This window comes from Frondihabitans sp. PhB161, from assembly GCF_003814635.1.
Taxonomy (GTDB): Bacteria; Actinomycetota; Actinomycetes; order Actinomycetales; family Microbacteriaceae; genus Frondihabitans.
The window spans coordinates 171,189-286,531 of sequence record NZ_RKQW01000003.1; the positions used below are offsets into that span (position 1 = coordinate 171,189).

The 115,343-nt window shown below is 66.8% G+C and carries 109 protein-coding genes and 1 tRNA gene (2 of these 110 cut by a window edge); 54 read left to right on the forward strand and 56 right to left on the reverse strand.

Annotation, left to right across the window (positions count from 1 at the left end; all coding sequences use genetic code 11):
* A protein-coding gene (locus tag EDF39_RS12795; RefSeq protein ID WP_123943708.1) for a c-type cytochrome crosses the window boundary here: on the reverse strand, positions 1-641 show its 5' portion. Its footprint begins 214 nt before the window's first position; the window shows 641 of its 855 coding nt (coding positions 1-641); the start codon lies at positions 639-641; the stop codon falls past the left edge of the window.
* 21 nt (positions 642-662) lie between these two features.
* Positions 663-1,298, reverse strand: coding sequence for a heme-copper oxidase subunit III (locus EDF39_RS12800; protein ID WP_084815852.1), 636 nt, complete (start codon positions 1,296-1,298; stop codon positions 663-665).
* 101 nt (positions 1,299-1,399) lie between these two features.
* On the opposite strand from EDF39_RS12800, the gene trpD reads away from it, so the two are divergent.
* Positions 1,400-2,452: an anthranilate phosphoribosyltransferase gene (gene trpD / locus EDF39_RS12805; protein ID WP_123943710.1), complete on the forward strand. Its 1,053-nt coding sequence runs from the start codon at positions 1,400-1,402 to the stop codon at positions 2,450-2,452.
* 67 nt (positions 2,453-2,519) lie between these two features.
* Here trpD and glpK read toward each other — a convergent pair whose 3' ends face one another.
* Both glpK and EDF39_RS12815 read right to left on the reverse strand, forming a co-directional pair.
* Positions 2,520-4,037 (reverse strand): glycerol kinase GlpK, encoded by a 1,518-nt coding sequence (gene glpK, locus EDF39_RS12810; RefSeq protein ID WP_123943711.1) that lies wholly within the window; start codon positions 4,035-4,037, stop codon positions 2,520-2,522.
* Between the two features lie 122 nt (positions 4,038-4,159).
* The gene (locus EDF39_RS12815) at positions 4,160-4,879 is read right to left on the reverse strand and encodes an MIP/aquaporin family protein (protein ID WP_123943713.1); all 720 of its coding nucleotides are present in this window, start codon (positions 4,877-4,879) and stop codon (positions 4,160-4,162) included.
* A gap of 219 nt (positions 4,880-5,098) precedes the next feature.
* Here EDF39_RS12815 and dhaK point away from each other — a divergent pair, with 219 nt between their 5' ends.
* From dhaK to EDF39_RS12835, 4 genes are all read left to right on the forward strand, one after another.
* Positions 5,099-6,100 carry a dihydroxyacetone kinase subunit DhaK gene (gene dhaK / locus EDF39_RS12820; RefSeq protein ID WP_123943715.1) on the forward strand — a complete coding sequence of 334 codons (1,002 nt, stop codon included), beginning with the start codon at positions 5,099-5,101 and terminating at the stop codon, positions 6,098-6,100.
* A gap of 54 nt (positions 6,101-6,154) precedes the next feature.
* Entirely contained in the window at positions 6,155-6,799 is a 645-nt protein-coding gene (gene dhaL / locus EDF39_RS12825) for a dihydroxyacetone kinase subunit DhaL (RefSeq protein WP_123943716.1), read from the forward strand.
* Between the two features lie 3 nt (positions 6,800-6,802).
* Positions 6,803-7,495, forward strand: coding sequence for a dihydroxyacetone kinase phosphoryl donor subunit DhaM (gene dhaM, locus EDF39_RS12830; RefSeq protein ID WP_123943718.1), 693 nt, complete (start codon positions 6,803-6,805; stop codon positions 7,493-7,495).
* Between the two features lie 90 nt (positions 7,496-7,585).
* Positions 7,586-9,139: a glycosyltransferase family 39 protein gene (locus EDF39_RS12835; RefSeq protein WP_123943720.1), complete on the forward strand. Its 1,554-nt coding sequence runs from the start codon at positions 7,586-7,588 to the stop codon at positions 9,137-9,139.
* Here the strand turns inward: EDF39_RS12835 and EDF39_RS12840 are convergent.
* A complete protein-coding gene (locus EDF39_RS12840; protein WP_123943722.1) occupies positions 9,136-9,621 on the reverse strand; it encodes a YchJ family protein in 486 nt (161 codons plus the stop codon). The two genes, EDF39_RS12835 and EDF39_RS12840, sit on opposite strands and share 4 nt — an antisense overlap.
* Between EDF39_RS12840 and EDF39_RS12845 the strand changes: the two genes are divergently transcribed.
* Entirely contained in the window at positions 9,620-9,802 is a 183-nt protein-coding gene (locus tag EDF39_RS12845; RefSeq protein ID WP_123943724.1) for a hypothetical protein, read from the forward strand. The genes EDF39_RS12840 and EDF39_RS12845 overlap by 2 nt on opposite strands.
* Before the next feature lie 19 nt (positions 9,803-9,821).
* Positions 9,822-11,264, forward strand: coding sequence for an argininosuccinate synthase (gene argG, locus EDF39_RS12850; RefSeq protein ID WP_123943726.1), 1,443 nt, complete (start codon positions 9,822-9,824; stop codon positions 11,262-11,264).
* 136 nt (positions 11,265-11,400) lie between these two features.
* Here the strand turns inward: argG and EDF39_RS12855 are convergent, their stop codons facing one another.
* A complete protein-coding gene (locus EDF39_RS12855; RefSeq protein WP_123943728.1) occupies positions 11,401-12,396 on the reverse strand; it encodes a glycosyltransferase in 996 nt (331 codons plus the stop codon).
* Between the two features lie 201 nt (positions 12,397-12,597).
* Between EDF39_RS12855 and EDF39_RS12860 the strand changes: the two genes are divergently transcribed.
* Positions 12,598-13,812, forward strand: coding sequence for a sensor histidine kinase (locus EDF39_RS12860; protein WP_158613231.1), 1,215 nt, complete (start codon positions 12,598-12,600; stop codon positions 13,810-13,812).
* A complete protein-coding gene (locus EDF39_RS12865; protein WP_055957603.1) occupies positions 13,809-14,471 on the forward strand; it encodes a response regulator transcription factor in 663 nt (220 codons plus the stop codon). The genes EDF39_RS12860 and EDF39_RS12865 overlap by 4 nt, the downstream gene beginning before the upstream one ends.
* A 19-nt stretch (positions 14,472-14,490) precedes the next feature.
* Here EDF39_RS12865 and EDF39_RS12870 read toward each other — a convergent pair whose 3' ends face one another.
* From EDF39_RS12870 to EDF39_RS12880, 3 genes are all read right to left on the reverse strand, one after another.
* Entirely contained in the window at positions 14,491-15,648 is a 1,158-nt protein-coding gene (locus EDF39_RS12870) for a glycosyltransferase (RefSeq protein WP_123943732.1), read from the reverse strand.
* A 79-nt stretch (positions 15,649-15,727) separates the two neighbouring features.
* Positions 15,728-16,207: an NUDIX hydrolase gene (locus tag EDF39_RS12875; protein WP_123943734.1), complete on the reverse strand. Its 480-nt coding sequence runs from the start codon at positions 16,205-16,207 to the stop codon at positions 15,728-15,730.
* Between the two features lie 19 nt (positions 16,208-16,226).
* Positions 16,227-17,006: an SDR family oxidoreductase gene (locus EDF39_RS12880; RefSeq protein WP_123943736.1), complete on the reverse strand. Its 780-nt coding sequence runs from the start codon at positions 17,004-17,006 to the stop codon at positions 16,227-16,229.
* Between the two features lie 137 nt (positions 17,007-17,143).
* Between EDF39_RS12880 and EDF39_RS12885 the strand changes: the two genes are divergently transcribed.
* From EDF39_RS12885 to EDF39_RS12900, 4 genes are all read left to right on the forward strand, one after another.
* Entirely contained in the window at positions 17,144-17,641 is a 498-nt protein-coding gene (locus EDF39_RS12885) for an NfeD family protein (RefSeq protein WP_123943738.1), read from the forward strand.
* A 26-nt stretch (positions 17,642-17,667) separates the two neighbouring features.
* The gene (locus EDF39_RS12890; protein ID WP_123943739.1) at positions 17,668-18,648 is read left to right on the forward strand and encodes an SPFH domain-containing protein; all 981 of its coding nucleotides are present in this window, start codon (positions 17,668-17,670) and stop codon (positions 18,646-18,648) included.
* Positions 18,645-19,406, forward strand: coding sequence for a glycerophosphodiester phosphodiesterase family protein (locus EDF39_RS12895; protein ID WP_123943741.1), 762 nt, complete (start codon positions 18,645-18,647; stop codon positions 19,404-19,406). Before EDF39_RS12890 ends, EDF39_RS12895 begins: the two co-directional genes overlap by 4 nt.
* A 101-nt stretch (positions 19,407-19,507) precedes the next feature.
* A complete protein-coding gene (locus tag EDF39_RS12900) occupies positions 19,508-19,873 on the forward strand; it encodes an RNA polymerase-binding protein RbpA (protein WP_055957617.1) in 366 nt (121 codons plus the stop codon).
* Between the two features lie 72 nt (positions 19,874-19,945).
* Here the strand turns inward: EDF39_RS12900 and lnt are convergent, their stop codons facing one another.
* The 10 genes from lnt to EDF39_RS12950 form a co-directional block, all read right to left on the reverse strand.
* Entirely contained in the window at positions 19,946-21,580 is a 1,635-nt protein-coding gene (gene lnt, locus EDF39_RS12905) for an apolipoprotein N-acyltransferase (RefSeq protein ID WP_123943743.1), read from the reverse strand.
* Between the two features lie 44 nt (positions 21,581-21,624).
* Complete coding sequence (locus tag EDF39_RS12910; protein ID WP_123943745.1) at positions 21,625-24,144, reverse strand: RNA helicase; 2,520 nt, start codon at positions 24,142-24,144, stop codon at positions 21,625-21,627.
* A gap of 78 nt (positions 24,145-24,222) precedes the next feature.
* Positions 24,223-24,978, reverse strand: coding sequence for a twin-arginine translocase subunit TatC (gene tatC / locus EDF39_RS12915; RefSeq protein ID WP_123944216.1), 756 nt, complete (start codon positions 24,976-24,978; stop codon positions 24,223-24,225).
* A 90-nt stretch (positions 24,979-25,068) separates the two neighbouring features.
* Positions 25,069-25,401 (reverse strand): twin-arginine translocase TatA/TatE family subunit, encoded by a 333-nt coding sequence (locus tag EDF39_RS12920; RefSeq protein ID WP_123943747.1) that lies wholly within the window; start codon positions 25,399-25,401, stop codon positions 25,069-25,071.
* A gap of 60 nt (positions 25,402-25,461) precedes the next feature.
* Entirely contained in the window at positions 25,462-26,439 is a 978-nt protein-coding gene (locus tag EDF39_RS12925; protein ID WP_123943749.1) for a YafY family protein, read from the reverse strand.
* On the reverse strand, positions 26,432-27,478 hold the full coding sequence (locus tag EDF39_RS12930) for a YafY family protein (protein ID WP_123943751.1): 1,047 nt from the start codon (positions 27,476-27,478) through the stop codon (positions 26,432-26,434). The genes EDF39_RS12925 and EDF39_RS12930 overlap by 8 nt, the downstream gene beginning before the upstream one ends.
* A gap of 32 nt (positions 27,479-27,510) precedes the next feature.
* Entirely contained in the window at positions 27,511-28,428 is a 918-nt protein-coding gene (locus tag EDF39_RS12935; RefSeq protein WP_123943753.1) for an FKBP-type peptidyl-prolyl cis-trans isomerase, read from the reverse strand.
* A 149-nt stretch (positions 28,429-28,577) separates the two neighbouring features.
* On the reverse strand, positions 28,578-29,552 hold the full coding sequence (locus EDF39_RS12940) for an FKBP-type peptidyl-prolyl cis-trans isomerase (protein ID WP_123943755.1): 975 nt from the start codon (positions 29,550-29,552) through the stop codon (positions 28,578-28,580).
* A gap of 8 nt (positions 29,553-29,560) precedes the next feature.
* The gene (locus EDF39_RS12945) at positions 29,561-30,664 is read right to left on the reverse strand and encodes a tRNA (adenine-N1)-methyltransferase (RefSeq protein ID WP_123943757.1); all 1,104 of its coding nucleotides are present in this window, start codon (positions 30,662-30,664) and stop codon (positions 29,561-29,563) included.
* Positions 30,661-31,380: an HAD family phosphatase gene (locus EDF39_RS12950; protein WP_255410128.1), complete on the reverse strand. Its 720-nt coding sequence runs from the start codon at positions 31,378-31,380 to the stop codon at positions 30,661-30,663. Before EDF39_RS12950 ends, EDF39_RS12945 begins: the two co-directional genes overlap by 4 nt.
* 127 nt (positions 31,381-31,507) lie before the next feature.
* Between EDF39_RS12950 and EDF39_RS12955 the strand changes: the two genes are divergently transcribed.
* Entirely contained in the window at positions 31,508-32,428 is a 921-nt protein-coding gene (locus EDF39_RS12955) for a proteasome assembly chaperone family protein (protein ID WP_123943759.1), read from the forward strand.
* Positions 32,429-32,482: 54 nt separating this feature from the next.
* Here EDF39_RS12955 and EDF39_RS12960 read toward each other — a convergent pair whose 3' ends face one another.
* Genes EDF39_RS12960 through EDF39_RS12975 form a run of 4 tightly spaced genes read right to left on the reverse strand, consistent with a single transcriptional unit; the run spans position 32,483 to position 36,484 of the window.
* On the reverse strand, positions 32,483-33,061 hold the full coding sequence (locus EDF39_RS12960; RefSeq protein ID WP_123943761.1) for an AAA family ATPase: 579 nt from the start codon (positions 33,059-33,061) through the stop codon (positions 32,483-32,485).
* A gap of 15 nt (positions 33,062-33,076) precedes the next feature.
* Positions 33,077-34,315, reverse strand: coding sequence for a cysteine--1-D-myo-inosityl 2-amino-2-deoxy-alpha-D-glucopyranoside ligase (mshC, locus tag EDF39_RS12965; protein ID WP_123943763.1), 1,239 nt, complete (start codon positions 34,313-34,315; stop codon positions 33,077-33,079).
* Complete coding sequence (locus EDF39_RS12970) at positions 34,315-35,154, reverse strand: undecaprenyl-diphosphate phosphatase (protein ID WP_055957644.1); 840 nt, start codon at positions 35,152-35,154, stop codon at positions 34,315-34,317. Before EDF39_RS12970 ends, mshC begins: the two co-directional genes overlap by 1 nt.
* A gap of 16 nt (positions 35,155-35,170) precedes the next feature.
* Positions 35,171-36,484, reverse strand: a complete 1,314-nt coding sequence (locus EDF39_RS12975; RefSeq protein ID WP_055957647.1) for a M20/M25/M40 family metallo-hydrolase — start codon at positions 36,482-36,484, stop codon at positions 35,171-35,173.
* Between the two features lie 85 nt (positions 36,485-36,569).
* Here EDF39_RS12975 and EDF39_RS12980 point away from each other — a divergent pair.
* The 10 genes from EDF39_RS12980 (at position 36,570) to EDF39_RS13025 (ending at position 46,206) form a co-directional block, all read left to right on the forward strand.
* A tRNA-Leu gene (locus EDF39_RS12980) sits at positions 36,570-36,653 on the forward strand.
* A 68-nt stretch (positions 36,654-36,721) separates the two neighbouring features.
* Complete coding sequence (locus EDF39_RS12985; RefSeq protein ID WP_123943765.1) at positions 36,722-37,699, forward strand: aldo/keto reductase; 978 nt, start codon at positions 36,722-36,724, stop codon at positions 37,697-37,699.
* Between the two features lie 78 nt (positions 37,700-37,777).
* Positions 37,778-38,041, forward strand: a complete 264-nt coding sequence (locus EDF39_RS12990; protein WP_123943767.1) for a hypothetical protein — start codon at positions 37,778-37,780, stop codon at positions 38,039-38,041.
* A 34-nt stretch (positions 38,042-38,075) separates the two neighbouring features.
* Positions 38,076-39,401, forward strand: coding sequence for an NAD(P)/FAD-dependent oxidoreductase (locus tag EDF39_RS12995; protein WP_123943769.1), 1,326 nt, complete (start codon positions 38,076-38,078; stop codon positions 39,399-39,401).
* 878 nt (positions 39,402-40,279) lie between these two features.
* Positions 40,280-41,839 (forward strand): sugar transferase, encoded by a 1,560-nt coding sequence (locus EDF39_RS13000; protein WP_084815857.1) that lies wholly within the window; start codon positions 40,280-40,282, stop codon positions 41,837-41,839.
* The gene (locus EDF39_RS13005) at positions 41,839-43,056 is read left to right on the forward strand and encodes a glycosyltransferase (protein WP_055957658.1); all 1,218 of its coding nucleotides are present in this window, start codon (positions 41,839-41,841) and stop codon (positions 43,054-43,056) included. Before EDF39_RS13000 ends, EDF39_RS13005 begins: the two co-directional genes overlap by 1 nt.
* Positions 43,053-43,820, forward strand: coding sequence for a CDP-alcohol phosphatidyltransferase family protein (locus EDF39_RS13010; protein ID WP_123943771.1), 768 nt, complete (start codon positions 43,053-43,055; stop codon positions 43,818-43,820). Before EDF39_RS13005 ends, EDF39_RS13010 begins: the two co-directional genes overlap by 4 nt.
* A complete protein-coding gene (locus EDF39_RS13015) occupies positions 43,817-44,959 on the forward strand; it encodes an archaellin/type IV pilin N-terminal domain-containing protein (protein ID WP_123943773.1) in 1,143 nt (380 codons plus the stop codon). Before EDF39_RS13010 ends, EDF39_RS13015 begins: the two co-directional genes overlap by 4 nt.
* A 2-nt stretch (positions 44,960-44,961) precedes the next feature.
* Entirely contained in the window at positions 44,962-45,399 is a 438-nt protein-coding gene (locus EDF39_RS13020) for an adenylyltransferase/cytidyltransferase family protein (RefSeq protein WP_123944220.1), read from the forward strand.
* A gap of 135 nt (positions 45,400-45,534) precedes the next feature.
* A complete protein-coding gene (locus tag EDF39_RS13025) occupies positions 45,535-46,206 on the forward strand; it encodes a hypothetical protein (protein ID WP_123943775.1) in 672 nt (223 codons plus the stop codon).
* 92 nt (positions 46,207-46,298) lie between these two features.
* On the opposite strand, the gene EDF39_RS13030 is transcribed toward EDF39_RS13025, so the two are convergent.
* The 4 genes from EDF39_RS13030 to EDF39_RS13045 all read right to left on the reverse strand — a co-directional run bounded on the left by EDF39_RS13030 (position 46,299) and on the right by EDF39_RS13045 (position 51,519).
* Complete coding sequence (locus tag EDF39_RS13030; RefSeq protein ID WP_055957671.1) at positions 46,299-46,505, reverse strand: hypothetical protein; 207 nt, start codon at positions 46,503-46,505, stop codon at positions 46,299-46,301.
* Between the two features lie 348 nt (positions 46,506-46,853).
* On the reverse strand, positions 46,854-48,632 hold the full coding sequence (locus EDF39_RS13035) for a DEAD/DEAH box helicase (RefSeq protein WP_123944222.1): 1,779 nt from the start codon (positions 48,630-48,632) through the stop codon (positions 46,854-46,856).
* 225 nt (positions 48,633-48,857) lie between these two features.
* Positions 48,858-50,171, reverse strand: coding sequence for a DNA polymerase IV (gene dinB / locus EDF39_RS13040; protein ID WP_123943777.1), 1,314 nt, complete (start codon positions 50,169-50,171; stop codon positions 48,858-48,860).
* A 184-nt stretch (positions 50,172-50,355) separates the two neighbouring features.
* Positions 50,356-51,519, reverse strand: a complete 1,164-nt coding sequence (locus EDF39_RS13045) for an acyl-CoA dehydrogenase family protein (protein ID WP_123943779.1) — start codon at positions 51,517-51,519, stop codon at positions 50,356-50,358.
* Between the two features lie 22 nt (positions 51,520-51,541).
* On the opposite strand from EDF39_RS13045, the gene EDF39_RS13050 reads away from it, so the two are divergent.
* The gene (locus EDF39_RS13050; protein ID WP_055957681.1) at positions 51,542-52,342 is read left to right on the forward strand and encodes an SGNH/GDSL hydrolase family protein; all 801 of its coding nucleotides are present in this window, start codon (positions 51,542-51,544) and stop codon (positions 52,340-52,342) included.
* 160 nt (positions 52,343-52,502) lie between these two features.
* Here EDF39_RS13050 and EDF39_RS13055 read toward each other — a convergent pair whose 3' ends face one another.
* Together EDF39_RS13055 and EDF39_RS13060 are read right to left on the reverse strand one after the other, a co-directional pair.
* Positions 52,503-53,747: a D-alanyl-D-alanine carboxypeptidase family protein gene (locus EDF39_RS13055; protein WP_123943781.1), complete on the reverse strand. Its 1,245-nt coding sequence runs from the start codon at positions 53,745-53,747 to the stop codon at positions 52,503-52,505.
* Positions 53,744-54,571 (reverse strand): RNA methyltransferase, encoded by an 828-nt coding sequence (locus EDF39_RS13060; RefSeq protein ID WP_123943783.1) that lies wholly within the window; start codon positions 54,569-54,571, stop codon positions 53,744-53,746. The genes EDF39_RS13055 and EDF39_RS13060 overlap by 4 nt, the downstream gene beginning before the upstream one ends.
* Before the next feature lie 74 nt (positions 54,572-54,645).
* On the opposite strand from EDF39_RS13060, the gene EDF39_RS13065 reads away from it, so the two are divergent.
* Together EDF39_RS13065 and EDF39_RS13070 are read left to right on the forward strand one after the other, a co-directional pair.
* Complete coding sequence (locus EDF39_RS13065) at positions 54,646-55,500, forward strand: Sir2 family NAD-dependent protein deacetylase (protein ID WP_123943785.1); 855 nt, start codon at positions 54,646-54,648, stop codon at positions 55,498-55,500.
* A 49-nt stretch (positions 55,501-55,549) separates the two neighbouring features.
* The gene (locus tag EDF39_RS13070; protein ID WP_123943787.1) at positions 55,550-56,188 is read left to right on the forward strand and encodes a histidine phosphatase family protein; all 639 of its coding nucleotides are present in this window, start codon (positions 55,550-55,552) and stop codon (positions 56,186-56,188) included.
* Positions 56,189-56,273: 85 nt separating this feature from the next.
* On the opposite strand, the gene EDF39_RS13075 is transcribed toward EDF39_RS13070, so the two are convergent.
* Positions 56,274-57,374 carry a glycosyltransferase family 1 protein gene (locus tag EDF39_RS13075; protein WP_123943789.1) on the reverse strand — a complete coding sequence of 367 codons (1,101 nt, stop codon included), beginning with the start codon at positions 57,372-57,374 and terminating at the stop codon, positions 56,274-56,276.
* Positions 57,371-58,285: an alpha/beta fold hydrolase gene (locus EDF39_RS13080; protein WP_123943791.1), complete on the reverse strand. Its 915-nt coding sequence runs from the start codon at positions 58,283-58,285 to the stop codon at positions 57,371-57,373. The genes EDF39_RS13075 and EDF39_RS13080 overlap by 4 nt, the downstream gene beginning before the upstream one ends.
* Positions 58,286-58,430: 145 nt before the next feature.
* Between EDF39_RS13080 and treS the strand changes: the two genes are divergently transcribed.
* From treS to EDF39_RS13150, 14 genes are all read left to right on the forward strand, one after another.
* Positions 58,431-60,179: a maltose alpha-D-glucosyltransferase gene (gene treS / locus EDF39_RS13085; RefSeq protein WP_055957706.1), complete on the forward strand. Its 1,749-nt coding sequence runs from the start codon at positions 58,431-58,433 to the stop codon at positions 60,177-60,179.
* 100 nt (positions 60,180-60,279) lie between these two features.
* Positions 60,280-60,990, forward strand: a complete 711-nt coding sequence (locus tag EDF39_RS13090; protein ID WP_199726218.1) for an exonuclease domain-containing protein — start codon at positions 60,280-60,282, stop codon at positions 60,988-60,990.
* A gap of 92 nt (positions 60,991-61,082) precedes the next feature.
* Positions 61,083-62,219 carry a DUF475 domain-containing protein gene (locus EDF39_RS13095; RefSeq protein ID WP_123943793.1) on the forward strand — a complete coding sequence of 379 codons (1,137 nt, stop codon included), beginning with the start codon at positions 61,083-61,085 and terminating at the stop codon, positions 62,217-62,219.
* 61 nt (positions 62,220-62,280) lie between these two features.
* Complete coding sequence (locus EDF39_RS13100) at positions 62,281-62,871, forward strand: TerD family protein (protein WP_123943795.1); 591 nt, start codon at positions 62,281-62,283, stop codon at positions 62,869-62,871.
* A gap of 51 nt (positions 62,872-62,922) precedes the next feature.
* A complete protein-coding gene (locus tag EDF39_RS13105) occupies positions 62,923-63,504 on the forward strand; it encodes a TerD family protein (RefSeq protein WP_055957713.1) in 582 nt (193 codons plus the stop codon).
* A gap of 98 nt (positions 63,505-63,602) precedes the next feature.
* Positions 63,603-64,181, forward strand: coding sequence for a TerD family protein (locus EDF39_RS13110; RefSeq protein WP_055957718.1), 579 nt, complete (start codon positions 63,603-63,605; stop codon positions 64,179-64,181).
* A gap of 45 nt (positions 64,182-64,226) precedes the next feature.
* Positions 64,227-65,456, forward strand: a complete 1,230-nt coding sequence (locus EDF39_RS13115; RefSeq protein ID WP_199726210.1) for a toxic anion resistance protein — start codon at positions 64,227-64,229, stop codon at positions 65,454-65,456.
* Between the two features lie 93 nt (positions 65,457-65,549).
* Complete coding sequence (locus EDF39_RS13120) at positions 65,550-66,059, forward strand: hypothetical protein (RefSeq protein WP_123943797.1); 510 nt, start codon at positions 65,550-65,552, stop codon at positions 66,057-66,059.
* Entirely contained in the window at positions 66,059-66,610 is a 552-nt protein-coding gene (locus EDF39_RS13125; protein ID WP_055957723.1) for a TerD family protein, read from the forward strand. Before EDF39_RS13120 ends, EDF39_RS13125 begins: the two co-directional genes overlap by 1 nt.
* A gap of 2 nt (positions 66,611-66,612) precedes the next feature.
* The gene (locus EDF39_RS13130; RefSeq protein ID WP_123943801.1) at positions 66,613-67,350 is read left to right on the forward strand and encodes a hypothetical protein; all 738 of its coding nucleotides are present in this window, start codon (positions 66,613-66,615) and stop codon (positions 67,348-67,350) included.
* Between the two features lie 9 nt (positions 67,351-67,359).
* On the forward strand, positions 67,360-68,523 hold the full coding sequence (locus EDF39_RS13135) for an HpcH/HpaI aldolase/citrate lyase family protein (protein WP_123943802.1): 1,164 nt from the start codon (positions 67,360-67,362) through the stop codon (positions 68,521-68,523).
* Positions 68,520-71,033 carry a phosphoribosyltransferase domain-containing protein gene (locus EDF39_RS13140; RefSeq protein ID WP_199726211.1) on the forward strand — a complete coding sequence of 838 codons (2,514 nt, stop codon included), beginning with the start codon at positions 68,520-68,522 and terminating at the stop codon, positions 71,031-71,033. Before EDF39_RS13135 ends, EDF39_RS13140 begins: the two co-directional genes overlap by 4 nt.
* Positions 71,030-71,932, forward strand: coding sequence for a hypothetical protein (locus tag EDF39_RS13145; protein WP_055957731.1), 903 nt, complete (start codon positions 71,030-71,032; stop codon positions 71,930-71,932). Before EDF39_RS13140 ends, EDF39_RS13145 begins: the two co-directional genes overlap by 4 nt.
* Positions 71,929-73,434, forward strand: a complete 1,506-nt coding sequence (locus tag EDF39_RS13150) for a hypothetical protein (protein WP_123943804.1) — start codon at positions 71,929-71,931, stop codon at positions 73,432-73,434. Before EDF39_RS13145 ends, EDF39_RS13150 begins: the two co-directional genes overlap by 4 nt.
* A 93-nt stretch (positions 73,435-73,527) precedes the next feature.
* Here the strand turns inward: EDF39_RS13150 and EDF39_RS13155 are convergent, their stop codons facing one another.
* The 3 genes from EDF39_RS13155 to glgA all read right to left on the reverse strand — a co-directional run bounded on the left by EDF39_RS13155 (position 73,528) and on the right by glgA (position 76,040).
* A complete protein-coding gene (locus tag EDF39_RS13155; RefSeq protein ID WP_055957737.1) occupies positions 73,528-73,779 on the reverse strand; it encodes a type B 50S ribosomal protein L31 in 252 nt (83 codons plus the stop codon).
* Positions 73,780-74,008: 229 nt separating this feature from the next.
* On the reverse strand, positions 74,009-74,791 hold the full coding sequence (locus EDF39_RS13160) for an ABC transporter ATP-binding protein (protein WP_055957739.1): 783 nt from the start codon (positions 74,789-74,791) through the stop codon (positions 74,009-74,011).
* Positions 74,792-74,858: 67 nt separating this feature from the next.
* A complete protein-coding gene (gene glgA / locus EDF39_RS13165; protein ID WP_123943806.1) occupies positions 74,859-76,040 on the reverse strand; it encodes a glycogen synthase in 1,182 nt (393 codons plus the stop codon).
* Between the two features lie 47 nt (positions 76,041-76,087).
* On the opposite strand from glgA, the gene EDF39_RS13170 reads away from it, so the two are divergent.
* Positions 76,088-77,329 (forward strand): glucose-1-phosphate adenylyltransferase, encoded by a 1,242-nt coding sequence (locus tag EDF39_RS13170; RefSeq protein ID WP_055957745.1) that lies wholly within the window; start codon positions 76,088-76,090, stop codon positions 77,327-77,329.
* Between the two features lie 22 nt (positions 77,330-77,351).
* The gene (serB, locus tag EDF39_RS13175) at positions 77,352-77,990 is read left to right on the forward strand and encodes a phosphoserine phosphatase SerB (protein WP_055957748.1); all 639 of its coding nucleotides are present in this window, start codon (positions 77,352-77,354) and stop codon (positions 77,988-77,990) included.
* Positions 77,991-78,051: 61 nt separating this feature from the next.
* Here serB and fabG read toward each other — a convergent pair whose 3' ends face one another.
* A complete protein-coding gene (gene fabG, locus EDF39_RS13180; RefSeq protein WP_123943810.1) occupies positions 78,052-78,762 on the reverse strand; it encodes a 3-oxoacyl-ACP reductase FabG in 711 nt (236 codons plus the stop codon).
* Positions 78,763-78,968: 206 nt separating this feature from the next.
* On the opposite strand from fabG, the gene EDF39_RS13185 reads away from it, so the two are divergent.
* From EDF39_RS13185 to EDF39_RS13190, 3 genes are read left to right on the forward strand one after another with little or no spacing between them, the layout of a single operon-like run.
* Positions 78,969-79,343 (forward strand): DUF3099 domain-containing protein, encoded by a 375-nt coding sequence (locus tag EDF39_RS13185; protein ID WP_084815859.1) that lies wholly within the window; start codon positions 78,969-78,971, stop codon positions 79,341-79,343.
* Positions 79,340-79,585 (forward strand): hypothetical protein, encoded by a 246-nt coding sequence (locus EDF39_RS17525; protein ID WP_233573125.1) that lies wholly within the window; start codon positions 79,340-79,342, stop codon positions 79,583-79,585. Before EDF39_RS13185 ends, EDF39_RS17525 begins: the two co-directional genes overlap by 4 nt.
* Positions 79,582-80,466: an SURF1 family protein gene (locus tag EDF39_RS13190; protein WP_055957752.1), complete on the forward strand. Its 885-nt coding sequence runs from the start codon at positions 79,582-79,584 to the stop codon at positions 80,464-80,466. Before EDF39_RS17525 ends, EDF39_RS13190 begins: the two co-directional genes overlap by 4 nt.
* A 122-nt stretch (positions 80,467-80,588) precedes the next feature.
* On the opposite strand, the gene EDF39_RS13195 is transcribed toward EDF39_RS13190, so the two are convergent.
* Positions 80,589-82,187: an ABC-F family ATP-binding cassette domain-containing protein gene (locus tag EDF39_RS13195; RefSeq protein WP_055957755.1), complete on the reverse strand. Its 1,599-nt coding sequence runs from the start codon at positions 82,185-82,187 to the stop codon at positions 80,589-80,591.
* 138 nt (positions 82,188-82,325) lie between these two features.
* On the opposite strand from EDF39_RS13195, the gene EDF39_RS13200 reads away from it, so the two are divergent.
* Positions 82,326-82,964 (forward strand): biotin transporter BioY, encoded by a 639-nt coding sequence (locus EDF39_RS13200; protein ID WP_158613232.1) that lies wholly within the window; start codon positions 82,326-82,328, stop codon positions 82,962-82,964.
* Between the two features lie 159 nt (positions 82,965-83,123).
* Here the strand turns inward: EDF39_RS13200 and EDF39_RS13205 are convergent, their stop codons facing one another.
* From EDF39_RS13205 to sufB, 5 genes are read right to left on the reverse strand one after another with little or no spacing between them, the layout of a single operon-like run.
* Positions 83,124-83,456 (reverse strand): metal-sulfur cluster assembly factor, encoded by a 333-nt coding sequence (locus tag EDF39_RS13205; protein WP_055957760.1) that lies wholly within the window; start codon positions 83,454-83,456, stop codon positions 83,124-83,126.
* Between the two features lie 2 nt (positions 83,457-83,458).
* Positions 83,459-84,241: a Fe-S cluster assembly ATPase SufC gene (gene sufC, locus EDF39_RS13210; protein ID WP_123943814.1), complete on the reverse strand. Its 783-nt coding sequence runs from the start codon at positions 84,239-84,241 to the stop codon at positions 83,459-83,461.
* A gap of 43 nt (positions 84,242-84,284) precedes the next feature.
* A complete protein-coding gene (locus tag EDF39_RS13215) occupies positions 84,285-84,632 on the reverse strand; it encodes a non-heme iron oxygenase ferredoxin subunit (RefSeq protein ID WP_123943816.1) in 348 nt (115 codons plus the stop codon).
* A complete protein-coding gene (gene sufD / locus EDF39_RS13220; protein WP_123943818.1) occupies positions 84,632-86,029 on the reverse strand; it encodes a Fe-S cluster assembly protein SufD in 1,398 nt (465 codons plus the stop codon). Before sufD ends, EDF39_RS13215 begins: the two co-directional genes overlap by 1 nt.
* Complete coding sequence (sufB, locus tag EDF39_RS13225) at positions 86,030-87,448, reverse strand: Fe-S cluster assembly protein SufB (RefSeq protein WP_055961818.1); 1,419 nt, start codon at positions 87,446-87,448, stop codon at positions 86,030-86,032.
* Between the two features lie 239 nt (positions 87,449-87,687).
* On the opposite strand from sufB, the gene EDF39_RS13230 reads away from it, so the two are divergent.
* The gene (locus tag EDF39_RS13230; RefSeq protein WP_370275187.1) at positions 87,688-88,650 is read left to right on the forward strand and encodes a heme A synthase; all 963 of its coding nucleotides are present in this window, start codon (positions 87,688-87,690) and stop codon (positions 88,648-88,650) included.
* Positions 88,651-88,975: 325 nt separating this feature from the next.
* Here EDF39_RS13230 and EDF39_RS13235 read toward each other — a convergent pair whose 3' ends face one another.
* A complete protein-coding gene (locus EDF39_RS13235; protein ID WP_123943820.1) occupies positions 88,976-89,926 on the reverse strand; it encodes a heme o synthase in 951 nt (316 codons plus the stop codon).
* 352 nt (positions 89,927-90,278) lie between these two features.
* On the opposite strand from EDF39_RS13235, the gene tkt reads away from it, so the two are divergent.
* The 6 genes from tkt (at position 90,279) to pgl (ending at position 98,520) form a co-directional block, all read left to right on the forward strand.
* Positions 90,279-92,381: a transketolase gene (gene tkt / locus EDF39_RS13240; RefSeq protein ID WP_123943822.1), complete on the forward strand. Its 2,103-nt coding sequence runs from the start codon at positions 90,279-90,281 to the stop codon at positions 92,379-92,381.
* 24 nt (positions 92,382-92,405) lie between these two features.
* Positions 92,406-93,527, forward strand: coding sequence for a transaldolase (gene tal / locus EDF39_RS13245; protein WP_123943824.1), 1,122 nt, complete (start codon positions 92,406-92,408; stop codon positions 93,525-93,527).
* Entirely contained in the window at positions 93,524-95,137 is a 1,614-nt protein-coding gene (locus EDF39_RS13250) for a glucose-6-phosphate isomerase (protein ID WP_123943826.1), read from the forward strand. The genes tal and EDF39_RS13250 overlap by 4 nt, the downstream gene beginning before the upstream one ends.
* A 106-nt stretch (positions 95,138-95,243) precedes the next feature.
* A complete protein-coding gene (gene zwf, locus EDF39_RS13255) occupies positions 95,244-96,800 on the forward strand; it encodes a glucose-6-phosphate dehydrogenase (RefSeq protein WP_123943828.1) in 1,557 nt (518 codons plus the stop codon).
* Positions 96,797-97,747, forward strand: a complete 951-nt coding sequence (locus EDF39_RS13260) for a glucose-6-phosphate dehydrogenase assembly protein OpcA (protein WP_055957789.1) — start codon at positions 96,797-96,799, stop codon at positions 97,745-97,747. Before zwf ends, EDF39_RS13260 begins: the two co-directional genes overlap by 4 nt.
* A 2-nt stretch (positions 97,748-97,749) precedes the next feature.
* The gene (gene pgl / locus EDF39_RS13265; protein ID WP_123943830.1) at positions 97,750-98,520 is read left to right on the forward strand and encodes a 6-phosphogluconolactonase; all 771 of its coding nucleotides are present in this window, start codon (positions 97,750-97,752) and stop codon (positions 98,518-98,520) included.
* A gap of 245 nt (positions 98,521-98,765) precedes the next feature.
* Here pgl and EDF39_RS13270 read toward each other — a convergent pair whose 3' ends face one another.
* The 14 genes from EDF39_RS13270 to rpsA all read right to left on the reverse strand — a co-directional run.
* Positions 98,766-99,134 (reverse strand): RNA polymerase-binding protein RbpA, encoded by a 369-nt coding sequence (locus tag EDF39_RS13270; RefSeq protein ID WP_055957795.1) that lies wholly within the window; start codon positions 99,132-99,134, stop codon positions 98,766-98,768.
* The gene (gene secG, locus EDF39_RS13275) at positions 99,134-99,385 is read right to left on the reverse strand and encodes a preprotein translocase subunit SecG (protein WP_055957799.1); all 252 of its coding nucleotides are present in this window, start codon (positions 99,383-99,385) and stop codon (positions 99,134-99,136) included. The genes EDF39_RS13270 and secG overlap by 1 nt, the downstream gene beginning before the upstream one ends.
* A 55-nt stretch (positions 99,386-99,440) precedes the next feature.
* The gene (tpiA, locus tag EDF39_RS13280; protein WP_055957802.1) at positions 99,441-100,229 is read right to left on the reverse strand and encodes a triose-phosphate isomerase; all 789 of its coding nucleotides are present in this window, start codon (positions 100,227-100,229) and stop codon (positions 99,441-99,443) included.
* The gene (gene pgk / locus EDF39_RS13285; protein WP_123943832.1) at positions 100,223-101,434 is read right to left on the reverse strand and encodes a phosphoglycerate kinase; all 1,212 of its coding nucleotides are present in this window, start codon (positions 101,432-101,434) and stop codon (positions 100,223-100,225) included. Before pgk ends, tpiA begins: the two co-directional genes overlap by 7 nt.
* 38 nt (positions 101,435-101,472) lie before the next feature.
* Positions 101,473-102,477: a type I glyceraldehyde-3-phosphate dehydrogenase gene (gene gap, locus EDF39_RS13290; protein ID WP_055957807.1), complete on the reverse strand. Its 1,005-nt coding sequence runs from the start codon at positions 102,475-102,477 to the stop codon at positions 101,473-101,475.
* A gap of 109 nt (positions 102,478-102,586) precedes the next feature.
* Complete coding sequence (locus EDF39_RS13295) at positions 102,587-103,210, reverse strand: superoxide dismutase (protein ID WP_123943834.1); 624 nt, start codon at positions 103,208-103,210, stop codon at positions 102,587-102,589.
* Between the two features lie 468 nt (positions 103,211-103,678).
* Positions 103,679-104,659, reverse strand: coding sequence for a DNA-binding protein WhiA (whiA, locus tag EDF39_RS13300; RefSeq protein ID WP_055957811.1), 981 nt, complete (start codon positions 104,657-104,659; stop codon positions 103,679-103,681).
* A gap of 159 nt (positions 104,660-104,818) precedes the next feature.
* Complete coding sequence (gene rapZ / locus EDF39_RS13305) at positions 104,819-105,700, reverse strand: RNase adapter RapZ (protein ID WP_123943836.1); 882 nt, start codon at positions 105,698-105,700, stop codon at positions 104,819-104,821.
* A 55-nt stretch (positions 105,701-105,755) separates the two neighbouring features.
* Positions 105,756-107,729 (reverse strand): excinuclease ABC subunit UvrC, encoded by a 1,974-nt coding sequence (gene uvrC, locus EDF39_RS13310; RefSeq protein WP_123943838.1) that lies wholly within the window; start codon positions 107,727-107,729, stop codon positions 105,756-105,758.
* A gap of 6 nt (positions 107,730-107,735) precedes the next feature.
* Complete coding sequence (gene uvrA / locus EDF39_RS13315) at positions 107,736-110,693, reverse strand: excinuclease ABC subunit UvrA (RefSeq protein WP_123944234.1); 2,958 nt, start codon at positions 110,691-110,693, stop codon at positions 107,736-107,738.
* Positions 110,694-110,910: 217 nt separating this feature from the next.
* Positions 110,911-111,831, reverse strand: coding sequence for an SDR family NAD(P)-dependent oxidoreductase (locus EDF39_RS13320; RefSeq protein ID WP_055957816.1), 921 nt, complete (start codon positions 111,829-111,831; stop codon positions 110,911-110,913).
* Positions 111,821-113,887: an excinuclease ABC subunit UvrB gene (uvrB, locus tag EDF39_RS13325; RefSeq protein ID WP_055957819.1), complete on the reverse strand. Its 2,067-nt coding sequence runs from the start codon at positions 113,885-113,887 to the stop codon at positions 111,821-111,823. The genes EDF39_RS13320 and uvrB overlap by 11 nt, the downstream gene beginning before the upstream one ends.
* 109 nt (positions 113,888-113,996) lie before the next feature.
* A complete protein-coding gene (gene coaE, locus EDF39_RS13330) occupies positions 113,997-114,620 on the reverse strand; it encodes a dephospho-CoA kinase (protein ID WP_123943840.1) in 624 nt (207 codons plus the stop codon).
* 237 nt (positions 114,621-114,857) lie between these two features.
* A protein-coding gene (rpsA, locus tag EDF39_RS13335; RefSeq protein WP_055957825.1) for a 30S ribosomal protein S1 crosses the window boundary here: on the reverse strand, positions 114,858-115,343 show its 3' portion. 966 nt of this gene lie beyond the right edge of the window; only the last 486 of its 1,452 coding nucleotides appear in the window; its start codon lies off the right edge, out of view — the gene reads right to left on this strand; its stop codon occupies positions 114,858-114,860.

Sequence of the window (115,343 nt, forward strand, 5' to 3'; positions counted from 1 at the left end):
CCCGTGAGCATGGCCTCATAGATGTGCTTCGAGGTGACGCCCTTGAGTGCCGGTGCGAACTTGCCCTGCGTGAGGGCTCCACCGGCGCCGGCCACGTTGTGGCACATGGCGCAGTTGATGCGGAAGAGCTCGGCACCCTTGGCGGTGTCGCCGTTGGCCTGGAGGTACTTCGTCTCAGGCTCGGACGGACCCGTGCCGAGCGAAGCAACATAAGCGGCCATCGCCTGGATGTCTTCGTTGGTGAACTGCACCGGCTTCTTCAGCGCCTGCGGGCCATTCGCCGCCGCGGGCATGCGCCCGGTTCCGACCTGGAAGTCGACCGACGCCTCGCCGACGCCGACGAGGCTCGGGCCGGCCTCGGTACCGGAACCATTGACGTTGTGGCAGGTGGCGCAGTTCGCGGCGAAGAGCTTCTTGCCCTCGTTGACCGTGGCCTGCGAGTTGCTCGAGGTGCTGGTCTCGGCGGTGGCGGTCGACGTGAACAGCGCGTAAGCGCCACCCGTGGTGAGGAGGCCCACGACGATGAGCGAGACGGTCGCGAGGGGAGACCGGCGACCCGTTCGCTTCGACTTGGCGCCAGCCGATTTGCGGGCGCCCTTTGTCGCTGACGAAGCGAGCTTTGCTGAGGGAGAGATCTTCATGGGGAGCAGGGGATCCAATGCCTATTTGAGGATGTAGATGACCAGGAACAGGCCGATCCACACGACGTCGACGAAGTGCCAGTAGTACGAGATCACGATGGCGCTCGTGGCCTCTCGGTGACCGAAGTTCTTCACCGCGTAGGCGCGACCGATGATGAAGAGGAAGCAGAGCAGGCCGCCGGTGACGTGCGCGGCGTGGAAGCCGGTCGTCAGGTAGAAGGCGGAGCCGTAGGCGCTGGACTGCAGCGTCACGTGCTCGGAAATGAGGTTCGTGTATTCGTACATCTGGAGAGACACGAAGACGGCGCCCATGGCGTACGAGAGGAAGAACCACTCGACGAGGCCCCACTTCGAGACCTGGAAGAGCTTGCCGGTGCGCTTGCCCTGGAGGCGCTCGGCCGCGAAGACACCGAACTGGCAGGTGACGCTCGACAGCACCAGGGTGATGGTGTTGAAGGCGGCGAACGGAACGTCCAGCTTCTCGGTCTGGGAAGCCCAGAGCTCGGGAGAGGTGCTCCGCAAGGTGAAGTAGATCGCGAAGAGACCGGCGAAGAACATCACCTCGCTTCCGAGCCAGACGATGGTGCCTACGGCAGCGGTGCTGGGCCGGTTGACAACCGGTCCGCCTGAAGGTCTCGAGAGAGAGGTACTTGTCACAGGTTCATTATGGCCGATAAACCGCCGAGAATTTCGCCTCGACAGACTGCCAGTCTCGATGACGAGATATCTGAAAGAAGCCGCTCAGTAAGCTGAGAGCCATGTCGAACGCACTCTCGTGGCCCCGTCTTCTCGATTCCCTCCTGGAGGGGAACGACCTCTCGATCGCCGATGCCACCTGGGCCATGGAGCGCGTGATGGTGGGCGAGGCGACCGACTCGCAGCTCGCCGCGTTCCTCATCGCCCTGCGTGCCAAGGGCGAGACCGTGGACGAGATCGTGGGCTTCCGTGACGCGATTCTGGCGCACGCGCTGCCCCTCGCCGTCGACACCATGGGTGTCGACATCGTAGGTACCGGCGGAGATCGCTTCGGCACGGTGAACGTCTCCACCATGGCCTCGATCGTCGTGGCGTCGGCCGGAGTGCCGGTGATCAAGCACGGCAACCGGGCCGCGAGCTCCTCATCGGGGTCGTCTGACGTCTTGAGCGCTCTCGGAATCGATCTCGATCGTGACCCCGCGCGTGTCGCCGCGGTATTGGGCGAGGTCGGAATCACCTTCGCGTTCGCCGCGGCGTTCCACCCGGGCTTCAAGCACGCGGCCGCCACTCGTCGCGAGATCGGCGTGCCGACCGTGTTCAACTTTCTCGGTCCGCTCACGAACCCGGCACGGCCCGAGGCCAGTGCGGTCGGTGTGGCCAATGCCTCGAAGGTCAACCTCGTGGTCGGTGTGTTCCAGACTCGCGGCGCCACGGCCCTGGTGTTCCGCGGCGATGACGGTCTCGACGAGCTCACCACTACCGGCCACAGCCACATCTGGGAGATCTCGGGGGGCTCGGTGACCGAGCACGACCTCGACCCGCTCGAGCTCGGAATCCCGCGCTCCCGGATCGACGACCTTCTCGGCGGAGACCCCGAGCACAACGCCGAGGTGGCCCGTCGAACGCTGGCGGGGGAGCGGGGCGCGGTTCGCGACATCGTGCTTCTGAACGCGGCGGCCGGTCTGGTCTCGTTCCGACTGGCCCAGGATCCGGCCCAGCGCGATCGGCCCATCGCCGAACGCTTCCGCGAGCAGCTGGTGGTCGCCGCCGACGCCGTCGACAGTGGGCGTGCGACCGCGAAGCTCGCGGAGTGGGTGGCCGCCACGCGGGCGTGACCGCAGGCAGAAAGCCCCGCCAGGTGGATCCTGACGGGGCTTTCTCCGTGTCTCTCGGGTCAGCGCGCTAGTTCACGTCTTCGTCGACCCAGTCGAAGGTCTTCGTGACCGCCTTCTTCCAGAGTCGGATCTGACGGTCGCGTTCGGCCTCGTCCATCGACGGGGTCCAGCGGGCGTCTTCCTGCCAGTTGGCGCGGAGGTCGTCGAGGTTCGCCCAGAAGCCGACGGCGAGGCCAGCGGCGTAGGCGGCTCCGAGCGCGGTGGTCTCGGCGACCACCGGGCGGACGACGGGAACGCCGAGGATGTCGGCCTGGAACTGCATGAGAACGCTGTTCGCGGTCATGCCGCCGTCGACCTTGAGTTCGGTCAAATCGACGCCCGAGTCGGCGTTGACCGCGTCGAGAACCTCGCGGGTCTGGTACGCGGTTGCTTCGAGTGCCGCGCGGGCGATGTGACCCTTGTTCACGTACCGCGTCAGGCCGACGAGGGCTCCGCGAGCATCGGAGCGCCAATACGGCGCGAAGAGCCCGGAGAAGGCTGGTACGAAGTAGGCCCCACCGTTGTCGTCGACGGTTACGGCCAGCGTCTCGATCTCGGGAGCCGACGAGATCAGCCCTAGGTTGTCGCGCAGCCACTGCACGAGCGACCCGGTCACGGCGATCGAGCCTTCGAGGGCGTAGTGGGTCGGGCCGTCACCGAGCTTGTAGCCGATGGTCGTGAGCAGGCCGTTCTCGCTCTTGACCTTCTCCTCGCCGGTGTTGAAGATCAGGAAGTTACCGGTGCCGTAGGTGTTCTTCGACTCACCCTTGTCGAACGCGGCCTGGCCGAACGTGGCGGCCTGCTGGTCGCCGAGGATGCCCGCGATAGGCACTTCGCGGAGGAGCGAGGACGAGGAGGCATAGCCGTAGATCTCGGACGACGACTTGACCTCGGGGAGCATGGAGGCCGGGACGCCGAAGACGTCGAGGATGTCTTGGCGCCACTCGAGGGTCTCGAGGTCGAGGAACAGGGTGCGGGAGGCGTTCGTCACGTCGGTCACGTGCACGCCGCCGTCGACTCCGCCGGTGAGGTTCCAGAGCACCCAGGTGTCTGTCGTGCCGAAGAGGAGGTCGCCCGCCTCCGCCTTTTCGCGGGCACCCTCGACGTTCTCGAGGATCCAGACGATCTTCGTTCCGGCGAAGTAGGTGCTGAGGGGGAGACCGACGATGTCCTTGAAACGCTCGACCCCGCCGTCTTTCGCAAAGCGGTCCACGATCTCTTGCGTGCGGGTGTCTTGCCAGACGATCGCGTTGTACACGGGCTCGCCGGTGTTCTTATCCCAGACAACAGCGGTCTCACGCTGGTTGGTGATGCCGACGGCCTTGATGTTGTGTCGCGTGATGTTGGCACGGCTGAGTGCCTGGCCGATCACCTCGCGGGTGTTCTCCCAGATCTCTTTGGGGTTGTGCTCGACCCAGCCGGCGCGGGGGAAGATCTGTTCGTGCTCGAGTTGACCCGTCGACACGATCGAGCCCGAGTGATCGAAGACGATCGCGCGGCTCGAGGTGGTGCCCTGGTCAATTGCGAGGATGTAGTCGTCGCTCACTAGTGGTGCTCCTTCGTCGTTGATGGATGCTGCAGAGAAAGCTGATGGAGAGGGGTCGAGGCGAAAAGAACGGGTGACCTCACTCTCGCGAAATCACCCGTCCTTAGTCTGTGAGGCCCGTGTCAGGCCATGGGGAGGAAGGCCATCGACGCGAAGGCGGCGAGAGCGCCACCGACGAGCGGGCCGACGACGGGAACCCAGGCGTAGCTCCAGTCGCTGCCACCCTTGCCCTTGATGGGAAGGAAGGCGTGGGCGATGCGCGGGCCGAGGTCACGCGCGGGGTTGATCGCATAGCCGGTCGGGCCACCGAGGGAGGCGCCGATACCGACCACGAGCAGTGCGACGGGGAGAGCGCCGAGTTCGGAAGGCGACTTGCCGTTGCCGATGCCGATGATGACGAAGACGAGTACGAAGGTCGCGATGACCTCGGTCACGAAGTTCCAGCCGTAGCTGCGGATCGCCGGGCCGGTCGAGAAGACGCCGAGCTTGGCAGCCGGTTCGGGCTCCTCATCGAAGTGGTTCTTGTACGCCAGGTACACCAGCACGGCGCCGATGATGGCACCGACCATCTGCGCCAGGACATAGATAAGGAACTGCGGGAAGTCGATGTTCCCGAGGATGAGCTGCGCGATGCTGACGGCCGGGTTGAGGTGGGCACCCGACTTGTACGACACCAGGATTCCGGCGAAGACCGCGAGGCCCCAGCCGAAGTTGACCATGAGCGTTCCGCCGTTGAAGCCCTTGCTCTTGACGAGAGCGACGTTCGCGACGACGCCACCACCCAGGAGCAGGAGCATTGCGGTTCCCACCGTTTCGGAGAGAAAAATTGTTCCCAGATCCACTTCGACCGTCCTTATGTCGTCTAGGCAGAAACTCCCCTGCTGGGTGCTCTGCGGTGAGCGTGTGTCAACACAGTAGCGCTGTGCCGAGGCATTCCGATACAAACACCCTCGGACTTTGTTTCGTGTCTGGCTGTGTCCGTTAGAAGAAGGCTACGGTGGGGCAACACCCCCTGTCGTGGCGCACGTCACGGCGTGTCGCCCGCAGCCTGGAGGCCTTCAATGAAGAAGCTCATCAACGATCCGAAGAACGTCGTCGACGAATCCGTCGAGGGATTCGGGCTGGCGCACGCCGACCTGGTGACGGTCTCCCCGGATCCTCTGTTCGTCGTCCGCGCGGGGGGAGCGACGCAGGGGCGCGTCGGCATCGTCTCCGGCGGAGGCTCCGGCCACGAGCCGCTTCACGCGGGCTTCGTCGGCCACGGAATGCTCACCGCCGCCGTACCCGGTCCGGTGTTCACCTCACCCACACCCGACCCCATCGTCGCCGCCACGATCGCCTCAGACGGTGGCGCGGGCGTGCTGCACATCGTGAAGAACTACACGGGCGACGTCTTGAACTTCGAGACCGCCGCCGACCTCGCCGACGCCGAGGGAATCCGCGTCGTCTCGGCGATCGTCGACGACGACGTCGCCGTCAAAGACAGCCTGTTCACTGCTGGGCGGCGCGGCGTCGCCGGCACCGTCGTCGTGGAGAAATGCGCCGGAGCCGCGGCGGAACGGGGCGACGACCTCGATGCCGTAGCTGCCGTGGCAACGAAGGTGAACTCGGTGACCCGCACGATGGGTGTGGCCCTGGCAGCCGGCATCGTGCCGCACGCGGGGGAGCCGAGCTTCACCCTGAGCGACGACGAGATCGAGATCGGCATCGGGATCCACGGCGAGCCTGGCCGCGAGCGGATCGCGTTGGAGCCCGCCGACGCGATCGTCGATCGGATGCTCGGGCCGATCCTCGACGACCTGCCCTTCGAATCGGGTGACCGAGTGCTGCTCTTCGTCAACGGCATGGGCGGTACTCCGCTGCTCGAGCACTACATCGTCTATCGCCACGCCGCCTCCGTGCTCGCCGAGAGAGGCATCGAGGTCACGCGTAGCCTCGTAGGCAACTACGTGACGAGCCTCGAGATGCAGGGCATCTCCATCACCGTCACGAAACTCGACGACGAATTGACCGAGCTGTGGGACGCCCCTGTCGAGACCGCCGCCCTCCGGTGGGGTCGCTGAGCCGTCGGATCCTTCGGTCTGTCAGTCGAACGCAACACGAAAGGACGCCATTACATGAGCCTCGGTATCTCCTGGGTCACTGCCTGGATCGACGACACCGTCGAGGTCGTCTCTCACAACCGGACCCGCTTGAGCGAACTCGACCGCGAGATCGGCGATGGCGATCACGGCGAGAACCTCGATCGGGGTTTCTCCGCGGTCAAGATCAAGTTCGACACCCTGCCCGACGACGCGACTCCTGGGTCGGCGCTCAAGCTCGTGGCCACCACGCTGATCTCGACCGTCGGCGGCGCTTCGGGCCCCCTGCTCGGCACGGCGTTCCTCAAGGGCGCGCAGGCACTCGGAGACGCGTCCGAGATTGATGCCGACGGTGTCGTCGCCCTGCTCACCGCGGCCCGCGATGGCGTCGTGTTGCGCGGCAAAGCAGAGCCGGGTGACAAGACCATGATCGACGCGTGGACCCCTGCCGTCGATGCAGCGGGGGAGGCCGCCGCAGCAGGTGCATCACCCGCCGGCGTTCTGCGCGCCGCTGCGGCAGCCGCGTCAGCCGGAGCCGAATCCACCGAGCCGCTCGTCGCTCGCAAGGGCCGCGCGAGCTACCTCGGCGAACGCGCTATCGGTCACCGAGACCCCGGGGCGGAATCCTCCGCTCTCATCATCACGGCTGCTGCCGACGCGGCCGCCGCCACGGAAGGTTAATTCATGGCATCGCCGGTTGGAATCCTGATCGTCTCGCACAGCGCGAAAATCGCCGAGGGGGCGCTGGAGCTCGCAAAGCAGATGGCTCCGAGCGTCACCGTGGTCGCCGCCGGCGGCACCGACGAAGGCGCCTTGGGCACGAGCTTCGAGAAGATCTCGTCCGGAATCACCGCGGCCCAGCAGGGGAGCGGCGTCGTGATCCTGTGCGACCTCGGTTCGGCGATCCTCACGGCCGAAACGGCTCTCGACTTCCTGGACGACGCCGAGCGAGCCCTCGTGGTCATCGCCGACGCGCCGATCGTCGAGGGGGCTGTCGCGGCAGCCGTCGCATCGGAGACGGGTGGATCCCTGCACGACGTCACGGCCGCCGCCCGGACTGCCACGGGCATCGCCGATCCTCACGCCGACGAACGGAGCCTCAGCCGCGCCGAAGTGCAGGGCGCAGTCGAGCGGTCTGCGACCCTCGTCAACCCTTCGGGATTGCACGCGCGACCGGCCGCCGAATTCGTCAAGCACGCCGGCGCCTTCGAATCGACCATTCAGATCAACGGTGTCGACGCGAAGAGCCTGCTTCGCATCATGGGTCTCGGGCTGCCCAAGGGCTCGACAGTGTCGATCGTGGCCACCGGACCTGATGCCGCTGAGGCAGTGGACGCGCTGATCGAGCTCGTCGAAGGTGGTTTCGGCGAGCTCTGACAAGCGACCGTCGGGGTTGCTCCGGCGACGACATGAGCAAGACGAGCTGACTTCTTCTCGCGTCGTATATTTTGATGTAGAATATTAAATATGCGACCCGTTGTGCGAACCCGGCTGCCTCTGACCACTATTGCCATGATCTTCGGCACCGTGGTCGCAAGTCTCTCCTTGATCTCGTCGGACGTGCCCGACGCGTGGGAAGACGAGGCGGCAACTCTCTCGGCCGCGACTCGAAGCTGGCCCGAGCTCATCCACCTGGTGGGCAACATCGATGCCGTCCACGGCCTGTACTACGCGCTGATGAAGGTCTGGTTCGGGGTCGTCGGCACGTCGGTTTTCACGATGCGCCTCCCGAGCGCCATGGCGGTAGGTGTGGGGTGCACCCTCACGATGCTTCTCGCTGACCGTCTGGGGAGCAAACAGGTCGCCGCCATCACGGGCGTCGTCTATGCGTTTCTGCCCAGGGTCGCCTGGGCTGCAGTCGAGGGGCGGCCCTACGCCATGGTGATGGTCGCCGCCGTCGGGCTGACGCTTCTCTTCGTTCGTGCCCTCGAGCGAGACCACAAGTCACCGAGCCGCGTCGCTTGGTTGTGGTATGGGCTCTCAATCGTGATCGCCGTTCTGCTCAATATCTACCTCGCGATGATCGTGGTGATGCACGGCGTCATTCTCGCGGTGGCCTGCCGGAGTGGCCGGTCGAGACTTCTTCCCTGGCTGATGACAGCGGGCTCTGCTGCGGCCCTCCTCGTTCCCTTCGCGCTCCTGGTCGTGGGGGAGGCGGCGCAGGTGCACTGGATTCCCGAGCTCTCGGTGCACACGATCCGGGACATCGTCCTCGACACCTGGTTCCGTGCCGTCTGGCCGATTCGAGGTCTCGCCGTATTCACGCTGATCGCGGTGCCCGTAGGGTGGCTGCTTCTCCTGGCCGGAGTCCGGTCGGCCCTCAGGTCGGGCGGCAGGTCGATCCCCGGGTCTGAGACCGACGACTCGGGCACCGTTCGCGTGTACCCGGGAAGGGCGCTCGTTCTTCTCGCCTTCGGGCCCATGGTGCTCCTGCTCACCGCGACGGCCCTCGGAAAACCACTCTTCGCGCCCTACTACCTCACTTTGAGCGCTCCCTTTGTCGCCATCCTCATGGCCATCGGTGTTGCGGGTCTCACCCGACGACGCCGCGTGGTGGCTGTGGCCCTGGTCGTCGCTGTGGCCATTCCCTCCCTCGTCGCTATCCGCCTGCCCCACTCGCACCACGAGATCTACTGGTCCGATGCGGCGGAGCTCGTGCATGAACAACGCGAGTCGTCGACCGGGCCGGACGCGATCGTCTTCGCCACGGTGGCCGAGCTCCCCTCCGCGACTGCCAACCTCGTGGCGATCGCCTACCCCGATGCGTTCGAGGGAATGCGCGACCTGGCCGTGACCGGAAGCCGTCGTGCCGAAGGGCGCCTCTTCGACCGCAATGGAGATCTCGCGACTCTCATTCCGCGTCGCCTTGCGTCGATTGACAACGTCTGGATCGTCGGCGCTTCAGAGGTCGACCCGAGAGCCGACGAAGCCAGGCGGGTGCTCGAGGCGAACGGGTTCGCCGTGGCCACCAGCACCGATCTCGGGCCGGTGCGCGTGCTCGAGCTGCACCGCTCGCACTAGAGGGCCATGACGTACAACCAGCGGCCCCTCTGCTTGGAGAAGGTGGACCGTTCGTGCAGGGTGTGCGCTCCCCCGTCGTCTCGATAGTGCGCCCGGAATTCGACGATTCCCGTGGTGTCGAGCATGCCGCCGCGTTCGGTGGCGATGATGTCGAGTCGGTACCAGCGCACGCCCTCATCGAGGTTGAGGGAATCGGGCCGAAGCGCAGGATCCCACGTGGCGAGCAAGTAGACCGCGTCGCCGACCGCAAAGGCCGAGTACCGAGACCGCATCAGGCGTTCTGCCGTCGGTGCTATCGCCAGGCCTCGGTGCAGTGGCCCGCAGCAGGCGCCGTACGTCTCGCCACTCAGGCACGGGCAGCGGGCGGCATCGGCGAGCGTCGTCGAGGGGGAGTCGGAGGCGGGGGAGGAGGTCACGGTGGCGCGGATCCTTTGCTCGGTCGAGAGCGTAGCGTTGAGCTTCACCCAGAAGGAGAATGCCATGCGTGCCTTAGTCCTCGTCGTTGCGGCCGTTGCGACCACCCTGTTCGTCGTCAACTCGCGAAACAACGGTGCCCTGGCGCCGAAATCGACCAAACGAAAGAAGGCGATCGGGCGTGCGGCAAAGCAGAAGCCCGGGCAGGTCGTCGTGCCGAAGACCCCGAAGGTCAAGCGCGGGGTCTGATCCCGCTAGGGTTTTGGGTATGTCCAAAGTCTTGAGCTCTCTTCCCGTCGGCGAACGCGTCGGCATCGCGTTCTCCGGTGGTCTCGACACATCGTGCGCCGTCGCCTGGATGCGAGAGAAGGGTGCCGTTCCCTGCACGTACACGGCCGACATTGGCCAGTATGACGAGCCCGACATCGACTCCGTCGCGGTACGCGCGAAAGAGTACGGTGCCGAGGTCGCTCGATTGGTCGACGCGAAAAGCGCTCTGGTCGAAGAGGGCCTCGTCGCTCTTCAGTGCGGTGCGTTCCACATTCGCTCCGGCGGCAAGACGTACTTCAACACGACGCCGCTCGGCCGCGCCGTGACCGGCACGATGCTGGTGCGCGCGATGAAAGACGACGAGGTCGACATCTGGGGTGATGGCTCGACCTACAAGGGCAACGACATCGAACGGTTCTACCGTTACGGCCTCATGGCGAACCCGCGCCTGCGCATCTATAAGCCGTGGCTCGACGCCGACTTCGTGAACGAGCTCGGTGGCCGCACCGAGATGAGCGAATGGCTCGTAGCGCGAGGCTTCCCCTATCGCGACTCCACCGAGAAGGCCTACTCGACCGACGCCAACATCTGGGGTGCGACTCACGAGGCGAAAAGCCTCGAAGAGCTCAGCGCCGGCATCGACCTGGTCGAGCCGATCATGGGTGTCGCCGCCTGGCGCGACGACGTCGAGGTCGCCACCGAGGTCGTCTCGGTCCGCTTCGAGGCGGGGCGCCCGGTCGCCATCAATGGCGTCGAGTTCTCCGACCCCGTCGCGCTCGTCTACGAGGCCAACGCCATCGGCGGTCGTCATGGCCTCGGGGCCTCCGACCAGATCGAAAACCGCATCATCGAGGCGAAGAGCCGCGGCATCTACGAGGCGCCCGGAATGGCCCTGCTCCACCTCGCCTACGAGCGCCTGCTCAACGCGATCCACAACGAAGACACGGTCGCCGCCTACCACAACGAGGGTCGCCGTCTTGGTCGACTCATGTACGAGGGGCGCTGGCTCGACCCGCAGTCGCTCATGCTCCGCGAGTCCCTGCAGCGGTGGGTCGCCTCCGCCGTCACCGGCGAGGTCACCGTCCGCCTTCGCCGCGGTGACGACTACACGATCCTCGACACGACGGGGCCGCAGCTCAGCTACCACCCCGAGAAGCTGTCGATGGAGCGCGTCGGCGACTCCGCGTTCGGCCCCGACGACCGCATCGGTCAGCTGACCATGCGCAACCTCGACATCGCCGACTCGCGGTCTCGACTCGAGCAGTACGCGGCAGCGGGGCTCATCGGGGGAGCGACAGCCGAGTTGGTTGGAGAGCTCGAGGCGGGCGAGGCCGACCAGATTCTCGGTGGCGCCGGCGTGTCCGACTCCGCCACCGACGCACTCGGGCGGGCGACCGACGCCGCCTCCGAGTCGGCTGCGTTCGACTCCGGCACCGACTGACCCTGTCTCACGGCGTCACTCGAGACTCCACGAATGGCCCGTGTCTGCTGAAGACACGGGCCATTCGTGGAGTCTCGCCGTGTCTGGTGGGGGAGAGCAGGATCCAGGGCGCCCTCGATCGACTTGGGCGTCGTCGTCAGTGCAGGGCGAGCTCGCGACGCCAGGCGTCTGAGGCCTCCGCGGTCGCCGTGGTAGCCCGCAGACGCAGGGCGTCGCGACATTCGGTCGCGGCCTGCTCGACGGCTCTCACCCAGGCCGACGTGTCGGCGGGGGAGCCGACGAGCAGGGGGGAGTCGGGGCCGTAGAGCTGAGCCAGGGCATCGCACCGGGGCCCGACGAACGGTGTGCCCAGTTCGAAGCATCGAATCGCGATGCCGCTCTGGTAGAAGCGTCGATAGGGAATGAGGACGGCTGCCGACGTCGCGAGCAGGTGATCGAGGCGGTCTTCGTCCACGAACTCGTCGCTGACTGCCCAGCCGTCGATGCGGGGCCAGCCGCGGCCGTGGATCTCCAGCGAATAGCGCGGCGCTAGTTCGACGGCGAGGTCAGCGAGGAGCTGGATGTCTCGATCCGGCTTGAACTGGCCGAGAACTCGAATGACGGGGCGCTCTGTCGGCACGTTGCTTTTGGTGGACTCGCAGGAGTGGGTGGTCGCCTGAAGGGGGTGAGCCACGATCGGGCTGTCGACGCCGAACGTGGTCTCGGTGATCGCCTCCTGTGCCGTCGTCGAGTGGACGATGACGGTGCGCCTGCGTGACAGGGCGCATCCGATACGCCGAGCGGGTGCCGAATAGCCCACGGCACGCACAAGGGGGACCGGGTCGTGCATGACGAGCCGAGTCGTGCGGCGGCGACCGAGGATGAGGCGGGCGAGAACGAGATCCCAATAGCCGAGCACGGGCCACGCGAGGATGACCGCACCCGTGGGCTTGGCACGACTGACACGGAACAAAGCTGAGACATAGCGTCGAACCCAGGTCAATCGAGATTCGTCGGCCAGGGATGGCTCGACAAGATCGACCGCAGTCACGTCATGGCCCGAGTCGGTCAGATTTGATTTCAGCGTGCGGGCGTAGTGCCCGAGCGCCCCGGCCAGCGGGTTGATGATCGTCACGTGCGGAGTCGGGCTCATCGGGTCGGCCTCTCGTCGGCTGGTCAGAAGCGGGGTGCTTCTTATTCAGTACACCACATATCAACTTCGGAGAACAGGGTCAAATTGTCGGTACTTGACATAATGTGCATTATCGGCGATCAGAGCGACACGAGAAGAGGGGTCTCGGAGCGTGCCGCGGCTACCGGGACCACAGCACCGCCGCACGCTAGCGTTACTCCTGTGTGGACCACCCTCGAACGTCGGCCGATGGTCTTCGACGCCATCATCGCCATCGTGGCGTTTGCCTTCTTCGGTGTGCTCGACGTCAGCCGCACCGGGTGGACGACTCTTCCCATCGACGCAGTGTTCGCCGTCGCACTAGTCTTTCGTCGCCGTTCTCCAGGCGCGGCGCTCGGTATCGCCTGGGCCGGCGCCATCGCGCAGCTGTTCGTCTTGCCGACGTTCATTAACGGCAACGTGCTCATCGCCGTCGTCATCTACGGCACTAGCGTCGCCCACTCACCCATCGTGAGTCGGCTGGGGCTCATCTCGAGCGTCGTGGGGGGAATCCTGGCAAGCGTCAAGCTCGTGTTGATCACAGGGCTGTTTCTGCCGGCGCATCAGCAGGATGGCGAGGCCGCCCTGTCGAAGGTCCTCTACTTCGTGGGCGTGGCGGGCGTCATCGCGGCGACCCTCTCGCTGTTCTGGCTGCTGGGAATGATCACCAGGATCCGCCGCGCCCTGATGAGCGAACGCGTCGACCGGCTCGAGAGCTCGCAAGAACTTCTCCGTGCCGAGCTGCGGGTGGCGCAAGAGACCGAGCGCACGCGGATCTCGCGTGAGATGCACGACGTCATCGGTCACTCCCTCGCGGTGATCATCGCGCAGTCAGACGGTGCCCGATACGCCGTAGCGAAGAACCCTCAGGTGGCGATCGAAGCTTTAGGTGTGATCAACAGTTCGGCACGCTCAGCCCTCGATGATGTCAGTGAGCTGCTGAGCGTCCTCACCGGGTCGGACGGACACGAGGGCTCGCTCGGCGTCGCCGACCTCGAGGGGCTTGCGAAGAACACCCGGGCGGCCGGCCTCGTCGTCGACATCCACGAGACGGGAGACCGGTCCCCACTGGCGATCGGGCCTGATCTCGCCCTGTACCGCGTCGTCCAGGAAGCCCTCACCAATGCCCTCAAGCACGGCGGGCCCGGCACGACGGTCAAGGTCGACCTCGATTGGTCGGACGACGCGGTCTCGGTCCGTACCGAGACGACCGAAGGCGACGGTCCCGGTCTCCTCGGAGACGAACTGCGACCCAGCACCGGCGGTTACGGCATTCCCGGCATGATGGAGCGGGTCAGGCTCGTCGGCGGCACGGTGGACGCCCGCCCTCGAGACGACGGCACACCCGGCTTCCGAGTCGCCGCGCGAATCCCCCACTCCCCCGGAGGCCCCGAGTGAACCCCATCCGAATCGGCCTGGCCGACGACCAACCGCTCTTCCGGGCGGGCATCCGCATGATCCTCGACTCGCAAGACGATTTGGACGTCGTTTGGGAGGCCTCCGACGGCGCCGAAGCCGTGCGACTCGCGGTCGAGCAACCCGTCGATCTGGTGCTGATGGATCTCGAGATGCCGGTGACCGACGGGGTCGAGGCGACCACCAGGATCCTCGATTCCACCGAGACAGGAGACGTCGCGACCCGCACCAGGGTCGTCGTTCTCACCACGTTCGAGTTGAACGACAAGACGTTCCATGCCATTCAGGCCGGGGCGAGCGGCTTCCTGCTGAAGAACGCCGACCCGGAGTTCCTGCTCGCGTCGCTGCGGACGATCCATTCGGGATCAGCGGTCGTAGCGCCCTCGGTGATGAGCGGGCTCGTCGAGCGGTTTGCCCGAAAGACGCCGCGGGTCGAGACCGAGGCGCTCGAGCCGCTGACGACGAGGGAGCGCGACATCTTTGCGGCGCTGGCCTCCGGACTCAGCAATAACGAGATCGCCGAGAAGCTCCACCTGAGTGACGCGACGGTGAAGTCGCACGTGAGTCGGATCCTTGCCAAGCTAGCGCTCCGCGACCGCGTGCAGCTCGTGATCTACGCCTACGAGAACGGGCTCGTCTGAGCCTGGTCGAACGTGACGATCAGACGGGCTCGGTGGCTTTCACGGGGATAGCGGGCTCGTCGGCGCGAGCCTCTTCGGCCTCGATGATGTCGTCGAGGGTCGGCTCGGGCGTCATCTTCTTGTAGACGATGCGCGACTGGTAGAGATAGCGCAGCGAGAAGCCGACGGCGATGAGCGCGGCCTGCACGAACACGCTATGGAGCGAAGTGTTCTCGACGATCACCCAGAGCACGAAGGTGCGGACGATCGACTCGGTGCCGTTGAAGGCGAAGGTGTGCCACCAGCGCTTCCACACCCCGCGGGCGCCGTGCTTCAAATCGTTGAAGATGAAGCGTTCCTGCAGCAGGAAGTTGCCGATGATGGTGACGAAGGCGGCGATGCAGGCGGCGGCGAGGTAGCCGACGCCGAACGTCTGCAGGCCGGCCAGGATCGCGAGGTTTGCCACGGCGCCGAGCGCCCCGATGGCCGCGAAGCCCGAGATGCGCCCGAATTTGAGGTCGAAGAGCTGCCGGCCGAGCGCGATGCCCTGCTTCATGTCGGCCTTCGATGTGCCGGCGAGGCGCGCCTCGAACACGAGAGGCACTTCGGCGACCTGCAGCGGCTGGCGGGCGAGGATCTCGAGGAGGATCTTGAAGCCGCGAGCGTGCAGCCCGTCGAGCTGGATGGCCCCGGTGCGAATGCCGAAGAAACCGCTCATCGGGTCGGTGGTGCCGTGCAGGCGGGTCGGGAACAACGCCTTGGTGACTTTGATCGAGGCCTGCGACACCAGGCGACGCACTCCCCCGGACAGCCCGTCGCTCGAGCCTCCGTCGACGTGACGGGAGGCTACGACGACATCGGCGCCCGAGGCGTCGCCCCTGGCGATGATCGAAGGGAGCGTCTCGGGGCGGTGCTGCAGGTCGCCGTCCATCACGATCGACCAGCGGCTGGTCGTCGACCGAAGGCCTTCGATGACTGCACCGGAGAGGCCGCCGACGGGAGTGTCGCGGTGGATGAGTCGCACGGGGAGATCGTGCTGGGCCGCGACCTCGCGGATCACGTCGGGCGTGTTGTCTCGAGAGTCGTCGACGAAGAGCACCTCGGCGTCGATACCGACGACCGCAGCCTCGACACGGCGCACGAGCTCAGCCACATTGGGCGCCTCGTTGAACGTGGGGACGATGACTGTGAGCTCCATAGCTTCAAGCGTACGGATCGGCCTTCGCGAGGGCACCGGCCGATCGGCCGCTTTTCGGCCTCATCACAAAGTATGAGGCTCAGGCCAAAAGCCGCTCGATCAGCTCTGGCAGGTCTTCGGGCTCGAACTTCTCGTCGGACGTGCGGAGCTCGTCGCGGCTCCACCAGCGCGACTCGACGATGTCGACGCGCTCCTCGTCTGTCCAGTCGTCGTCGACGATTTCGAAGTGCGGCAGGCGCACGACGTAGAACTCGGCATGACCGTGGGTGTGGTCGGCGGCGTCCCACTCCACTTCGAAGTCGGACGTGTAGACGACCTCGCCCGGATCGTCGATCACCTGCCCGGTCTCTTCGTGCAGCTCGCGGATCGCGGCGTCGCGGTGTGACTCCCCCGGGTCGACGCCGCCGCCCGGCGTGATCCAGCGCGAGACGCCGGAGGTGTCGGGCGATTTGGTGTCCATCAGGAGAATACGGTCGTCTTCGTCGACCACGATCAGTCGCGAGGTGAGCCGCAGGATCCTTCTGGGCCCGTTCTCGGCGTCGGGCTCGGTATCAGACATGGTCGCGCGGCCGCTCGGCTCAGACGGCCTGGAAGTCGGCGGTTTCGCCGACCAGCCGCGTGTGATCGGAGGGGATGCCCTCGACAGCCGCCAGGGCGACCTCGGCGGCGAACTCAGCGACGTTGTAAAGCTTGCCCGCGGCCTCGCGGCGAGCCGAGATGGCACCGGGGTTGGTGCGCTCGAGGAGCGTCGCCGTGATGGTGCCCTCGATCATGTCGCCGGAGACGACAACGAAGTCGATGCCCTTCTCGGTGAGGCTGGGGATGAGATCGCGCAGAGCATCTTCGCCGGCCCGCTTGGAGAGCGCTACGGGGAGGTACTCGGGCATCGTCTCGGTCGTCTTGATGAAGTGCGCCTGGTGGCTCGTGACGAACACCACGCGCGAACCGGCGGCCATGAGCGGCAGGGCCCGGGTCAGCACGTCGACCTGCGCGTCGCGGTTCAGCAGGAGGGCGTAGTTCTCGGCCATGCCCGACTCCATGCCGCCGGAGGCGTTGAGCACCAGGATGTCGAGGCCGCCGAACTCCGTCTCGACCTGATCGATCATGGCCTGGACGGACTCGCCGTCGGTCAGGTCGGCGCCGATGGAGACGGCCTCGCCGCCTGTCTCCTCGATCTTCGAGACGAGCTGCAGGGCACGCTTCTCTTTGTTGCGGAAGTTGATGACGACCCGGGCGCCCGCGGCGGCGAGGTACTGGGCCGTGTCTGCTCCGACGCCGCGCGAGGAACCGGTGACGAGGGCGCGCTTGCCGGAGAGGGAACCGGCCGCGAGGGGGGCGGAAGCGAGGTCGAGTGGCACGGGGAGACTCCTGTCGGTGCTGGCATTGAGGCAGTCCCCAGGCTATCAAGTGCCTCTGACGGAGAGGACCATCCGACTGCTAGCGTGGAAGCGCAAACAAAAATGCAGAACACCACCGAAGGAGATGGGTAGCTCAGATGGACAACCTGGTCGACTTCTTACAGCAGTATTCGTGGGTCGTCTGGTTGGCGCTCATCCTGATCTTCATCATCATCGAGGTGACGACGGTCGAGTTCACCTTCCTCATGCTCGCCATCGGCAGCGTCGGCGGTCTTCTCACCGGTCTCTTCGGCGGGCCCTTCTGGCTGCAGGTGATCGTCGCGGCGGTGGTGTCAGTCCTCCTCCTCTTCTCGGTCAAGCCACCCCTTCTCCGAGCCCTGAAACGGGGCGGCGACCCGACGCCGAGCAACGTCGAGGCTCTTCTGGGCCTCGGCGGCTCCGTGGTCGTTCCCATTCCCGGCGGCGAGGTGCACCCGGGTCTCGGCCAGGTCAAGCTGGCCAACGGCGAGACATGGACCGCCCGGCTTCTCGCACCGGCCGGGGTCAGTCTCCTCGACACGGGGTCGGCCGTCGTCGTGACGGCCATCGAGGGGTCGACAGCAGTGGTCGTCCCGTCCGACATCAAGTCTCTCTAGCCACCCTTACGCGAAAGGCATCACCAATGACCGACGGAGCAGCAATCGGCGGAGTCGTCCTCGCCATCTTCCTTATCATCGTCGTCATCTTCGTTCTGGTGATCCTGTTCCGGTCGGTACGGATCATCCCTCAGGCGACAGCGGGTGTCGTCGAGCGACTCGGTAAGTACCACAAGACCCTGACGCCGGGTCTAAACATCCTGGTTCCGTTCATCGACCGTGTGCGTCCCCTCCTCGACATGCGCGAGCAGGTCGTCTCCTTCCCGCCTCAGCCCGTGATCACCGAAGACAACCTCGTTGTTTCGATCGACACGGTGGTCTACTTCCAGGTGACCGACGCGCGAGCAGCGACCTACGAGATCGCCAACTACCTGGGTGCCGTCGAACAGCTCACCACCACGACCCTTCGTAACGTCGTCGGTGGGCTCAACCTCGAAGAAGCCCTGACCAGTCGCGACAACATCAACGGCCAACTGCGCATCGTGCTCGACGAGGCGACGGGCAAGTGGGGAATCCGCGTCGGGCGAGTCGAGCTCAAGGCGATCGAGCCGCCCCTGTCGATCCAAGACTCCATGGAGCAGCAGATGCGCGCCGAGCGCGACCGCCGTGCGCAGATCCTCCGCGCCGAGGGCACGAAGCAGGCGGCGATCCTCCAGGCGGAGGGTTCCCGGCAGGCCTCGATCCTTGAGGCCGAAGGCGCGGCGAAGTCGCAGGTCCTTCGGGCTCAGGGTGAGGCTGAGGCCATCCAGACGGTCTTCAAGGCCATCCACGACGGCGACCCCGACCCCAAGTTGCTCGCCTACCAGTACCTCCAGACTCTGCCGAAGATCGCCGACGGCGCCGCGAGTAAGGTCTGGATGATCCCGTCCGAATTCACCGAGGCGCTGAAGGGTGTCGGTGCCGGATTCATGGGCGCCAAAGAAGCCGTGTCGGGAGAGACTCCCTCGGCGAAGAGCTCCCCGGCCACGGGCTTCCCCACCGCAACGACGGCGCCCTCCGCCGAGTGACGGCGAGCTGGTTCACACCGGCCCCGCCGCGGGTGATCGCGCACCGGGGGCTGGCAACGGAGGCGCCGGAGAACACTCTTCCGGCATTCCTCGCTGCCCTGGCCCTCGGTGTCACACACCTCGAGACCGATGTGCATGCGACGAGCGACGGCGTCGCGGTTCTCAGCCACGATGCCGACCTGGGCCGGGTCGGTGCGCCGGCCACCGGGATCCTGGGGTTGACCTCCCGAGAAGTCGCGAGGCTGCGCTTGCCCGACGGCACGGAGGTTCCGAGCCTGGACGACGCCCTCTCCGCTTTTCCCGATGCGCGTTTCAATATCGACATCAAGGTCGACGAGGCCCTCGAGCCGACGGTTGCGGCGATCAAGCGGCACCGTGCCGCCCCTCGCGTGCTCGTCACATCGTTCGACGATGCCCGTCGCAAGGCGGCCGTGGCAGCCCTGCCCGGTGTAGCGACTTCGCCCTCGACGAGAGGCGTCGTGCGTGCAGCAGTGGCGGCGCGAACCCCGCTCCCCTGGTTCCGCAGACGTGCACTTCAAGGCATCGACGCCCTGCAGATCCCCGAAAAGCACCGCGGGGTCCCGGTCCTCTCGGCAGCCCTCCTCGAAGCCGCTCACTCTGCCGGCGTCGAGGTTCACGTCTGGACCGTGAACGATCCGGTCGACATGGCCCGACTGCTCGACCGGGGAGTCGACGGCCTCATCACCGATCGATCCGATCTGGCACTCGCTCTGCTCCGAACTAGGAGTAGCAAGTAGCGGCGAGGCCTGGGAGGGCACTGTGAAATCTCACCTCGCGAAACAAACCTTCATCTTAAGTGGTTATAACGGGAGATTGCAACGCGAGAGGAGACCACGCAATGGCAGATCGCAGTTTGCGCGGAATGAGGCTTGGTAGCCAGAGCCTCCAAAGCGAAGAGGGCGTGGAATTTTCACCCCGCAAAAAGGCCGTCTATCAGACGACCGACGGAGCCACGTTCGATGTCGTCTTCGCCGCAGAGGCGGAGATTCCCGACTCCTGGCAGTCGCCGAAGAGCGGTCAAGAAGGACTTCTGCTCTCGGCCGACGGCAAGCCCGTCGACATCGACCGCGGTGACGTGAAAGTGCCCCGAACCCACTGGGACATGCTGCTCGAGCGTCGCACGCGACCCGAGCTCGAAGAGTTGCTGCAAGAGCGACTCGACTACCTGCGGGCCCGCAAAGGGCAGCAGAAGATCGGCGCATAGCCTCACCGCGCCTCACACGTCCATCTACCTCGACCGGCCTCTCGGCCTCGGGGTGGGTGGACTTTTCTACGCCTACTGGGCGGCGCGACCGAGACGACGAGACCGGCGGGCGAGACGATCAGACTGTTTCGCCTGACGCGCAGCATCGCCATACCCGGATCCCCTCAGCAGAACGCGAGATAGCACGAGGGCCGCAGCCGCGAAGAACATCGCGAGCTGCTCGAGAGCGGCCCCGCCCCACACCGCGGGAGTAGTGCCCGTGCCAAGGGGGACCTTGGTGACCATCGCACCGGGCTGGAATGCCGGAATGCTGTCGATGGTCTTGCCGTCGGCGGAGATGACGGCACTCGATCCGACGGTCGAGATGTTCACGAGCGGCCTGGACGTCTCGATGGCCCGCAGGCGGGCGATCGCGAGCTGCTGGGTGTTCTCGTCGGTCTGGCCGAAGTCGGCGTTGTTCGTCTGAGCGAGGATGACCTGCGCTCCCCCGTCGACCATCTCGCGAGTCAAGGCGTCGTCGACGATGTCGAAGCAGATCGAGATACCGGCCTTGATGGATCCGACGTCGAGCACGTTCGTATTCGTGCCCGGGGTCAGGTCACGCGTGAGCAAACCGACGAGCGAGGGGGCGAGGGCGTTGAAGAAGGGGCGATCGGGCACGTACTCCCCGAATGGAACGAGATGCCTCTTGTCGTACTGGGCCTGGACCGTGCCGTCGTCCCAGACGATCGACGAGTTATAGTCTTTCGACCCGCGCTCGGTGATGACGCCGGAGACGATCGGAGCGCCGTACGCCTTCGACAGCACATCGAAGATGTAGGCACCGAAACGATCCCGAGTGGGATCGCGGTCGGATGCGCCCTCGGGCCACACGAGCATGTCGATGTCGTCGGACGGCAGAACGCCCTTGTACGTCGCGTCGACCTGCGCGTTGCTCAGGTCGCCGTACGTGCGCTGCTGGAAGAAGCCGGCTTTGCTGTTGCCCTGAACAGCCGCGATCGTCGAGGATCCGGCAGACGCGCTCGGCCAGGCGGGAACGGCGAGGACAGCCACGATCGCCGTCGCCGCTACGAGAGCGCGGGTCGTGAGGCGAACCGGCTGCTCGACGAGCAGCTGCATGACCGCGGCCACGAGCGCGACCATGACGAAGCTCAGCCCGGAGATGCCCAACCAGGCGGTCAGCGAGGCGAACGGGCTCTGCGACTGGCTCTCAGCGACGCGTCCCCACGAGAAGCCCCCGTAGGGGTAGTGCCCCGCAACGAATTCGCGACCGACCCAGAGTCCGGCGACGACGACCGGCAGGAGGAGCGTGCGGCCCAGCGTGCCCTGCCAGACGCGAGGAACCCACCGGTACGCCAGGGTGATCGGAATCGCGCCGAGGGCGAAGATCAGCGCCTCCAGCCCCGCTAGGGCGATCCACGGCACCGGGCCTAAATAGGTGGCCACCCAGTCGATGAGCACAAAGAAGAAGGTCATGCCCGACGCCAGGCCCACCAGGAGGGATCCGCCGACGCTTCTCCCCTTCAGCGCCAGAAGGATCAAGCCGATGCCGACAAAGGTCAGGGGCCAGATGCCGCGGTCGGGAAAGCCGAACTCCATCAATGCCCCGCCCCCGACACCCGTGACGAGGGCGATCCACAGGGGAAGACGGAAGTCGGAGGTGCGCGGGTCGCCCGAAGGGCTCGGCACGCCGGAGAAACGGGGCACGCGTGAATTGTAGGGTGCCGACACTGTGGAGTGACTCTGTCGAATCACACCGCGGTATAGGCGACGATGCCGCGCCGGACGGCGTCGAGCGCCTTCCGCGCCACCGGACCGACGGGCGGATCGGCGACGACCGACAACTGGTCGAGGAGGTCGATCGTCTGCTTGGTCCAGCGCACGAAGTCGCCGGCCGCGAGCTCGGCGTCGTCGAGGACAGTGTCGAGCGACGCTCCCCGAGCCCAGTGGTACATCGCCAGCGCGATACCCGGCGACGGCTGAAGGGTTCCCGGGAGCCGATGCGCCTGCTCGAGGTCGTCGAGCTCCGCCCAGATCGTCCGGGTTCGATCGAGTGCTGTGCGGAACTCTCCGGGCGGGAGGTAGCGGTCGCCGAGCATGCCCTCGTCGCGGCGGGGCTCATAGACGAGCGTCGCCGCCATGGCCGCCAGCTGCGGTGCGTCGAGCGAGTTCCAGGATCCTCGTCGGAGGCACTCGGCCACGAGAAGGTCTCGGTCGCCGTAGATGCGCCGCAGGGTTTTGCCGGGGGCGGCGACGTCGACCTCGGCCACGCGGGAGAGCCGCGACGAATCGGCGATTCTGTCGGCCGACCCCGCACTCGACTCCGCACCGCGAGGAACCAGGTAGCCGAGGTCGACCAGCACGTCGGTGACCCGGTCGAAGACCTTCGCGACCGCACCCGTTCGGCTGCGGATCTGCGCCGACAGCTGATCGGTCTGCTTCTTCAGCTTGTACCAGCGCTCGGCCCAGCGCGCATGCTGCTCGCGCTCCGGGCAGTTGTGGCAGACATGCTGCCGTAGCTGACGACGGAGGGCGGTGATCTTCTCCTGGCGGGAGTCGCGCTCCTTTCGACTCTGCACCTCAGAGCGGGATGCGCCCTGCTTCTCGAGTTCGGCGATGTCTTGACGCAGGGTCATGTACTCGCCGAAGTCGCCGAGATGGCACTCCATCGACTTGGCGTACCCGTCGAGCGACTGTTGCTGCGACCGCACCTTACGGGCCAGGTCGACCACGGCCCGGTCGGCCTGGAACTGGGCGAACGACGTCTCGAGCACTTCTCGCGTGCGGGATCGGCCGAACCGCTCGATCAGGTTGACCGCCATGTTGTAGGTCGGCCGGAAGCTGGAATTGAGTGGGTACGTGCGGCGCGAGGCGAGCGCTGCGACCGCCTGCGGATCGAGACCCTGCGCCCACTGGATGACGGAGTGCCCCTCGATGTCGATGCCACGGCGACCCGCGCGGCCGGTGAGCTGGGTGTACTCCCCCGGCGTGATCGGGACGCGCGACTCGCCGTTGTACTTCTCGAGCTTCTCGAGCACGACGCTTCGAGCAGGCATGTTGATGCCCAGCGCCAGGGTCTCGGTGGCGAAGACGACCTTGACGAGCTTCTTCTGGAAGAGCTCCTCAACGACCTCTTTGAAGGCGGGGAGCAGACCCGCATGGTGCGCCGCGACACCGCGCTCGAGACCCTCCACCCACTCGTAGTAGCCGAGGACGGCGAGGTCTTCGTCGCGAAGGGTGCGGCAGTGCTCGTCGACGATCTCGCGGATCTCATCGCGATCCGCGGCGGTCGTGAGCCGGATGCCGGAGCGGAGCACCTGCCGGACAGCCTGATCGCAGCCGACGCGGCTGAAGACGAAGAAGATGGCCGGCAGCAGGTTCTTTCCGTCGAGCAGCTCGACGATCTTCCAGCGATCCATCCGGCCGAAGTTCTGGGGCCCGGACGACTGGGGGCGCGAGTCTCGCTTGGGCTTGTAGCCGTGGGAGCCGGATCCTGGTCGGCCGTTTCTCGAGCCCGGCCTCGAACTGAGCGATGCCGCCCGCACCAGCTCGGGGTTGACCCGATTGGTCGCGGCCTTGCCGGTCGAGTCGAACAGGTCGAGATACTTGGAGCCGACCAGGACGTGCTGCTGAAGAGGAACGGGGCGCTCCTCGGAGACGATCACGTCGGTGTCGCCGCGGACCGTCTGGAGCCAGTCGCCGAACTCCTCGGCGTTCGAGACGGTCGCGCTGAGTGACACCATGCGGACGTCGAGCGGGAGGTGGATGATGACCTCCTCCCAGACAGCGCCGCGGAACCGGTCACCGAGGAAGTGCACCTCGTCGAGCACGACCCAGCGCAGGTCGGTCAGCAGATCGGAGCCGGCGTAGAGCATGTTGCGGAGCACCTCGGTCGTCATGACGACGATCCGCGCGCGGGAATTGACGTTGGTGTCACCGGTGAGCAGACCCACCTCGGACGCGCCGTATTCGGCGACGAGCTCCTGGTATTTCTGGTTGCTCAGCGCCTTCATCGGAGCCGTGTAGAAGACCTTGTCACGGGGGTGCTGCATCGCGAGGTGAATGGCGAACTCGGCGACGAGCGTCTTGCCAGCCCCCGTCGGAGCCGCGACGAGCACGCTGCGACCGGCCTCGACGACCTCGCAGGCAGCGATCTGGAACCCGTCGAGCGCGAAGCCCAGACGCTCGCGGAAACCCTGGAGCTGCGGGGTGCGAGTTCGGGCCCGGGAGGCCGCGAATCGCTCGGACGGAGACAGTTCGCTGCTGGTCACGTGGTCGATTCTGTCACGCGCCGCCTCCGAGCCCGTGCACGGGAGACCGCTGCCGAGAGGGGCCTGTGCCGGGAACTGCTAGGCCCCGGCGAGCTCAGCGTCGAGGGCCGCCACCCGTTTGGCGAGACGCCGATCGTGGAGGGTAGTGACGAGGCAGGCGATCAAGTAGAGCCCGACCATGGGGATGGCCAGCAGGATCATCGAGATGACGTCGGCGGAGGGGGTGACGATCGCGGTGAAAAGGGTGATGAGGATGATCGCCACGCGCCAGCTCTTGCGGATCGACGCCGCTGTCAGCACACCGATGAAGTTCAGCAGAACGAGGAAGACGGGAAGCACGAACGCGACGCCGATGGCGAGCACCAGCTTGAGCACGAAGTCGTAGTACGTCTTGGCGTCGATGATGCTGGAATCTTCGGAGGCGATGAACGAGGTCATCACTTGCACGATGTGCGGGAGCACGAAGAACCCGGCGCAACAACCGGCCAGAAAAAGTGGGATCGCGGCACCGAGAAAGCCGATCGCATAGAGCTTCTCTTTGCGAACCAGAGCCGGCACGATGAACGCCCAGATCTGGTAAAGCCACACCGGGCTCGAGATGATCACGCCAACGGTGATCGTGATGGTGAGTTTGAGGTCGAACGCACCAGTGACATTGGCAAAGTTCAGCGAAGCGAGACGACGACCGTTGCCGGAGATCTGCTCGACGGGTGAGCGGAGCACGTCGAGCACGTACGTCGAGAGGAACCAGCCGGCCACCGAGCACACGGCAATGGCCACCGCGGCGAAGAAGAGACGTTTGCGCAGCTCGAGGAAGTGCTGCCCAAGCGACATGCGACCCTCAGCCGGGCTCCGCTTCGCACCGCGAGAACGAGCCGTGCCACCGCCCTGAGCACCGCCCGGCACCGAGGTCGTGGCCACCGACTAGAGCTTCGGTTTGTCGGTTTTGAGCGGAGCCGCGTTGCCGGACGGTGCCGGCGTGGTGACGGTGGTGGTGGTGCTGCCGTCGGGGTTCACCGTGGTGTGTTGCACGGGTGCCGACGGAGTCGGCGCGACCGTTGTGGGTGCGGCGTTGGTCGGCGCCGTGGTGGCGGCGTCGGACGAACCGTCGTGGTTCGGCCCGATCTCGGTCTTGAAGATCTTCATCGACTGAGCGACGCTCTTCGCGAGGGCGGGGAGCTTCGGTGCTCCGAAGAGGAGGAGCAGGATCACCAGAATGATCAGAAGGTGGGGTAGGCCAAGAGCACCTGAGAACATCAGTCGCCTCCTAAGAAGTGTGCGGAAAGGCGATTCTAACGCGGACGCCCCGGAAAAGCGTCAGGGCTGGTCGTACCTGTGAGTGGCTCGGGTGGCCCAGTCGGCCACAGCCGCCCGTGCCGCGGCCGGTGCGACGACGACGGGCCCTCCGGGGAGCCCGGCGACAAGGCGAGCCAAGGATCCGAAATGGTTGACCCGCAGCGCAAGTCGCGTGCGCCCCTCGGGCCCGTCCTCGATCGTCTCGGGGGCGTAATCGTCGAGCAGCGTCGAGGCCGCGGCGTCGATCTCGATCTCGACCACGATGTCGTCGGGCGAGCCTTCGAACAGCGTGTCGGGAAGCGACACGTCGGCGGCGCGGAACGAGATGGGCTGGTCGCTGACAGCGGCATCGCTCACCCGGTCGAGGCGGAAAGTGCGGACGGCTTCGCGCAGGTGGTCGTAGCCCCGGAGGTACCAGTCGGCGTCGAGGGATTCGACTCGGAGCGGATCGACGCGTCGCCGCTCGATCTGCCCGCGGACTCCGGAGTAGTCGAATTCGAGCTGGACACCCTCGTCGACCGCGCGGCGGACGAGGGCGAGGAGCTGGTTCGTTTCGGAATTCTCGACGGCGACCTGGCTGGGGGCCCCGGAGGCTCCGCGCGCCAACTTCGACATCAGGGTGGCGATGGCCTGCCTGTCGGCGTTCTCGGGCAGGGACGAGAGATATTGCAGACCGGCGATGAGGGCGGCGGCCTCTCGCGCCGAGAAGCGAGGCGAGTCGTCGATAGCGACGAGGTTCGTGAGGACGATCACGTCGTTCTGCTCGAAGTCGTCCCAGGCGATGTCGAAGAGGTCGCCGTGCTGGTACTGGGTTGTCTCGCCCGGTATACCCGAGACTGCAATGAGCTCGACCGCGCGCCGGATCTGCGTGACGGGAACTCCGAAGTGGGTAGCAGCCTCGGCGACGCTGACGCTTCCGCGATCCATCAGGTAGGGAACGAGGGAGAGCAGGAAAGCGAGTTTGTCTTGCGCCTGGAGGGCGGGTGCGCGCTCAGCCACGGGATGCCTTTCGTGAATCGGCGTGCTGAGTCGCGAGTGCGCTGAGACGCTCGACGACGAGCTCGCGCACCCCCTCCGGCTCGACGACGCGCACCTCGGGCCCGAACGAGGCCAGCTCATCGGCGAGCAGGAAGCGATCCGACCAGTGGATGGTCAGGGTGCCGTCGTCACCTCGGGTCGTGCCGCGGCGCTTCAGCAGTCGGGTCTCTGCATCGGAGGCAGGTTCAACCTCGACGACGGCCGTCTGCGCCGACCACAGGTCTTCGAGGTCGGCGAGCGAGCGCTCGGCTGTCGCCTCCGGCGGGACCGTGACGTTCTCGTTCGTCACCGTGACTTCGCCGGTGATCCGGGAGAGGAGGAATGTTCGCCAACCGCCCGTCTCGGTCTCGATCGCCGAGCACATCCAGCGCCCCTGGAACTGGACGAGGGCATAGGGAACCACTCGCCGGGCCCGAGGCGCACTCTCGCCGGGCTTGAGGTAGTCGAACAGAACCACGGCCGACCGATCGAGGGCGGTGCGCAGCGGCTCGAACGCGGAGTCGCGCGAGCGAATTCTGGGGGCGTAGTCGAGTTCGGGGACCGGGGCCGCCCCACCGAGGCTGCGGAGCTTGAGGAGGGCACGACGGGACTCCCCCGAGAGGGTCCCCTCGCGCCAGACCATGGCGGCGAGGGTCAGCAGGGCCGTCTCTTCGGACGAGAAGGCGATGTCGGTGGGGAGCTCGTAGTCGCCGCGGAGAATTCGGTAGCGGAGGTTCTGGTTGTTGCCGCTCGAACCGAGTTCTTCGATGGTCTCGAGGGGAACGCCGAGCTCGCGGATGTCGTCTTTGTCTCGCTCGAACTGTCTCTCGAGGGCGAGGTTGTCACCCCGGCTCCATCGTTGCCGGTAGCCCTGGACGGTCGAGAGGATCTCGGTCTTGGTCAGACCCGTGTCGGTGGCGAGCAACGCCAGAACGAGACTGAACAGCCGCTCTTCAACCGGGACGCGTGGGGCGCGCCCAACGGGTCCGGCACTGGAGGAAGGAGTGGCTTTCTTCGGCACGAAAGGGATCTTAGGTCAGCCGAGGCGGATCGTCAGAGCGATCCCAGAAGGTCGAATACGTAGACGAGGGTCGAGGTGGAGCCGCTCTCGGCCGTCGGTGGGATGACGATCATGACCTGCGAGCCGACCCGCTGGCCGATCAGGGCTTTTCTCACGGTGCTGGGGATCTTGTCGGACGAGAGGTCGATCGTCGTCGCGGCGTCGCCGTTGACCCAGGTGGAGCCCTGAACGGTCGGCTCGGCCGCCCAGTCGACCGCGGTGAACTGCGCGACGGCGGTGGACTTCGCGGTGAGCTTCGCCCCGTTGCCCTTACGGACCAGCTGCACCTTCTCGGTCTTGGGAGCGGCGACGTCAGGGATGCTGATGCCAGGTGCGCCGTTGGCGGCGGTCACCACGGCCGGCATGTTGTTGACGCCGAACTGGAGGGCGCCGTCGGCCTTGGGAAGGAAGGCGCGGACGACGTCGATGACGGCGATGTAGGCCGGGCCCGACTTGTCGTCTTTCTTCGCCGTGGTCGAGCTGAGATCGCTGACCTTGACGGCGACGGCGATACGCGACCCGACCTGGGCGCACTCGAGAGCGTCGACGAGGGGGCCACCGGTGGTGGCACCGACGGTGACGGGGGCCGCGGCGGCGGCGTAGGCCTGGACCGCCTTGCCGGTCTCACCCGAATACACGGCGAACTTGATCAGCGCGGGAGTGCCGTCGGTGAGGGTCTGGCCGTCGCCCTGCACGAGTGTGGAGACCTGGGTGTGCCGCGTGTTGATCGGCGTGGGGATCGTGACTTTGGTCGGCGCTTCGCCGACCGACCCGCTCGCCGAGACCACGGACGAGGCGTCGCCCGAGGCGGGGGTCGTGCAGCCGGCCGAACCGGGGGCGGAGCTCGTGGAGCAAGCGGTCAGCGTCGCCAGAAGCCCGGCAACAACGATCAGCGCGGGGATCTTGCGCACGAATCCTCATTTCTTTACTGCACTTGAGAGAGCCGGCCCCTGAGGGCACGGCCCGTTCAGCCTATCGGGTGTTCGTGGGGGTCGAAGCCGCCGGTCACAGGCCCTTCGAGGGGCTGCGGCCGCGGCTCCGACCGCTCAGTCGCGACGGGTCACGACACCTTGCCGAGCAGGTCGACGACGAACACGAGCGTCGAGTTGGCGGGAATCGAATCGCCCTGCGCGGTGGCTCCGTAGCCGTCGGCCGGAGGCACGACCAGCAGCACCTGGCTGCCGATCTTCTTGCCGGCGAGACCCTTGACCCAGCCGTCGATGAGCTGACCCGAGGTCAGGCTCCCGACGAAGGGCTGACCCTTGGCCCACGACGAATCGAACACCTTGCCGTTCTTGTAGAGCACGCCGGTGTACTGCATCATCACCGAGTCGCCCTCCTTGACGGTGGCGCCCGATCCCTCGATGAGCGTGGTCGAGACGAGCTTGCTGGGAGCCTTCGTCTTCGGAACGGTGATCGTGGGGGCCCCGTCTTTGGCGAGGGTGACGGTGGGCTCGCCGGACACGGCCTTCTGCTTCTCGCCGGTCGCCCTTGAGGGGAACGCCTTCAGGATGTCGGCGACGAAGACGACGCTGTCTTTCGCGCCGATCTTGTAGTCGCTGATGCCCTGACCGTTCGTGGAGTCTTCGGGGCTGCCGGCGATCGCGACGCGGTCGCCGACGTGCGAGCACACGAAGCCCTCGCTGAGTGCGGCGAGGCTGGTGCCCGAGGCCGGCTTACCCGCGACCAGGTAGGTGCCGCCCTGCGTCGACGTGTAGGTCGAGGTGGCCTGCTTGCCCGTCGACCCGTTGTAGAGCGAGACCTGGAAAATGACCGGCTGGCCGCTCTTCACGAGGGCACCGTCGCCCTTGACCAGCGTCGTCTTCTCGGTGGTCTTCGTCGATAGACCCTTGTCGAAGGTGACCTTGGGGGCCTTGCCCACGTCGCCGGACGCCTTGATCGACTCGGAGACGCTGCCCGACGACGTGCCGCCCGAGCAGCTGGCGCTCGGCTCGGCGGAGGAGCAACCGGCGAGCGACAGGGAGACGAGAGCCCCCACGGCGGCAGCGGCGGCGAGTGTCTTGGTGATCTTCATCTGCACGGTCAGTCCTGTTCGGTTGTGGTGGACGGAGTCGGGAGGTCGGTGCCGGGCGCGGGAGCCTCGGATCCTTCGCTTGCGGGCCGGATCGCATCGGCGCCGGCGACGGCCTTGGCCGCGGCGTCCTGAGCCTGCCTCGCAGTCTTGCGAAGCTTCTTCGCGGTGGCCGAACGCTCGCCGAGAGCGCCCGGAGTCCAGAGCTCGACATCTTCTTCGGAGTAGTCGGACTTCGACGCGCGACGCTTCAGCTGCGGGAGGACGGCCCCCGGGGCGAGACGACGGGCCGTCAACAGGAAGCCGGTGTGCGCGATCATGCGGTGGTCGGGCCGAACGGCCAGGCCCTCGACGTGCCAGGACCGCACGAGCGTCTCGGAGGAGTCGGGTTCGGTGAAGCCGCCGAAGTGACGGAACGCCTCGGCCGTCCGGGAGAGCTGGGTGACGGTGGCCACGTAGCAGACCACCAGACCGCCGGGCTTGAGGGCCATCGCGACCGCCTCGACGTTCTCCCACGGGGCGAGCATGTCGAGCACGACGCGGTCGGCTGTTCCGGCCTCGACCACGCGGGGCAGCTCTTCTAGCAGATCGCCGACCGTGACCGACCAGTTGCTGGGCGTGGCGCCGACGAAGCTCGTGACGTTGCCCCGCGCGACGTCGGCGAATTCTTCGCGGCGCTCGAACGACGCGAGGCGACCCTCGGGGCCGATGGCGCGCAGCAGGGAGAGCGACAGGGCACCCGAGCCCACGCCCGCCTCGACGACGGTGGCTCCGGGGAAGATGTCGGCGAACGTGACGATCATCGCCGCGTCTTTCGGGTAGACGATCGCGGCGCCCCGGGGCATCGACATGACGAAGTCGGCGAGGAGCGGCCGGAGCGCGAGGTACTCATCGCCCGTCGTGCTGATGAGCACCGAGCCGTCGGGCAGGTCGACGACGTCGTCGTGTCGGATGATGCCGCGGTGCGTGTGGAATTCGCCGCCGGGGGTCAGCGTGATGGTGTGCATGCGGCCCTTGGGCCCGGTCAGCTGCACCTTGTCGCCCCAGAGGAACGGCCCGCTCTGCCGACGGAACTGGGCGTCCGCCTGCGAGGTGTCGGTCTGGTGGTCGGTCATGAGTCGCCTTCCGGGAGTGCGTCGAGCCCGCGGGCAGAGTGAAGGATCCGCGAGAGCTCGCTCAGCGAGACGTCACTCAGCGAGTGCCGGTGCGTGAACCCGCCGTCCTGCGGCAACGGCGCATGATGCTCGACTCCGATCGTCGCGGCGCCCGAGGCCATGGCCGCAGCCAGGCCGGTGGGGCTGTCTTCGATCGCGACGCAGTGCCGCGGGTCGACGCCGAGCTTCGCGGCCGCGGTGAGGTACGCCTCGGGGTGCGGCTTGCCGTGCTCGACCTCGTCACCGGCGACGACGAGGTCGAAGGCGGGGAAATCGATGATCTCGACGATCTCGACGGCCATCCGCCGGAACGACATGGTCACGAGAGCCGTCGGGATGCCGGCGTCGCGCAGCTCGCGGAGGAGCTCGCGCGCACCCGGACGCCACGGCACGTGGACGCGGACCCGTTCGAGCACGTCGTCCGTCATCCGGTCGATGATCTCTTGGGCCGTGAGGTCGACCCCGTGATCTTGGAGCACCTTGGCCGAGTGCCAGAGGCTCGAGCCGATCAGCGAGTCGCCGTCTTCCTGGCTCCAGACACCGTCGTGCTCGGCTACGAGAGCGACCTGTGACTCCTGCCAGTACGGCTCGGTGTCGACGAGCGTGCCGTCCATGTCCCACAGGACGGCGGCCGGGATGATCTCGGCGCGGAGGCGCTCTGCAGTCGAATCGGTCACGACAGGCGAGTCTAGAGCAGGGCGGTGACGCCGACGGGAGGTCCGGGACCGGGCCGCTGCTGCTAGCGGCTATCGTGGAGAGCTGACGCGGAGGGCCGAACGAGGGTCTCCGCAGTAAAGGAGTCCGGTGTCGCCATCGTCACGATTCGCTGAGGGTCGACTGCTCGTCGTCGCCTTCGAAGGCTGGAACGACGCCGGCGAAGCCGCCAGCAACGTCGCCAGGTCGCTCGTCGACACCCTCGAGATGACGACGCTCGCCGAGCTCGACGGTGAGGCGTACATCGACTACCAGTTCAATCGTCCGCAGGCCTCGCATGACGACGACGGCAGCGCCAGCCTCATCTGGCCGCGAATCCAGCTGCACGGCACGCCCCAGGTCGTCTCCCCCGTGATCGACATCTCCGGCGTCCTCGACACCGCCGACGGTCCTGCCGACGGAGGTCTCTTCGTGCTGCTCGGCGCCGAGCCCTCGCGCAGCTGGCGCAGCTTCGCAGCCGAGATCGTCGACCTGGTCGACGTGCACGACATCACAGGTGTGGTCTTTCTCGGCGCGATGCTCGCCGATGTGCCCCACACTCGGCCGATCTCGATCTTCGTCGGCAGCGAGAACGCCGACGTCCGTCAAGAGTTCGACGTCGAGCGCTCCACCTATGAGGGGCCCGTCGGCATCCTCTCCGTACTCGGGCACGCCCTCGAGGCGGCGTCGATCCCGACCCTGTCGATCTGGGCGTCCGTGCCGCACTACGTGCACAACGCCCCCTCCCCCAAGGCCTCCCTCGCGATCCTCGACAAGGTCGCCGAGATCACCGGTGTGGTCATCCCCCGAGACGAGCTCGTCGACGAGGCATCGGCCTGGGAATCCGGCATCGACGCGCTCGCAGCCGACGACGAAGACATGGCCGGCTACATCGAGCAGCTCGAACAGGCCCGCGACACGGTCGACTCCCCCGAGGCCAGCGGTGAGGCGATCGCGCAGGAGTTCGAGCAGTACCTCCGCAAGCGCGACGGCAAAAGCGGCGACGAGCCCTGGCGGCCGCCCGCGGTGTAACACCGCGGATCGATGGCGCGGTCGCCAGCGACCCGCCGCGAGGGCAGGCCTTACTTACGAGTCGAGCTGATCGGCCCGGTGGGTGCCGGCCGCGAAGACGAACTGCTCCACCTCGTGTCGCGAGCGAAGACGTATCACCTGCAGGTGCGGATGTGACCGCGCGAGCCGGGCACCGAGATCGCGGTATTTGCGGCGGGTGCGAACGGACCAGCGGATGATGTGCTCCGGGTCGGTGAGGATCGCGCTGAGGGGGCCCTCGATGTTGCCGTTCCAGAGCGGCTGCCGCCGGATCCTGCGCGCCAGAGTGCGACGAACCACCCGGGCGAAGACCAGCGGATAGGGCAGGTCGAGCCACACCAGCGTGTCGGCGCGCTCGGCCAGCAGTGCGCGAGCGGATTCGTACTGCCACTCGGTGATCCACCGCTCGCCGCTGGTGAACGCCTCGACGTCGGCGACGAATTCCTCGCGCGGTGTCCAGTTCGGGCCGTGGAAGAGGGCGTCCAGTTCGACGTAGTCGAGGCCGAGGATCCGGGCGAGGCGCCTCGCGAGAGTCGATTTGCCGGCCCCCGACACGCCTGCCACCAGCACTCGGCGTGGGCTCGTGGGGAGAGCGTCGAGGGGCCTGAGCGTCATGCCGAGAACCCGCTGTCAGGCCGAGACGCGGATGCCGAGAAGAGCATCGACAGCCTCCACGTCGATCGATGACGGCGCCTCGCCGGACGCCACCGCGCGTTCGACCGCCGCGATGGCACCGGGTGTGTCGAGGTCGTCGGCGAGGTGGCGGCGCAATTCGGTGAGGAGCGGTGTGACCTCGGTGCCATCGACGGCTCGCGCGGCCCACCGCTGCCACTCGGCGAGGCGTGCGACGGCCGTGAGAAGGGAGCCGTCGAACCACTCCCAGTCACTCCGGTAGTGGTGGTCGAGCAGTGCGAGCCGGATGGCACGGGCGTCGACTCCCGAGGCCACCAGCTGGGAGACCTTCACGAGGTTGCCGAGCGACTTCGACATCTTCTCGCCCTGATACGCGACCATGCCCGAGTGGGCGTAGTGCGAGGCGAACGTCTCACCGGTCAGTGCCGTGCCGTGGGCCGCGCTCATCTCGTGGTGCGGAAAAATGAGGTCGGAGCCGCCGCCGTTCACCGACACCGGCAGAGCCAGGTGGTCGAGGGCGATCACCGAGCACTCGATGTGCCAGCCGGGGCGTCCATCGCCGACGGCGCTCGGCCACGAGGGCTCGCCGTCGCGGGCGGAACGCCACAGCAGCGGGTCGAGGACGTTGTGCTTGCCGGGTCGCTCCGGGTCTCCCCCGCGCTCGGAGAAGAACCGCAGCATGTCGCCCGCGCCGAGACGGCTTTCGAGACCGAGATGCCACGCCGTCTCGGATCCTGCCCTGTCGACATCGAAGTAGACGTCGTCACCCGCGGTCGAATCGGGTGTGTCGACCCGGTAGGCGAAGCCGTCGGCGAGGAGCTTCGCGACGGCCTCGCCGATGGGCTCGATGACGTCGGTGACGGCCACGAAGTGGTCGGGCGGGCTCACACGGAGGTGCTCCATGTCGGAGCGGAACAGGTCGGTCTGCGAGGCCGCGAGCTCACGCCAGTCGACGCCGGTGGCTGTCGCGCGCTCGAGCAACGGGTCGTCGACGTCGGTCGTGTTCTGCGCGTAGACGACCTCGACGCCCGCATCGCGCCAGACCCGCCCGAGCGTGTCGAAAGCGAGGTACGTGTTGGCATGACCGAGGTGGGTGGCGTCGTACGGGGTGATCCCGCAGACGTAGAGGCGACCACCGTCGGTGACGTGCCGCCCGCCGGTGGCGGTGTCGAAGAGGTCGGGCGCGGATCCTTCGCCCGGAAGAACCGGGATGACCGGGGCGTTCCAGGAGCGCATCAGCCGATGACCCCGACGCCGAGGAGGATGAACAGGACGATGCCGAGCAGGATCCGATAGATCACGAAGGGCAGGAAGCTCCGCTTCGAGATGTAGTTCATGAAGAAGGCGATGACGACGAAGCCGACCACGAACGAGACCACGGTCGCCGCGATGGTGGCGGGCCAGGTGAACTCGTTGGTGGCCCCGCCCGAGAGGGCCTGGTAGACCTCGAACAGCCCGGAGCCGAAGACGGCGGGGATCGCGAGGAGGAACGAGAAGCGGGCGGCCGCCGGACGGGTGTAGCCGAGTGCGAGGCCAGCCGATGTCGTGGCGCCTGAGCGCGAGACACCCGGCACCAGCGCGAGCACCTGCGCGATGCCGATCGCGATGCCGTGGCCCCACTTCATGTCTTCGAAGCGCGCGAGCTTCTTCCCGAAGATGTCGGCGGCGGCCAAGACCAGGCCGAAGACAATGAGCACGGTCGCGAGCAACCAGAGCGACCGGAACTCGTTCGCGATGAACTTCTGGGTGAGCACCCCCACGATGACGATGGGGAACGTGCCGATGATCACCAGCCAACCCATCCGGACATCCTGGTCGCGCTTGTCGACCCGACCGAAGAGCGACCCGAACCACTTCGAGACGATGCGCGAGACGTCTTTCCAGAAGTAGATCAGCACCGCCAGCTCGGTGCCGAGCTGGATGATCGCGGTGAAAGCCGCGCCGGGGTCGAACTCCTCGGCGCCGTGCGGGAAGAACAGTGCGACGAGCCGGATGTGACCGCTCGACGAAATGGGGAGGAACTCCGTGAGGCCCTGGACGAGGCCGAGAAGGAGTGCCTGAAGAAGGTGTTCCACGTGAGGAAGGAGCCTCTCAGTAGCTGGCGAGAAGGTCGCGGAGCACGCGACTGCCAAAGGTTAGCGCCTCGAGCGGTACCCGCTCGTCGACGCCGTGGAACATGGCCGGGAAGTCCATCTCTTCGGGCAGGCGGAGCGGCGCGAAGCCGTAGCCCTTGATACCGAGCAGGCTGAGGGCCTTGTTGTCGGTGCCGCCGCTGAGCAGGTAGGGCAAGACGGGGGCTCCCGGATCGTGCCGCTCGAGCGTGGCCTTGATCGACTCGACGAGCGGGCCGGAGAACGGCGTCTCGAGACCGATGTCGGTGTGCATGGTCACGATCTCGATGTCGTCGCCGATGAGGGCGCGCACCTGGGCCAGGACGTCTTCCTCTTCGCCGGGCATGCAGCGGATGTCGACGAGCGCCTCGGCCGTGTCGGGCACGACGTTGTGCTTGTAGCCCGCCGTCAGCATGGTCGGGTTCGTCGTGACTCGAAGGCTGCCCTTGATGAAGCCCGACGCCGTGCCCGTCTTCAGCACCAGCTCGTCGGGGCTCACCCGCTCGGGATCGACACCGAGGATCCGAGACACCTCGCGCAGCAGCCCGGACGTCGTCTCGGTCAGTGCGACGGGCCATTCCTGACGCCCCAGGATCGCCACGGCCTCGGCGAGTCGGGTGACCGCATTGTTCGCGATCATCTGCGACCCGTGGCCCGCGGTGCCCCGAGCGATGAGCTTGATCCAGATCAGCGCCTTCTCGCCGGTCTGCAGCAGGTACGAGCGCTTGCCATCGATGTACGTCGAATAGCCGCCGACCTCGCTGATCGCCTCGCCCATGCCGTCGAAGAGCTCGGGGTGGTTCTTGACCAGGAAGTGCGACCCGAGCACTCCCCCGGCCTCCTCGTCAGCAAGGAATCCCAGCACGAGGTCGCGCGCCGGACGCTCGCCGGCACGCAGCAGGTCGCCGACAGCCGTCAGCATCATGGCGTCCATGTTCTTCATGTCGACCGCGCCGCGACCCCAGAGCATGCCGTCTTTGACGACGCCGCCGAACGGATCGACCGTCCAGTTCGCAGGATCCGCGGGAACGACATCGAGGTGACCGTGCACGACGAGCCCCGGCTTTGCCCGGTCGCGGCCCTCGACCCGCGCGATCACGCTGTGACGGCCGGGCTCGGATTCGAACGTCTCCGGCTTCAGGCCGAGGGCTTCGAGCTTCGCCGACACGTATTCGGCGGCATCGGCCTCGCCATTGGACTTCCCCCCTCCGTAGTTGGAGGTGTCGAAACGGATGAGGTCGCGCGCGATCTCAGCCGTCTCGTCGAGCTGGGTGGTGTCGACGTGTTCGGTCATGCCGCAACGCTACCCGGAGGCGCGTGTCAAAACCGCCGCTCAGATCGTGCTAATGTCTTCGAGGCGGTTACGCCGCAACACACCGGTCCGGGTGGCGGAAATGGCAGACGCGCTAGCTTGAGGTGCTAGTGCCCTTACGGGCGTGGGGGTTCAAGTCCCCCTTCGGACACCGAACAAAACGAAAAGACCTTGCCCTTACCGGGCAGGGTCTTTTTTGTTCGGGCGTATGGTCGGGCCATGGATTATGTGCGTCTCGGCAACAGCGGCCTCGAAGTCTCCGCGATCACCCTCGGAATGATGAGCTACGGCGATCCGGCCCGTGGCGGGCACTCCTGGAGTCTCCCCGAAGAGCAGAGCCGCCCCTTCATCATGCAGGCACTCGAGGCGGGCATCACCACCTTCGACACCGCCAACGTCTACAGCGACGGCTCGAGCGAAGAGATCACCGGGCGGGCGCTAGCCGATTTCGCCACGCGCGAGGAGGTCGTGATCGCGACCAAGGTGCACGGCCGAATGCGTCCCGGCCCCGGAGGGCAGGGCTTGTCGCGCGGATCGATCATGACCGAGGTCGACGCGTCGCTGAAGCGGCTCGGGACTGACTACATCGACCTCTACCAGATCCACCGCTACGACCCGAACACGCCCGTCGAAGAGACGATGGAGGCGCTACACGACGTCGTGAAGGCCGGTAAGGCCCGCTACATCGGCGCGTCGAGCATGTGGGCGTGGCAGTTCGCCACCATGCAGCACGCGGCCGACCTCGGCGGCTGGACGCGATTCGTCTCGATGCAGGATCAGTACAACCTGATCCAGCGCGAGGAGGAACGAGAGATGCTGCCCTACTGCCTGGACCAGGGGGTCGGCGTGCTGCCGTGGAGCCCTCTCGCCCGAGGCCGACTCACCCGCGACTTCGACGACACCACGACGCGCAGCGAGACGGACGCTTTCGGCAAGACTCTCTATCGCCAGCAGGAGGAGGCGGACCGCCGGGTGGCCGACGCCGTGAAGACGATCGCCGACGCCCGTGGTGTCTCGCGTGCGCAGGTGGCACTCGCCTGGGTCCGGCAGCAGGAGGCGGTGACGTCGCCGATCGTGGGGGCCACGAAGCCTCAGCACCTCGACGACGCGATCGCGTCCGTCGAGCTCCACCTCGACGACGACGAGCTCGTCGCGCTTCAGGGGCCCTACGTCCCCCGTGCGCCCGAAGGTTTCTGACCTCCCGCCCCCGGAGGGTGCATACTCGACCCACCAGGGCGGTGACGGAGCCGCCCGGCACGACGAACGGAGCCGCCCGTGATTGACGACAAGCACGACCACAACGAGGCCCAGGCCGCGCAGACCGGGGCTCAGCAGACGGACGCCGGAACAGATGCTCCCCTCAACGGTGGCGAGCACATCAAGGCTGGCTCGTACACGGGAACCCAGGAGGACGGCGTCGAGTACGACGGGGCTTTCACCGACAGCGAGATCCCCGAGGAAGCAACGAAGCCGGGCGAGACCAAGGCTGATCGTGCAGGCTTCGAGGGCAGCTACACCGAAAGCGACGGCGTCGAATAGCAACCACTGGTGACTCAGGAGTAGCGTCGTCATCATGACAACACGAATCGTTATTCTGGGTGGTGGTTCGGCGGGTCTTCAGACCGCTCTGGCTCTTCAAAAGAAGCGACCTCCCCAGAGCGCGAGCATCACGCTGATCGACCCGAGCCCCTACATGACCTATCAGCCGTTCCTGCCCGAAGTGGCGGGCGGGCACATCGATCCCAAAGATGTGACGGTTCCGTTACGCAAGACGCTTAAGCGCTCCAAATTCATTCAGGGGGCGATGTCGGGTATCGACACCGACTCCAAGAAGGTGACGGTCGACCTCGTCGACGGCCGCACCAGCGAGGTCGCCTACGACCACCTGGTCGTCGCCATCGGTGCGGTCACGCGGACGTTCCCGACGCCCGGACTGGCTGAGAACGCCGTCGGTTTCAAGAGCGTCGAGGAAGCGTCGTACGTGCGGGCGCGGATCCTCAGAAACATCGAGAAGGCGGCCGCGACCACTGACCCGGCGGAACGGGCCAAGCTCCTCACAGTCGTCTTCGTCGGTGGCGGCTACACGGGCGTCGAGGCGATGGGCGAACTGCTCGACACCGCGAATTCCGCGGTCGACCAGTACCCGGTTCTCTCCCGGCACGAGGTGCGCTTTGTGCTCGTCGAGGCCCTCGACCGTGTCGCTCCCGAGGTCGGCCCCGAGCTGTCCAAGTGGACCCTCGGTGCGCTCCGCGCCCGTGGCATCGACATCCGACTGAAGACCACGATGCCGTCGTGCGAGAACGGCGACTGCGTGCTGAGCGACGGCGAGACGGTCCCCGCCGGCACGATTGTGTGGACGGCAGGCGTCAAGCCGAACCCGGCGCTCGACAGCACCGACCTGCCCCGCGGGCCCAAGGGTCACGTCAACGCCAACGCCAAGCTCGAGGTCGTCACCGACGAGGGCAAGCGCATCGATGGTGTCTGGGCACTCGGCGACAACGCCCAGGTACCCGACCTGACTGCCGCGAAGCAGCCGGCCTACTACCCGCCGAACGCTCAGAACGCCGTCCGTCAGGCGGTGACGGTCGCCGAGAACATCCTCGCGTCGATGGCCGGAGAGCCTCTCGCCGAATACCGCCACGAGTCGGTCGGAACCGTTGCGAGCTACGGCATCGGAAAGGGTGCGGCTCTCATTCAGGGCGTGCACCTCAAGAACCTGTTCGCGTGGCTGGCCCACCGCGGGTACCACCTGCTCGCCATGCCGACCTTCACGCGCAAGTGGCGCATCCTGACCGGATGGGTCACCAACCTCGTCGGTGGTCGCGACGAGACCACCCTGGAGAACATGAACGACCCGCGAGCGAACTTCGTCGCTCTCGCGGGTGGGGTGAAGAAGTAGCGTTTCATCTCGCCGAATATCGGACCCCCGTCGCATTCGTGCGGCGGGGGCCCTTTCGTGTCCGAGGGGTGGCGCACGAGCGATCAGTGCGCTTCGCGCAGGTGAACGGGCCGTGAACGCCGAAAGCCGAGACTTCACCCCCTCTCGCCCGTTTGGGTGAGAACGGGGTACAGCACGTGCGGTCATTCGGGAGGACGCGCACAACCCGCGTCGAAGAGATAATCGACGCCCGTCGTCTAATTCACTCCTGTCGAACGGGACGAGGTGCCCGCATCCGCGTGCTGGTGGGCATCAGGTGTGCCTCATGCCGAACCAAACTGTTTCGTGCCTTGGCGTTGCGGCAACGCCCCCCGGAGGGGGGTCCGGTCCCCCGAAGGCATCACCCGTTGGCGAGGTGGCATCACCCGTTGGCGCGTACCTCATGCGGGGGGCATGCGGTCCCCCGAAATGGGGGCATGTGGAGCGAGCGGTCGATGGCCTACCGTCGGGATATACCCGCTGAGGCCATCGGCTGACAACTGGAACCCATCCGCTTGTCATTCCGTCCACGGTCCGCGCAGCTCCACCCGCATGAAACCCGAATAGCACCACACCCGATCACCGCTTGACCCGAACCCTTCCCGATCGTCGACGCGCACCGAACCTCGAGATCTCTCGTACCCGACGGGAGCTCGACGGATCGAAATCGCCGTCGTCACTCCGGTACTCCGACAGGAACCCGATCTCTTGTCGAAGTACCGGATTCATGCTGTGACCCGTACCCGAAATACGAGTCAGAGCTATTGCACCGCCTACCCGAACCCTGGATCCATGCTTACCCAGCCTCTTCTGCGTACGTTTTCGCGTACCCCCTTCCGTCCCGAATCGGAAGCGGCATCATGACCGGCATCAGCCGCGACGTCGGCGAACAACGCCGTCTGCCGTGGACTGCACCGGTCCGAAACCCGAGCGCAGGATGGACGGAAGCCAGAGATCGAGTAGGCGGTGCCACAACCGGCATCGGCTGGGCGCTGCGATACCGCCGTCGACTCCTCGCCAGCGACGCGCTCGTGATCCTCGCCAGCGTCGTCACCGCCGCCGTCGTCGAGACCATCCGAGACGGGGTCGACCAGACCTTTGCCGGCCTTGCTGCCGCCGACGCGAAACCCCTCGTCGAGTTCATCGGCTACCCCGTCGGCATCGGCCTCCTCTGGGCCCTCTGCCTGGCGTTCCAGCGCACCCGCGACCTCTCGGTCGTCGGAACCGGGGCAGCCGAGTACAAGCGCGTGCTCAACGCCACGATCCTCACCTTCGTGCTTATCGCGCTCGTCATCTCGATCACCGGCCATGAGTCGATGCGCGCCTACTTCTTCGTCGCCCTCCCCGGAGGCTCGGTCGGCCTCATCGCCTCGCGGTTCCTCCTGCGCAAGTGGCTGATCCGCCAGCGCCAGCTCGGCAACTACCTCTCTCGAGCCATCGTCGTCGGTGGCCGCAGCGACGTCCGCTACGTGATCGATCGAATCGACGAGAAGCCGGGCGCCCTCTACGACGTCGTCGGAGCCGTCGTCGAAGACGAGGACGGCAGCGCCGTTGCCGCCGGGTCGCGGGTCGTTCCGATCGTCGCGTCGCTCGACGACGTCTCGCGCGCCGTCTGGAAGATGAACGTCGAGAGCGTCATCGTTGCCGGCGACCCGCGTGCCGGCACCGACTACATCCGTGACCTCGGGTGGAGCCTCGAAGGCCGCGCCACCGAACTGGTGATCGCCTCTCGCCTGGCCAACATCGCCGGACCCCGCATCCATTTCCGTCCCGTCGAGGGGCTCCCGCTGATGCACGTCGAGCTGCCCCAGTTCGACGGCCCGAAGCATGTCATGAAGCGTGCGACGGACGTCATTCTTGCCGGATTCGCGTCGCTTCTCTTGCTTCCCCTCATGCTGGTGATCGCCCTGGTGATCAAGAGCGAAGGATCCGGCCCGGTGCTCTTCAGGCAGGAACGAGTGGGGCGCGACGGACGCCGCTTCACCATGCTCAAGTTCCGCACGATGGTCGTCGACGCCGAAGCTCGTCTCGCGGCTCTCGCCGAGCAATCGGAGGGGAACGGCGTGCTCTTCAAGATGCGAGACGACCCCCGCGTCACGAGGGTGGGCCGGATCCTTCGGAAGTACTCCCTCGACGAGATCCCGCAGCTCTTCAACATCATCGGCGGCAGCATGAGCATCGTCGGGCCGCGACCCCCGCTTCCCCGCGAGGTCGACGGCTACACCGACCACGTGCACCGCCGTCTCTACATCAAGCCCGGCCTCACCGGCATGTGGCAGGTGAACGGACGCAGCGACCTCAGCTGGGAGGAGAGCGTTCGGCTCGATCTGTACTACGTCGAGAACTGGTCGATGACCGTCGACTTCGTGCTGATGTGGCGCACCGTGAAAGTGATTCTGCGGCCGAACGGGGCGTACTGATGACTCCCGACGAAACCGTGAACGAGACGGCCTCCGCCCTGCCCGGCGATGCGGGCGCGGCACGCCGCAGCGGGCGTCGCGGGCGGGTCCTCGTCGTGCACTCGTCTGACGAGCTGTACGGATCGGACCGCATCGTGCTCGAAGTGGTCGCGGAACTCGTGGCCGCCGACGAGCTCGACGTCACCGTGTGGCTACCGAGCGACGTCGCGCCGGGCCCCCTCGGCCCGATGCTCCGCGAGCTCGGAGCCCGGGTCGAGCGGCACCCGCTGCCCATCCTGCGGCGGATGAAACTGAGCCCGGGCGGATTCCTCCGCCTCGGGCGCGACGCGGTGCGCACTCTGGCGAGGCTCCGTGGCCGTCACTTCGATCTCGTCTACTGCGCTACCAGCGCATGTTTGCCCGTCGCACCTCTCGCACGCCTCACTGGCGTCCGTCGAGTGGTCGGGCATCTCCAAGAACCATGGAGTGCGAAGGACCGGGTAGGTCTTCGTCCCCTGGCGAGTGCGTGCACGGCCCTCGTGGCTGTGTCGCACTCGGTCCTCGGCGCGTCGGGTCTCGCCGAGGACCCGCGGGCGGTGGTGGTTCACAATGGTGTTCCCCATCGCTCGCGTGAGCTTCCGACGGCTCCCCCGGAGCACCGTCGACCGCACTACGTCATCGCGAGCCGCTGGAACCCGCACAAGGGCCACGGCACGCTCCTGCGAGCGTGGGACGCCGCTGGTTGCCCCGGCGAGCTGGTGATTCTCGGTGCTGTCCCCGCGGTGGGGCTCGGCATCGACGTCGCGGCCCTGGTCAAGAAGCACGTCTCTCGACCCGAGACGGTTCTCGTCGTGGGCGAGGTCGACGACGCGACCCCGTATCTGCAGGCCGCCGACGCCGTCGTGCTTCCGACCGACACCCTCGAGGGTTTCGGACTGGTCACCGTGGAGGCCTTCAGCGAAGGGCGCCCCGTCATCGCCAGCCGGTCCGGAGGACCCGAGGAGGTCATCGACGACGGCGTCACCGGTTGGCTGTTCGACCGCGAGGACGTCGACGGCCTGGCATCGCTCTTCCGCGACCTCGACGTCGCCACCCTCGGCGCAGCTGGCCGCCGAGCCGAAGCGGCCTACCACCGCGACTTCACGCCCGCCCGCATGCGTTCCCGCATCGCGGCGGTCGTCGACGGCGAGCTGGGCCGCCCCACCCGCATCACCACCGAATTGGCGGAGGCCTCATGACTACGACTGCTGTCCGCGAGACGTACGCCGACTCCCTCGCCCGCCTCGCCGGGGCCCAGAAGGGGTCGAGCGGCGCCCCCGCCTACTCGCGCTTCATCAACCGCCGTCTGGGTCGCTACCTCGCGGCCGCGGCCTATCAGCTGGGTATGACGCCGAACCAGGTGACCGCCGTGAGCGCCCTGTTCACGTTCGCCGGTATCGCGGTGATCGCCTTCGTCCCCACCTCGATCGTCGTGGGCATCGTCGTGATGCTGCTTCTCGTGATCGGTTACGCACTCGACTCCGCCGACGGGCAGCTGGCCCGCCTTCGCGGTGGTGGCAGCCCGGCCGGCGAATGGCTCGACCATGTGATCGATGCCACCAAGATCGGCGTTCTCCACCTGGCCGTCTTCGGAAACTGGCTGCGCGAGCCCGAGGGGCGCCACGCGGTGCTCGGCGTGCCGCTCGCCTACGCTGCCATCGCGGCGGTCGCGTTCTTCGCGATCGTCCTGACCGACCAGCTGCGACGCGCCGAGCACATCCGCACCGGGATCCCGACGCGCGGCAGTCGCTCGACGAGCACGCTCTACTCGCTGGCCGTCGTGCCGACCGACTACGGCCTCATGTGCCTGTCGTTCGTCCTCCTGGCGTGGCCTCTCGGATTCACCGTCGTGTACATCGCCTTCTTCGCCGCGAACACCCTGTACCTCGCACTCGCCCTGCCCAAGTGGTTCCGCGAGCTCAAGGGGCTCGGCGAGCTTCCCGACCGGTCGGTCGCTCCGTGACGCGCCGCGTAGCCCTTGCCGACGCCGTCGCTCAGCTCGGCCGACGGTGGATCCTCGTCGCCGCATCGGCGCTGCTCGCTCTCGTCGCGGGCGTGGCCCTCGTCGAGGCGCTCGACGGACGCGACGACCGGGGACTGACGCCCATCGGCGCCCTCGTCATCCTCTTCGCGTTCCTCCTCGCCGGTGGAGCGCTCGGCCTCGCGGCAGGCATCGTCCTGACGCGACTTGAACCCCGTGTCACGACGGCCGACGATGTTCGTCGTGTCACGGGCCTTCCCGTTGTGGCGCAACTCCCGCGGGGTGTCGTCGACGCTGACGACCTCGCGATCCGTCCGACGTCGAGCCGCATGCGATCGGCGCTTCGCGAAGCCGTCATGAACGTCCGGTCGCTCGCTGGCGGCGAGTTGCCGTCGCGACTCGTGCTGGCCCGCGCCGATGATGTCGGCGAAGTCTCCGGGGTGGACGGCGGCTACGCGCGTGCCCTGCTGGAGAGCGGATTCCGCCCGGCGCTCGTTCAGGCCGACATCGAGTCACAGCTTCTCGCTCGACCGTCCACCGTCCGAGACACGGTACTCGACGCGGCCGCCTACCCCGACGCCGCGGGCTACCAGCGCGTACCGGTGCCGGATCTCGTCGCCTCGGCCCGCCCCGAGCGCCTCCTCGGCCAGGTCGAGAGCCTCTTCGGATCTCTCGGCGAGCGGTACGACGCGGTCGTCACGCTCGTTGCCAGCAATTCGCACCCGTTGCCGCTCCGAGCGGTTGCACCGCTCGCGGACGCCATCGTGATCGTCGTCCGGTCGAACCGGACCACCGTCGAGGATCTCCTGGCGATGCACGGCGAACTCGTCGGGATGGGGGTCGAACCCCTCGGTGTGCTCATGACGAGCGTCGCGGGCCGCCACCGGATCGCCGTCCGGCGAGACTGGGCGGCGACGGACATCCGCGAGGCACGTGCGGGCAGGGGTCCGGTACTGCAGGCGGGCTCCGCGGATCCTGATCTCGATCTGGTCAGCGCTCCCCCGCGTTCGCGACTCTCCATTGCCGACCTTGCACGTCTCGCCGAAGAGCGAGAGGCATTCGCTGCTGTTTCTGAACCCTCGCGCACCGTGCGCGACTCTCTTCGAAAGGACCGCTCGTGACCCTGAAACGACGCGTCGGCTACGCGGCCGGTGCCTACGACCTGTTCCACATCGGCCACCTCAACCTGCTTCGTCATGCCAAGACCCAGTGCGATTATCTGATCGCCGGTGTCGTCGCCGACGAGATGCTCGAACTCAACAAAGGCATCTCGCCCATGGTGCCGCTCGCCGAGCGCCTCGAGATCGTCAGCCACATCGACTTCGTCGACCTCGCCCACGCCGAGGTCGTCCCCGACAAGATGGACGTCTGGCGCGAGCTGCAGTTCGACGTCTTCTTCAAGGGCGACGACTGGCGCGGCACCGAGAAGGGGCTGAAGCTCGAGCGCGAGTTCGCCGAGGTCGGAGTCGAGGTCGTGTACTTCCCGTACACGATGTCGACGTCGTCGACCATTCTTCGTCGGGCCGTGTCGGCACTGGACGAGGGCTCGATCGCGCGATAGCGGTTTCGGTTTCTCTTGGGCTTGGGCTTGGGCTTGGTCTTGGTCTTGGTCTCCTCCGCTCGGTCCGGGCCGAGGATCCGACGGGGCTGTGGATAACGCCGGCGAGCGTTGCGGCATTTGCATGATGCTCTTCGCATGACAACGACCACTTCAACTACCGCCCCGTCCACCACCTGCCCCTGCCCGCCCTCGACCGAGGTGCTCGACTCGCATCGCGAGCTCCGCACTCGGGCCGACCTCGACGAGCGCATCCGGCAACTCATCCCCTGCGCGACGCAGCGTCAGCTCTGGCTCCTGCTCCTCGACGGCGATGACGTGCAGATGCCGGTCATGGTGCCGATCGGCGATCTCCCCCTCTGGGGCGGGCCCGACACCACGGGCGGTGCCGACGGTGAAGGTCTCGTCGAGCTCCTCCGCTCGATCCGCGACGAGTTCCACGCGGTGTCGTACGTCTTCGTGCTCGAACGGCCTGGCGCAGCCGTGCTCGACCGCGACGATGTCTCGTGGCTCGAACACCTGCTCACCTGCGGCGATCGCACCGGATTCACAGTGCGGGCCGCCTACGTCTGCCACGAGTCCGGCCACGCGGGCTTCGAGGCGGCCGACATCGACACGCTCGTTCCTGGCGCCGAGCTTCCCCGCTACGAGACGCGGTGCGTGACCTGTCCGGTGTTGGCGACGGCCGAGGAGGCGAGGGCCGAGATCGCGCGGGAGGAGAAGAGTCGCGGCGAGCCTGTGCCGGGCGGTGTGCCGGTGGGTGCGTCGGCTAGTGCGTCGATGGGTGCGTCGGCTCGTGCGTCGGCGTGAGCTGTGGAGTCCGACACGTTGGGTGCGGGTGGGGTGTTCTCACACGGGCTAAGTCGTTTCGCCTCTTGCACTGAGGGGCTGAGCTGCTGCCGCTACGAGTCGGAACCGTCGAGATGGCGCCACCACGCCGTCTCGGCGTGGGCGGCCGAGGTGTAGACGCCGAGGTTTTCTTGCTCGCTTTCGGTGAGCGACCAACTCGTCAGCCGGTAGCCGGAGGCGAACCTCTCCACGAGGGCTTCGGGTGGCGCATCGTCGTGGGCGCGGACGAGCCAGCTTCCGGGGCCGCTTTCGTCGAGCACGCGTCGATTTTAGCTGGTGCCGGGTGCCGGGTGGCGGCCTAGGCGGTGGGTGTGGGTCGTCGGTCTTTGCCGTCTGCTGGCTACTCGCGGCCTCGGTGCCGGCTGTTTGTTGCATCGCTAACCGAATCACGCATCGCACACCGATCTTTCGGTAAGCGATGCAGATTTCGGTTAGCGATGCGTAACCGCGAGGCGGGCTGCGGCTGGCAAGCGCCGCCGACGCTGCTATCTGGCGCAATTAGTCGCAAATCGCAGGTTTAGTCGCGATATAGCGCGACTAAACCCGCGAAACGCGACTAGATAGCCGCGAGCCGCGAGCCGCGAGCCGCGAGCCACCGCAGCGGCGCGCTATTTGCGGTTGCCGATGCGGCCGCGGAGCACGTCGATCCGCTTCTGGATCTGCTCGGTGCTGGCCTGGGCCACCGACGGGCCACCCGACACGCGGCGGAGTTCAGCGTGGATAACCCCGTGCGGCTCGTTGGAGTGGCGCGACCAGATCGACACGAGGCGGCTGAGCTCTTGACGCTGCTCTTTGATGGTCATGTAGAGGGGGCGCGATGTCTCCTCGACCACGGTGGGCAGGCCGGTCTTGGGCTGACGCTTCGAGCGGCCGGCCTGAGTCGCCTGGCGCTGACGGAGGAGCTCTCGCACCTGGTCGGGCTCGAGCAGTCCGGGAATGCCGAGAAAGTCGAGCTCTTCGAGACTGCCCACCTCGCTTGCCGTGCCGAACTCACCGCCGTCGTAGAGGACCCGGTCGAAGTTGGCCTGCGCGTCGAGAGCTTCGAAAGGCTGCTGCTCGAGGAGGCTCGACGCCTTCTCTTCGCGGTTGGCCTCGGCGACCATCGCGTCTTCCTCGGAAGTGAAGATGCCGTCGTCGGCGTTGGTCGGCCGGTCGAGAGCGTGGTCTCGTTCGAGTTCGAGCTGCCCGGCCAACGCCATCAACCCGGGCACGCTCGGGAGGAAGATCGACGCCGTTTCGCCGCGACGACGAGCTCGGACGAAACGCCCAACGGCCTGGGCGAAGAAGAGGGGCGTGGAAGCGGACGTGGCATAGACGCCGACCGCGAGGCGTGGCACATCGACGCCCTCGGATACCATGCGGACGGCGACCATCCAGCGCGAGTCGGAGGAGGAGAAGGCGCCGATGCGGTCGCTCGACGCTTTCTCGTCGGAGAGGACGACGGTGGGCCGCTCACCCGTGATCTTGGTGAGGATGGACGCATAGGCGCGGGCGGCGGTGGTGTCGGTCGCGATGACGAGCCCACCCGCGTCGGCGACGCCGCGGCGCACCTCGGTGAGACGCTTGTCGGCGGCCGAGAGCACAGACGCGATCCAGTCGCCCTGCGGTGACAATGCGGTTCGCCAGGCCTGGGCGGTGATGTCTTTGGTGACGTGCTCGCCGAGAGTAGCGCTCATCTCGTCGCCCATGCGGGTGCGCCAGCGCATGGCTCCGGCATAGGCCATGAAGAGCACGGGCCGGACGACGCCGTCAGCGAGAGCACGGCCGTAACCGTACGAGTAGTCGGACTGAGAGGTGCGGATGCCGTGCTCGTCGGGGGCGTACTGCACGAACGGGATCGGCGCAGTGTCGGAGCGGAACGGGGTTCCGGTCAGCGAGAGTCGCCGGCTCGCCTTGCCGAAGGCCTCGCGGATTCCGTCACCCCAGGTAAGGGCGTCGCCGCCGTGATGCACCTCGTCGAGAATCACGAGAGTGCGACCTGTCTCGGTGATCCTTTTCAGCACCTCGGGCTTCATGCCCACCTGCGCATAGGTGATGGCGACGCCGTGGTAGTGCCGACCGAAGGTGACATCGGCGTTCTTGAACATCGGATCGAGGCGGAGGTTGACGCGATCCGCCGCATCGGCCCACTGGCGTTTGAGGTGCTCGGTGGGGGCGACGACGACGATGCGATCGACGTCGCCGCGCGAGAGAAGCTCGGTGGCGAGGCGCAGAGCGAATGTCGTCTTACCGGCCCCGGGGGTCGCGGCGGCGAGGAAGTCTCGGGGCTCAGCGGCGAAGTACTTCTCGAGGGCCTCGGCCTGCCACGCGCGGAGTTTGCCCGCGGTGCCCCAGGCAGCTCGCTCGGGGAAGGCCGGCGACAGGTGTTCGGCGGCCGCCCGCCCGATTTCAGTGGGCTCCGGCCCGGAGGAGGTAGAGCCAGTGGGCTCCGGCCCGGCGAGGGCAGAGCCGGTGGGCTCGGGCCCGGCAAGCGCGGAGCCGGTCGGCGCAACCTCAGCGGGCTGCGGGCCGGATGCGCCGGGTTCGTCGAAGGTCGAGCCGCGGGGCTCGTCGGGGTCTGGTGCGGTGGCGATACTCACTTCTCTCCGATTTTAGTCGTCACCGGGAGCCGCCTACGACGCATCGGTAGCCGAGGCCCCTCGCTGGGCGGCGCCGTTCGTGTCGCGGTCGCCGCGCGAGATGCGCTTGGTCGAGCCCCCGAGCAGGCTCGCGCTTGTGACGCTGCCGGGCCCGAAGCGAGCTCGGAGCGCGTCCATCGTGGTCTCGGCCTCGCGCCAGTCCGCATCGTCGTCCCAGAGGCCGACGGCGCCGCCGGACGACCCCTCGAAGGCGAGCTGCTCCATGCGCACCCCCACGAGCCGGAGCGGCGTGGGATGCCGCGAGAGCGAGCCGGCATGCCCGCTCGTCTCGTACACTCCCCGGACCTCCTCGTAAATACGCCGCCCCAGGTCGGTCGGCTCGGCGAGCGTCTTAGAGCGGGTGATCGTCTCGAAGTCGCCGAAGCGCAGCTTGAGCACGACGGTTCGACCCGTCGCTCCGGCCGCTCGCAGCCGTCGGCCGACCTGGTCGCTCAACCGGAGGAGTTCGCTGCGAATGCGGTCGGCGTCGCCGACGTTCGACTCGAACGTGACCTCGTGGCCGACGCTCTTCTCTTCGCTCTCGGTCGTCACGTGCCGAGGATCGCGGCCCCAGGCGAGTTCGTGGATCTTCTGACCGCCGGCCGCTCCGATGGCTCTCACCAGCATGTCGAGAGGAGCCGCCGCGACGTCGCCGATCGTCGCCAGCCCGTAGCCCCGAAGCACTTCTTCGGTACGCCCGCCGACGCCCCACAGCGCGCTGATCGGCCGCGGATGCAGAAACGCCAGGGTCTCGCGATGCGGCACCAGCAGCAGCCCGTCGGGCTTGGCGACGCTCGACGCGAGTTTGGCGACGAATTTGGTCGAAGCGATGCCGATGCTGCAGTGCAGACCCGTCTCGGCGTGTACCCGCTGGCGGAGTCGAGTCGCGATCTCGTACGGCGTGCCGAGCAGGCGTAGCGAACCGCGCACGTCGAGGAATGCCTCGTCGATTCCGAGTCGTTCGACCAGGGGGGTGACGTCGTCGAACATCGACATGACCTGCTGCGAGTAGTGCTTGTACCGCTCGAAATGCGGCTCCAGGATGATCGCCTGGGGGCACTTGCGAAGGGCGATCGCCATGGGCATAGCCGAGTTGACGCCGTATTTACGGGCCTCGTAAGTGGCGGCCGTGACGACTGAACGCTGGGATCGATGGCCGACGACGACCGGTAGGCCGCGAAGCTCCGGCCGCTCGAGGAGCTCGACCGACGCGAAGAATGCGTCCATATCGACGTGGAAGATCGTCGCGGACGCATCGTCAGTGGGCTCAGCTGTGACCTGACGCCCGCTGCCGTCTTGCTTGCTCATCGATCACCTCCGGGGGCAATCCTCACACGGGCCACCGACATCCGATCGTCGAACGGGGCCGCCTCGGATCCTGCGCCCGAATTTGAAGGAGAAACGCCTGCACGCCGACGACGACATGCCGATCGGGAGCCCCCGCGCTCCGGTTTCTCCTTCAAATTCGGCAGGGGGGACGACAAGCGCGAGCTCAGCCGACGGGCCCCAACCAGCGCGCCGCCACCGTCGCGTGCGCCGAGTCGCTCGACGACGGGTGGAATCGCCCTGCCAGCACGTCGCGATAGAGCCGCCCCAGTTCCGAAGTCGAGCGGAACGAGGATCCGCCCGCCACCGTCACGGCACGGTCGACCACCCGGGCCGCCGTCTCGGTCGCCCGGACTTTCAGCCCGACGAGCTTCGGGAACCAGTTGACACCGTGGTCCACGAGCCCGTCGAGGTCGGCGGCGATCCGGTCGACCTGGGGCTCGAGTCCGTCGAGGTCGATGGCGGCGTCGGCGATCCGCCACCGCACGACGGGGTCGCTCGACGTCGGCAGCCCGGTGCGGCGCGAGTCGCGGGCGAGGGCGGAGCCCACCGCGAGGTCGAGAGCGCGCCGAGCGATCCCCCGATAGACGGCGGCGATCAGGGTCTCGAACGCCGCGAAGATGCCGAAGACGAACGGATCGGCGGAGGGGCCGACCGGAAGGATCCGCACCACCCGCGATGCGGCCACCGGGGCCTCGACCAAACGCGTCGTGTGGCTCTGCGTCGCCCTCATGCCGACGGTATCCCAGTCGTCGAGCGATTCGTGGCCGCCGTCGGCGCGGCGGAGGAAGCCGTGCACGATCGAGGGCGCCGCCGGATCCTCGTCGTTTCGACCGAAGACGCCAAGCCTCGTCCAGACCGGAGAGAGCGAGGTGAAGATCTTGGTGCCGGTGAACGTGTATCCGCCGTCGCCGGTCGGGGTGGCCGTCGTCACCGAGTCGAAGAGCACGAGGTCGTTGCCGGGCTCGCTGACTCCGAACGCGAAGATCTCTCCGGCGGCCGCGTCGTCGAGCACGAGTCGCAGGGAGTCGTCGCCGCGGGCCGCGAGCAGTGCCGCGGTGACTGTCCAGACGAGGTGCATGTTGACCGCCAGTGCGGTCGCGGGCGCCGCGGTGGCGAGTCGGCTCTGGAGGGCGGCGATCGCTTCCACGCCGAGCCCGAGGCCGCCGAGTTCGCGCGGGACGGCCGCCTTGAGGTACCCCAGCGCGGCGAGCTCGTCGAAGTCGTCGTGCGGAAACGCGTTGGCTTCGTCGTAGCCGGCCGCTCGCGCGCGGAATCGCTCGAGCAGGTGGTCGTCGAGAAGGGCAGAAGGATCCGCGATGGTCGCCATACGACAACGCTACGGTGGTTGCATGACACAAGCCCACCCGTGGTCCCGCTACGTCGCGATCGGCGACTCCTTCACCGAGGGAATCGGCGACCCGGATCCGGGGTCGACCGGCGGGCATCGAGGCTGGGCCGACCGCGTCGCAGAGGTGCTCGGGTCGACGGTCGACGACTTCGCGTATGCCAACCTCGCCATCCGCGGGCGGCTGCTGCAGCAGATCATCGACGAGCAGGCCCAGGCCGCGCTCGACCTCCGGCCCGACCTCATCACGGTCTCGGCCGGCGGCAACGACATCATCCGCCCCGGCACCGACCCCGATGAGGTCGCCTCCCGACTCGAGGGTCTCGTCGCGACGCTGTCATCTCAGGGGGCGACTGTCGTGCTCTTCAACGGGCCCGACATCGGGGCTACTCCCGTGCTCGGGCGCATTCGCGGCAAGGTCGCGATCTACAACGAGAACGTGCAGGCCATCGCTCTCCGGCACGACGCCGTCGTCGCGAACATGTGGGCTCTCCGCGAGCTCGCCGACAGCCGCATGTGGGCTCCCGATCGGTTGCACTTCTCTCCTCTTGGGCACCACCGGATCGCCCGGATGGTCCTGGCGTCGTTGGCTGTCGAGAACGATCTGCAGGAGTACGTGCTGCCGGATCCTGATCGTCGCCTGTGGCGCGAGGCCCGCCGCGAAGACATGGGCTGGGCGCGCGAGTACCTGGTGCCGTGGGTGCTGCGCCGGGTGCGCCACCAGTCGTCGGGCGACGGGCTCGGGCCGAAGCGGCCGGAGGCTGTCGCGGTGCTGTACCGCGAGAGCACGAACCGGGAGCAGTAGGCGCGAGCAGTCGCCACCGGCTGCGACCAGCGACCGGCGACCAGCGATCAGCCTTGCGACCTGACGACTTTCGGCCAACCTCGTGCGCCGCGGCGCTGTGACATCGGCCGATCCGCGCGAGGTCAGTTCCCGGCCACGGCCGCGACGCCCCGTAGCGCGGCTAGAAGACCAGCGACGGGTTCGTCAGCCGCCACCACGCGTCGGGCGCCGGAATCGGGTGGTCGAGCTCGAGCGGCACGGTCGTCGTCGTCTCGCCGATGGTGACCTCGAGGGTTCCGGCCCGGTCTCCGGTCGACGCCTCCGTGACGGGGTCGAGCGACGGGACGGCTCTCACCGCTGCCTTGCCGTAGACGAGCTTCGACACCGTCTTCGAGGCCACGGCGTGCGCATTCGCGCCCCATTCGGTCGCGTAGGTGCCGAAGGCGGTGCCCTCGGTGACGGCCGTCACGGTCTGGAACCCCGACTTCACGCTCGCCAGGAGCTTCTGGATGTCGGCGTCGAGTGAGTCGTGGTCGACTCCGCCGAGCATCACGCCGATGACGGTGACCTCTTTGCCCTCGATGGTCTCGCGCGAGGCGAAGAGCAGGCAGGCGCCGGCCTCGTCGAGGGTGCCGGTCTTGATTCCGACGACCGAGTCGATGCCGAGCAGCTTGTTGGAGTTCTCGACCGTGCCGACCGTCGGTATCTCGACCGACTTCGTCGACACGATCTTCGCCACGTCGGGGTTGGCGAGAGCGAGCTTTCCGATCTTCACGAGATCGGTCGCCGTCGACTGGTTCGCGGCGCTGAGGCCGGTCGGCTCGACGAGTCGGGTGTGGTCGAGGCCGTTCTTCTTCAGCCAGGCAGAGACGGCGTCGACGAAGGCGTCGTTGGAGCCGTAGGCCCAGTAGGCGAGGGCGCTCGCGTAGTTGTTGGCCGACTTGATCAGGGCGACCTGCAGAGTCTGCCGTTCGGTCAGCGTCAGACCCGTCGGCATGTCGGCCACCTCGCCGTTCTGGGCCAGGTAGCGCGCATACAGCGCGTGGTCGGAGGCCGTGAACGTGATCTTGGGGCCCTGAGAGCCGTCGAGGGGCTTCTTGTCGAGCACCACGAGTGCGGTGACGATCTTCGAGATGGAGGCGATCGAGCGCGGCTTGGCATCGCCCGAGGTCTTCAGGCTGTCGGTGAAGCCGACGGCCTCGACGGCGGTCGCGCCGTACGACGGGAACGACAGCGACAGTGATTTCTCGGCCGGTGCGGTGAATTTCGTGACGGTCGCCGAGGCCGGAGCGATCGGGGCGAGCAGCGTGGCCGGAACGTAGACGCCGACTGCTACGACGACGGCCAGGGCGAGAATCGTCAGGATCCGGCGCCTCACGTAGTGCGGACGACGCGCCGACCCGCGGCCCCGCGCTCCCCGGCTCATGCCTGGGCCCCGGGCCGCGCCGCGCCTGGGCGCAGTGCCCACAACACGACCGCCGAGGCCGCGGCGACGTTGAGGCTGTCGACGCCGTGGAGCATGGGGATCGTGACGACCGTGGTCGCGGCCTCGAGCGCCCGGTGCGACAGCCCGTCACCCTCGGTGCCGAACAGCATCGCGATCTTCTCGGGAGCCCGAGCGGCGTACTCGTCGAGGGTGACCGCATCGTCGCTGAGCGCCAGGGCGGCGATGTCGAAGTCGGCCTTGCGCAGCACTTCCGCCCCCTCCGGCCAGTCGGGCAGCCTGGTCCACGGCACCTGCAGCACCGTGCCCATCGAGACGCGGACGCTGCGGCGGTACAGCGGATCGGCCGAACGGGGTGTGACGAGGACGGCGTCGGCCCCGAGTCCCGCTACGGCGCGGAAGATGGCCCCGACGTTCGTGTGGTCGACGATGTCTTCGAGCACGACGACGCGCCGGGCGCCCTTGAGCACCGACTCGACGCTCGGGAGCTCGGGGCGGTGCATTGCGGCGAGCGCCCCGCGGTGCAGGTGGAAGCCGGTCAGTCGTTCGAGCACGTCGGACTCACCGACGAAGATCGGCCCGTCGTAGTCGGCGACGAGCGGCTCGATGTCGGCCAGCCACTTCTCGCTCAGGAGGACCGACCGGGGCACGTGGCCGGCGGCGAGCGCGCGCGCGATGACCTTCGACGACTCGGCGATGTACAGGCCGCCCTCGGGCTCGGTCTTGCGGCGCAGGGCCACGTCGGTGAGGCGGGAGTAGTCGGCGAGCTCGGCGGAGTCGAGGTCGGTGATGCGGGTGACGCGCAAGGAGGGCTCCCGGAAACAAAACGGCAAGAGAACGCGTTTAGGCTAACGTCACCCGCCTTTGAGGAGCCCCACCTATGGCGCAAGCCGCCACGCCCGACAGCTCGACCGACGGAGCCGCCACGCTCGATGAGGCCGTGCGCGTCCTCCGGGGGCGACGCCTCGCAGTGCTCACGGGCGCGGGGGTGTCGACCGATTCGGGGATCCCGGATTACCGCGGCGAGGGCGCGCCGGTTCGCCGCCCGATGACCTTCCAGCAGTTCAAGGGCGATACCGATCTCCAGAAGCGCTACTGGGCCGGCAGCCACCTCGGCTACCGCCACTTCGCCGCCTCCCGCCCGAACGACGGCCACCGCGCGCTCGCCGCACTGGAGCAGGCCGGTGTCACCAACGGTGTCGTCACGCAGAACGTCGACGGGCTGCACCTGCGGGCGGGGTCCTCGCGTGTCGTCGATCTGCACGGCACCGTCGACCGGGTCGTCTGCCTCACCTGCGGTCAGGCGTTCGCGCGCGAGACGGTCGCGCAGCGCATGGCCGAGGCGAATCCCTGGCTCGAGCGTCCCGACGAGATTCGCCTGAACCCCGACGGCGATGTCGACGTCGACGACATCGACGCCTTCGTGCTGCCGGTCTGCACCGTGTGCTCGGGTGTGCTGAAGCCCGACGTGGTGTTCTTCGGCGAGTTCGTACCGGTCGAGAGGTTCGCCGAGGCCCGGGCGATGGTGCAGTCGGCTGACGCTCTCGTCATCGCGGGGTCGAGCCTCGTGGTCAACTCCGGCATTCGGCTGCTCGAGACGGCCCTCCGCAAGAAGGCCCCGGTCGTCATCGTCAACCGGGGCGTCACGAAGGGCGACGCGCGCGCCGCGGTTAAGCTGAGTGCCGGCGCGTCAGAGACGCTGGCAGCCCTGGCCGAGCGGCTCATCGACGCGTAGTCTCGTCGAGGGGTGGTCGCACGGCCTCGCCGACACGAAGGACTCCCCCATGACACGGCTCTACCTCGTCCGCCACGGTGAGACCGATTGGAACAGGGCGCGAAGGATCCAGGGCTCGACCGACATCCCCCTGAACGACACGGGCCGGGCCCAAGCCCTCGACACCGCCCGCCTGCTCTCTCGCCGCTCGTTCGACCGCGTCGTCGCGAGCCCGCTCTCCCGTGCGCTCGAGACGGGTTCGATCATTGCGAACCACCTCGGGCTCGCCGAGCCCGAGATCGACCCCGGAATGATCGAACGGGACTACGGCGAGGCCGAGGGGTTCACGTTCGAAGACATCGCGCTGCATTTTCCCGATGATGCGCCGGTGCCCGGTCGGGAGCGTCGCAGTGTGCTTCGCGCCCGGGTCGAGGCCGCCCTGCTGGGGATCGCCGAGCGTCACCCCGGAGAGACCGTCGTGGTTGCGACACACGGCGCCGTGATCCGCGCCATCGTCAACCACATCTCACCCGAGACGTCGGCCGATCGTTCGGTGCCGATCCGCAACGGGTCGATCCACTCGTTCGACGTGATCGACGGCGCCCTGTCGCTGATCGCGTTCGACGATCCGATCGAGGTCGAGTCGGAGGCCGCGGGCCGCTACTCGTTCGAGTACCAGAACGCGCTCCAGGGTCGCGCCGACGCCTGACGCGGGCCGCGATCCGACGCGGATCGGCCAGAGCGACGTGGCGCGCCGCGTCGGTTCGGCCGATCCGCGTCAGCTCGCTGCCGGGCTAGCGTCGACCGACCCGCTCCAGCGCCTCGAGCAGCGTCGTCGCCGACGACTCCCAGCTGAACAGGGCGGCCTGCGCGACCGACGCTTCGGAGCGACGCGCCCACTCCCCCGGCTCGGCCAGCTTCAGCACGGCGTCCGCGATCGACGCCGGCGAGTCGGGGTCGAAGTAGAGCGCCGCCTCCCCGCCGACCTCACGGAAGATCGGGATGTCGCTGACGACAGCGGGGGTTCCGAGTGCCATGCCCTCGATGACCGGAATGCCGAAGCCCTCGGCCTTCGAGGCTGTGACGACCGCCGTGGCGCCCAGCAGCACGTCGCGGTACTCCTCGTCGCTCGCCCCGTCGTGGAACACCAGGGACCCGGGTGGGACGAGGCGTTCGAGTTCTTCGCGCTCGCGGTCGGAGACCCGGCTCATGAGGTGCAGGCGGTACCCGTCGAGGCGGAGCAAGGCTCGGGCGAGCGACCGGACGTTCTTGTACGGCATGAAGCTGCCCATGTAGACCAGGTTGCGGGCGGTGGGCTGGATCCTCGGTTCCGCCGTCTGCGGGTCGGCCGCGTTGTACACCACCGTCACCGGCTTCGACGTGAGCTGGTGTGCCGCGATCTCGGCCGCGGTGGTCTCGCTGACGGTCGCGATCTCGTCGGCCCGGTTCAGAAGCAGCCGCTGCGGCCACCAGGCGAGGTGGTAGAGCCGCCAGAGCAGGCGGATCGGCAGCGCGAACTCGGGCGGGGGTGTGCGGTTGGTGTAGTAGATGAGGTCGTGCAGGGTCAGCACGAGCCGGTAGCGACGGCCGAACGACCCCATCGTCTGCATGGGCGACCACACGACGTCGGGCTTCAGCCGGTTGACCTGGAGGGCCACCAGGGGTTCTCTCGGGCTCGTGGGGGCGCTGACGAGCTGGTGGGGTGTCTCGGGCAGCTTGTCGAGCTGACGGACGTCGTTGACCAGCAGCGTCACGTCGTGCCCTGCGGCACGAGCCAGCGGAACGAGAGCCGATGCCACCCCGGCCGTGAATCGGCTGATGCCGTCGTGCCGACCCACCCGCACATAGCGGCAGTCGACGACGAGGTGGAGCGGAGCGGTGGAGGTGCGGGTCATCGGAGGAAGTCCTGGATCGCGACCGCCGCCTCGCGGGGCTTCTCGTAGTGGATCAGGTGCCCGACCCCGCGGATCACGTCGAGCTGGGCATCGGCGAACAGGGTCTGCAGCTCGTACTGCGCGGGCAGCGCCGTGATGTCGTCGCGGTCGGCGGCCACCAGCAGAACCGGGACGCGGATGTCGCGCGCGTACGTCGACACGTCGCTCGACACCGATGCCTGGAACGCCTCGAGCACCACCTGCCTCGAGGCAAATCGCGAGAAGTAGACGTCGTGCTGGTCGTGCACCCAGGCCCGCAGAGCGCTCTGCTTGGTCTTGACCATGGCGAGACTCGCGATCCGGGTGACGAGACGGGAGCCGAGGATCCGATACCCCGCCCGCTCAGGCAGCCGCGCGCCTGCCCAGTAGTAGAAGACGGCGAGCCTCGTCAGCACGCCGCGGGGCCCCGAGAGCGCGGGAGCGGCGATCGGGTTGACGAGGATCAGCTTCGCGACGTCCAGCCCCGAGGCACACGCGGCGCTCGACACGATCGACCCGAAGGAGTGACCGAGCAGGACCGTCTCCGGGCCGAGGTCGAGAGCCCGGAGGAAACCGCGGAGCCATTCGGCGTAGGTAGCGACACTGTGCTCGCGACCCGTCAGCGCCTCGGACTCGCCGAAGCCCGGCAGATCGGGCGAGATCACCCGGACGCGCTCGCCGGGAGCATCGGGCCCCGCGAGGAAGGCGACTACGGGTTCGAGGCCGTGATGGTCGCCGCGGAAGCCGTGGACCGCCACGATCGTGGTCGGTGCGGCGGCATCGCCGTACACCCAGTAGTGCGCGGCTCGACCCCCGACCTCGACGAGGCCTCGCTCGGTGGGAATGGCTCCGAGCCGGTCGGCATAGGGCGAGGGGACTCTCGGTTCAGGCACGCGTTCAGTCTAGGCAGGCGAGTTTCGGCGAGTGGGCGAGTTTGGGCGGGTGGGCGACCGCCCGCCCTAGAGTAGAAGGACCGCTGCAAACGCGTTCGCGTGCCGATACCCGGTCAGCCCAACCCGCACAGTCGCAAGGAGAACGGTGAGCTTTACTGCCCCCATCCAAACGCCCGGACTCACCCTCGATCCGCAGTGGTATCGACGAAGCGTCTTCTACGAGGTGATGGTCCGCTCGTTCGTCGACAGCAACGGTGACGGCGCGGGCGACATCGCCGGTCTGTCATCGCGGCTCGACTACCTCCAGTGGCTCGGCATCGACGCGCTCTGGATGCCGCCCTTCTTCCAGTCGCCCCTCCGCGACGGTGGCTACGACATCTCCGACTACAAGGCGATCCTGCCCGAGTTCGGCACGCTCGACGAGTTCCGCGACCTGGTCACCAAGGCGCACGAGCGCAACATGCGCATCGTGATCGACATGGTGATCAACCACACCTCCGACGCGCACGACTGGTTCCAGCAGTCGCGAGAAGACCCCGACGGTCCATACGGCGACTTCTACACCTGGAGCGACACCGACGAGAAGTACGAGAACATCCGCATCATCTTCGTCGACACCGAAGAGAGCAACTGGACGTTCGACCCCGTCCGCCGTCAGTTCTTCTTCCACCGCTTCTTCTCGCACCAGCCCGACCTCAACTACGAGAACCCGAAGGTGCACGAGGCGATCTACGACGTCATCCGGCACTGGCTCGACCTCGGAGTCGACGGGATCCGACTGGATGCCATCCCCTACCTGTATCAGTCCGAAGAGGGCAACGGCGAGGGCGAGCCAGCCACGCACGAGTTCGTCAAGAAGCTCCGCGCCATGATCGACGAGGAGTACCCCGGTCGCATCATGATCGCCGAGGCCAACCAGTGGCCCCGCGAGGTCGCCGCCTTCTTCGGCACCGAAGACGAGCCCGAATGCCACATGGCCTTCGACTTCCCGGTCATGCCGCGCATCTTCTACTCGCTGCGCTCGCAGGATGCCGGCGAGCTGACCCGGATCCTCTCCGAGACGACCGACGTGCCCGAGAGCGCCGGCTGGGGGGTGTTCCTCCGCAACCACGACGAGCTCACCCTCGAGATGGTCAGCGAGGAGTACCGCCAGGCCATGTACGGCTGGTACGCCTACGACCCGAGAATGCGATCGAACATCGGGATCCGGCGGCGCCTCGCTCCGCTCCTCGACAACTCGCGAGCCGAGCTCGAGCTCGCCCACGCCCTCCTCTTCGCCCTCAAGGGCTCGCCGTTCCTCTACTACGGCGACGAGATCGGCATGGGCGACAACATCTGGCTCAACGACCGCGATGCCTCGCGCACACCGATGCAGTGGACGCCCGACCGTAACGCCGGGTTCTCGACCGCCGACCCGGGAAAGCTCTACCTGCCGACGATCCAGTCGCTCGTGTACAACTACACGCTCGTGAACGTCGAGAGCCAGCTCGCGCAGTCGCGGTCTCTCCTGCACTGGATCCGCAACGTGATCCACGTGCGGAAGGCGCACCCCACCTTCGGGCTCGGCACCCTGGACGTGCTTCCGACCAACCACGAGTCGACCCTCGCCTTCGTACGCTCGTACGCCGGATCGGGGACGCAGTTCGGCGACTCGGCGGAAGACATCCTCTGCGTGTTCTCGTTCGCGCACAACCCGACCTCGGTCACGGTCTCGGCGCCGCAGTTCGCAGGCCGGACCCTGTTCGACCTGTTCGGTGGGGGGCAGTTCCCGTCGTTCGACGAGAAGGGCGAAGTGACACTGACTCTCGGCACCCAGGCGTTCTTCTGGCTGCACGTCGGTGGGCCGGATACCGCGACCACGGATGACCAGGCGGCGGTGTCTGCCCAGGGCTGACGGTGGCTGGCTCTAGGCTTCTCGCGTGAGTGATGCAGCGATCAACGGTTCCGGTTCGAGCGACGAAGCCGGTGCCGCCGTCGGTGCGGTCGCCGGAGACGTGGAGATCGGGCCGGTCCCCGTCCGCTGGTGGGACGGCCTCGGGGTGTTCGACCTCGAGACCACGGGTATCGACGTCGAGACGGCGCGCATCGTCACGGCGCACGTCGGCGTGATCGACTCGACCGGGGCGTCGATCGCCGCTGGCGAATGGCTCGCCGACCCCGGCGTCGAGATCCCGACGCAGGCTTCCGCCGTGCACGGCATCACGACCGAGCGCGCGCAGGCCGAGGGGCGGCCCGCAGTCGAGGTCGTCGCCGAGATCATCGCGGCTCTTCGCGCCGTCTTCCTGCGAGGCATCCCCCTCGTCATCTACAACGCGCCCTACGACCTCACCGTGCTCGACCGTGAGGCTCGTCGCCACGGTCTCGAGCCACTGGCTGACGCCCTGGTCGACGGGTGCGTCGTCGATCCGCTCGTGATCGACAAGGCCGTCGACAAGTACCGCAAGGGCAAGCGGACACTCGAGGCGGCCGCCCAGTTCTACGAGGTCTCGCTGACCGACGCCCACGACGCTGGAGCCGACGCGGTCGCTGCCGGTCGCGTCGCGCAGGCCATGGCCCGCAAGCACCAGGCCACGCTCGACGTGCCGGCACCCGACCTCCATACCCTGCAGGTGGGTTGGTGTCGCGACCAGGCGGCCAGTTTCCAAGAGTTCAAGCGGCGCACCGACCCCACCTTCACGGCGTCCGGTTCCTGGCCGTCCCGCTAGACGGCTCGCGTCTCTCAGACGCGGTTCAGTAATATCGATGTAGGAGCGAAATACGTTCCGACAGCAGCGCGATCCCTTGGGGGCCACAAGCCTTGTTCCTGAAGACCTTCGGTTGGTCGCTTGTGATCACCGTCCTCGCCTTGGCCATTGCATTCCTCTACGGCGGGCCATCGGCCCTCGCCCTGGCGGCGATCCTGGGTGTTCTCGAGATCAGTCTCAGTTTCGACAACGCGGTCGTCAACGCTCGCATCCTCGAGCGCATGAGCCCGTTCTGGCAGCGCATCTTCCTGACGGTCGGCATCCTCATCGCCGTCCTCGGCATGCGGATCCTGTTTCCCCTCGTCATCGTGTCCGTCACCTCGGGGCTCAACCCGGTGGAGGCCGTGAAGCTGGCGCTCGAAAAGGGGTCGATCGAGACACCCGGCACTTACGCGTACATCCTCCACGACGCCCACCCGCAGATCGCCGCGTTCGGTGGCATCTTCCTGCTGATGATCTTCCTCGACTTCATGTTCGAGAAGCGCGAGATCCGCTGGATCGGCTTCCTCGAGAAGCCGCTGGCCAAAATCGGCCAGATCAACGCCGCCTCCGTGATCGTCGGGCTCGCCGGTCTGGTCGCCGCGTCGTTGGCCGCAGGCGACAAGCAGACGATCGTGCTCATCGCCGGTATCGCCGGAATGATCCTCTACTTCCTGGTCAACGGGCTCGGCGATCTCTTCGACGTCGGTGACGACGAGGTCGAAGAGGAGAACGGCGAGAGCGAACTCGACGCCGATTCCATCGACAAGCGGGCCGCCAAGGTCGGCGGAGGCAATCGCGAACTCGGCAAGGTCGTCGGCAAGGCCGCGTTCCTCCTGTTCCTCTACCTCGAGGTGATCGACGCGTCGTTCTCCTTCGACGGTGTCATCGGGGCGTTCGCCATCACGTCCGATCCGATCATCATCGCCCTGGGTCTCGGCCTCATCGGCGCCATCTTCGTCCGGTCGCTCACGGTGTTCCTCGTCCGTCAGGGCACACTCGACGAATTCGTCTACCTCGACCACGGCGCCCACTGGGCGATCGGTGCCCTCTCGGTGATCCTGCTCGTCACGATCACCACCGAGGTCAGCGAAGTGGTCACCGGTCTCATCGGAGTCCTCTTCATCCTCGCCGCGTTCATCACCTCGGTGATGCGCAACAGACGCCTTGCCGAGGCGGCCGACCATCCGGCCAAGTCCGTCTCCGTCTAGTCGAACATCCGGTCGGCCGACCGCCGACTCCCCCGCACCACCAATCAAAGGAGATCACGTCATGGGTTTGAGCCTCTCCAAGGGTCAGTCACTGTCACTCACCAAGTCCGACGGCGGTGCACTCAGCAAAGTCCGCATGGGCCTCGGCTGGGACAGCGCGGCACCCGTCAAGCGTGGTCTCTTCGGCCGCGGCAAGGCCGCCGAAGTCGACCTCGACGCGTCGGCCATCTACTTCGACCAGGCCGGGCAGCCGCTCGACAAGATCTGGTTCAAGCAGCTCAAGAGCACCGACGGCTCCGCTCAGCACACCGGCGACAACCTCACGGGTGCCGGCGACGGAGACGACGAGACGATCCTCGTCGACCTCACGAAGGTGTCGCCCGCCGTCGCCCAGATCGTCTTCGTTATCTCCAGCTACAGCGGCCAGACGTTCGACCTCGTGCAGAACGCGTTCTGCCGCCTGGTCGATGACTCGACAGCCGGCTCACCAGAGGTCGTCCGGTTCGAGCTCACCGACGCGGGTACGCACACGGCGATGGTGATGGCGAAGGTGTCTCGCGAAGGCGCGGGCTGGAAGTTCACGGCCGTCGGCAATCGTGCCGCCGGGCGTTCCGTTCTCGACCTCATCGCCCCGGCCGCCCAGGCGCTCTAGCGCGGGCATCCGCGTCACACCAGTCGAACCCGTTCCGCCGAAAGGATCACCATGGCCAGCCTGTCGCTCTCCAAGGGCAACAACCTCTCTCTGACGAAAGCGGATCCGGGGCTCAAGCGCGCCATGATCGGCCTCGGGTGGGATCCCCGGACGACCAGCGGGGCGGAATTCGATCTCGACGCGTCGGCCCTCCTCATCGGAGCCAACGGTAAGGTGCGGTCGAACGACGACTTCATCTTCTACAACCAGCTGCAGACCCCCAATGGGTCGGTGATCCACCAGGGTGACAACCGCACGGGCCTCGGCGACGGAGACGACGAGCAGATCCTCATCGACCTGTCGCTCGTCGAGGCCGACGTCCAGCGAATCGTCATCACGGTCACCATCGATCAGGGAGACGTGCGCGGGCAAAACTTCGGCCAGGTGCGCGACGCCTTCTGCCGGGTCGTGAACGAAGACAGCCAGCAGGAGATCGTCCGGTACGACCTCAGCGAAGACGCCGCCGCCGAGACCGCGATGATCTTTGCCGAGATCTACCGGAACGGCGCTGAGTGGAAATTCAGGGCCGTGGGCCAGGGTTATGTGACGGGCCTGCGCGGAATCGCGACCGATTTCGGCATAGTCCTCGACTAGCTCTGGCAAGCACCACCAGCCAACCAGCCACTCAGGCCGACGAGCGATCCGACGCTCGTCGAGACACAGACCATCAGCACCTCGAAGGAGCATTCGAAATGGCCGGACTCACGCTCGAAAAGGGCAACAACCTCTCGCTCACCAAGACGAGCCCCGGGCTCACCGTCGCCACCGTCGGCCTCGGCTGGGATCCCCGCACTACCTCGGGCGAGGAATTCGACCTCGACGCTTCCGCCCTGCTCGTCGGCGCCGACGGCAAGGTCCGCTCGTCCGCCGACTTCATCTTCTACAACCAGAAGAAGTCGGCGAACAGCTCGGTCGAGCACCTCGGCGACAACCGCACGGGTGAGGGCGACGGCGACGACGAGCAGATCATGATCGACCTCAAGAACGTCGAGGCCGACGTGACGCGAGTCGTCATCGCGGTCTCGATCGACAAGGCCGACGAGCGTCGCCAAAACTTCGGTCAGGTGCGAGCCGCGTACTGCCGTGTGGTCGACCAAGACAACACCGAGATCGTTCGCTTCGATCTGAGCGAAGACGCAGCGCCCGAGACCGCGATGGTCTTCGCCGAGGTCTACCGCAACGGCTCGGAGTGGAAGTTCAAGGCCGTCGGCCAGGGCTACACGACCGGCCTCGCCGGCATCGCAGCCGACTTCGGCGTCAACCTGGGCTAACGCGCCCGTCCATTCCCGATCCCTTCCACTCGACGAGGATTCCCCGTGGCAGCTCCCCTCACTCCCCCTGAAGACACCGGCGGCGAAGCCGGTCTGGTGCTGCGCGCTCCCGACGCACCCGAGATCGTCACCGCAGACGACGCGCCGGGCATGGTTCCCGTGCCGGCTGAGCGTCAGACCGAGATTCAGCGGCAGGCGCGAGAGTTCGTCGCCGAGGTGGCGTCCCTGGATCCTCGGTCCCCGCAGTTCACCGAGAAGGTGGAGGGCATCTCGGCGATCGCCAGCACCGAGATGACGACCTCGGGGTCGTTCTCGTCGCGCATGCTGGAGCGCTCCTCGACCTCCGTGGCGGGGTCGAAGCGGAGCGGGTCGAGCTCGCAGGTGAAGGTCGCCGCAACACTCGGAGACCTCCGGTCGACGGTCGAAGACCTCACGCCGAACCAGGCCGACCTGGGCGTCGGCCGCAAGATCCTCGGCTTCATCCCCGGCGGCAACAAGCTGGCGAAGTACTTCCAGAAGTACGAGTCGGCTCAGACCCAGCTCGACGCGATCATCAAGTCGCTCATGTCGGGTCAAGACGAGCTCCTCAAAGACAACGCGTCGCTCGCGGGCGAGAAGGTTCAGCTGTGGGAGACGATGCAGCAGCTGAGCGAGTACGCCGTGTTCGCCAAGGCACTTGACGCGGCCACGGTCGAGAAGATCGACGCGATGCGCTCGTCGGGCAAGATCGACGAGGCCTCGAAGCTCGAATCCGACGTGCTATTCACCGTGCGCCAGAGGCACCAAGACATTTTGACGCAGCTCGCCGTCTCGGTGCAGGGCTATCTCGCGATGGACCTCATTCGCAAGAACAACGTCGAGCTCATCAAGGGCGTCGACCGGGCACGCACCACGACCATCGCGGCCCTGCGCACGGCCGTCGTCGTCGCTCAGGCGCTGGCCAACCAGAAGATGGTGCTCGATCAGATCGACGCCATCAACACGACGACCAACAACATGATCCTGCAGACGAGCGAGATGCTGCGCGATCAGACGACCCGGATTCACGAGCAGGCGTCGAGCTCGGGCGTGAGCGTCGAGACGCTGCAGAAGGCATTCGACAACGTCTTCGCGACGATGGACTCGATCGACACGTTCCGCGCCCAGGCGGCCACGAACATGGCCGGAACAGTCGCGGCACTCGAGACGGGTATTCAGCGTGCTCGGCCCTATCTCGAGCGCAGCCGTCAGAGCGAGGGCACGGAGCCCGGCGCCATCGGCACCGGTCGCTCCTGAAGCCCGGCCCGGCGCCGAGAGTCCGCTCAGCGCAGGGGCCCGGCACAGAAGAGACAACAGCACGAGAAATGACGGCAGAGAGGTGAGGCGCTGATGCGGCGATTCGTCGAGGCGATCTTCGGCCGGCCAGCTGTGCCGGTCGACGACTCCCGACCCGCCGAGGCCGTCGAGACCGAGGCGCAGCGCACCGCCCGGGCACTGGCCGACTTCCAGGCTCTGGTACGCCGGTCGGGCCGAGACCTGCCGACGCTGGTCTCGTCGCAGCTCGGCCAGATCGCCGACCTGCTCGGAGTGGTCGTCGCTGCGGCGGCCTCCGAAGACGCGTCGACCGAGCAGCGGTACCTGCTCGACGCGATGGTCGGCGACTATCTGCCGACGCCGGTGCACACCTACCTCGCGCTTCCCAGCGACGATCGCCGGGAGTCGAGCAGGGCCACCGGGATCCTCGTCGACCAGCTGACTCTGCTCGAAGAGACCATCCGCGATCTGCTCAACCAGATCCGCACCGGAGCGATCGCCGAGCTGTCCACGCACGGCCGGTTTCTCGCCGCCAAGTTCGACGGACCCGAGCTCACGCTCGCGCCCTCCTCCGAGAACGCCTGATGGCGAGCATCGTCGCCGGCGGCAATGCCGCGCTCACCGCCGAAAACCCCGGCCTCGACGAGGTCGTGGTCGGCCTCGGCTGGGATGTCATCCCCAGCCGCGGCCCACAGTCCGAACTGACGGCCATGGCGCTGCTCCTCGGTGCCGACGGCAAAGCTCTCTCGAACGAGCACCTCGTCTACTTCAACCAGATCGAATCGGCCGATGCCTCGGTGGCGTTCCTCAGCGACGACGACGATGACGAGATCGACGTCGACCTCGCGCACGTGCCACCGGCCGTCGACACGATCATGTTCATCGTCTACGTCGACCCCGACGTGCGTGGCCCCGGCAGCTTCGCCTCCGTACGGTCGGCGCACATCCGGGTGGCTCGACGCGACGGGTCCGAGCTGGTTCGCTTCGACCTCTCGACCATCGACGACAAGGCCATCAACGCGCTGCTGTTCGGCGAGCTGTACCGCCACCGCGACGAGTGGAAATTTCGGGCCCTGGGCCAGGGGTACCGCACCGGCCTCACCGGGGTCGCCAAAGACTTCGACGTCTCGATCTGACCGTGACCTCGCCCGTTCGTGACGACCTCCCGTTTCTGAAGCGCAGGATCCGGCCCGCCGTCACTCCCCCGACCCCGCCCGCGCCCCCTGCCGCTCGCCCCGCCTCCCCCGCGATGTCGCACCCCGTGGTCCGTTCGGCGCCGTCCCGCACGGCCCCTGCAACCCGCGTCGCTCCGCCCGCGGCCCCGCCGCGGCCCCCGCTCCGCACTCCGAGCCGATCCACCCGCTCCCGCCTCTTTCCCGCTCCCGCCGTGTCGGGTCGCGCTGAACTCGACGCGGAGAGCCCGGTCGCCCGTCTCGACCTGCTGCGGTCGTCGATCGGCACGCTCCTCGTCGAGGGGGCGACGGAAGTCGTCTGGGAGTCGACCGACCTCGTCTCGGGCACGGCCGCGGTCTCGGGTGAAACCACCGGCACCGTCGTCATGACCGCCGGCAATCGCCCTCTCGTAGGCTTCCACGGCGATCTGGCCGCGGTGACTCTCCGCCACGTCCGCGAGTTGCGTCGCGCGCTGTTCGTCGGTGGTTCGGGCCGCAGCATGGGCATCCGGCTGGTCGACGGTTCGGTCGTGACGGCGTCGAGCGACGGCGCCGGGCCGACGGTGGTCCTGCTCCTCGTCATCGACGGCGTCATCGAGCTCCGGGTCGCCAGCGCCTCGAGGGGCGATTCGTCGTCTGCCGTTCACGCGGAGTTCGGCTTCGAGGTCGCGGAGCGGTTCGACTTTCTCAGCCGAGATACCTGAGAATCAAGGATGCGCCACTTCTCGTTCCTGAGCGACGACTACCGATCCCGGCTCTTCCACCGGCAGCCCGTCGAATTGACGACCGCATCGCCCGCCCGTCTGCTCAGCACGGCGCTCGGTGCGACGCTGTACACTCCGGGAGATCGACCGGACCTCGCGGGGTCAGTGATCCGGCAGACGGCGCGCGGCGCGATCAGCATGGTGCTGTGCCTCGAAGACAGCATCGCCGACGACGTCGTGCCAATGGCCGAAGACAACGTGGTGCAGGCCCTGCGTGACCTCGATGGTTGCGACGGGCTCCCGCTCCTTTTCGTGCGGGTGCGGACTGCCGCGCAGATCACGATGCTGGCCGAGCGCGCGGGTGACGCTATCGGAAGCCTCGCCGGCTTCGTCGTGCCCAAATTCCACAACGACGACGGCTATGGGCAGGACTTCCTCGATGCCCTGCACGAGGTTCAGTCCGCTCGGCCGGCCCGAGCCGGGTCGCTTCGGATCATGCCGATCCTCGAGTCGCCGGCCATGATCCATGCGGAGTCGCGCACGCGCGTGCTCTCGGACATCGCGAGCCTGCTGCAGGCGAACCGCGACGACGTGTTGGCCGTTCGTATCGGCACGACCGACCTCTCGAGCGTGTTCGGCCTGCGGCGCTCGCGCGACCTCACCATCTACGACGTCAACGTCGTGGCCTCGGTGATCGGCGACATCGTCAACATCCTCGGCCGCGGGAGCGACGGATTCACCATCACGGGCCCGGTCTGGGAGCATTACGCCGACACGGAGCGCCTCCTGCGCCCGCAGCTTCGCCTCACGCCGTTCGCCGAAGCCCACGAAGAGAACCTCCGACGCCAGCTGCTGGTCAAGAACTACGACGGCCTGCTCCGTGAGATCACGCTCGACCACGCCAACGGCCTGCTCGGCAAGACCGTCATCCACCCCTCGCACGTTCCGCTCGTGCACGCGCTCTCGGTGATCAGCCACGAGGAGTATCTCGACGCCGTCGCGATCACTGCCCCCGGGTCGGCCGGAGTAGCCGCCTCCCCCTACAGAAACAAGATGAACGAGATGAAACCGCACCAGATGTGGGCCGAGAAGACTCTGCTGCGCGCCGATGCCTTCGGCGTGGCCTCCCCGGAGGCGACGTTCGTCGACTTCCTCGAAGCGAGCATGCTGTGATCCGCACCTGGACGGGCTCCTACGTCAGCGACGAGTTAGGGCTCGACATCGACCAGGATCCGGCGAACAGCGTCGTTCCCGTCGATGCCCTGGTCGGTGTCGCGCTCCGTCGGAATCCCCGCCGCGCCCACCTGCTGGTCTCCACCGTTCTCGCCAAGCACGTGCCGACTCCCCCGCTTCTCGTCGAGAGCGCGGGCGCGCTCCTCGGCACCCTCGTCGCGGAGCAGCTCGGGCGGCCTGCCGAGCCGGGCCTCGTCGCCGATGCGTCACGGCAGCTCGCAGAGGCCCTAGCGACGCCGAGGCCGGCTCGCGACGAGCTACTCGCCCTCCGCCGTCTGCTCCGGGGCGCCGAGGTGGTCGTGCCCGACGCGGTCGCGCTCGGCTACGCCGAGACGGCGACCGGTCTCGGGCGCCTGGTAGCCGACCAGCTCGGCTGCTACTACATCCACTCCACCCGGAGATCGTCGCCCGGCGACCGCCCGGTGGGCGGTTTCGATGAGGCCCACTCGCACGCCACCCGCCATCAGATCGTGCCGACCGACGAGGGCTGGCTTCGGCCCGGAAGCACCCTCGTGCTCGTCGACGACGAACTCAGCACGGGGTCGACGATTATCAACACGATTCGCGAGATCCACGCCCTAGCCGCTCCCCGACGCGTCGTCGTGGCCGCCCTCGTCGACCTCCGCTCCGAGACCGATCGTGCGCGATTCACTGAGCTCGAGCACGAACTCGACACCGTGATCGACGTCGTGTCGCTCGGGAGCGGCGCCGTCCGGATTCCCGACGGGTTTGCTGCAGCCGCGGCGGAGCGGGTGGCCGAGACGGTCGAGACCGCCCCGGTGCCCGTCGATGAGCGGGGGTCGGCGCGGATCCTCGAGGCTCCTGTCGTCGGGGTGCTTGCTCCCGACCGCTCGGGCGCGTCTCACCGCGATCGCTCTGACGGAGTCGTCGCTCGGGCGGTGGCCGATGCGGTGGAGGCGAGCTCGCGAGAGTCGACCCCAGTGTCGACCCTGGTGCTCGGGACCGAGGAGTTCATGGCGTTCCCGCTCGAGGTCGCCGCCCTGCTCGACACTCGCCGGGTCGGAGTGCTGTTCTCGTCGACGACCCGCTCGCCGATCGCGGCGATCGACCGTGACGACTACGCGATCCGCTCGGTGCACTCGTTCCCCTCGCATGACGAGACGATCGACGGTCCCGGCCCGCGGTTCGCCTACAACCTGACGCCCGGCGGTCGACGCTTCGAGCAGATCGTGCTCGTGCCGGAGCCCGGTGTCACGCTCCACGACCTCGCCGATGTGCTCGACGTGCTCGCCACAGCCTGCGACGAGGTCGTCGTCGTGACCGTCAGCGCGCCCGTCGACGAGGTGGTCGCGAGACCCCTCCGCGGCCCTGCGTTCGGGTCGTACCGTGCCGATGAGGTGAGCTGGTTGCTGCAAGACCTCGGTGGCATCGCTCTCGAGGCGCCCTCGGCTGACCGTGAGGCGGCCATCCAGTCCGGGCGAGCACATTACGCCGAGTCGCTCCCGCAGGAGTACGTCCCGTCGCCCGAATATCGCACGCTCTACGCCGACGCTCTGGAGCGGTCGGCCCGCCGCGTGGCTCTCGCTGTCGGAGTGGCGGCCGAGATGGTGCTCGACGGCCGCGAGCGGCCACCCGTGCTGGTCTCGTTGGCTCGCGCGGGGACGCCGATCGGCATCCTCATGAAGCGCTGGATCGAACGGTCGAGATCGATCGGCGTCGACCATTACACGATGAGCATCGTCCGTGGTGTCGGTATCGACACGACAGCGCTCGACTGGCTGGCAGACCATCACGACCCCGCCGACGTCGTCTTCGTCGACGGCTGGACAGGCAAAGGCGCGATCGCGCGCGAGCTGACCGCAGCTCTCGACGACTATGCGGCGGCGGGCGGCTCGCGCTTCTCCGACGACCTCGTCGTGCTCGCCGACCCCGGCCACTGCGTGCCTGTCTTCGGCACCCGCGACGACTTCCTCATTCCCTCCGCATGCCTTAATTCGACGGTCTCGGGGCTCGTGTCACGGACCGTGTTCAGCGAGCGGCTCATCGGCCCGGGCGAGTTCCATGGTGCGAAGTTCTACTCCGAGCTTGCGGCCGACGACGTCTCGGGCGAGTTTCTCGACACGGTGTCGGAGCACTTCGCCGCGGTTCGCGCCGAGGCCGCCGCCGCAGCGATCGACCTCCTGGCCACCGACCGGACCCCCACGTGGGAGGGCTGGGCCACGGTCGAGCGCCTTCAGCAGGAGTACGGCCTCGACGATGTCAACCTGGTGAAGCCGGGTGTCGGCGAGACCACCCGCGTGCTGCTGCGGCGGGTGCCGTGGAAGATCCTGGTGAGGCCCGACGCCCTCGACGAAGTCGCGCACGTGCTGCTGCTCGCTGAGCAACGGGGTGTCGAAGTCGTTCACGTCGAGGGGCTCCCCTATAGCTGCGTCGGTCTTATCCGTCCGCTGGCCAGCGACTCGCTCGACCCCGCCCAGGGTGCGCTGTGAGTGGCGATCTCGTCGCGTCCGACCTCGACCGGACACTCATCTACTCGGCACGAGCACTGCACCTCGACGAGACGAGTGCGGGAGTCGGCAGTTCGGCGTCCGACGGCAGCGCGTCCGACAGCCGCGCGCTCGACCTCGATGCTCCGTTGCTCACCGTTAGCGAGATCTACCGGGGTGAGCCCCTCTCCTTCATGACGCGGGCGGCAGAAGAGCAGCTCGCTGCCCTCGCCGCCGAGGTCGTCTTCGTGCCGGTCACCACCCGCACCGTGGCTCAGTTTCGACGCGTTCGCCTGCCGACCGTCCGATTCGAGTACGCGGTGACGACCAACGGCGGTGTCCTCCTCCACCACGGTGAGCCCGACGGTGACTGGGCCGACACCGTGATGCGGCGCCTGGAGGGGCGGTGTGCTCCACTCGCCGAGGTCGAAGCGCTGCTGCCCGATCCTCACGACGACGGCTGGATCCTTCGGTTCTCTCGTGCGGAAGACCACTTCGTGTACGCCATCGTGCAGCGCGACCAGCTGATCGAGGGCAGCGCCGCAGCCGACAGTCTCGCGACCCTCACGACAGAGGTCGAACGACGGGGCTGGACGGTCTCGCTGCAGGGGCGGAAGCTGTATCTGGTGCCGGCACCGCTGACCAAGAGCGCCGCCATCGCCGAGGTCGCGTCGCGGGTGGGGGCGAGCCGAGTTCTTGCGGCCGGAGACTCGCTCCTCGATCTCGACCTGCTCGACTTCGCCGATGTCGCCTATCGGCCCGCGCACGGCGAGCTGCACGATCTCGGGGTTGCTCGGCCGCACCTCGGCGTGACCGAGGCGAGGGGTGTTCGTGCGGGAGAGGAGATCGTCTCCCGCCTCCGCGCCGACGTCGCAGCGGGAGTGCCCTCGGTCGCCCGATGACACCGCGGCTTCACCGTTTCGCGCGACCGGCTCTGTTCGGCGTCGTGGCGTTTCTCGTCTCGTTCGCGTTCTCGTGGGTGCCGTCGCCCTGGGGCGACGAGGCGGCGACCGTGCTGTCGGCGGATCGGCCCTGGCTCTCCCTCGCGCGAATGCTGACGACGGTGGATGCCGTCCACGGTGTCTACTACGCCGTCATGCACGTCTGGATCGATGCATTCGGGCAGTCGATGGCCGCCCTCCGGCTGCCGAGCGCGTTGGCGGTCGGGTTCGCGGCGGCGGGGGTCGTCGTTCTCGGGGATCGGCTCGGGAACCGCCGAATCGGGACCATCGCCGGAGCGGTCTTCATCGTCTTGCCCCGGGTCACCTTCATGGGCGGCGAGGCCCGCTCGTATGCGTTGAGTTCCGCCGCGGCGGTCTGGCTCGTGGTGCTGATTGTCCACCTTCTCCGCACTCCGGGGCTCCGGCGCCGTGTTTGGTTCGCGTATTCGCTTGCCCTAGCCATCAGCATCGGCATCTTCCTCTATCTGGGGCTGCTGATTCCGGCGGTGGCAGTCGCCGTGGTCGTGCCGTGGCTGTGGCGGGGGCGGCAGAGGGGGCGAAGCGTGGTGGTCGAGCCGGCACGCTGGATCCGCTTCACGCTCCTCGGGATCCTGCTCGCCGGCCCCGTGGTCGGCTTCGCCATCGGGCAGCGCAACCAGATCAGCTTCCTCGGCGACGAGCAGGCGGTCACCCTGCACACGCTCGTCGTGACGCAGTGGTTCGGCAGTTCTCCGGTAGCTGTCTTTGGCTGGTCGGCGATCGCCGTGGCCCTCGTCGTCGGGGTCTGGGAGAGTCGGCGACACACTCGTGCGGACGACGCCACAGCGTCTTTGCTCTCGCTATCTGCAGCTGCGGTGTTCGTGCCAATGCTGATTCTCTTGGTCGTCAACGCGCTCGTCGCGCCGATCTACACAACGCGTTACCTCTCGTTCGCGACGCCGTTCGTGGCGCTGCTGATGGCTCTGGGCATATCCACGATCACTCGTCGATTCGCAGTTCAGGCAGTCGTCGTTGTCGGACTCGCAGTGCTGGTGCTTCCCGTGTACGTCGCACAGCGACAACCGTTCGCAAAAGACGGCGGCAGCGACTGGGCCGAGGTCGCCCGGGCAGTGGGCGAGCGGGCTCGCCCCGGCGACGCGGTCGTGTTCGACGACGACGTGGGCAACTCACGCAAGCCCCGTGCGGTGAAGTATCTCTACCCGAGCGATTTCGCCGGGCTGGTCGACGTCACCCTGAAGACGCCGTACGCCCAGACCTCGGGAATTCGTGATGTAACGCGATCGATCGAAGCGTCGGCGGCAGCGCTGCGGGCTACTGACGGCCGGGTCTGGTTCGTCGACTACAGGGGGCTCTCGGGCGACCGCCCGGAGCAGCTCGCCCAGTTGGAGCGCCTCGGCTACCGGGTGACGTTGACGGTGGGGCTGCATCGCGACACCCTGTACCGGCTCGACCGCCGAGCGTGACGACGAGCCCTTAGCGATCTCCGCAGACGCAGAAACGCCCCGTGACTGCCGAAGCAGAAACGGGGCGTTGTGCGGAGCGTGAGGCGCTCGGGCCTACTTGCTGCCGAAGTTCTTGAAGCGCTGGTTGAACTTCTCGACGCGGCCGGCGCTGTCCATGATGCGCTGCTTGCCCGTGTAGAACGGGTGCGAGGCCGACGAGATCTCGACGTCGATGACGGGGTACTCGACGCCGTCGAGCTCGATGGTCTTGCTGCTGGTGACGGTCGAGCGCGTGAGGAAGGTCTCACCCGAGGCGAGGTCGCGGAACACGATCGGGTTATAAGACGGGTGGGTGTCGTTCTTCATGGGGTTCCTCAGAGGCTAGGGGTGAACTGGTTTTTGCCAGCTCGTGGGAGTGCAGGCACAGTGAGCCCCGCAAACAGCCTCTAACGATACCAGACAAAGAGCGGCGAGCCGAGCTGCGGCTGATGCGCAGGCTCCACTGACCGTGGGGCCTTCCCGACGCGGTTCGGCCGAAGTGACGCGGCTCGCCAAGTCGCTTTGGCCGATTCGCGTCACCTTTTGGTGAGAACGCCTAGACGGCGCGAGCGGTGTAGCGCCCAGCGTCTTCGACGACGGTCAGCTCGAGGCCGAACGTGTCGCCCAGCGTGGATGCGGTGAGCACCTCGGCGAGCGGACCCATCGCCCGCACTTCGCCCCCGGCCAGCAGCAGCGCGTGCGTGAAGCCGCGCGGGATCTCTTCGACGTGGTGGGTGACCATGACGATGGCGGGCGACCCCTCGCTCGAGGCATAGCCGCCGAGCATGCGGAGGAGCTCTTCGCGGGCACCGAGGTCGAGCGACGCGGCGGGCTCGTCAAGCAGGAGGAGCTCGGGGTCGGTCATCACGGCACGGGCGATCTGCACTCGCTTCTGCTCGCCGTCGCTGAGGTCGCCGAACGACCGGTCGGCGAGGTGACCGAGCTTCCACTCGTCGAGCACACGGTGGGCCCGACGCACGTCGACGCCCTCGTACTCTTCGTTCCAGCGGCCGGTCACGGAATACGCCGCAGTGAGAACGACGTCGAGGACTTTCTCTTTCGGCGGGATCCTTCGCGCGATCGTGGTCGACGCGAAGCCGATGCGGGGTCGGAGGTCGAAGAGGTCGACGCTGCCGAGGTCTTCACCGAGGATCTCGGCCTCACCGGACGACGGATGCGTCTGCGCGGCCGCCACCTGGAGGATCGTGGTCTTGCCGGCACCGTTAGGCCCGAGCACGACCCAGCGCTCGTCGGAATCGACGGTCCACGACACTGAATCGACCACCGGCGAGCCATCTCGAACAACGGACACATCGGTGAGCTGCAAAACGGTGGCCATGACAGAACTCTATTCCACGGGGGTGCTCGAAGCCGTCACTATTCCACAGGTGATGGATCGATCGGCGTCAGAGCAGCGAACGGTAGATCTCGAGGGTTCGATCGGCGATGCCGCCCCACGAGAAGTCGGCCTCGGCGCGGAGACGACCGGCTCGGCCCATCAGAGCCGCCAGCCCAGGATCCGAGACGGCATGGGTCAAAGTCGAGGCCAGATCGTTCACGAAGCGCTCCGGGTCGAGCGGGGTTCCAGTGCCGTCGGTCGCCTGGTCGATGGGGACGAGCCAGCCGGTGAGCTGGTCGGCGACGACCTCGGGGATTCCGCCGGTCGCCGTGCCCACGACGGGGAGACCGCAGGCCATGGCCTCGAGGTTGACGATGCCGAGGGGCTCGTAGATCGACGGGCAGACGAAGACCGTCGCGGCCGACAGGACGGCACACAGCTCGTCGCGCGGCAGGATGCGCTCGATCCACACGACGCCGGAACGCTCCGCCTGGAGCTCCTCGACGAGGCCCGTCACCTCCTGCATGATCTCGGGGGTGTCGGGGGCTCCGGCGCAGAGGATGAGCTGCACGTCGTCCGGGAGCAGCTTGGCCGCGCGCAGCAGGTACGGCAGGCCCTTCTGGCGCGTGATGCGACCGACGAAGACCACGGCGGGGCGATCGGGGTCGATGCCAAGCGAGCGGACCAGCTCGGGCTCGTCGAGGCGCCGCCATGTCGTGAGGTCGATGCCGTTGTAGACGACGTCGACCTTCGTCTCGTCGATCGACGGGTACGAGCGGAGGATGTCGCGCTTCATGCCCTCGCTGACCGCGATGACCTTGTCGGCGGTTTCGTACGCCTGTTTCTCGATCCAGCTCGAGACGCGGTAGCCGCCGCCGAGCTGCTCGGCCTTCCACGGCCGAAGCGGCTCGAGGGAGTGCGCGGTGAGAACGTGGGGAACCCCGTGCAGCATCTGGGCGAGCTGCCCGGCCGCGTTGGCGTACCAGGTGTGCGAGTGCACCACGTCGGCACCTGCGACGTCCTGGGCGATCGCGATATCGACGCCGAGGGTCTTGAGCGCACCGTTGGCGTCGGCCAGCTCCGCGAGATCGGGGTAGCCGGTCGTGCCACTCTCGGTGACCGCCGCGCCGAAGGCTCGAACCTCGACGTCGATGGAAGAACGGAGGGCCTTGACCAGCTCCGTCACGTGGACGCCCGCTCCCCCGTAGACGTTGGGCGGGTATTCCTTGGTAATCACATCGACTCGCACGGCCCTTACCGTAGTCGTCCGGGGGCGAAACGTGCCATTCTGGGCCCATGGCATCAAAGAAGATCTTCGGCATCGTGTTGGCAGGCGGAGAAGGCAAGCGGCTCATGCCGCTGACCGCTGACCGGGCGAAGCCCGCCGTGCCCTTCGGCGGAAACTACCGTCTCGTCGACTTCGCTCTGTCGAACCTGATCAACTCCGGGTTGCGGCAGATCGTCGTCCTGACCCAGTACAAGTCGCACAGCCTCGACCGGCACGTGTCGCAGACCTGGAGCATCGAGGGCCTCCTCGGCGCCTACGTCGCGTCCGTGCCTGCCCAGCAGCGCCTCGGCAAGCGGTGGTTCGCCGGGAGCGCCGATGCGATCCTGCAGAGCCTCAACCTGCTCCGCGACGAGAAGCCCGACATCGTCGTCGTGGTGGGTGCCGACCACGTCTACCGCATGGACTTCGAGCAGATGGTCGAGGCGCACATCGCCTCGGGCAAGAGTGCGACCGTCGCGGCGATCCGTCAGCCCATCTCGCTGGCCGACCAGTTCGGCGTCATCCAGACGAACGCCGACGACGCGACTCTGATCGACGCCTTCCTCGAGAAGCCGAAAGACCCGGTGGGTCTCGCCGACTCGCCCGACGAGGTGCTGGCCTCGATGGGCAACTACGTCTTCAACGCCGACGCGCTGATCGACGCTGTGCTCCGTGACGGAGAAAACCCCGAGTCCGACCACGACATGGGTGGCGACATCATCCCCGATTTCGTGTCGCGAGGCGACGCGGCCGTCTACGACCTCAATCGCAACGAGGTACCAGGCGCGACCGAGCGCGACCGCTACTACTGGCGTGACGTCGGCACCATCGACTCGTTCTACGACGCCCACCGCGACCTCATCGCCGCGCTGCCGGTCTTCAACCTCTACAACACCGACTGGCCGATCTTCAGCCAGCAACTGAACTCGCCCCCGGCGAAGTTCGGTCGCGACGAGCACGGCAACCCGGGGTCCGTGATCGAATCGATCGTGTCGCTCGGCACCCTCGCGGTGGGCTCGCACATCGAGCGGAGCGTCGTCGGGCCGTGGAACACCCTCGACTCAGGATCACGAGTGGTTGACTCGGTGCTCTTCGACCGCATCTACGTCGGCAAGAATTCGATCGTCAACCGCGCGATCCTCGACAAAGACGTGGTGATCGCCGATGGAGCGCATGTCGGGCTCGACGCCGAGGCCGATCGGGCTCGCGGCTTCACGGTCACGCCCTCGGGAATCACCGTGGTGGGCAAGGGCGTTCGCGTCGAGTCCTGACGCCGCCCACTACCCTGAGAGCGTGCCGCGCTTCCTCATCGTCCTCGACGTCGACTCCACCCTCATCGAGAACGAGGTGATCGAGATGCTCGCCGACGCCGCCGGTTCTCACGACGAGGTGCGCGACATCACCGAGCGAGCGATGGCGGGCGAGCTCGACTTCGCCGAGAGCCTGCACGCCCGAGTCGCAACGCTCGAGGGGCTCCCTGAAAGCTGCTTCGCCGACGCCTCGGCGAGAGTGCAGGTCACTGCGGGGGTTCCCGAGATGATCGCCGGTGTGCATCGGGCAGACGGGCTCATCGCCGTGGTCTCGGGCGGGTTCCACGAGATCCTCGATCCACTGGCTCGTGATCTCGGTCTCGACCACTGGCGGGCCAACCGGCTCCAGGTCGAAGACGGCCACCTCACCGGTCGCGTCGAAGGGCCGATCGTCGACGCCGACGCCAAAGCCGCGGCCCTGGTCGAGTGGGCTGCGAACGCCGGCATCCCCCGGTCTCAGACGATCGCGGTCGGCGACGGCGCCAACGACCTTCAAATGATGCGGGCCGCCGGGCTCAGCGTCGCCTTCGACGCCAAACCGCGGGTCCGCGCGGCGGCGGACGTCTCGCTCAGCACCCGAGACCTCGCGTCGGTGCTGGCACTCGCGGGCCTGCGCGGATGACGCGGAGCCCAGGATCCGGCCCGCCGGATCCTGGGCTCCGCGCCCCACGCGCTCTCGAGCCCTAGTGGCCCATGCCGAGGCCACCGTCGACCGGGATCACGGCGCCCGAGATGTAGCCGGCGCTGTCTGACGAGACCCAGACCACGGCGTCGGCGATGTCGTCGACGGTGCCGAACCGGCCGGCGGGGATGCTCTTCTTGTATTCGGCCTGCTGCGCCTCTGGCAGCACGGCGGTCATGTCGGTCTCGACGAAGCCCGGTGCGATCACGTTCGCCGTGATGCCGCGCGCGCCCAACTCGCGGGTGACCGAGCGGGCGAAGCCGACGAGGCCGGCCTTCGACGCCGAGTAGTTGACCTGGCCTGCTCCGCCGTAGAGTCCGACGACGCTCGAGATCAGCACAATGCGCCCGAATCGCGCCTTGAGCATGCCCTTCGAGGCGCGCTTGACGACGCGGAAGGTGCCGCCGAGGTTGGTGTCGATGACCGACGTGAAGTCGTCTTCCGACATGCGCATCAGCAGGGTGTCTTTGGTGATGCCAGCGTTGGCGACCAGGATCTCGATCGGCCCGAGTTCTTGCTCGACGGTGGTGAACGCGGCGTCGATCGAGGCCGAGTCGGTCATCTCGGCGTGGACGGTGAGGGTGCCTTTGGGGCCGGCGCCAGAGCGTGCCGTCACGGCGACGCGGTGGCCGGCGGCTACGTAGCGAGCGGCGATGGCGTAGCCGATGCCGCGGTTTCCGCCGGTGACGAGGACGGTGCGAGGGGTTTCCATGTGGGTCTCCATGTCTTCTCGCCGGGGCGCACGGGCCCCGACTTGCTCGGGATCGAGAGATCACACCCGGGAGATGTCACGGCCTCGACCGGAGCGACCGCGATAAGCCTAGTCTCGCCATAAAGGGCGGATACCCAAGACGCCTTACGATTATGTGATGCCCTCCCGTTCGGCCGGGCATCGACGACGCCTAAGCCCGTGAGTGAATGAGAACGACGAAGAAGACGACCAACGCGATCACCTCGCTGCCGCCGTCGCCCGACGAAGAGCGACACGGCCGGATGATCCGCTACAGCCTGGCGATGTTCATCCGCCTGGTGTGCGTCATCGTCGCATTCCTCATCCCGTTTGGTTGGTGGACGGCCCTTCCGGCCGTCGGCGCCATCGTGCTCCCGTACGTCGCGGTCGTGCTGGCCACGGTCGGCTCCGAGGGGCCGCAGGGTCAGGTCGTGCGCCCCGGCGGAGTCGAGATCTACCGACCCGAGCAGGGTGTTCCGGGATACGAGGGTCAGGATCCTCGAGACCGTCCCTTCACCGGCGCCTCGGGCGAACCGACGTCTCCCGGCCCACACCGCCCGTGATCATCGGTTCGGCCGGCCCCGACATCCCCCAGTGCTCCCGTGCGGGATGCCGCGCCGACGCAACGCGTCAGGTGAACTGGCGCAACCCGAAGATCCACGGCATCGACCGCGTGAAGGTCTGGGCCGCTTGCACCGAGCACGTAGACTTTCTCGCAGAATTCCTGCGCTCCCGCGACTTTCCCGTGGAGGTGACAGAAATGGGCGTGACCGTGTCGGCGGTCGGAACGGAGGCCACCTCGTGAAGGAGTGGCGTTTCGCGCTCTCGAAGAAGTGGGTCGGCTACCTGTCGGTCGCCGTCGTCTTTGCGATCATCTGTGCGGGGCTCTCGCACTGGCAGTGGGAGCGACGCGGCGAGAACCTCGCTCTGCAAGAGAAGCTCGACGCCAACTACAACGCCCGGCCCGTCGACCTGTCGTCGGTGTTGCCGAACCTCGACTCGTACTCGACGTCCGACGAGTTCACGCCGGTTCGGGTGACCGGCACCTATCTCGCCGACGACTACTTTCTGGCTCGCGACCGCAGCTACAACGGGTTCCCCGGCTTCGAGGTGCTGGTACCGCTCGAGACCGAGAGCGGCGAGATCTTCGTGATCGACCGCGGCTGGGTTCCGACCGGCAACACCCACGACTATCCCGACTCGGTGCCCGCTCCCCCGAGCGGCACGGTCACCGTCATCGCCCGACTCGCTCAGACGGAGCCGGACGTACCGGGTCGCACCGACATCCCCAACACCAACGAGCTGGCCGTCATCAAGCCGGCGACGATCGGCAAGCGGCTCGATCTGCCGACCTACACCGCGGCATTCGGTCAGCTCAAGAGCGAGACGCCGTCGGCGGCGACACTGCCCAAGCTGGCTCAGAAGCCCCAGGTCGACTACGGCCTCAACGTGTCGTACGCCGTGCAGTGGGTTCTGTTCGCTCTCGCCGGCTTCGGTTTCTTCGCCTACGTGATCCGCCAGGAGTACGACCTCCACAACAGCGACGAAGAAGACCAGCGCTGGCTCGAGGAGGAGCGCGAGCGCAAGCGGCTCAAGCGCGGCCCGAGCGACGCCGAAATCGAAGACGGCGATCTCGACGAGTCGGGTTACGAGAGTTCGGCGCCGGGTACGCGCATCAGTCGCTGAGCGCCGTAAGACGTACCGCGGACTCCCCCACCTGCCGCGGCAGGTCTGAGAGTCCGCGATACGTGTTGCGGCGGGGGCTACGCCAGCGTCCTGTGCTCGATGGTCACGCTGGCTCCGCTTCGCTACGCCAGCGTGATCAAATCGGAGTAGTCGGGCGTCCAGTGGTCTTCGGTGCCCTCGGGCATGATCAGCACGCGCTCGGGGTTCAGCGCCTCGACAGCACCCTCATCGTGGCTGACGAGCACCACAGCACCCTCGTAGTTGTTGAGCGCGTCGAGGATCTCGAGCCGCGAGGCCGGGTCGAGGTTGTTGGTGGGCTCGTCGAGCAGCAGCACGTTGGCGCCCGAGACGACGATCATCGCCAGGGCCAGACGGGTCTTCTCGCCACCGGAGAGCACACCGGCCGGCTTGGCCGAGTCGTCACCCGTGAAGAGGAACGACCCGAGCACACGACGCGCCTCCATCTCGGTGATGTTCGGTGACGACGACACCATGTTCTCGAGCACGCTGCGCTTGACGTCGATCGTCTCGTGCTCCTGTGCGTAATAACCGATGCGGAGCCCGTGCCCCGGCTCGAGCTGACCGGTGTCGGGCGCGTCGACACCCGCGAGGATGCGCAGGAGGGTCGTCTTGCCGGCACCGTTCAGGCCGAGGATGACCACCTTTGATCCGCGGTCGATGGCGAGGTCGACGGCCGTGAAGATCTCGAGGGAGCCGTAGCTCTTCGAGAGGTTCGTCGCCATGAGCGGCGTCCGCCCGCAGGCGGCGGGGGTCGGGAACCGGAGCTTCGCGACCCGGTCGACGGCACGCACCTCGTCGAGCCCCGCGAGGAGCTTCTCGGCGCGAGCGACCATCTGGTGCGCCGCGGCGGCCTTCGACGCTTTCGCACCGAAGCGGGCGGCCTGCTTCTGCAGCTGACCGGCCTGCTTCTCGGCGGTGGCGCGCTCTTTTTTACGACGCTCCTCGTCGGAGGCGCGCTGGCGCTGGTAGTGCTTCCAGCCCATGTTGTAGATGTCGATCTGCTGGCGGTTCGCGTCGAGGTAGAAGACGCGGTTGACGACCTCGTCGACGAGCTCGATGTCGTGGCTGATCACGATCACGCCGCCCTGGTACGTCTTGAGGTACTCCCGCAGCCAGACGACGCTGTCGGCGTCGAGGTGGTTTGTCGGCTCATCGAGGATCATCGTGTCGGCGGCCGAGAACAGGATGCGGGCGAGCTCGATGCGGCGACGCTGACCACCCGACAGGGTCGACAGTGGTTGGTCGAGGATGCGGTCGGGCAGGCTGAGGTTGCTGGCGATCGACGCGGCCTCCGCTTCGGCGGCGTACCCGCCAAGGGCGTTGAAGCGGTCGTCGAGGTCGCCGTAGCGCTTCATGGCCTTCTCGGCCACGGCCGGGTCGTCGCTGCCCATGGCGAGCGACGCCTCCTGGATGCCGAGGAGGATCTGGCCGAGACCACGGGCATCGAGGATCCGGGTGCGAGCCAGGTCTTCGGGGTTCCCGCTGCGGGGATCCTGTGGCAGGTATCCGATCTCACCGGTCTTGTCGATCGAGCCACCGGTGGGCATCGTCTCGCCCGCCAGGGTCTTGGTCATGGTCGTCTTGCCCGCGCCATTTCGGCCGACCAGGCCGATCTTGTCGCCCTTTTCGACACGGAAGGTCACGCCCTCCATGAGGAGGCGGGCGCCTACGCGAATCTCGAGGTCGTGCACGGAGAGCACAGCGAAAGTCCAATCATCTGGTGAGGTGTCCACAACGCCGCCCGCCGTTGGGTCGCCCCTAGGATGAAGAGGAATCAGCGTGGAACCGAATCGTCGGAGCAGACTGCGCCGATCGACCTACCTATTCTAGGAGATTGCATGACCAACCCCGCAGCATTGTCCGCCGGCGCCCTTCTTCCGGCCCGCAAGTCGGTGCTCGCCGATCGCTTCGTCACGCGGAGCATCGCGACCGATGCCGCGCTCATCGCGGGCGGAGTCGCCGTCATGGGCGTTCTCGCACAGGTCGTCGTGCCGCTGTGGCCCGTCCCGGTCACCGGCCAGACTCTCGGTGTTCTGCTCGTCGGCGCGACTCTCGGCGCCCGCCGTGGTGCGCTGTCGCTGCTCGCCTACGCTCTCGTCGGCCTCGTCGGCCTGCCGATCTTCGCCGAGCACAACGGCGGCTTCGCCAGCGTCATGCTGCCGAGCTTCGGATTCATCGTCGGATTCATCCCTGCCGCCTTTGCCATCGGCTGGCTGTCGGAGCGCCAGTGGGATCGCCACGTCGTCCGCTCGCTCGTCGGCTTCTTACTGGCGTCGCTGATCCCCTTCGCCGTCGGTCTCCCCTTCCTCGGGTTCGCCTTGGCTCGACTGGGCTACCCGCACGACGTCTCCGCGGTGCTCGCGGCCGGCTTCACGCCGTTCATCGTGGGTGGCATCGTCAAGTGGGTCATCGCGGCCGGCATGCTGCCGCTGCTGTGGCGCGGTGTGCGCGCCCTCGACTCGAAGAAGAACGACTAGCCGCCGGATCCTTCGCTTTCGGGCCCCCGTCGTTCGCGGCGGGGGCCCTCATCTATGCAGGCAGCTTCTGCGCCGGGGAACGCAAAACCCGCACGACCGGCGAAACCATCTGCCCAGAGACACATGCTTTCGCCGACCGTGCGGGTCGGAACAGCTCAGTTAGATCGAGAAGCCGATGGCGCGCATCATGTCGCGCCCGTCGTCGGTGATGCGGTCGGGACCCCACGGCGGCATCCACACCCAGTTGATGCGGAAGGCGTCGACGACCCCGTCAAGGGCGTTGGCCGTCTCAGACTCGATCACGTCGGTCAGAGGGCAACCGGCGCTCGTCAGAGTCATGCTGATGATCAGCGCGTCTTCGACCTCATCGTCGAGGGCCAGGTCGTAGATCAGGCCGAGGTCGACGACGTTGACGCCGAGCTCGGGGTCCATGACCTCTTTCAGGGCTTCTTCGATCTGGTCGAACTTCTCGGGCGCGAGTGCGATCGGCATGTCTAGGCTCCGGCCGGTGCAGCAGCCTCGGCCGACGCAGCGACGTAGCGGTCGTAGCCCTCGTTCTCGAGCTGGTCGGCCAGCTCGGGTCCGCCCTCGTCGGCCACGTGGCCGTCGACGAAGACGTGCACGAAGTCAGGCTTGATATAGCGAAGGATCCGCGTGTAGTGCGTGATCATCAGAATGCCGAGGTCGGTCGACTGGTGAGCGCGGTTGACGCCCTCCGAGACGATCTTGAGAGCGTCGACGTCGAGCCCGGAGTCGGTCTCGTCGAGGATCGCGAACTTCGGCTTGAGGAGCTCGAGCTGCATGATCTCGTGGCGCTTCTTCTCGCCGCCCGAGAAGCCCTCGTTGACGTTGCGCTCGGCGAACGAGGAGTCCATCTTGAGGTCGCTCATGTGCTGGCGGAGGTCTTTGACCCAGGTGCGGAGCGCGGGCGCCTCGCCGTCCAGGGCGGTCTTCGCGGTACGGAGGAAGTTTGCGACGGTGACGCCGGGAATCTCGACCGGGTACTGCATGGCCAGGAAGAGGCCCGCCTTGGCGCGCTCGTCGACGGTCATGTCGAGCACCTCGACGCCGTCGAGGGTGATCGATCCGCCGTCGACCTTGTACCGGGGGTGGCCGGCGATCGTGTAGGCGAGGGTGGACTTGCCGGAGCCGTTGGGCCCCATGACGGCGTGGATCTCGCCCTGCTTGATGGTGAGGTCAACGCCCTTCAAGATGGGCTTGTTGCCCTGCTCGGTGTCGATCGAGACCTGGAGGTCGCGGATTTCGAGGGTAGCCATGATGTTCCTTTAGTTGAATCTGGAGCTGAAGATCGGGAGGCCGCTACGCGACCGGAGGTGCCGTGACCGGTGTGGTGTCGATCCAGACGTCACCGTCGACGACCGTGACCGGGAAGACCGGCACGGGTTCGTAGGCGGGAAGGGTGAGCGGCTTGCCGGTGGTCAGCTCGAACTTCGAGCCGTGGGCCCAGCACTCCAGGGTGTCGTCTTCGACGAACCCCTCGGAGAGTGAGATGTCGCCATGGGTGCAGGTGTCGCCGAGGGCGTGCAACTGCCCCGCCGAGTCGCGAACCACGGCGACGGGGATTCCGTCGACCACGACTCGCAGGGCCTCGGACACGCTGACGTCGGCCTCGGCGCAGACCCGCTGCCCCACAGGTGTCGTAGCCATCAGTGCGTGCCTCCGGGTGCCGTGCCCTCACCGGTGACTCCGGCTGCGACATCGGGCTCGCTCGACACGTGGTCGGTGCCCGTCGCGACGGCGGCACCGGGCTGCGAGTCGACGTACGGAGAACGTCGCGCTGCCGTCGAGCTGCCCGCCGCGTTCGCAGCCGAGCGCGCATCTGCGCCGTCTGCGAGCTCGGCCTCGAGAGCCGCGATCAGGCGCTCCTGCAGGGCGGGCTCACCGATGTGCTGGACGATCTCGCTGAGGAAGCCGAGCACGACGATGCGGCGCGCTTCTTCTTCGGGAATGCCGCGCGACTCGAGGTAGAACAGGTGCTCGTCGTCGAAGCGGCCGGTGGCCGACGCGTGGCCGGCGCCCATGATGTCACCGGTCTCGATCTCGAGGTTCGGGATCGAATCGGCGCGGGTGCCCTCGGAGAGAACGAGGTTGCGGTTCTGCTCGTAGCTGTCGGTGCCGGGGGCCGTGCGCCCGATGAGGACGTCGCCGATCCAGACCGTCCGTGCACCCTCGCCCTGAAGAGCGCCCTTGTAGTTCACGCGGCTCTTGGTGTTGGGGGCGTCGTGATTGACGTAGACCTGCTGCTCGAGGTGCTGCCCCGCATCGGCGAAGTACACGCCGTTGAGGTCGGCGTCGGCACCCTGCGCCGCGAGGTGCGCCGACGGGTTGACCCGCACGATGGAGCCGCCGAGGCTCACGACGAAGTGCTTGAGCTGTGCGTCGCGGCCGATCTTGGCGAAGTGGCTCGAGAGGTGGACGCCGGAGTCGTTCCACTCCTGCACGCTGACCACCGTGAGGTGAGCACCCTCGTCGACCACGATCTCGACGTTCTCGACGAGCTGCGCATCTCCGGAGTTCTGGAGGATGACGAGACCGGTCGAGTTCGGCTTGGCGTGGATGACCGTGTGGCCGGCGCGCGGCGCGGTGTCGAGGCCCGAACGACCGACCGTGATCGATGTCGGCTCGTCGCCGGAGACGGTCACGAGCAGGACGTTCTCGGTGCTCGCCCAGGCGTTGGCCGAGGCCTTGTCTTCGGGCGTGCCGGCAGTGCCGACGAGCTCGTGCTCCGGTGTCACCCAGTCGACGGACGCACCGGGCGTCTCGCGGGCCAGATAGGCGTACGGGGAGCCGTCGAGCGGACCGTCGATGAGAGGACGGAGCGCCTGGACCGGGCTCAGCTTCCAGTTGACCTCGCGGCCGGTGACGGCCGGGAAGGCCGCCGGGTCGGTCGAGGCGAATCGGCCGGAGCGGGTCTGGACGGGGATGGGCCTGTCGGCCCAGGCCCCGTCGGTGTGCGCCGCAGAGCCGGGCACGACGGCACCGTTCGGCACCGCCGCTTCGTCGATCGGCGTGGATGTGTCGGTCGTTGCGGGAGTGGCGGACATCTAGCCGACGGATCCTTCCATGCTCATCTCGATGAGCTTGTTCAATTCGAGTGCGTACTCCATCGGGAGCTCGCGGGCGATGGGCTCGATGAAGCCTCGGACGATCATGGCCATGGCCTCGTCTTCGGCCATTCCGCGCGACATCAAGTAGAAGAGCTGCTCTTCGCTCACCCGGGAGACGGTCGCCTCGTGGCCGAGCTGGACATCGTCGATGCGGATATCGATCGCCGGATAGGTGTCGGAGCGCGAGATGGTGTCGACCAGGAGCGCGTCGCAGCGAACCGTGTTGGCGGAGTGGTGCGCACCCTCGTCGACGCGGACCTCGCCGCGGTAGCCGGCTCGGCCACCGCCACGGGCGATCGACTTGGAGACGATCGACGACGTCGTGTACGGCGCCATGTGGATCATCTTCGCGCCGGCATCCTGGTGCTGGCCGGGGCCCGCGAACGCGACAGAGAGGGTCTCGCCCTTGGCGTGCTCACCAGCGAGGTAGATGGAGGGGTACTTCATCGTCACCTTGGAGCCGATGTTGCCGTCGATCCACTCCATGGTGGCGCCCTCGTGGGCGATGGCGCGCTTCGTGACGAGGTTGTAGACGTTATTCGACCAGTTCTGGATCGTCGTGTAGCGAACGCGGGCGTTCTTCTTGACGATGATCTCGACGACGGCCGAGTGCAGCGAGTCGCTCTTGTAGATCGGAGCCGTGCAGCCCTCGATGTAGTGCACGTAGCTGCCCTCGTCGGCGATGATCAGGGTGCGCTCGAACTGGCCCATGTTCTCCGTGTTGATACGGAAGTAGGCCTGAAGGGGAATCTCGACCCGGACGTTCTTCGGAACGTAGACGAAGGATCCGCCAGACCAGACAGCCGTGTTGAGCGCGGCGAACTTGTTGTCGCCGGCCGGGATCACGGTGCCGAAGTACTCCTGGAAGAACTCGGGGTGCTCACGAAGAGCCGTGTCGGTGTCCATGAAGATGACACCCTGCTCTTCGAGGTCTTCGCGGATCTGGTGGTAGACGACCTCGGACTCGTACTGGGCGGCGACGCCGGCGACGAGGCGGTTGCGCTCGGCCTCGGGGATGCCGAGCTTCTCGTAGGTCGCCTTGATGTCGTCGGGCAGCTCTTCCCAGCTGCCGGCCTGCTTCTCGGTCGACCGCACGAAGTACTTGATGTTGTCGAAGTCGATGCCAGAGAGGTCGGCGCCCCAGGTGGGCATGGGCTTGCGCTCGAACAGGGCGAGACCCTTAAGGCGGTTCTTGAGCATCCACTCGGGTTCGCTCTTGAGGTTCGAGATGTCGGTCACGACCTCGGGGTTCACGCCACGGCGCGCGGATGCGCCAGCGGCATCGGAGTCGGCCCAGCCGAACTCGTACTGGCCCAGTCCTGCGAGCTCCGGGCGGTCGATCAACACGTCAGACATACCTACCTCTTTCTTCGTCGTCTCGAACCGATACGTTCGTTGCGACATTCCCTGGCGGGCGGGACTCGGTCTCGCAGCTGCGAGAGGAGTCGGTATTCAGGGGCGACCACCCAGATCGATGTCTCTACACTCGAGACCGAGAGATCTGTGGTCTGCGTCGACGCACCGAAACCGGGTGTGTTCCTGAACCCCACAATGCTACAGGCCAGGCATCCAAAAGTAACGAAGGACAGCAATCCGTGAGCAATGCACAGGCAACGTCGATGGGCGTCATCGCCCGAGTCTGGTCGTGGCTCCCGGCTCGGATCGACCGGCGTGTCCGGTTCATCGCCTGGGCGTCTCTGGCCTGTCAACTCTTGCTCGTCGGCACCGGCGGCCTCGTCCGCCTCACCGGCTCCGGCCTCGGCTGCCCGACCTGGCCCGAGTGCACCGCCGGGTCGATCGTCACGACACCCGAGATGGGCTTCCATGGCATCATCGAGTTCGGCAACCGGCTTCTGACGTTCGTCCTCGTCATCATCGTGATCCTCGCCTTCTTCGCCGTGTTCCGCATGCGGAAGGTGCGACGCGACCTGTTCTGGCTCACGCTCATCCAGGCACTCAGCATCCCGTTCCAGGCGGTTCTCGGCGGCATCAGCGTCCTGGCCAAACTCAACCCCTACGTCGTGGGGTCGCATTTCATCGTCTCGATGGTCCTGGTCCGCATCACGGCGACTCTCGTCTACCGCGTCTATCACGGGCCGCGCGGCACCTCGGCCGCGACTCCCCCGTGGTACGCGCTCACCACGCGAGTCGCCGCGGTCTTCGTCGCCATCACGGTCGTGCTCGGCATCCTGACCACGGGGGCCGGCCCCCACGCCGGCGATGAGAACACCCATCGCAACGGGTTCGACCCCAAGCTCATCGAGACGCTGCACGCGGTGCCGGCGTTCGCGGTCTTCGTGCTGACGCTCGCCCTCGTGGTGGGCGCGATTCGACTCGGGCTCCCCCGGCTGTTCCCCCTCCTCCTCCTCGCCGTCGAGGTCCTCCAGATCACCGTGGGGCTCATTCAGGCCAATACCGGTCTGCCGCCGTTCCTCGTCGGCGTGCACCTCGTGCTCGCCGGGCTCCTCGTCGCAGCGATGACGGCGGTCACGCACACGCTCGAGAGCGACGCCGACCTCACGAAGCCGGTGCCGGAGGCAGCGACTATCGCTGCGTAGCGCTGCGGGGCTCGTGTCGAGCGGCGGGCCGCAGGATCCTGCGCCTCTGCCGCTCTTGACGGCCTGTTGTGCGCCGGGCTCCCCTCTGTCGCACCCGCCTGTCTTCCGAATTTGAAGGAGAAACGCGGGGCGCACCTTCGCCGATCCGCATGAACTGGTCGGCGTCCGGCGGTTTTTCCTTCGAATTCGGGCGCGCCCGCCACTCGACGACCGGTGGTGGCGAACTGCTGCACCGCCGAACGGCTGGGGGTGGCGAGCTGCCGCACCGCCGGACGACCGGAGCTTGTTGGAGGTCCGGCGCTGCGGCGGCGCGCCGCGCTACGAACTAGAAGGGGAGCAGCGGGTCGATGCCGACGGCCAGGAACAGCAGCGTCAGGTAGGTGATGGAGGCGTGGAAGACCTTCATCGGCTTGACCTCGGCCACCTGGGTGATCGCCCGGCTGTAGAGACGGTGCGACTCGACGACGAACCAGGCACCGCTCGCCAGCGCAACGACCGTGTAGAGCACACCCATGTGGGCGACCGGGATGAGGAGGAGCGAGCAGACGACGGTGGCCCACGCGTAGAGGATCACCTGCAGGCCGACGTGGGCTCGGCCGCGGACCACGGCGAGCATGGGCACGTCGACGGAGGCGTAGTCGTCGCGGTACCGCATGGACAGAGGCCAGTAGTGCGGCGGAGTCCAGAGGAAGATGACGGCGAACAGGATGACGGGCGCCCAGGTCAGCGAGCCGGTGACTGCGGCCCAGCCGATCAGGACGGGCATGCAGCCGGCGATTCCGCCCCAGACGATGTTCTGCGGCGTGCGGCGCTTGAGCCAGAGCGTGTAGACGAACACGTAGAACAGGATCGCGAACAGCGACAGTGCCGCGGAGATCAGGTTGACGGTGTACGCGAGCCAGGCGATGGACGCGACGCCCATGACGTACGAGAAGATGAGCGCTTCGCGGTCGGAGACATCACCCGTAACGAGGGCCCGGTCTTTGGTCCGTTTCATGACGCGGTCGATGTCTCGGTCGATGTAGCAGTTGAAGGACGACGCCGAGCCGGCGCTCAGGGCCCCGCCGATCAGGGTGGCCACGACGAGCCAAAGACTCGGAATACCCCCCTCGGCAAGGAACATCGTGGGAATGGTGGTGACGAGCAGCAGCTCCATCACACGCGGCTTCGTCAGCGAGACGTAGGCGCGGAACTTGCGTTTGACGCCGATTCGCTTGGCGGAAGATACCGCGGGCTGCGAGTCGGTGGGAGTGGTCAAAGCGCTATGGGTTGTCATACATCCTCTGATTGCTGGGCCGTTTCAGGCACGGGCCGCGAAGAATCGCCGGAGGCAGAGCAGTGCCTGGCGAAACCGAAGCCATAGCAAGTGTAGGCGATGAATGTGGCGATCAGGGGCTGTTCCTGGCCGTTCGACGGGCGCTGTGACAGTGCACGTCGCTATGCTGGGAGTTGCTTGCCAGTTGCAGGGCCCAGGGCGCCGATCCCACGTTCGTGTCGATGTCGCCCTAGAAGTATGCCCGGCAGCAGGCCCAGGGAACACACCCGGACTGAGTCGAAGGCGCCTCGGTAGGCATGTCAGTGCGGGAACGACACCCGCGCAATCTCGCATCAAGAAGGGTCATCTTCAAGTGGCAGATCTGCAATGGGAATCCATTGACAACAAGGCAGTGAACACTGTCCGCGTTCTCGCGGCCGATGCGGTTGAGAAGGTGGGAAACGGTCACCCGGGTACGGCGATGAGCCTTGCTCCCGCTGCTTATCTGCTCTTCCAGAAGGTCATGGCGCGCGACCCCAGCGATAGCACCTGGATCGGGCGCGACCGCTTCATCCTGTCTGTCGGCCACTCGTCGCTGACGCAGTACATCCAGTTCTACCTCGGTGGCTACGGCCTCGAGCTCGAAGACCTCGAGGCGCTCCGCACCTGGGGTTCCAAGACTCCCGGTCACCCCGAGTACGGCCACACCGACGGCATCGAGATCACCACCGGCCCCCTGGGTCAGGGTCTCGCAAGCTCGGTGGGCTTCGCCTACGCGGCCCGCTTCGAGCGCGGTCTGTTCGACCCCGAGGCTGCCGCCGGCACGAGCCCGTTCGACCACTTCGTCTACGTGATCGCCGGCGACGGCGACATGCAGGAGGGCGTCACCAGCGAGGCCGCCTCGCTCGCAGGCCACCAGCAGCTCGGTAACCTCATCGCGATCTACGACTCGAACCAGATCTCGATCGAGGACGACACCAACATCGCCTTCACCGAAGACGTGCACAAGCGCTTCGAGGCCTACGACTGGGATGTCCAGGTCGTCGACTGGAAGAAGACCGGCGAGTACGTCGAAGACGTCGCCGAACTGCACGACGCCATCGAGCGCGCCAAGGGAATCACCGACAAGCCGTCGCTGATCATCCTCAAGACCATCATCGCCTGGCCGTCCCCGACCAAGCAGGGTTCGGGCAAGTCGCACGGCTCCGCTCTCGGTAAAGACGAGATCGCCGGCCTCAAGCGCTTCCTCGAGTTCGACCCCGAGAAGTCGTTCGACGTCGACCCCGAGGTTCTGTCTCACACCCGCAAGGCCGTCGAGCGCGGCCAGGCATTGCACGCCGAGTGGAACACCAAGCTCGACGCGTGGGCCGCTGCCAACCCCGAGAAGAAGGTCCTCCTCGACCGCATCCTCGCCGGCGACCTCCCCGAGGGCCTCGAAGAAGCCCTCCCGGTCTTCGAATCCGGCAAAGAGGTCTCGACCCGTGCCGCTTCCGGCCAGGTCATCAACGGCATTGCCGGTGTCCTCCCCGAGTTCTGGGGCGGTTCCGCCGACCTCGCCGAGTCGAACCTCACGTCGATCAAGGGTGCGAAGTCGTTCGTGCCGACCGAGTGGTCGACCCACGAGTGGAGCGGCGACCCCTACGGCCGCGTTCTCCACTTCGGCATCCGCGAGCACGCCATGGGATCGATCCTCAACGGAATCGTCCTGCACGGCAACACGCGCCCCTTCGGTGGCACGTTCCTGATCTTCTCCGACTACATGCGTCCGGCCGTTCGTCTCGCCGCGCTCATGAAGGCGCCGGTCACCTACGTGTGGACTCACGACTCCGTCGCCCTCGGTGAAGACGGCCCGACGCACCAGCCGGTCGAGCAGCTCGCCGCCCTTCGTGCGATCCCCGACTTCTCGATGGTCCGCCCTGCCGACGCCAACGAAACGGCCTACGCGTGGCTCACGATCCTGCAGCGCTTCAACGGCCCGGCCGGTCTCGCGCTCAGCCGCCAGAACCTCCCGGTCTTCGAGCGCGGTGACGGTGACGCCACCGGAGAGACCTTCGCCTCGGCGAAGAATGTTGCCAAGGGTGCTTACGTGCTGGCCGAGGCGCCGGGCGGAACCCCCGACGTGCTCCTCATCGCCACCGGTTCTGAGGTCCAGATCGCTGTCGAGGCCCGCGAGGTGCTTCGTGGCGAGGGAATCAACGCCCGCGTCATCTCTGCTCCGAGCCTCGAATGGTTCGACGAGCAGAGCGACGAATACAAGGAGTCGGTGCTCCCGACCGCTGTCAAGGCGCGCGTGTCCATCGAGGCCGGCGTGGCGATGCCCTGGAAGGGCATCGTCGGTGACGCCGGTCGCAGCGTCTCGATCGAGCACTTCGGTGCCTCGGCCGACTACAAGACTCTCTATCAGAAGTTCGGCATCACGACCGAGGCTGCGGTAGCCGCAGCCAAAGACAGCCTGGACTCGCTGGCCGCTCACTGAGCGCCCGCAGAAAGAAGAACAGCAATGACTGACACCACAGCAACCACCCCCACCGCCCAGCTCTCCGCCGCTGGCGTGAGCATTTGGCTCGACGACCTGTCGCGCGAGCGCATCAAGTCGGAGGGTCTGCAGAAGATCATCGCCGAGCGCAACGTCGTCGGCGTCACGACCAACCCGACGATCTTCGCGTCGGCTCTCGCCAAGGGCGAGGCCTACGACGAGCAGGTCGCCGAGCTGGCCAAGGCTGGCACCGGTGTGACCGACGCCGTCTTCGAGATCACCACCGACGACGTCGCCGACGCGTGCAACGTCTTCAAGCCGATCTACGACGCCACGAATGGCTTCGACGGCCGCGTCTCGATCGAGGTCGAGCCCGGTCTGGCGCACGACGCCGCCGGCACGATCAGCCAGGCCAAGCAGCTGTTCGACAAGGTCAACAAAGAGAACGTCCTCATCAAGATCCCGGCGACCATCGAGGGCCTCGAGGCCATCACCGCCGTCATCGCCGAGGGCATCAGCGTCAACGTCACGTTAATCTTCTCGCTCGAGCGCTACCGTGCCGTCATCAACGCCTACCTGACCGGTCTCGAGCAGGCGAAGGCCGCTGGCAAAGACCTCTCGAAGATCCACTCGGTCGCCTCTTTCTTCGTGTCGCGTGTCGACACCGAGATCGACAAGCGTCTCGACGCCGTCGGAACGGACGAGGCGAAGGCACTCAAGGGCAAGGCGGGCGTCGCGAACGCTCAGCTGGCCTACGAGGTCTACGGTCAGGCCTTCGCAACCGAGCGCGCTGCCGGCCTTCTCGCCGAGGGTGCGAACAAGCAGCGCCCGCTGTGGGCATCGACCGGCGTGAAAGACCCCAACGTCCTCGACACCACCTACGTGGTCGAGCTCGTGGCGGCCGACGTCGTCAACACCATGCCGGAGAAGACCCTTGAGGCCACTTTCGACCACGGCGTCATCGCGGGCGACACCATCACGGGCTCCTACGCCGCCGCCAACGAGGTCATGGACGCCATCGCGGCCCAGGGCGTCTCGTATGACGACGTCGTCAGTGTGCTCGAGTCGGAGGGCGTCGACAAGTTCATCGTCTCCTGGAACGAGCTCCTCGACACCGTGACGGCGGCGCTGGAATCCGCTAAGTGACCATTGCTCTAACCGCGTCGGGCCCGGCTGCTGCTGCAGTCGGGTCCGTCGTCCCCTCGCTCGTGCGCGACCTGGTCGCGTCGGGCATCACGGTTCAGGATCCCAGCCTCTGGGGTCCTGACGCCGAGCACGAGGCTTCCACGCGACTCGGCTGGACCGAGTCCGTGGCGTCCTCGGCTGAAGTAGTCCCCCGGATCCTTGCGCTTCGCGAGAAGCTCACGGCCAAGGGGCTCACGCACTTCGTGTTGGCAGGGATGGGCGGATCCTCGCTCGCCCCCGAGGTCATTTCTCGCACCTACGGCGTCGATCTCACCGTGCTCGATGCCACGGTGCCGGGGCAGGTTCTCTCGGCCCTGAACGACGACCTCGAGCACACGGTGCTGATCGTTTCATCGAAGTCCGGATCGACCGTCGAGACGGCCAGTGCACGATCCGTGTTCGAGAAGGCATTCTCCGACGCCGGCTTCACCGACCTCGCCGATCGCATCGTCGTGGTCACCGACCCCGGCTCGCCGCTCGACGAGTCGGCTCGCGCGGCCGGCTACGAGGTCTTTGCGGCGGATCCGAACATCGGTGGGCGCTATTCGGCCCTTTCGGCTTTCGGGCTCGTTCCTGCTGGTCTCGCGGGAGCAGACATCGAGGAGCTCCTTGCCGAGGCGGACGCCGTCACGGTCGAGCTCGCTCAGGATCGACCCGACAACCCCGGTCTCGTGCTCGGGGCCGTTCTCGCGGGTACCACTCCCCTGCGCGACAAGATCGTGCTCGTCGCCGACGGCACGCACCTGCAAGGCTTCCCCGACTGGGCAGAGCAGTTGATCGCCGAGTCGACGGGTAAGAACGGTCGCGGGCTCCTGCCCGTGGTGGTCGGCGTCGACGCCCCCGAAATCACGGCCGGTCTCAACGACGTCCAGGTGATTCGGCTCGTCGGCTCGACCGAAGAGACCCGCGAGGTCTCCCCCGGAGAGGTCGAGATCTCAGGATCCCTCGGGGCACAGTTTCTGGTGTGGGAGTACGCGGTTGCAGTGGCCGGACGCCTCCTCGGCGTCAACCCGTTCGACCAGCCTGACGTCGAGTCGGCCAAAGCGGCTACGCGTGCGCTGCTCGACGGCTCTCCCGCTCCTGTATCCGCGGCGCTTTCGCAGTCTGCGATGGTCACGGACGGCATCGAGGTTCGTACGAGCCCAGGCCTTGAGCCGGGTGAGTCGGTCTCATCCGCGGTAGCTGCCTTGCTGGCACACCTGACTGGCGACGGATACGTCGCCCTTCACGCCTACATCGACCGGTTCGAGAATCCCGAGGTCGTCGGCCTGCGCGACGTGCTCGCGGAGAGAACCGGGCGCCCGGTCACGTTCGGGTGGGGGCCTCGGTTCCTGCACTCGACCGGCCAGTACCACAAGGGCGGCCCGGCCAACGGGGTCTTCCTTCAGATCACGCAGACCCCCGGGGTCGACCTCGAGATTCCGAACAGCAGCTTCACGTTCGGCGCTCTCGTGGCCGCTCAAGCCGCGGGCGACGCAGCAGTGCTCGCCGAGCACGGCCGTCCCGTCCTGACCCTCACGGTGACGGATGTGGCGGAAGCACTTCCCGTAATTCTCAGCGCACTGCGCTGATCCGAAGGCGGGCGCGGGTCGACCTCGTGCTCGCCTTCGTGTGAGAGGGCCCGACCCCATTCCGGTCGCAGCCGACCACGACGACGCAAGGACGATGAATACTCACATGGCACCGGTGGAAATCACTCCGGAGTTCAACCCGCTGCGGTTGCCCTCCGATCGTCGACTCAACCGCATCGCCGGTCCGAGCGGCCTCATCATCTTCGGCGTGACAGGCGACCTGTCCCGCAAGAAGCTCATGCCGGCCGTCTACGACCTGGCTAACCGCGGCCTCCTCCCCCCGGGGTTCGCACTCGTCGGCTTCGCCCGACGTGAATGGGAAGACCAGGACTTCGAGCAGGTCGTGTACGAGGCGGTCAAGGAGCACGCGCGTACGCCCTTCGACGAAGACGTCTGGCGCCAGCTCAAAGAGGGGATCCGGTTCGTCCAGGGTTCATTCGACGACGCCGATGCGTTCGCCGAGCTCAAGCAGACGATCGACACGCTCGACGTCGAGCGGGGCACGATGGGCAACCACGCGTTCTACCTGTCGATCCCGCCGAAGTTCTTCCCGCTCGTCACCGAGCAGCTTCGCAACTCGGGGCTCACCGACGACAGCGTCGACGCGAATGGCGAGAAGCCCTGGCGTCGTGTGGTCATCGAGAAGCCGTTCGGCAGTGACCTGAAGACGGCGCGTGAGTTGAACGCCGTCGTCGAAACCGTCTTCGAGCCCGATTCGGTGTTCCGCATCGATCACTACCTCGGCAAGGAGACGGTCCAGAACCTCTTGACGCTCCGGTTCGCGAACCAGATGTACGAACCACTGTGGAACAGTAAGTACGTAGACCACGTGCAGATCACGATGGCCGAAGACATCGGCGTCGCCGGCCGAGCGGGCTATTACGACGGCATCGGTGCCGCACGCGATGTGATCCAGAACCACCTGCTCCAGCTTCTCGCCCTCACCGCGATGGAGGAGCCGGTCAGCTTCAACGCCCGCGATCTGCGAGCGGAGAAAGAGAGAGTGCTCTCCGCGGTCCGCATCCCCGCCGATCTCGCTGCCGGGACGGCCCGCGGCCAGTACGCGGGTGGCTGGCAGGGTGGCGAGAAGGTCCTCGGGTTCCTCGACGAGGCCGGAATGAACCCCGAGTCGGTCACCGAGACCTTTGCGGCCATCAAGCTCGAGATAGCCACCCGTCGCTGGTCGGGCGTGCCCTTCTACCTCCGAGCCGGCAAGCGCCTGGGTCGCCGCGTGACCGAGATCGCCGTGGTCTTCAAGCGCGTTCCCGAGAATGTCTTCGGTCTCGGCGACGGAGCCGAGCTCGGGCAGAACGCCCTGGTCATCAGAGTGCAGCCCGATGAGGGTGTGACTCTCCGGTTCGGCTCGAAGGTGCCCGGAATCGGAACTCAGGTGCGCGATGTCACGATGGACTTCGGCTATGGCCACGCGTTCACCGAGGCGAGCCCCGAAGCCTACGAGCGCCTGATCCTCGACGTCCTGCTGGGCGACCCGCCGCTCTTTCCGCGTCACGAAGAGGTGGAGCTCTCCTGGAAGATCCTCGATCCCATCGAGGAGTTCTGGGCCAAGCAAGGCCAGCCCGATCAATACCGACCCGGCACCTGGGGCCCGAGCTCCGCCGACGAACTCATGGCCCGCGACGGCCGTACCTGGAGGCGACCATGATCGTCGATCTGCCCGACAGCACCATTAGCCACGTCTCGAAGGCGCTGGTCAAGATCCGCGAGGAGGGCGGCGTCGTCGCTCTGGGCCGTGTGCTCACCCTCGTGATCTCGACCAACCTCGGTCACGAAGAAGAGGCCATCGAGGCCGCCAACGAAGCGTCGCGCGAGCACCCCATGCGCGTGATCGTCATCTCGACGGCCGACGAGCCGACGGGGCACGACGAACCTCGACTCGACGCCCAGATCCGCGTCGGCGGTGACGCCGGGGCGAGTGAGGTCATCCTCCTCCGCGCCTACGGAGAGATGTCGTCCGACGAGGAGGGTCTCGTCACGGGTCTTCTGCTGCCCGACGCCCCCGTCGTCGCGTGGTGGCCGGGCAAGGCACCGGCCATCGTCTCTGAGTCGCCCCTCGGCCGAATCGCGCAGCGGCGCATCACCGACGCCGCCGCTCAAGACAACCCCCGCCAGTCGATTATCGATCTCGCCGACACCTATGCGCCCGGCGACACCGACTTCGCGTGGACGCGGCTCACACTCTGGCGCACCCAGCTCGCGGCCGCCCTCGACCAGCCGCCGTACGAGCCCGTCAACGAGGTGGAGGTCGCCGGTGCGATGGACTCCCCCTCGACGCTGCTTCTGGCCGCGTGGCTCCGATTGCAGCTCCAGGTTCCCGTGCGCCACGAGATGACGACACGCGCCACCGGCTCGAGCGGCATCCACGGCGTACGTCTGCACCGTGCCTCCGGCGTCATCGAGCTCGACCGATCGGTCGTCAACGTGGCGACTCTTTCGCAGCCCGGACAACCCGTCCACGACCTGTCGTTGCCACGCCGTAGCCTGCGCGATTGCCTGGCCGAGGAACTCCGTAGACTCGACCCCGACTCCCTCTTTGGGAATGTCGTGATGACGGGCGTGAAGCAATTGCGCGACGACCAAGAAAGCAACTGAGTGTGACGAACGATCGACGGGTGCTAGTTCACCCCGACAAACAGAACCTGGGCGCATCCGTTGCCGCTCGATTCATCACCAAGATCATCGACGTGATCGAAGAACAGGACTACGCGTCCGTTGTCTTGAGCGGAGGGTCGGTTAGCACACTCGTGCTGGCAGCCATCAACCGCTCCGAGGCGCGCGACAGCGTCGACTGGTCGAAGGTCTCGTTCTGGTGGTCTGACGAGCGGTGGGTCGAAGCGGGTTCTGACGACCGCAACGATCGCGCAAACGGGGCCGACCTCCTCGACCACATCGGCGTACCTGCCGAGAACGTACACCGCTTCGGTGCGGTCGGCGAGTACCCCACCGTCGACGACGCTGCCGCCGCCTACGTGGCCGAGCTCAAAGAGCACGCGCAGGGTGACGACGAGTCTCCCCGCTTCGACATCACGCTCCTCGGAGTCGGACCCGACGGGCACATCGCGTCGCTGTTCCCCGACAAGCCGCAGATCAGCATGACGACGCCGACCGTGCTCACGATCGACGACAGCCCGAAGCCGCCGCCGGTGCGCCTCACGCTGAGCCTCCCGGCGATCAACAACTCGCAGCGGGTGTGGATGATCCTCGCGGGCGCCGAGAAGGCCTCGTCGCTCGGGCTTGCCCTCGCCGGTGCCGGCGCCGACCAGGTTCCGGTCGCGGGCGTCAAGGGTCGCAAGCGCACGGTGTTCTTCGTCGACAAAGACGCAGCCGCCGAGGTGCCGGAGCAGCTCATCGCGTCGACCTACTGAGTCAGACCCCCGAAACGAAGGATCCGAGACCGCCCTGGTCTCGGATCCTTCGTTTTTCGCGTTCCGCCCGGTGGTCCCCCGCCGCCCCGGCCCGCCCCCTTGCCGAATTGGAAGGAGAAACGTCACCGGGCCGACGAATTCATGCGGATCGGGGGCCGCCGGCGAGGATTTCTCCTTCGAATTCGGGAAAAGGGGCCCGCGCACGCAAAAACCCCCGGCCGGAGCCGGGGGTCTTGGCAAACAGACTACTTCTTTGCGGGGACCTTGCCGCGGCGAACGCGCAACGCCTGCAGCGCCTCGTCGAGAAGCTGAGCAGCCTCTTCTTCGGTGCGACGCTCTTTGACGTAGGCCAGGTGCGTCTTGTACGGCTCGAGCTTCGCGACGACCGGAGGGTTCTCTTTGTCGCGGCCAGCAGGAAGACCGCTGGAGGGCGAGTCGACCGTCTCGGGAATCTCTTCGTCGGGCACGTTGGCCGCGAAGTGACGGACGACCTCGTTGCCGAGGGCGTCCCAGTACGAGATCGTGATGCGCTCCGCCTGGAACCCACGATCCTGTTCGCCCATTGGCCCTGCGCCGACGCGTGACCCCCGAATTGCGCTACCGCCTGATGCCATTACGAACCTGCCGAAAACTTGGTGATGAGGCCCAGAACCACGATCGACGCGATCCAGATGAGGCCGAGGATGACCGTGATGCGATTGAGGTTGCGCTCTGCGACGCCGGAGGCGCCGAGGTTGCTGGTGACGCCACCGCCGAACATGTCGGAGAGGCCACCGCCACGACCACGGTGAAGAAGGATGAGCAGGGTCAGCAGGAGACTCGTGATACCGAGTACCACCTGCAGGACGACCTGGAGTATTTGCACGGAGAACCTTTCGAGGGGCGGGCCGTCAGCAATTATAGCCCGCGACCGGGGAGTTTCAGACTCCGACGTGGTTCTGGAAGCGGACGATGCTCGCGAACTCGGTGATGTCGAGACTCGCGCCACCGACGAGTGCGCCATCGACGTCGGGTTCGCGCATGAAGGTGGCGATGTTTGCCGCCTTGACGCTGCCGCCGTAGAGAACCCTCGTCGAGGCGGCAGCATCGGCCCCCAGCTCGTCGACCAGCGTTGCCCGAAGAGCCGCGCAGACTTGCTGTGCTTGGTCAGGAGTTGCGGCCTGACCGGAGCCGATGGCCCAGACGGGCTCGTAGGCCACGACGATCTCGGCGGTCTTCGGAACGGATGCCAGTGCCGCCTTCAGCTGTGCGACGGGCACAGCGCTCGGCCCGTGCTTTTCGAGGTCTTCGGCGGTCTCGCCGACGCACAGCACCGGCACGAGGCCGTGACGGTGCGCCGCGGCGACCTTGGCGGCTACGACCTCGTCGGTCTCGCCATGGATCGTGCGGCGCTCGGAGTGCCCGACGATCACGTACTTCACGTCGAGTCGAGCGAGGAAGGCTCCTGAGATGTCGCCGGTGAAGGCACCCGAGTCGTTGTCGGAGAGGTCTTGAGCACCGAGCTCGAGTTCGAGTTTGTCAGCGTCGATCAGCGTCTGGACGCTACGGAGGTCGGTGAACGGCGGGAAGATGGCCGACTCGACCTTCGCGAAGTCGTGCTTGGCGTCTTTAAGGCTCCACGCGAGCTTCTGGACGAACGCGATCGACTGCAGGTGGTCGAGGTTCATCTTCCAGTTGCCGGCGATGAACGGGGTGCGTGCGGTTACCATCCGAGGACCTCCAGGCCAGGCAGTTTCTTTCCCTCGAGGAATTCGAGGCTTGCTCCACCACCGGTGGAGATGTGGCCGAACTGAGCGTCGGTGAAGCCGAGAGCCCGCACGGCGGAAGCCGAGTCGCCTCCCCCGACGACGCCCAGGCCATCGACATCGGTCAGCGCCTGAGCAACCGTCTTCGTACCGGCGGCGAAGGCGTCGAACTCGAACACGCCCATGGGGCCGTTCCAGAAAACGGTCTTCGACGCGGCGATGACGTCAGCAAAAGCCGACGCCGTGTCGGGGCCGATGTCGAGCCCGAGGCCGTCCGCTCCAAAGCGGGTCGACTCGATCGCGTCAGATGCGACCGTCTCGTGGTCGGCGTCGGCAGCGAATCCGGATGCGACGACGACGTCGGTCGGCAGCACGAGATTCACGCCGCGAGCCTCGGCGTCGCGGATGTAGCCGCGAACGCGATCGAGCTGGTCGGTCTCGAGCAGACTCTTGCCCACGGAGTGGCCCTGAGCCGCCAGGAACGTGAACAGCATGCCGCCTCCGATGAGGAGGTTGTCGACACGTGGCAGGAGGTGCTCGATCACTCCGAGCTTGTCGGAGACCTTCGAGCCGCCGAGCACGACCGAGTAGGGGCGCTCGGGCTTCTCGGTGAGGCGCTCGAGCACGTCGAGCTCTGTCTCGATGAGGGTTCCGGCCGCGCTCGGCAGGAGCTGCGGCAGATCGTAGACGCTTGCCTGCTTGCGGTGGACGACACCGAAGCCGTCCGAGACGAAGGCCTCGCCGAGAGCTGCAAGCTGCTCGGCGAAGGCCTTCCTCTCGTCGTCGCTCTTCGAGGTCTCTGCTGCCTGGAACCGGAGGTTCTCGAGCACGATGATCTGCCCGTCGGCGAGTGAGCCGACAGCGGCGGTCGTCGCCGGGCCGGTCGTCTCCGGCGCGAAGCCGACCGACTTGCCGAGCAGTTCGCTGAGCCGCTGGGCGACCGGAGCGAGACTGTATTCGGGCTTGACCTCGCCGTCGGGTCGACCGAGGTGCGAGATGACGACGACGCGAGCGCCGGCATTGATCAGGGTGTTCAGAGTGCCAAGCGAGGCGCGCACGCGCCCGTCGTCGGTGATCGTTCCGTCTTTCAACGGGACGTTCAAGTCGCAACGGACGATGACGCGCTTGCCGGACAGGGTTCCGAGGGAATCGAGGGTTCGAAGAGCCATATGCCTAGATCTTGTCGAGGTGCAGCGGGTGAACGGGACTAGAGCTTCGCGGCCACGTACTCGGCGAGGTCGACGAGACGGTTGGAGTAGCCCCACTCGTTGTCGTACCACGACGTGATCTTGACCATGTTGCCGATGACCTTGGTCAGGCCCGAGTCGTAGATCGACGAGTGCGGGTCGGTGCGGATGTCGCTCGACACCAGCGGGTCTTCGGAGTAGAGCAGGATGCCCTTGAGGTCGCCCTCGGAAGCTTCTTTGTACGCAGCGTTGATCTGGTCGACAGTGACGGGCGTCGAGGTCTCGAGCGTCACGTCGGTGATCGAGCCTGTGGGCACGGGTACGCGAAGCGCGTAGCCATCGAGCTTGCCGGCGAGCTCCGGGATGACGAGGCCGATGGCCTTGGCCGCACCGGTCGAGGTCGGGACGATGTTCAGAGCGGCGGCACGGGCGCGACGAGGGTCGCTGTGCGGGCCGTCCTGGAGGTTCTGGTCGGCCGTGTAGGCGTGAACCGTCGTCATCAGACCGCGCTCGACGCCGAACTTATCGAGGAACACCTTCATCAGCGGCGCGAGGCTGTTCGTGGTGCACGACGCGTTCGAGATGATGTTGTGCGAGGCGGGGTCGTACAGACCCTCGTTGACGCCGAGGACGATCGTGATGTCGTCGCCGGTGGCGGGAGCGGAGATGATGACCTTCTTGGCACCCGCGTCGATGTGCTTCTGCGCGTCGGCGGCCTTGGTGAAGAAACCGGTCGACTCGATGACGATGTCGACGCCCAGCTCGCCCCAGGGCAGGTTGGCGGGGTCGCGCTCGGCGAGGACCTTGATGGGCTTGCCATTGACGACGATGCTGTCGCCGTCGAGCTCGACGGTCGCGTCGAGGCGGCCCGTGATCGAGTCGAACTTGAGCAGGTTGGCGAGGGCTGCGTTGTCGGTCAGGTCGTTGACCGCGACGATCTCGAGGTCGCTGCCCTTGGCGAGGGCGGCGCGGAAGTAGTTACGGCCGATGCGGCCGAAGCCGTTGATGCCGATCTTGACGCTCAATGGAACTCCAGGTTGTCAGGCGTCAAAAGACGCACGTGGGTGGGGCTAGATGCTGAAAATGACGGCTTTTGGCCTCTACGACAGTAGCGCAGGGGCCCGACAGCGGGTCTTAGAAGACGAGGAGGCCGTCGGTTTTGGTGGTCGCGGCGGTGTAGCGGGTCTGGACGTTCTCCCACGAGACGATGTTCCAGAACGCTTTGACGTAGTCGGCGCGGACGTTCTGGTAGTCGAGGTAGTACGCGTGCTCCCACACGTCGAGCATCAGCAGCGGCACGAGGCCGAAGGGCACGTTGCCCTGCTGGTCGAACAGCTGGAAGATGCTGAGCTTCTGGCCGAGGATGTCGTAGGCGAGCACCGACCAGCCGGAGCCCTGGACGCCGAGGGCGGTCGCGGTGAAGTGGGCGGTGAACTTGTCGAACGACCCGAACTGGTCGTCGATCGCGGTGGCGAGGTCGCCGATGGGCTTGTCGCCGCCGTCGGGCGACATGTTGGTCCAGAAGATCGAGTGGTTGACGTGGCCGCCGAGGTTGAACGCGAGGTCTTTCTCGAGCTTGTTGACGTTCGCGAGGTTGCCGGTCTCGCGTGCTTCGGCGAGGGCGGCGTTCGCGGTGTTCGCGCCGGTGACGTAGGTCTGGTGGTGCTTGGAGTGGTGCAGCTCCATGATGCGGCCCGAGATGCTCGGCGCGAGGGCCGAGTAGTCGTAGGCAAGGTCGGGAAGAGTGTATTCAGCCATGGTGGTCTCCTAGCTATCGCGGTCATTTCAGTCTAGTGACGGCTCAGAGAACGATGATCGGGCCTGACGCGAACGTTCAGGAAACGTCGTGCTGATCTGGTCGGTATTGGCCAGGGCGGCTGGTCTCCGACACGCTCGGGGCGGCCGACGGGCCAGGGGCGCAGGATCCGCCACACGTGTGCTGGATCCTCGTCTGCCCGGCACCCGAGGTACCTCGACAGTGCCCAAGTGGTCGTCGGTAGCTTCGGCAGGGGCCCATTTGCGCACTCTCGCGGCGGCGCCACCCGACCTCCACCGGCCCAAGAGGTACGGCTGGCGGTGGTCGGAGTGCCGGGCGGCCGGAGCTTGTCGGAGGTCCGGCACCCCGACCTCCGCCGGCCAAGAAGATACGGCTGGCGGTGGTCGGAGTGCCGGGTGGCCGGAGCTTGTCGGAGGTCCGGCACCCCGACCTCCGCCGGCCAAATAAGTTCAGTCGAGATCGAGGTCGGCCGGCAGATTCGCTTCGGTGCCGGGGATGCCCTCGTCGGCGGCCTTCTTGTCGGCCATGGCGAGGAGGCGTCGGATGCGACCGGCGACCGCGTCTTTGGTCATGGGCGGGTCGGCGTGGTGGCCGAGCTCGTCGAGGCTGGCGTCGCGGTGAGCGAGGCGGAGCTCTCCGGCGTATTTGAGGTGGTCGGGGATGTCGGGCCCGAGGATCTCCATCGCACGGTCGACACGAGCGCAGGCGGCGACTGCGGCCTGGGCCGAGCGTCGGAGGTTGGCGTCGTCGAAGTTGACGAGGCGGTTGGCCGTGGCGCGCACCTCGCGTCGCTGACGGAGGGCCTCCCAGTCGCTCACGCTCTTGGCAGCACCCATCTGCTTGAGCATGGCGCCGATGGCTTCGCCGTCGCGGATCACGACGCGATGCACTCCCCTGACCTCGCGGGCTTTCGCGGCGATGCCGAGGCGACCGGCCGCGCCGACGAGAGCCATAGCCGCCTCGTTGCCGGGGCAGATCACCTCGAGGGCGGCGGAGCGACCGGGATCGGTCAGGCTGCCCTGGGCGAGGAAGGCACCGCGCCAGATCGCCGCCAGGTCTTCGCGGGAGCCGGTGGTGAGACGGTTCGGGAGGCCGCGGACAGGACGTCGGCGGGCATCCATGAGGCCGGTCTGTCGTGCGAGGGTCTCGCCGGCCTCGTGCACGCGGACGAGGTAGTGGCTGGTGCGGCGCAGGCCGGTGGCGGCGACGACCGAGACGTCGCTTCGAGCACCGTAGAGCTCGGCGAGATCTTTGCGGACTCGGCGGGCGAGCAGCGCGCTGTCGAGTTCCGCTTCGACGGCGATGCGCCCGGAGATCACGTGCAGACCACCGGCGAAGCGAAGAACCGTGGCCACTTCGGCGGCCCGCACCGTGGTCTTCGAGACCTCCACGCGGGCAAGTTCTTCTTTGACGTCGGCGGTCTGAGCCAAGGGTGGTTCCTTACGTGGTCGGAGTGGGCGGCCGGGGTGGTGGCCGTCGTGGCGGTCTGCTCGATCGAACAGGTGGATGGCCGAGGGTTCTGGCCATGGGCGTCATGCCCGGGTGGTGGCCCTGAGCCGGGTTGTCGCGGTCAGGAGGAGATCACCGTCTCACTCTCGACCGAGGTCGCGGTGTTTGACGCTGACGGCTATTCCGGGGAGCTCGCGCAGGTGCGCGGCCAGCTCTCCGACGAGGGTCACCGATCGGTGTTTTCCGCCCGTGCAGCCAATGGCGATCGTAGCGTGTCTCTTGTTTTCGCGCTGATAGCCGGCCATGACCGGCTCGAGCGCAGCACCGAAAGCGGTGACGAACTCGCGGGCTCCCGGTTTGCCCAGCACATACTCGTTGACTGCCTTGTCGAGGCCGTTTTGCGGCCGGAGCTCGGGCACCCAGAAAGGATTGGGCAGGAATCGTGCGTCGCCGACCATGTCGGCGTCGGTCGGCAGGCCGTACTTGAAGCCGAAGCTGAGCACCGTCACCTGCACGCCCGGAGTCTCGGGTGCGGCGAAGCGCTCGGTGATGACGGTGGCGAGCTGGTGGATGTTGAGTTCGGACGTGTCGACGACGATGTCGCTCGACTCCCGCAACTCTTCCATTCGGCTTCGTTCGGCCAGAATGCCATCGAGAAGGGTGCCGTCGCCCTGAAGCGGGTGCGGTCGGCGGACCTGCTCGAACCGGCGCACGAGCGCCGCATCGGTCGCATCGAGGAACAGCACCCGGACCTTCGTGGGCATGGACTCCTGCAACGCCCGGACGGCCTCCTGCGCCTCGGAGAAGAGCCGCCCGCCACGCACATCGACGACGGCCGCGATCTTCGGCAACGAGTCGCCGGCCCGCTCAGCCAGGTCGATCAGCGGTCGCAGCATCTGCGCAGGAAGATTGTCGACGACGTACCAGCCGAGGTCTTCGAGCGCGTTTCCGACCGTCGACCGCCCCGCTCCCGACATGCCGGTGACGATCAGGACGTCCTGCTGTTCGGTGGTTTCACTCACGGCCGGGCCTCTCGCTGGCTTCTCGACGACGGGGCGAGCTTACCCGGGCCGCGCATCACACAGTCTCTCGTGTTGAAGGCGACAGCGCAGGATCCTGAGGCTCGTCGTGGTCTTCCGGTTCTGTCTCTGAGGTGGCCGGCTGCGACGCCGTGCCCAGCGTCTCGACAATGCTCGCCGCGAGCCTCGGACCGATGCCCTTCACCTCGGAGATATCGGAGGCCGTGGCCTTCTTGAGGCGCGCCACCGACCCGAAGTGCTTGAGGAGGACGCTGACGCGGGTGGCACCTAAGCCGGGTATCTCGGCGAGCTGACTCGAGATGTCGCGCTTGCGCTTCTGCCGCTGGAACGTGATCGCGAACCGGTGCGCCTCGTCTCGGATCCGCTGGATGAGGAATAGCGCGTCGGAGTTGCGAGGCAGGATGACCGGGAAGTCGTCGTCGGGGAGCCAGATCTCTTCGAGTCGTTTCGCGATGCCGCAGAGCTGAATCCCGGTCACGCCGAGGTCGTCCATCGCGCGCTGTGCGGCCGCGACCTGGGGCTGCCCGCCGTCGACGATGAGGAGATTGGGGCGGTACGCGAAACGCTTGCGCTGCTCCCCCACTTCTTCGACCGGTGCCGTCTCGTCGTCGAGCCGCGCAAGGCGCCGAGTGAGCGTCTGGTAGATCGACTCGGTGTCGTCGGTCGAGGAAGGGATGCTGAAGCGGCGGTACTGGTCTTTGCGAGGAAGGCCGTCTTCGAAGACCACCATCGACGCGACGATATTGGTGCCCTGCAGGTGCGACACGTCGTAGCACTCCATCCGCAACGGTGCGTCGCCCATGCCGAGAGCCTCTTGAATGTCGGCCAGAGCCGTCGAACGAGTGGCGAAGTCGGCACTGCGTCTGGTCTTGTAGAGCATCAGGGCCTGGCCGGCGTTGTTGGACGCCGTCTGCATGAGGTTGGCTTTGTCGCCCCGCTGAGGTGTGTGCAGAGCCACACGCCCTCGGACCCGGCCGTCTGTGCTGCCGGTCGTCCGGAGGTTGGAGAGCCAGACCTCGAGAGCCTCGGAGTCGTCAGGCAGGGTCGGCACGACGATCTCACGCGGGAGTTCGGCACCGGCGGCGTAGACGTCTTGGAGAGCCTGCTCGACGATGTCTCCGGTCGAGATCTCGATCTCTTTGTCGATCACCCACGCTCGTGCACCGCGGATGCGACCGCCCCGGACCGTGAAGAGCTGAACCGCCGCGGCGAGCTCGTCTTCCGCTACCGCGAAGAGGTCGAGGTCGACCGAGTCGCGAAGCACCACGGCCGATTTCTCGAGGACCGCTTCGAGGGCGCCGACCTGATCGCGGTACTTCGCGGCGTCTTCGTAACGGAACTCCTCGGCCGCGAGCTTCATCTGCTTCTGTCGGTCGGCGATCACCCGACGGTCGTAACTGCCCATGAAGCGGACGAACTCGTCGACGATTACGCGGTGCTCGTCGATCGTCACCCGCCCGGAGCACGGGCCGCCGCACCGCCCGATCTGTCCCGGGAAGCAGGGCTTGCCGGTCTCCATGGCCTTCTTGTAGCTCGAGTCGGAGCAGGTGCGGATCGGGAAGACCTTGATCATCAGGTCGATGGTGTCGTGCACCGCCCAGATCTTCGGGAACGGGCCGAAGTACTTGGCGCCCTTGATGCGGGTGTTGCGGGTCACCATCACGCGGGGCGCCTCGTCGGCCAGCGTGATCGCCATGAACGGATACGACTTGTCGTCACGGAACTTGACGTTAAAGGGCGGGTCGAACTCCTTGATCCAGGTGTACTCGAGCTGGAGTGCCTCGATGTCGGTGCCGACGGTGGTCCACTCGACACTCCTGGCAGTGAGCACCATTCGTCGAGTCCGCTCGTGCAGAGACGGCAGCGGAGCAAAGTAGTTGCTCAGCCGGGCTCGGAGATTTTTCGCCTTGCCGACGTAGAGCACTCGACCGCGCTCGTCGCGCCATCGATACACACCGGGCTCGGTGGGAATATCGCTCGCCTTGGGGCGCCAGGAGACAGTGTTCGACATCTCCGCCTACTTCGCCAGGGCCTTGGTGCGCGGGCGTCCCTTCGCCTTGGGGCCCGCCGCGGCGTCGATCGACCCCTTCTTCGCCGGTGCAGGAATCTCGCCCCTCGGCATCGACAGGATCTCGGCGAGGAATCGACCCGTGTGGCTCTCGGGGACGGTCGCGAGGTGCTCGGGAGTTCCCGTCGCCAGCACCCGACCACCGCCGGCACCGCCCTCGGGGCCCATGTCGATCAGCCAGTCGGCTGACTTGATCACGTCGAGGTTGTGCTCGATGGTGATGACCGTGTTGCCCTTCTCGACGAGGCCGTTCAGCACGAGCAGGAGCTTGCGGACGTCTTCGAAGTGAAGGCCCGTCGTGGGCTCGTCGAGCACGTAGATGCTTCGACCGTTGGAGCGCTTCTGCAGCTCCGTCGCGAGCTTAACCCGCTGCGCCTCGCCACCCGAGAGAGTCGTGGCGCTCTGACCGAGTCGGACGTAGCCGAGACCAACGTCGACCAGGGTCGACATGAACCGCGAGATCGAGCTGATCGGGGCGAAGAACTCGGCGGCCTCGCTGATCGGCATGTCGAGCACCTCGGAGATGTTCTTGCCCTTGTAGTGCACCTGGAGAGTGTCGCGGTTGTAGCGATCTCCGCCGCAAACCTCGCAGGCCACGTAGACGTCGGGCAAGAAGTTCATCTCGATCTTGATGGTGCCGTCACCCGCGCAGTTCTCGCAGCGCCCACCCTTGACGTTGAAGCTGAACCGGCCCGGCAGATACCCGCGGGCCTTCGCCTCCACCGTCTCCGCAAAGAGGTTGCGGATCTTGTCGAAGACACCGGTGTAGGTGGCCGGGTTCGACCGCGGGGTGCGGCCGATCGGGGCCTGGTCGACATGCACGACCTTGTCGAGGTTGTCGAGGCCGGTGACCCGAGTGTGCTTGCCGGGGATCTGACGAGCGCCGTTCAAGTTGTTGGCGAGGACCTTGTAGAGGATGTCGTTGACCAGCGACGACTTTCCGGAACCGCTCACCCCGGTGACGGCGACGAAGGTTCCGAGGGGGAAGTCGACCGTTACGTCAACGAGGTTGTTGGCCCGCGCGCCGACCACGGTGATCATGCGCTTCTTGTCAATCGGGCGGCGCTTCGTCGGCGTCGCGATGGAGCGTCGCCCCGCGAGATAGTCACCGGTGTATGACGACGTATTGGCGAGGAGCGCCTCGTAGCTCCCCGAGTGCACGACCGTGCCGCCGTTGACGCCCGCTCCGGGGCCGATGTCGACGATCCAGTCGGCGGTGCGAATGGTGTCTTCGTCGTGCTCGACCACGATCAACGTATTGCCGAGGTTCTTGAGCTTCACGAGAGTGTCGATCAACCGACGGTTGTCGCGCTGGTGCAGACCGATCGACGGTTCGTCGAGCACGTAGAGCACTCCGGTCAGGCCGGAGCCGATCTGAGTCGCCAGACGGATGCGCTGGGCCTCGCCACCGGAGAGGGAACCGGCCGACCGAGAAAGCGAGAGATAGGTCAGGCCGACCTCCAGCAGGAACTCCAGTCGGACGCGGATCTCACGGAGCACCTGAGCTGCGATGCGCGCTTCCCGGGTGGTGAGCTCGATGTCGTTCATGAAGGCGAACGAGTTGGTGAGGCTGAGCTCGGAGACGTCGGCGATGCTGTGGCCGTTCACCAGCACAGCCAGGACCTCGGGCTTCAAGCGCTTGCCCTTGCAGACGACGCAGGGAATCTCGCGGAGGTAGCTGGCGTAGCGCTGGCGCTGCGAGTCGCTCTCGGCCTCGGCGTACTTCCGCTCGATGTAGGGCATGACACCCTCGAAGCCGGTCGAGTACTTCATCTCGCGGCCGAAGCGGTTGCGGTAGCGAACGGTCACTTCGAAGTCGTTGCCCTCGAGCACGGCTTTCTGCACCTCGGGAGACAGATCGCGCCAGGGGGTTTTCAGCTTGAAGCCGAGGTCGCCCGCCAAGCCCTCGAGGAGCTTCTGGAAGTAGTTGTAGAGGCCCTTGCCCGACTGGGTCCAGGGCAGGATCACGCCCTCGGCCAGGCTGAGCTCTTCGTCGCCAAGGAGGAGGTCGGAGTCGACCGACATCTTCGTACCGAGGCCGGAGCACTCGGGGCACGCGCCGAACGGGGCATTGAACGAGAAGGTACGCGGTTCGATCTCGGTGAGCTGAAGCGGGTGGTTGTTCGGGCAGGAGAGCTTTTCGGAGAACGTCCGGTAGGCGGCCGTGCCGACCTCGTCGACGAAGTTGATCGTCACGAGGCCGTCGGTCAAGCGAAGTGCGGTCTCGAGCGAGTCGGTGAGACGCTGCAGCATGTCGTCGGAAGAGACGAGGCGGTCGACGACGACGGAGATGTCGTGCTTGATCTGCTTTTTTAGCTTGGGCGGCGAGCTCAGCTGGATCTGCTCGCCGTCGACGATCGCACGGGAGTAGCCCGACGACGCGAGCTCTTTGAACAGGTCGACGAACTCGCCCTTCTTCTGCGAGATGATCGGACTGAGCACCTGGAAGCGGCGCCCGCTCTCAAGGGTCATCAGCTGGTCGGCGATCTGCTGCACGCTCTGCTTGGCGATCGGCTCACCACAGACGGGGCAGTGGGGCACGCCGATGCGCGCCCAGAGAAGGCGCATGTAGTCGTAGATCTCGGTGATCGTGCCGACGGTCGAGCGCGGGTTGCGGTTCGTCGACTTCTGGTCGATCGACACGGCAGGGCTCAGGCCCTCGATGAAGTCGACGTCGGGTCGGTCGACCTGGCCGAGAAACTGACGAGCGTAGGCCGAGAGCGACTCGACGTAGCGTCGCTGCCCCTCGGCGAAGATCGTGTCGAATGCGAGGGACGACTTGCCCGATCCGCTCAGGCCCGTGAAGACAACCAGCGAGTCTCGAGGGATGGCGAGATCGACGTTCTGGAGGTTGTGGACGCGGGCGCCTTGAACGCTCAGAGTCGAAACGTCACCGGGATCGGCGATGCTCGCGTGAACGGTGCTGAAGTCGACGGCGGTGATGTCGCTGCCCTCGATGCCGGTGGGAGCGCCATCGCGCTTCTCGGAACCCTGTTTCTGGGAACCCTGGTTCGTGGAGTCACGCTTCTGAGACACGCTGGCGGCCTTGTTGGCGGGTGAAATCGACACTCTGTCCATTCTAGGGAGGGGGCCTTCGTGAGGCGGTGGTGTGAAAAGTGGAGGCTCAGCCGATGATGGGCTGCAGGCGGGTGAGACGGGCGGAGAGGTTCCAGAGCCGCGCTGCCGCCCTCCGGTTGCGAGCGTGTTTCTTGGCCCGAACAACCGCGGGAGCGCCGGTGAGCTGGAACCACCCGTCTGGCCCCCAGTATTCCCCGCCGGCGACGTCGGCGCCCGTCGCCGCCAGCGTCAGCGGGCGAGCGCCCTGGTCTTTGCCCTGCGAAACCGTGCGCATGAGCCCCACGACGGGTGCGGGCAACCATCGCCGCCGGACGATGCCGGGGCGCTGCTCGGTGAGGTTTTCGAGGGCGAAGCCGGGGTGGGCGACAATGCTTCGAACCGATGAACCCGCCTCGCGGAGACGGCGGTCGAGCTCGAACCCGAACGTCATGACAGCGAGCTTCGACCGGGCGTAGGCCACATAGTTGCGGTAGCGGCTCACCATCATGGGATCGTCGAGGTCGAGCCGGACCCACCGGTGGCTGATGCTGCCGAGGTGGATGATCCGCCCCGCGTCAGCGGCCGTCAGGTCGGGGAGCAGGTGAGCGATCAGAGCAAAGTGCCCGAGGTGGTTCGTACCGAACTGCAGCTCAAAACCGTCGGCCGTGGTGGCGCGCTTCCGTGAACCGACGACTCCGGCGTTGGCCACGAGGGTGTCGACTGCTCCCCCGGACCGGATCTCGAGGGCGGCCCGGCGGACCGAGTCGAGGTCGGCCAGGTCGGCGACGACGATCTCGAGATCGGCCCCGGGAACGCGCTCGCGTACGCGGGAGGCAGCTGCCTCGGCCCGGCCCCGATCACGGCACGCCATGACGACGGTGACTCCCGTGGCGGCAAGCTGCTCGGTCACGAAATACCCGAGACCGGCGTTTGCTCCCGTGACAACGACGCGACGCCTCGGCGACCCGTCGTCGGACTCAGCGGACATGCCCGGCGGCCTCCATGCCGCGAAGGTCTTTCTTCAACTCGGCGACCTCGTCGCGGAGACGCCCGGCCAATTCGAATTTCAGTTCGGCCGCGGCTTGGAGCATCTGGTCGTTGAGGTCGGCGATGATCGATTCGATACCGCCAGCGGCGGCAGCGGCCTTCCCCTCACGGCGCAGGTTCGGCGTCGGGGCCCGCTTGGAGCCCTGCCGGCCAGCGAGGAGCTCGGCCGTGTCGGCGCCCTCCCGGGCCAGGATCTCGGTGATGTCGGCGATCTTCTTGCGGAGCGGCTGCGGGTCGATGCCACGCTCCAGGTTGTAGGCGATCTGCTTGTCGCGGCGCCGCTCGGTCTCGTCAAGAGCCTGAGCCATCGAATCGGTCATCTTGTCGGCGTACATGTGCACCTCACCCGACACGTTGCGGGCTGCGCGGCCGATCGTCTGGATGAGCGACGTCGACGATCGCAGGAAGCCCTCTTTGTCGGCGTCGAGGATCGCGACGAGAGACACCTCGGGAAGGTCGAGGCCCTCTCGAAGAAGGTTGATGCCGACCAGGACGTCGTAGACGCCTTGGCGGAGCTCGGTCAGGAGCTCAACGCGACGAAGCGTGTCGACATCGGAGTGGAGATACCGCACCCGGACGCCGGCTTCGGTGAGGAAGTCGGTGAGCTCTTCGGACATCTTCTTCGTCAGGGTCGTGACGAGCACCCGCTCGTTTTTATCGACCCGGATCTTGATTTCTTCAAGGAGGTCGTCGATCTGGCCTTCGGACGGCTTGACGATGATCTTGGGGTCGATGAGGCCGGTCGGGCGGATGATCTGCTCAACGACGCTGTCGGTGATGCCGAGCTCGTAGCGCCCCGGGGTCGCCGACAGGTAGACCTTCTGGCCGACGCGGTTGAGGAACTCCTCGAACTTGAGAGGGCGGTTGTCGAGCGCGCTCGGAAGGCGGAAGCCATGGTCGACGAGGGTGCGCTTGCGTGAGGCATCGCCCTCGTACATTGCACCGATCTGGGGCACGGTGACGTGCGACTCGTCGATGACCACGAGGAAGTCGTCGGCGAAGTAGTCGAGCAGACAGTGCGGAGCCTCGCCCGGTTGACGGCCGTCGATGTGCGCCGAGTAGTTTTCGATGCCGTTGCAGAAGCCGATCTGCTCCATCATCTCGAGGTCGAACGTGGTGCGCATGCGCAGCCGCTGCGACTCGAGCAGCTTGCCCTGCTTGTCGAGCTCGGCGAGCCGCTCGGCGAGCTCCTCTTTGATCGTGCCGATGGCGCGATGCATGACGTCTGTGCCCGCCACGTAGTGCGACCCGGGGAACACGGAGACCGCGTCGATCGTGCGGACGACATCACCCGTGAGGGGATGCAGGTAGTACAGCGCCTCGATCTCGTCGCCGAACATCTCGATGCGAATCGCGAGCTCTTCGTACATCGGGATGATCTCGATCGTGTCGCCTCGCACGCGGAAGTTGCCACGGGAGAAGTCGATGTCGTTGCGCTGGTATTGCATCGCCACGAATCGCCGAACGAGCTGATCGCGCGGGATCGACATACCGACCTGGAGGGCGATCATCGCCTCCATGTACCCCTCGGGGGTGCCAAGACCGTAGATGCAGGAGACGGTCGAGACCACGATCACGTCGCGCCGGCTCAATAGTGAGTTGGTGGTCGAGTGACGCAGCCGTTCGACCTCGGCGTTGATCGAGGAGTCTTTCTCGATGAACGTGTCGGTCTGAGGCACGTATGCCTCAGGCTGGTAGTAGTCGTAGTACGACACGAAGTACTCGACCGCATTGTGCGGGAAGAGCTCACGGAACTCGTTGGCGAGCTGGGCCGCCAGGGTCTTGTTGTGGGCGAGGACGAGCGTGGGGCGCTGCACCTGCTCGACGAGCCACGCGGTGGTCGCCGACTTGCCCGTGCCGGTCGCGCCGAGAAGGACGACATCGGTTTCTCCGGCGTTGATACGGCCGGCGAGCTCAGCGATAGCGGCAGGCTGATCGCCGCTCGGCTGGTACTCGCTGACCACTTCGAAGGGGCGCACACTGCGAGTCGGTTCCATAGAACAAGTCTACGAGCGACCGCCGACACTCGTCCGACTCGAGCAGCCGGCCCCGGGGTGCTGGGAGCGAACAGGCGTCGGATCCTTCGGTATATCCGGGCCAAACCGCCTACTGTCGAGACACCTTCGCGCGGGCAAGAGCCTGCAGTTTCTCGGCAAGTCGATCGGTCTGTTCGAGAGTCGACTCGATGCTTGTCGAGGAGTCGACGACGTCGTCGGCCACAGCGAGCCGGGCCTCGTCGGTCGCCTGCGCATCCACGCGGCGTTCGGCATCGGCCCGGGTCATTCCGCGCAGGTCGACGAGGCGCGAGATGCGCTCGTCACGCGGCGTGTGCACGACCACGACGTGGTCGAAATCCCCCGCGCCGCGAGACTCGACGAGCAACGGAACGTCGTACACCACGACCCGGGAGGCGTCGTCTGCAACTGCCTCGCGCATGCGCTGCTGGCTCAGCTGACGGACGGCGGGGTGAGTGATCGCCTCGAGAGCGAGTCGGGCATCAGGATCCGCGAAGACGATCGACCCCAACGCGGCCCGGTCGAGCGAACCGTCGTCGCTCAGCACAGTCGGCCCGAATCGCTCGGCGATTGCCCGGAGCCCGGCGCTGCCCGGCTCGACAACTTCGCGCGCGAGCTTGTCAGCGTCGATGTGCGCCGCGCCGTGGCTGGCGAGCCGCGTCGAGACGAGAGTCTTGCCTGCTGCGATCCCGCCGGTCAGCCCCACTACGAACACAGCAACACCCTAGTGCCCGCCCGAGGAGATCGGCTGGTCGGTGTCGCCGCCACCGTGATGGCGAGATGGCCGAGACGACGGGTATCGGCGCTCGAGTTGGGAGATCCGGCCATCTCGCGCGGCCAAGGGTGGCACCACCGCACCGCCGCACTGCCGCGCCGCTCAACGCCGAACGGCGACCCACCCGAGGGTGAGCCGCCGTTGCGGATGCCGAGCCCCAAGGGGCTGGCGTTGTGACTAGTTGTTGCTCGAGAGACGCTCACGCAGAGCGGCGAGCGACTCGTCGTCGGCGAGCGTGCCAGCACCCGAAGCGGACTCGGCCGAGAACGACGAACCGGTCGGAGCCTCGAACGCGGTGGCCTCTTCGACGAGCGAAGCGGCAACCTGCTTCTTGTGTGCTTCCCAACGAGCCTGGGCGGCAGCGTAGTCCTGCTCCCACTTCTCGCGCTGGGACTCGAAGCCCTCGCGCCACTCGTTGGTCTCGGGGTCGAAGCCCTCGGGGTACTTGTAGTTGCCCTGGTCGTCGTACTCCGTGAGCATGCCGTAGAGAGCCGGGTCGAACTCGGTGCCCTCGGGGTCGACACCCTCGTTGGCCTGCTTGAGGCTCAGCGAGATGCGGCGACGCTCGAGGTCGATGTCGATGACCTTGACGAACACCTCGTCGCCGACCGACACGACCTGCTCGGCGAGCTCGACGTGCTTGGCGGAGAGCTCGGAGATGTG

What these genes read in the sequence shown, in the direction of transcription:
- trpD (WP_123943710.1), top strand. Translation starts at nt 1,400, where the DNA reads ATGTCGAACGCACTCTCGTGGCCCCGTCTTCTCGATTCCCTCCTGGAG.
- dhaK (WP_123943715.1), top strand. Translation starts at nt 5,099, where the DNA reads ATGAAGAAGCTCATCAACGATCCGAAGAACGTCGTCGACGAATCCGTC.
- dhaL (WP_123943716.1), top strand. Translation starts at nt 6,155, where the DNA reads ATGAGCCTCGGTATCTCCTGGGTCACTGCCTGGATCGACGACACCGTC.
- dhaM (WP_123943718.1), top strand. Translation starts at nt 6,803, where the DNA reads ATGGCATCGCCGGTTGGAATCCTGATCGTCTCGCACAGCGCGAAAATC.
- EDF39_RS12835 (WP_123943720.1), top strand. Translation starts at nt 7,586, where the DNA reads ATGCGACCCGTTGTGCGAACCCGGCTGCCTCTGACCACTATTGCCATG.
- EDF39_RS12845 (WP_123943724.1), top strand. Translation starts at nt 9,620, where the DNA reads ATGCGTGCCTTAGTCCTCGTCGTTGCGGCCGTTGCGACCACCCTGTTC.
- EDF39_RS12840 (WP_123943722.1), bottom strand. Translation starts at nt 9,621, where the DNA reads ATGGCATTCTCCTTCTGGGTGAAGCTCAACGCTACGCTCTCGACCGAG.
- argG (WP_123943726.1), top strand. Translation starts at nt 9,822, where the DNA reads ATGTCCAAAGTCTTGAGCTCTCTTCCCGTCGGCGAACGCGTCGGCATC.
- EDF39_RS12855 (WP_123943728.1), bottom strand. Translation starts at nt 12,396, where the DNA reads ATGAGCCCGACTCCGCACGTGACGATCATCAACCCGCTGGCCGGGGCG.
- EDF39_RS12870 (WP_123943732.1), bottom strand. Translation starts at nt 15,648, where the DNA reads ATGGAGCTCACAGTCATCGTCCCCACGTTCAACGAGGCGCCCAATGTG.
- EDF39_RS12875 (WP_123943734.1), bottom strand. Translation starts at nt 16,207, where the DNA reads ATGTCTGATACCGAGCCCGACGCCGAGAACGGGCCCAGAAGGATCCTG.
- EDF39_RS12885 (WP_123943738.1), top strand. Translation starts at nt 17,144, where the DNA reads ATGGACAACCTGGTCGACTTCTTACAGCAGTATTCGTGGGTCGTCTGG.
- EDF39_RS12890 (WP_123943739.1), top strand. Translation starts at nt 17,668, where the DNA reads ATGACCGACGGAGCAGCAATCGGCGGAGTCGTCCTCGCCATCTTCCTT.
- EDF39_RS12900 (WP_055957617.1), top strand. Translation starts at nt 19,508, where the DNA reads ATGGCAGATCGCAGTTTGCGCGGAATGAGGCTTGGTAGCCAGAGCCTC.
- tatC (WP_123944216.1), bottom strand. Translation starts at nt 24,978, where the DNA reads ATGTCGCTTGGGCAGCACTTCCTCGAGCTGCGCAAACGTCTCTTCTTC.
- EDF39_RS12920 (WP_123943747.1), bottom strand. Translation starts at nt 25,401, where the DNA reads ATGTTCTCAGGTGCTCTTGGCCTACCCCACCTTCTGATCATTCTGGTG.
- EDF39_RS12940 (WP_123943755.1), bottom strand. Translation starts at nt 29,552, where the DNA reads ATGAAGATCACCAAGACACTCGCCGCCGCTGCCGCCGTGGGGGCTCTC.
- EDF39_RS12945 (WP_123943757.1), bottom strand. Translation starts at nt 30,664, where the DNA reads ATGACCGACCACCAGACCGACACCTCGCAGGCGGACGCCCAGTTCCGT.
- EDF39_RS12960 (WP_123943761.1), bottom strand. Translation starts at nt 33,061, where the DNA reads ATGACGCTCAGGCCCCTCGACGCTCTCCCCACGAGCCCACGCCGAGTG.
- mshC (WP_123943763.1), bottom strand. Translation starts at nt 34,315, where the DNA reads ATGCGCTCCTGGAACGCCCCGGTCATCCCGGTTCTTCCGGGCGAAGGA.
- EDF39_RS12975 (WP_055957647.1), bottom strand. Translation starts at nt 36,484, where the DNA reads ATGACCGAACACGTCGACACCACCCAGCTCGACGAGACGGCTGAGATC.
- EDF39_RS12985 (WP_123943765.1), top strand. Translation starts at nt 36,722, where the DNA reads ATGGATTATGTGCGTCTCGGCAACAGCGGCCTCGAAGTCTCCGCGATC.
- EDF39_RS12995 (WP_123943769.1), top strand. Translation starts at nt 38,076, where the DNA reads ATGACAACACGAATCGTTATTCTGGGTGGTGGTTCGGCGGGTCTTCAG.
- EDF39_RS13000 (WP_084815857.1), top strand. Translation starts at nt 40,280, where the DNA reads ATGACCGGCATCAGCCGCGACGTCGGCGAACAACGCCGTCTGCCGTGG.
- EDF39_RS13005 (WP_055957658.1), top strand. Translation starts at nt 41,839, where the DNA reads ATGACTCCCGACGAAACCGTGAACGAGACGGCCTCCGCCCTGCCCGGC.
- EDF39_RS13010 (WP_123943771.1), top strand. Translation starts at nt 43,053, where the DNA reads ATGACTACGACTGCTGTCCGCGAGACGTACGCCGACTCCCTCGCCCGC.
- EDF39_RS13025 (WP_123943775.1), top strand. Translation starts at nt 45,535, where the DNA reads ATGACAACGACCACTTCAACTACCGCCCCGTCCACCACCTGCCCCTGC.
- dinB (WP_123943777.1), bottom strand. Translation starts at nt 50,171, where the DNA reads ATGAGCAAGCAAGACGGCAGCGGGCGTCAGGTCACAGCTGAGCCCACT.
- EDF39_RS13045 (WP_123943779.1), bottom strand. Translation starts at nt 51,519, where the DNA reads ATGGCGACCATCGCGGATCCTTCTGCCCTTCTCGACGACCACCTGCTC.
- EDF39_RS13050 (WP_055957681.1), top strand. Translation starts at nt 51,542, where the DNA reads ATGACACAAGCCCACCCGTGGTCCCGCTACGTCGCGATCGGCGACTCC.
- EDF39_RS13055 (WP_123943781.1), bottom strand. Translation starts at nt 53,747, where the DNA reads ATGAGCCGGGGAGCGCGGGGCCGCGGGTCGGCGCGTCGTCCGCACTAC.
- EDF39_RS13065 (WP_123943785.1), top strand. Translation starts at nt 54,646, where the DNA reads ATGGCGCAAGCCGCCACGCCCGACAGCTCGACCGACGGAGCCGCCACG.
- EDF39_RS13070 (WP_123943787.1), top strand. Translation starts at nt 55,550, where the DNA reads ATGACACGGCTCTACCTCGTCCGCCACGGTGAGACCGATTGGAACAGG.
- EDF39_RS13075 (WP_123943789.1), bottom strand. Translation starts at nt 57,374, where the DNA reads ATGACCCGCACCTCCACCGCTCCGCTCCACCTCGTCGTCGACTGCCGC.
- EDF39_RS13100 (WP_123943795.1), top strand. Translation starts at nt 62,281, where the DNA reads ATGGGTTTGAGCCTCTCCAAGGGTCAGTCACTGTCACTCACCAAGTCC.
- EDF39_RS13105 (WP_055957713.1), top strand. Translation starts at nt 62,923, where the DNA reads ATGGCCAGCCTGTCGCTCTCCAAGGGCAACAACCTCTCTCTGACGAAA.
- EDF39_RS13110 (WP_055957718.1), top strand. Translation starts at nt 63,603, where the DNA reads ATGGCCGGACTCACGCTCGAAAAGGGCAACAACCTCTCGCTCACCAAG.
- EDF39_RS13120 (WP_123943797.1), top strand. Translation starts at nt 65,550, where the DNA reads ATGCGGCGATTCGTCGAGGCGATCTTCGGCCGGCCAGCTGTGCCGGTC.
- EDF39_RS13125 (WP_055957723.1), top strand. Translation starts at nt 66,059, where the DNA reads ATGGCGAGCATCGTCGCCGGCGGCAATGCCGCGCTCACCGCCGAAAAC.
- EDF39_RS13135 (WP_123943802.1), top strand. Translation starts at nt 67,360, where the DNA reads ATGCGCCACTTCTCGTTCCTGAGCGACGACTACCGATCCCGGCTCTTC.
- EDF39_RS13150 (WP_123943804.1), top strand. Translation starts at nt 71,929, where the DNA reads ATGACACCGCGGCTTCACCGTTTCGCGCGACCGGCTCTGTTCGGCGTC.
- EDF39_RS13155 (WP_055957737.1), bottom strand. Translation starts at nt 73,779, where the DNA reads ATGAAGAACGACACCCACCCGTCTTATAACCCGATCGTGTTCCGCGAC.
- EDF39_RS13160 (WP_055957739.1), bottom strand. Translation starts at nt 74,791, where the DNA reads ATGGCCACCGTTTTGCAGCTCACCGATGTGTCCGTTGTTCGAGATGGC.
- EDF39_RS13170 (WP_055957745.1), top strand. Translation starts at nt 76,088, where the DNA reads ATGGCATCAAAGAAGATCTTCGGCATCGTGTTGGCAGGCGGAGAAGGC.
- fabG (WP_123943810.1), bottom strand. Translation starts at nt 78,762, where the DNA reads ATGGAAACCCCTCGCACCGTCCTCGTCACCGGCGGAAACCGCGGCATC.
- EDF39_RS13185 (WP_084815859.1), top strand. Translation starts at nt 78,969, where the DNA reads ATGAGAACGACGAAGAAGACGACCAACGCGATCACCTCGCTGCCGCCG.
- EDF39_RS13200 (WP_158613232.1), top strand. Translation starts at nt 82,326, where the DNA reads ATGACCAACCCCGCAGCATTGTCCGCCGGCGCCCTTCTTCCGGCCCGC.
- EDF39_RS13205 (WP_055957760.1), bottom strand. Translation starts at nt 83,456, where the DNA reads ATGCCGATCGCACTCGCGCCCGAGAAGTTCGACCAGATCGAAGAAGCC.
- sufC (WP_123943814.1), bottom strand. Translation starts at nt 84,241, where the DNA reads ATGGCTACCCTCGAAATCCGCGACCTCCAGGTCTCGATCGACACCGAG.
- EDF39_RS13215 (WP_123943816.1), bottom strand. Translation starts at nt 84,632, where the DNA reads ATGGCTACGACACCTGTGGGGCAGCGGGTCTGCGCCGAGGCCGACGTC.
- sufD (WP_123943818.1), bottom strand. Translation starts at nt 86,029, where the DNA reads ATGTCCGCCACTCCCGCAACGACCGACACATCCACGCCGATCGACGAA.
- sufB (WP_055961818.1), bottom strand. Translation starts at nt 87,448, where the DNA reads ATGTCTGACGTGTTGATCGACCGCCCGGAGCTCGCAGGACTGGGCCAG.
- EDF39_RS13235 (WP_123943820.1), bottom strand. Translation starts at nt 89,926, where the DNA reads ATGACAACCCATAGCGCTTTGACCACTCCCACCGACTCGCAGCCCGCG.
- tal (WP_123943824.1), top strand. Translation starts at nt 92,406, where the DNA reads ATGACTGACACCACAGCAACCACCCCCACCGCCCAGCTCTCCGCCGCT.
- zwf (WP_123943828.1), top strand. Translation starts at nt 95,244, where the DNA reads ATGGCACCGGTGGAAATCACTCCGGAGTTCAACCCGCTGCGGTTGCCC.
- EDF39_RS13260 (WP_055957789.1), top strand. Translation starts at nt 96,797, where the DNA reads ATGATCGTCGATCTGCCCGACAGCACCATTAGCCACGTCTCGAAGGCG.
- EDF39_RS13270 (WP_055957795.1), bottom strand. Translation starts at nt 99,134, where the DNA reads ATGGCATCAGGCGGTAGCGCAATTCGGGGGTCACGCGTCGGCGCAGGG.
- tpiA (WP_055957802.1), bottom strand. Translation starts at nt 100,229, where the DNA reads ATGGTAACCGCACGCACCCCGTTCATCGCCGGCAACTGGAAGATGAAC.
- pgk (WP_123943832.1), bottom strand. Translation starts at nt 101,434, where the DNA reads ATGGCTCTTCGAACCCTCGATTCCCTCGGAACCCTGTCCGGCAAGCGC.
- EDF39_RS13295 (WP_123943834.1), bottom strand. Translation starts at nt 103,210, where the DNA reads ATGGCTGAATACACTCTTCCCGACCTTGCCTACGACTACTCGGCCCTC.
- uvrC (WP_123943838.1), bottom strand. Translation starts at nt 107,729, where the DNA reads ATGTCGAACACTGTCTCCTGGCGCCCCAAGGCGAGCGATATTCCCACC.
- EDF39_RS13320 (WP_055957816.1), bottom strand. Translation starts at nt 111,831, where the DNA reads ATGTCCGCTGAGTCCGACGACGGGTCGCCGAGGCGTCGCGTCGTTGTC.
- uvrB (WP_055957819.1), bottom strand. Translation starts at nt 113,887, where the DNA reads ATGGAACCGACTCGCAGTGTGCGCCCCTTCGAAGTGGTCAGCGAGTAC.